Raw genomic sequence first — 115,343 nt, 5'->3', positions numbered from 1 at the left:
GAACGCATCGAATGCCGCGCCGCTGATCGAGGTGCGCGATCTGCGCAAACGCTTCGGCGATGTCGAGGTGCTGCGCGGCGTCGATCTCGAGATCGCGCGCTCGGAAGTGGTCTGCATCATCGGGCCGTCGGGCTCGGGCAAGAGCACGCTGCTGCGCTGCCTCGCCGCGCTCGAAACCTACGATCACGGCGACGTGCGCATCGAAGGCGAGCTGCTCGGCTACGCCGAGCGCAACGGCAAACGCGTGCGCGCCTCGCTAGGCGAGATCAACCGCGTGCGCCGCAACGTCGGCATGGTGTTCCAGCAGTTCAACCTGTGGCCGCACATGACCGCGCTCGGCAACGTGATGGAGGCGCTGCTGCGCGTGCGGCGCCTGTCGCACGATGAAGCGCGCCGCCGCGCGAGCGCGATGCTGGAGACGGTCGGCCTCTCGCACAAGGGCGACGCGTATCCGGCGAAACTGTCGGGCGGTCAACAGCAACGCGTCGCGATTGCGCGCGCACTCGCGATGGAGCCGCACATCATGCTGTTCGACGAACCGACGTCGGCGCTCGATCCGGAGCTGGTCGGCGAGGTGCTGCAGGTGATGAAGCAACTCGCGCGCGACGGCATGACGATGGCCGTGGTCACGCACGAAATGGGTTTTGCCGCGCAGGTCGCCGACAAGGTCGTATTCATCGATCAAGGCCGCATCGCCGTGCAGGGCAAACCGCGCGACGTGTTTCACGATGCCGCGCAGCCGCGTCTGCGACAGTTTCTGCAAAACTACTTCGACCGCAATGCGTTCTGGACGCGCGGCCGCGACGACACCCCGCCCCTATGAGCGCCGCCGTTCGAAACAAGCCTCATGGCAAATCGTCCGCCAGCGCGGCCAGCGCCGCGGCCAAAATCGCGCGCGGCAGCGACGAAGCGCCGGCCGCGCGCTACGAGCAGGTCAAACAGCACATTCGCCAGATCATCGGCTCGGGCGAACGCCAGGCGGGCGACCGTCTGCCTTCGGAGCTCGACCTCGTCGCGACGCTCGGCGTCTCGCGCATGACGGTCAACCGCGCGCTGCGCGAACTCGCCGACGCGGGGCTCGTCACGCGCCTATCGGGCGTCGGTACTTTCGTCGCGCCGAACAAGCCGCAGTCCACGCTATTGATGATCGCCCATATCGGCGACGAGATCCGCTCGCGCGGCCACGCTTATCGCTGCGATATGGTGCTGTTGCAGCGCGAGACCGCGTCGGTCACGGTGTCGAACGCCTTGGGGCTGGCGCCGGGCGCTTCGGTGTTTCATGTGATCTGCGTGCATCGCGAGAACGGTCTGCCGGTGCAGCTAGAAGATCGCTATGTGAATCCGGCGGTCGCGCCGGATTTTCTGCAGCACGATTTCTCGGCGCTGAAGCCGTCCGAGTATCTGCTGACGGTCGTGCCGATGCACGATCTCGAACACGTGGTCGACGCGGCGCTGCCGACGCCTGCCGAAGCAGAGCTGCTCGAAATTCACGCCGAAGAACCGTGCCTGACGCTGACGCGCCGCACATGGACGGGCGGCGTCGCCGTGACGTTCGCGCGTTTCGTGCATCCGGGTTCGCGCTACCGGCTCGGCTGCCGTTTTTCGCCGAAGACCTCGCAGCGCCAGGGATAAAGCGCGCTTCAGCAACCGTACTAGACGGTCCCCGCCAGATGAAAACGCGACGCCGGATGCCATAGCCGCACCGACGTCGCAACGTTCTCGCCGACCCACGTGCGCCGCCACAGCAGCAGACACGGCTCGCCGATATCCATCATCAGATGACGCCGCACATGGGCGTCGGGCTTTTGCGCGTAGATGCGAAACTCGGCGCGCTGCACGGGCGCGAGCCGCACCATGTAGTGATTCGGCGTTTCGACCGAGAAGTCCTGCTGCAGATATTCAGGGAACACCTTCGGATTGACGAAGCGGTCCTCGTACTGGATCGGCTCGCCCTCCTCGCTGTGCACGATGCACGAATGAAACGCGGGACCGTTCGCGAGACCGAGCGCTTCGAGCGCGTCGGCGTCGTCGCTCGGTTCGAGCGTCAGCACGCGCGCCGAATGACGATGACCGCGCGCGGCGATTTCATCGGCGATATTGCGGATCTCCAGCACCGTCGATTCATACCGCTGCGGCGCGACGAAGGTGCCCGAGCCTTGCACGCGCGTGAGCACGCGCCCGGCGGTCAGCTCGCGCAGCGCGCGCGACACCGTCATGCGCGCGACGCCGAACTCCTTGACCAGTTCCGTTTCGGAAGGGATCAGCCCGCCCGGCTTCCATGCGCCTTCGCTGATGCGCTGAAGCACGTAGCGTTTGATCTGCTCGTAGGCGGGCATCGCCTTGACCGGCGTGTCGCGATCGCGATCGCGTTCAGCGGAATGCTGTTTCTGCTCGGCCTGTGCGGCGGGCGCCATACGCGCCTGTGTCGTTGTTTTCACTCCAAACCTCATCGGTGGTTCGCCGGTGGTACATGAGGTACACCGTGGCCGGTTCTCCGACGGCCGGGCCCAATCTTACCCGGTTCGACGCTGGGAGACGGCTGGAACGCGCTACCAGATAAACGGCACGAAACGGTAACGCACACGAGCCATGTATTGGGTGTAGCCGTCGAGTTGCCCGGCGAGCAGCCGCTCCTCGCGCACCGCGCGCCAGCCCATCCCGTACGCCATCACGGGCAGCGCCACGAGCCCCCACCACGAGCCGAGCATCAACGGCGTGCCGACGAAGAACACCAGCGCGGCCGCGTACATCGGATGACGGACGTACGCGTAGGGCCCGGTGTCGGCGACCTTGTGCCCGCGGCTCGACTGAATCTTGACCACCGGTGCGGCATAGCTGTTCGCGCGAAACACGAACCGGCACATGAAGATGCACAGGAACACGCACAACGCGCCGAGGCCCATGAGCCACGACGGCAGCGGCGCGGACCAGCGAAACCGCATCGCGTCGAAACCCATCAGGATCAGCCAGACGCACCACGCGGCCCCGATCGCGGCCATGAACACACGATCCCAGCGGCTCTGCTGCGCCTGCACGAACGGCGCGAGCCGCTCCGCGAGCAGCGCGGGATCATGACGCGCGAGCCACAAGCCGAGCCACAGGCTCAATACCGCCAGCTCGAACAGATACCACCACGCTGCCGGCCACGCGAGCGTGCCGGCCGCGCCGAACAGCAGCACGCCCATGAAAACCAGCCACGCCAGCGATTGCAGGATCAGACGTGCGACCATCGCGGCTCCCTCGAGCGGTCGGCTCATGCGGCCTCATCGCGCGTGCGCACGCGCTCGAACACGTCGGCGATATCGATGTCCTCCAGATTCAAGCCGAAACGCTCACGCAGACAGTCGGCGAGTTCGGCGGCGCTCGCGAGGCGCCGTTCGTTGACGATCTGCCCTCGTGCGTCGCGCTCGTTGAACTGATCGTTGAATAGCGCCAGGCGCAGTTCGGGCAACACGCGGCACGCCAGCAGGTTATGAACGAACTTCGAGTCCGGTGACGTCGAGGTGTACCAGTTCGAGGTTTCGTAGTCGATCCACTCGACTGCGCGCAGATCGACGTGATAAACGCGGGTCCAGCTCTCGTCCGGCGCCAGCACCTCGAGATAGACGGTGTCGCGCCCCGCGTCGGCGAGACGGAACGTGCCGAGCGGAATCGGCTGCGCGAGGCCGGCGGTCAGCCGCAGCGGCGCGGTCAGCGTCACGGCGCCGAAGCCGACGTCGGCGATCCATGCGTCGCCGTCGATATCGACGCGCAGCACCATATGCGTGCGCGGCGAGATCGTGCCGGGCTCGCGGCCCCACACGACGCGCGCAAGCATCGGCGTGACCCTGAAGCCGAGTTGCATCAGCACGTTCGCGAACAGAATGTTCTGCTCGAAGCAGTAGCCACCGCGCTTTTCGGTCACGAGCTTGCGTTCGACGGCTTCGAGCTCGAGCCTGACGGGCCGGCGCGTCAACGGGTTCAGGTTCTCGAACGGGATCGCGGCGGGATGGAGCCGGTGAATCGCCCGCAGCACGTCGAGCGTGGCGGCGCGCGGGCCCTGATAGCCGATCCGGGCGAAGTAGTTTTCCAGATTGATGGTGTGGGACATCGGCGGAATTCCGGTTGGACTGCGGGTTCCACGCGATCATAGCGGCTTTCGGCGCTGAATCGACCGCGCGCGGGACGAAGCAAAAACGCGCCTACAAGCCCTTCAACGCCGACGTCGCGATCGACGGCACCGTAATGCCGTGGCTCGATGCGAACTGCACGGCCGAGCTCAGCGTCGACATCAGCGACTGCAACTGCCCCGGCGCCGACTGCGCGATATACGAAGCGCTTTGCGCGGTCTGCGGATTGAGGCCCGATTGCAGCAGCGACGACGGACTCATCTGACCGAGGCTGCCGAGCCCCGACTGCAAGCTCGAATACTGGCTCACACCCTTGCCGAGCGACGACAGACCTTGCGTGAACGCTTCCTTGTTGACCGGCGTCGCAGACGCGCCGCCACTTGCATGATTCGCGAACGCATCGGTCAGCTTCTGCGACAGCGACTGCTGGGTGCTGCCGACCTGCGTCAACTGACTGACCGACGGCGTGCCGCCGCTGAGCAGCCCCGCCGCCTGCTGCGCCTGGCCGGCGGCACTCGTCATGCCCATCGCCGACGCGAGGCTCGACTGTCCGCTCAGCACCTGCTGGTTCGCGCCCACGTAACTCTGCAGCAACTGCGACACGCCGCCCGACGACGCCCCGGCACCCGCCGCGCTATCGCCGCCCCCGCCGATGCCGAACTGCTTCAGATTCAACTGCGCGTGCGCTGCGCCGCCCAGCAACAGACCACCACTCATCAGCAACGAAACCAGAAGAATGCGCTTGCCCATCTCTACCTCCTTACTTTGACTTTCGGGGTGACTCGTGCGCTTCGACACCTCGCCGTTTCGCACGTTCGGCCTGACTACATCAATACGTTTTCATTACGCGCTAATGAATATCTGTTTACGTCCTCATAAAGTTTAGGCGCAGTCCGTAAATCCGGGAATTACATGCCAGTAATCTTGTTGCGAATCGTTCTCATTTGAGTTGACTGCCGCAATACGCCTGCGTACGATCACGCCATCAGCCGCTTTGGCAGCCTGGGACAACACGCGGTGTCACGCCAGGCAGTCGCAGATTGATCACATCGATCGAAACAACACTCATAAGGATTTCGATGAAGTTCGCCCAACTCAATGGATCGCGTGCCAATGCGCGTCCGGTTTGCGACGCTTGCGCAGGTCCCGGCGCAACTCATCGTACGCGTTTGCCTTCGATGCGGCGCGTCGCACTGTGCACGGCCTTCGCGTGTGCCTCGTTGACCGGCCACGCGGCGCTGGCCGAAGCCAATCCCGATGCGAACCCGGAAGCGCCCGAGGCCGACCTGAACATTCAGGCGACGCAGACCAACCAGTGGACGGGCCTCTGGAACCGCCAGCAATTGCTCGGCGACATGGGCGGCCTGCGTCCGTGGCTCGGCAAGTACGGCATGACCTTCACGCTGACCGAAACCAGCGAAGTGCTGGCCAATCTGCGCGGCGGTCTCGCGCGCGGCGTCAACTACGACGGCGTGACCACCGCTACCTTGCAGATGGATACGCAAAAGGCGTTCGGCCTGCCGGGCGGCCTCTTCAACGTCAGCGCACTGCAAATTCACGGCGCGAACCTGAGCGCGAACAAGCTCGGCACGTTGAATACCGCGAGCGGCATCGAGGCCGACGACGCGACGCGTCTGTGGGAGCTCTGGTATCAGCAGTCGTTCCTGAACAAACGCGTGGACGTGAAGATCGGTCAGCAGAGTCTCGACCAGGAATTCATCACGAGCACGTATGCGGCCCTGTTCCTCAACACGATGTTCGGCTGGCCCGCGCTGCCCTCGTACGACATGCCGTCGGGCGGTCCCGCCTATCCGCTCGCGGGTCTCGGCGTGCGCGTGCGCGGCCAGATCACCCCTTCGTTGACCGCGCTTGCCGGCGTGTATTCGGGCGACCCGCTCGGCAACGACCCGGACAACATGAGCGGCACGAACTTCAACCTGCATAACGGCGCGTTGTGGATCGGCGAGTTGCAGTACTCGATCAACCAGCCGGCCGAAGGCGAAATGGTCGGCATGGGCGGCCGCGGTCTGCCGGGCACCTACAAGCTCGGCGTCTGGTACAACACCAACAAGTTCGCCGATCAGCGCTACGACAACATGGGGCTGTCGCTCGCGAATCCGGCGTCGACCGGCATTCCGGTGAATCACAGCGGCAACTACAGCTTCTATGCGGTCGCCGATCAGATGGTGTGGCACCCCGACTCCGACGAACCACGCAGTCTCGGCGTGTTTGCGCGCGTGATGGGCGCGCCGGGCGACCGCAACCTCGTGCAAGTCGCGGCCAACCTCGGCGTCGTGCTGAAGGCGCCGTTCAAGGGCCGTGACAACGACAGCGCCGGTCTCGCGCTGACCTACATCAAGGTCGGCAGTCACGTGAACGGACTCGACAAGGACTTCCTGGCATTCAACGGCAGCCCCTACGGCGTGCGCACCAGCGAAACCACGCTCGAGGCGACCTACCAATATCAGGTCAATCCGTGGTGGCAGTTGCAGGCCGACGCGCAATACACGTTCAACGCCGGTGCGGGCCAGAACCCCAACGACCCGACGCAGCCGCTGCGCAACACCTTCGTCGTCGGCGTGCGGACCAATATCAACTTCTGACACCGCCCGCCGCGCGCTTTCATCCTCGCAAGCACATGCCACCCCACGCAACCGGACCAGCACTTCCCATGTTTTCTATCGTCGCCGCCACTCCCGCTTGGTGCATCCGCACGGAGGCCCAATCGTGAATCAACTCACGCGCAAGCTTGCGGCGCGCGCCGCGCGAGCCCTGCTCGCCGCGATGGCCGGCGCCGCCGCTCTCACGATGGCCGCCAGCGCGCAGGCCGAGCCGCAAGGCTTCCTTGAAACGATCAAGCGTCACACGACGCTGATCAACACCGTGCCGGATAACGGCGACCAGAATCCGTACGCGCTCGTGGTCGCGCCGGTCAGCGCGGGCACCGTGAAGAAAGGCGACGTGCTGGTCGGCAACTTCAACAACTCGACGAACCTGCAGGGCACCGGCAGCACGATCATCGACTATCACCCGGACACCAGACAGATGACGCTGTTCGCGACCGTGCCGCTCGATCTGGAGGAATGCCCGGGCGGCATCGGCCTGTCGACCGCGATGACGATGCTGAAGTCGGGCTGGGTGATCGTCGGCAGCACGCCGAGCAACGACGGCACGACCGGCACCAAGGGCGCTGGCTGCCTGATCGTGATCGACCCGCAAGGCAAGATCGCGTCGACGATCTCGACGCCGAACATCAACGATCCGTGGGGCAACATGGCGGTCGTCGACAACGGCACGAGCGCAACGCTGTTCGTCAGCAACGCGGGCTTCGGCGTCGGCGACGCGCAAGGCAATCCGCCCGTGTTCAAGCAGGCCACCGTGCTGCGCCTCGACCTCGACGTGCCGGCAGGCAAGCCGCCCGTCGTGAAGCAGGAAACCGTGATCGGCAGCGGCTTCGGCGCGCAGGCCGACAAGGGCGTGTTCCTCGTCGGGCCGACCGGCCTCGCGCTGTCGGCCGATCAGAAGCTGCTGTACGTGTCCGATGCGATCGGCAACCGCATCACCGAGATCGACGATCCGCTCACGCGCGACAGCAGCGCGGGCGTCGGCCGTCAGTTGACCGCCGACGGCCTGCTGCATCGTCCGCTCGCGATGGTCACCGCGCCCAATGGCCACCTGCTGGTGACCAACGCATTGAACGGCCAGGTCGTCGAGATCGATCCGGCGACCGGCAAGCAGCTGTACGCACGCTGGATCGATACCGACAAGGCGCAATCGCCCCCCGGCAACGGCGACCTGTTCGGTATCGCGATGACGCCGGAAGGCGACGGCTTCTACTACGTCGAAGACGACGTGAACACGCTGGTGCTCGCGAAGTAGGCGGCACCCAGGTTTCAGGAAGGTGAACTGGCCATGACAAACGATCACCCCCCACGGCCGTCACGACGCGGCTTCCTGAAGGCGGGGGGCGCGGCGGTCGCCGCCGGCGCGAGTCTCGGCGCAGGCCTCGCGAGCTCGCCGCCCGCGCTCGCGAAGGCGCCCGCGCATAGCGCCCAGAACGCCGATCCGCAGTTCGCGGCCGAGCCGTTCTACGGTCCGCATCAAGGCGGCATCGTCACGCCGCAGCAGAGCCACACCTACGTCGCCGCGCTCGAGCTGACCACCGACAAGCGCGACGAAGTGATCGCCCTGCTGCGCACGTGGACCGAAGCAGCCGCGCGCCTGGCGCAAGGCGGCACGGCCTTCGCGCTGCCCGCCGGCGACGACGGCGGCGACCGGGCCGCCCCCGATTCCGGCGACGTTCTGGGCCTCGGCCCGAACGGTCTGACGATCACGTTCGGCTTCGGCCCCAGCCTCTTCACGAAGGACGGCAAGGACCGCTACGGGCTCGCGTCGCGTCGCCCCGCCGCGCTCGTCGATTTGCCGCGCTTCAACGGCGATCAGCTGATCAAGGAGAAGACCGGCGGCGACCTGTTCATCCAGGCGTGCGCGAACGACGCGCAGGTTGCGTTTCACGCGGTACGCCAACTGACGCGCCGTGCCTACGGCGTCGCGGCGATGCGCTGGGGCCAGGCGGGTTTCCTGTCCGGTCCGCGCGCTCAGACGCCGCGCAACCTGATGGGCTTCAAGGACGGCACCAACAATCCGGCGACCGCGAAGCCTGAGCTGATGAACCAGTTCGTGTGGGCTCGCGCCACCGACGACGCGCCGTGGATGGAAGGCGGCACCTACACGGTCGTGCGCCGCATCCGCATCACGCTCGAACACTGGGACAACACCGAGCTCGGTTTCCAGGAACAGGTGTTCGGCCGCCACAAGTACAGCGGCGCGCCGATCGGCAGCAAGCATGAATTCGACGCGGTGGATCTGAAGGCCGAGGACAAGGACGGTAACCCGGTGATCCCCGAGAACTCGCACGTGCGTCTGTCGAATCCGGCGAGCAACAACGGCGCGCAGATTCTGCGCCGCTCGTATTCGTACAACGAAGGCACGAACTTCTATATCGAGCGCTGGCCGCCGTGGCGCCAGGAAACCGAGTACGACGCGGGGCTGATTTTCATCGCGCACCAGAGCGACCCGCGCACCGGCTTCATCCCGATCAACGACCGGCTCGCGAAGTTCGACATGATGAACCAGTTCACGACTCACGTCGGCAGCGCGATTTTCGTCGTGCCGCCGGGCGCGAAGCCGGGTTCGTATGTCGGCGCGGGGCTGTTCGAGACGTGATGCAGCAAATGAAGCACGCCGGGCGTGCAGCGCCTGGCTCACTCAACACAATCAAAACGGACTTCTGCAACATGGCTCATTCATGGTTTGCCACCCGTCTACGCGCGCTCGGCAGCATGGCTGCGCTGTCGCTCACCGCGCTCGCGACGATGCCGTCGGCGGCTCACTCGGCGTCGATCACGCTGTACAACGCGCAGCACGAGCAGGTCGTCAATCTGCTCGCAAAGGACTTCGAAAAGCAGTCGGGCATCTCGGTGAAAGTGCGCAACGGCGAAGGCCCGGCGCTCGCCGCGCAGATCGTCGCGGAAGGCGCGGCGTCGCCCGCTGACGTGTACTTCACGGAGAACTCGCCGGAGCTGATGCTGCTCGAGGAAAAGGGTCTGCTCGCGAAGGTCGACGAAGCGACGCTCCGCGCGGTGCCGGCACGTTTCAATTCGCCGAGCGGTGTATGGGTCGCCGTGACCGCGCGCGAGAGCGTGCTCGCATACAACACGACGAAGCTGCAGCCGTCGCAACTGCCGCAATCGGTGTTCGACCTCGCGAAGCCTGAATGGAAAGGCAAGGTCGGCATCGCGCCGAGCGACGCCGACTTCCTGCCACTCGTGAGCGCGGTGCTGGCCCTGAAGGGTGAAAAGCAGACGCTCGCGTGGCTGAAGGGTCTCAAAGCCAACGCGCAGATCTTCGACGATGACGAAGGCGTGGTCGCTGCGGTCAATCGCGGCGGGGTCGCGGCCGGTCTGATCAACAACTACTACTGGTCGCGTCTGCATGCGGAAATCGGCGATGCGAAAACCCGCAGCGCGATCTATCACTTCGGCCACGGCGACGCCGGCGCGCTCGTCAACGTATCGGGCGCGGGCGTGCTGAAGTCCGCGCACAACGCGGACGGCGCGCAGAAGTTTCTCGCCTATCTGGTCAGCGAACGCGCACAGCAGCTGATGGCCAACAGCCACGTGATGTTCGAATATCCGCTGCATGCGGGTGTCGCGCCGGACCCGATCCTCAAGCCGTTTGCCGAACTGACTCCGCCCACGCTGACGATCCAGCAGCTCGGCGACGATAGCCAGGCCGGCAAGCTGCTACGTCAGGCAGGCCTGCTGTAAATGAGCGAAGCACTGTCAGCCGGTCCGCCGGCTGTCCCCCCAGCCCCGGCGCGCGGGCGGACGCGCGCGCCGCGCGGCCTTTTTGCGGCGGCAGCACTCAGCGCTTTGCTGGTGCTGCTGCCGATTGGGTTTACGTTCTGGCGCGCGGCGAGCTTCGGGATCGGCGATGCGCTCGATCTGATCTGGCGGCCGCTCGTCGGCGAGCTGCTCGTCAATACGGCGTTGATCACCGTCACGACTACCCTCGTTTGCGCGGTGATCGGCACGGCCGCCGCGTGGTTCGTCGAGCGCACGCATCTTCCCGGACGGCGCGCGTGGGCCGTGCTGTGCGCCGCGCCGCTCGCGATGCCGGCCTTCATTTCGAGCTATGCGTGGGTGTCCTTGAGCGAGGACTTGCAGGACTTCAACGGCGCGTTGCTGGTCTTGACCTGCGCGTATTTTCCGCTCGTCTATCTGCCGGTCGCCGCCGCGCTGCGCGGCATGGACCCGGCACTCGAAGAAAGCGCGCGCGCGCTCGGCTGCAACCGCTGGACGAGTTTCGCGCGCGTCGTGCTGCCGCAACTGCGGCCGGCGCTGCTGGGCGGCATGCTGCTCGTCGCGCTCGGCGTGCTATCGGAATTCGGCGCGTTCACGCTGCTGCGCTTTCATACGTTCACCACGCAGATCTACGCGGAATATCGCACCAGCTTCGACGGCGGCGGTGCATCGCTGCTCGCGTGTCTGCTGATCGTGATCTGCCTCGTCGTGCTTGCGTTCGAGTTTCGCGTGCGCGGTGCAGCGCGCTATGAGCGCGTCGATCGCGGCACGCGCCGCGCGGTGTTGCGCTACGAGCTCGGCGGGTGGCGCTGGCTCGTCGTCGCGGGCTTTGCGCTGCTGACGCTTGCGACGCTCGGCGTACCGCTCGGCATGATCGGCTTCTGGCTCACGCAGCCGGGCGCGGCCGCCGTGACGCCCGCCGACGTATCGCCCGAACTGCTGTGGAACGCGACGTGTTCGTCGCTGGGTTTCGGCCTCGCGGCCGCCGCGCTGACCACGTTGCTCGTGGTGCCGCTCGCGTTTCTGCTGGTGCGTTATCCGACGCGTTTCGCGACGCTGTTCGAGCGCACCGTGTTTCTCGCGCAGGGCGTGCCGGGGCTCGTGATTGCGCTCGCGATCGTCTCGCTCGCCGTGCATGCGCTGCAGCCGCTCTATGAAAGTGCGACGCTGCTGATCGTCGCCTACGCGATCCTGTTCATGCCGGTCGCGCTCGTCAGCGTGCGCGCGGCATTCATGCAGGCGCAGCCGCGCCTCGAGGAAACCGCGCGCGCGCTCGGCCTTGACTGGACGCAGACGCTCGTGCGCGTCGTGCTGCCGCTCGCGGGCCCCGGGCTCGGAGCTGCCGCGGCGATGGTGTTCATCTCGGTCGTCACCGAACTGAACGCGACGCTGCTGCTGTCGCCGCTCGACACGCAAACGCTGGCGACCCAGGTGTGGGCCGACACGTCGACGATGGCGTTCGCCGCGGCCGCGCCGTATGCGGCGCTGCTGACCGGCATCTCGCTGTGCGCGTCGGGGCTGCTGTTCGCGCTGCTCGGCCGCTCGGCGCTGCTCGGCGAGCGCGGCTGACACGCGCCGGCTTTTTCATCGCTGCTTTTGTTCGACTACTTCGGATTTTCATGAGCGAACTTCGTATCCGCGGACTGCAGAAATCGTTCGACGGTCACCCGGTGCTGCACGGCCTCGATCTCTCGGTCGAGCGCGGCACGCTGCTCGCGCTGCTGGGGCCCTCGGGCAGCGGCAAGACCACACTGCTGCGGCTGTTGTGCGGCTTCGAGCGCGCGGACGGCGGCAGCGTCGAGATCGATGGCCGGCGCGTCGTCGGCGACAACCTGCACGTACCGTCGGAGCAACGCCGCATCGGCTACGTGCCGCAGGAAGGCGCGCTGTTTCCGCATCTGTCGGTCGCGGACAACATCGTGTTCGGTCTGCCACGCACGCAGCGCCGCGCGCGCCATCGCGTCGCTGAGTTGCTGGAGTTGGTCGGCCTGCCCGCGCATTTTGGCGAGCGCGCGCCGCAGCAACTGTCGGGCGGTCAACAGCAACGTGTCGCGCTCGCCCGTGCGCTCGCACCCACGCCGACGCTGATCATGCTCGACGAGCCGTTCTCCTCGCTCGACGCCGCGCTGCGCGTCGAAACGCGCCAGGCGGTCGCAAGTGCGCTGGCCGCGGCCGGCGCGACTGCCGTGCTGGTCACGCACGATCAGTCCGAGGCGTTGTCGCTCGGGCATGAGGTCGCGGTGCTGTGGAATGGGAGGCTGATCCAGACCGCGACGCCCGAAGTGCTATACCGCCGGCCGGTGACGCGCGAGCTTGCGTCGTTCATTGGCGAGGCGGTCTTGTTGCCGGGCATCGCGCAACACGATCGCGCGAGTTGCGAACTCGGCGAACTCGCACTGGTCGCGCCCGTCGGCCACGGTGCGGTCGACGTGATGGTGCGTCCCGAGCAGATCCGCCTGCTGCGCGCCGATGAAACCGCGCGCACAGGCGCCGCACACGACGCGCTCGTCACTGACGTGATCTTCCAGGGGCAGGACGCAAGCGTCGCGCTGCAATTGCAGTCCGCGACGCGGGCGATGGTGCGCGCGCGCGTGCCCGGTTATCTGTGCCCGCGTCCGGGTGAGCGCGTGCGGCTCGCGGTCGAGGGTGAAGTGACCGCCTATTCGCGTGCCTGAACGACCAAGGCTGGCACGCTCGGCTACCGCAGCGACAGATCCTGCACCATCTGCTGCGCCAGATAATCGCAGGTCGGCCGATCCGATTTCGCGCTGCGCGCGACCACGATTTCGAGCGGCGCGATTCTCGGCAGCCCTTGCGCGTCGCCGAGTATCGCGAGCCGCGGCGGCACGCTGCACCGCGTCAGCGCAATCACCGACAAACCGGCATCCACGGTCGCGACGAGCCCCATCAGGCTCGCGCTGCTGAACGCCGCGCGATAACGGATGCGCGCGCCATCCAGCGCAGCCAGCGTGTGCTGGCGCGCGACGCAGCCCGGCTCGTACAAACCCACCGGCAACGGTGAGGCCTTCAGCACCGGCGTATCGACCGACGCCCCCACCCACACCATCGGTTCGCTGCGCACGAATTCGCCGCGCATCCTGCGGTCGCGCGTGACGAATGCGAGGTCGATCTTGTTGTCGGCGAGCATCGGCGCGAGCGCCGTGCTCTGCGCGCAGACGATCTCGATCTCGACGCGCGGGTACAGCGTCGCGAAACGCCGCAACACCGGCGATAGCAGCGACGACACATAGTCGTCCGGCGCGCCGAGCACCACCCGCCCGGTCACCTCGGGCCGCACGATCGCCGACCACGCCTCCTCCTGCAACGCAAGCGCGCGCCGCGCGTATTCGAGCAGCGTACTGCCGGGCCGCGTCAGCGACAGATTGCGCGTGTTGCGTGCGAACAGCGTCGTGCCGAGCATCGTTTCGAGCCGCTTGATCTGCATGCTGACCGCCGCCTGCGAGCGATGCACGCTCGCCGCCGCCTTCGTGAAGCTGCCCGCCTCCACGACCGCGACGAAGCTGCGCAACAGATCGACGTCGAATTCAGGGTTCACGATTTATCAACCGGGCTTATGGAATTGCTCAATTTAATTCGTTTGTGAACAGGCCACAAGCGGCGCAATACTCGCGGGCATCATGTTACGGAGTCGTTGCGCATGTCTCTCACCTCACGTCAACATGGCGCGATCACGCTGGCGAGCGGCGGCCTGCTGATGGGCACGATCGGCGTTTTCGTCGAGGAGGCGCGGCTCGATGCGCTGACGCTCGTGTTCTTCCGCTGCCTGTTCGGCTTTCTCTCGCTCGCCGCCTATTGCGCGTGGAAGGGCTTTTTCACGCGCGCGCAGTTCACGCGCCGCACGGTCGCGCTCGCGCTGATTTCCGGCGTGCTGATGGTCACGCAATGGGTCGGCTTTTTCGATGCGATTCATCGCACCAGCATCGCGGTCGCGACCGTCGTGTTTCATGTGCAGCCGTTCTGGGTCGTGCTGATCGGCGCGGCGCTCTTTAACGAGCGGCTCGGCGCGGACCGGCTCGGCTGGATCGCGACGGCGTTCGTCGGGCTCGTGCTCGCGTCGGGGGTAATCGCCGCCGGCAATCTGCAGGGCCACACCAGCTATCTGATCGGCTTGAGCGAAGCGCTGCTCGGCTCGCTGCTGTATGCGAGCGTCACGCTGATCGCGAAGAGCCTCGGCGAAATGCGCCCGCATCTGCTGACGCTCACGCAATGCGCGGTCGGCGTGATCTGTCTGCCGCTGATCGCGCCGCTCATCGCGCCTTTGACGCTCACGCATATCGGTCCGATGCAGTGGTTCTGGCTGATCGGCATGGGCGTGCTGCACACGGGATTGTCGTATGTGCTGATTTACGGCGCGCTGCCCAAGCTCAGCACGCCAGTGATCGCGGTGCTGTTGTTCGTTTATCCGCTGACCGCGATCGTCGTGGATGCGCTCGTGTATGGCCGTGCGCTGTCGCTCTCGCAACTGGCGGGCATGGCGCTGATCGTCGCCGCGAGTCTCGGCGTCAATCTCGGCTGGCCGTTGCTGACGCTGCTCCATCCGGGTGGGCGAGCACGCAGTCACGCGAAGTAAAGCGCGCCACCCGCCCGGTCCTTACTGCGGCAGCGTTTCGCCCTTCGTCTCCGGCGCGAACGGAATCACGAACAGGCCGAGGACGAACACGAGCGCGGTCAACGCGATCGGCACGCCGAGCGTCTGCATATGCAGCACCGCCGCGCCGAGCAGAAAGTTGACGCCGGCGCCGACGAAGCGTCCAAACGACGTGCAGAACGCAAACGCCGTCGCGCGTACGCGGGTTTCGAACTGCTCGGGCAGCCACAGGCTGAACAACGCGAAGTTGCCGCCGAAAAAGCCCAGCACGAACAGCCATGCGATGAACGGCGCGAGCCCGTTCGGCAGATAGAACGCCCAACCGAAGCTCGCCGCGATCGACACCGCCATCCCCGCGAAGTACACCGCGAGCGTCATCTTGCGGCCGATGCGCTCGGCCAGTGGCGGCAGCGCGAGACAACCGAGGATCGTGCCGATCGACAGCAGGCCGGTCGCGAGCGACGCGGTGCGAATCGAATCGCCCTTGGACATGCCGGCGCGCGCCGCCAGTTGGATCACCGCGGACGGCTCGTAGACGGCGCCTGCCCACAGCCCGATGATCGCGATCGTCAGCAGAATGCACGCGACCCATGTGCGACGCCGGTAAGCCGGCCCCATGATCTCGCGCAACGGCTTCACGCGCACCGTCTTTGCGTCGGCTTTCTGCCACTTCTCCGGTTCCTTCACGCGCAGCAGAATCAGAATCGCGACGACGACCGGTACCGCGCCGGTCAGGAACATCGCGCGCCAGCCGAAATGCACGCCGACCGTGTAATTGAGCGCAGCCGCGAGAAAGAAGCCCGCGTAGTAGCCGGTCTGCAGATAACCGGCGCCCATTTTGCGACGATCCTCCGGCCAGGCCTCGGCAACGTAGGTGCCCGCGAGCGCCCATTCCCCGCCGATCCCGACGCCCGCGATGAAGCGATAAATACCGAGCTGCCACACATTGGTCGAGGTCGCGGCGAGCCCGGTGAAAATCGCGAACGTGAAGATGGTGGCGGCGAGCACCTTGGTGCGACCGAAGCGATCGGCGAGCGGTCCCCAGATGAACGACAGTCCCCAACCGACCAGAAACAGCGCGAACAGGATCGATCCCGCGAGGCCGACATTCGACGGCGTCGCCGCGAAGCCCGAACGCGGCAACAGCTCGGTCAGCGCGGGCGTGAGCACCAGCGCGTAAATGAACGAGTCCATGCCGTCGAGCGTCCAGCCGGCCCACGCTCCCCAGAACCCTGCGATCTGCGAACGATTGAGCGGTGTGCGCTGACGCGCGACCGCTCGTCGGTCGGTTACTGTATTCATCATGCTCCTCCGGCCTACGATAGTTGAACGTAACGAAGAAAGGGACGGGCGCGCTTGGGGATGGCTCGACGACGTTGATTGATCGGCGATGTCCTCATACAACTCATTCAGAGGACGGCGCGAGCACCTGCCTGGAATGTGGTTCAAGACTTCCGGGTTTGCCCGCGCTGAAATGCGCGTCTTTTTATATATAATATTTGATACCATGACCGACGCAACTGAAGGTTTTCCCCTGGACGCCGCCATGTCCGGTTCGTTTCTTCCGGCCGCCGCGCCGCGCGAAAGTACCTCGCACATGATTGCTGAGGCGCTGCGCGCGGCGATCGTCGACGGCACGCTCGCGCCTGGCGCCCCGCTGCGCCAGGACGCGATTGCCCGGCATTTCTCGGTCAGTGCGATTCCCGTGCGTGAGGCGCTGCGCCAGCTCGAAAGCGAGGGCTGGGCACGCGCGGCGGTCCATAAAGGCGCGACCGTCGCGCCGCTGTCCGCCAACGAAGCGCGCGAGATCTACGAGATCCGCTCGGCGCTCGAAAGTCTCGCGCTCGGCCTTGCGATTCCGCATCACACCGCCGCGACGCTGCGCGAAGCCGCGGACTTGTGCCGCGCCGCCGAGCGCGAAGAGGACCCGTCGCTATACGTCACGCGCAATGCCGCGTTCCATATGTGTCTCTACGCGCCCGCCGGCCGGCCGCAGCTCGAGGACATGATCGGCTTGCTGCACCGGCGCGGCGAACGCTATCTGCGCCTGAAGTTCGGCTTGCCGTCGTACAAGGGCGAGTCCGACAGTGAGCACGCCGCGCTGCTCAATGCCGTCGAGCGCCGCGATATCGCGACCGCGCAGTCGCTGGTGGTCGCGCATCTGCTCGGCACCGGCGAGCTTCTGCATCGTTTCCTGACCGAGCGCGCGCGCGAAGAAGCGCTTGCGCATCAACCGAAGCCGCGCGGCCGACGCCCGCGCGTCACCACCGGGAGCTGATCGAACCGATGACCGAGCCGATGAACCACCCCGCCGAAGCCGCCGCATCGCGGTCCACTGTCCGCTCGTGGACGACCCGGCGCGACGAAAAGAACCGCCGCCTCGCGGCCATCGCGCCGTGGCTCGAAGACGGCGTGCTGCCCACGCACCGCATCGTCGATGCGCTCGAAACGTTGATCCAGCCCGGCGAGCGCGTCGCGCTCGAAGGCGACAACCAGAAACAGGCCGACTTCCTGTCGCGCTCGCTCGCCACGGTCGATCCGCACAAGCTGCACGACGTGCATCTGCTGATTTCGAGCATCAGTCGTCCTGAGCACTTGACGCTGTTCGAGCGCGGCATCGCGCACAAGGTCGATTTCTCGTTCGCGGGGCCGCAGAGTCTGCGCGTCGCGCAACTGCTCGAAGACGGCCAGCTCGAAATCGGCGCGATCTATACCTATGTCGAGCTGTATGCGCGCATGTTCGTCGACCTGACGCCGCACGTTGCACTGCTGTGCGCGGACAAGGCCGACCGTCACGGCAATCTGTACACCGGCCCGAATACCGAGGACACGCCGACGATCGCCGAGGCCGCCGCGTTCCGTCACGGCATCGTGATCGTGCAGGTCAACGAGATCGTCGACGAATTGCCGCGCGTCGACATCCCGGGCTCGTGGGTCGACGTGGTCGTGCAGGCCGACCGGCCGTTCGCGGTCGAGCCGCTGTTCACGCGCGATCCGCGCCATATCGGCGACTTGCAGGTGCTGACCGCGATGATGGTGATACGCGGCATCTACGAGCCGTATGGCGTCACGTCGCTGAATCACGGCATCGGCTTCGATACCGCGGCGATCGAACTGCTGCTGCCCACCTACGGCGAATCGCTCGGTCTCAAGGGCAAGATCTGCCGCAACTGGACGCTCAATCCGCACCCGACGATGATCCCCGCGATCGAATCGGGCTGGGTGGACAGCATCCATTGCTTCGGCAGCGAGGTCGGCATGGAGGCGTATATCGAGGCGCGCCCCGATGTGTTCTTCACCGGCAACGACGGCAGCCTGCGCTCGAACCGCGTGCTGTGCCAGTTGGCCGGGCAATACGGCGTCGACCTGTTCATCGGCTCGACGCTGCAGATCGATGCGGACGCGAATTCGTCGACGGTCACGCGCGGACGGCTCGCCGGTTTCGGCGGCGCGCCGAACATGGGCCACGATCCGCGCGGCCGGCGTCATTCGAGCGAGGCGTGGCTGAAGCTGTTGAAGGGCGACGGCGCGGTGTCGCGTGGCCAGAAGCTCGTCGTGCAACTCGCGGAAACGTACAAGAAAGGCGGCGAGCCGACCTTCGTCGATGAACTCGACGCGGTCGCGGTCGGCGCGAAAAACGGCATGCCGATCGCGCCGGTGATGATCTACGGCGACGACGTGAGCCATGTGGTCACCGAGGAAGGCATCGCGCATCTGCACAAGGCCGAAGGCATCGACGAGCGGCGCGCGGCGGTCGCGGCGGTGGCCGGTGTCACGCCGATCGGTCTGCGCGCGAAGCCTGAGAAAACCGCGGAATTGCGCCGGCGCGGCATCGTCGCGTATCCGGAAGATCTCGGCATCCGGCGCGGCGACGCGAAGCGTTCGCTGCTCGCGGCGCGCAGCATCGACGATCTGGTCACGTGGTCGGGCGGACTGTACGCGCCGCCCGCGCGCTTCCGGAGCTGGTGACGATGGCGTCCGCTGCTGTTCTTCCTGAACGGTTGGACGCGCCACATGCTTCGGTCCTACACGATGCATGTGGCACCTCGCCGGTCGGGCCGTTTTCCGACGCCCAACTCGCGCGCGACGCGATCATCGCGCTGATCGACGAAGCGGAGCTCACGCCGAAGCCCGCGCTCGTCGATCAGCGCGGCAGCGGCGCGCATCGCGACCTCGATCTCGCGATCATGCGGCGCTCCGCGCACGCGCTCGAACCGACCTTCGCGGCGCTGGCGCGCACGGCGCGCCGCCGCGGCGAACCCTCGGCGCTGCTGCGCGCCGAGCTCGCGCAGATCGGCCGCGCGGGCGAACAGGAGATGATGCAGGCGACGGGAGGGAGCAATGCGCATCGCGGCGCGATCTGGATCATCGGCTTGCTGGTTGCGGGCGTGGCGCTCGAAACGGCTTCGAGTTCCTCCATGCGTGCGCACAAACCTGGCGATCCCAACCGTGTCGATACCTCGCGCATCTGCACGCTGGCCGCGCAGATCGCCTGCTTCCCGGACCGCTTCGCCGCTTCGTCCGATAGCCACGGCGAACGCGCGCGTCGACGCTATCAGGTCGGCGGCGCGCGGCGCGAAGCGCAGGACGGCTTTCCGCACGCGCTCGAGGTCGGCCTGCCGGCATTGCACGCGGCCCGCGCGCGCGGCCTCGACGAAAACGCCGCGCGCATCGATGCGCTGCTCGCGATCATGAGCACGCTCGACGATACCTGCCTGCTGCATCGCGCGGGACTCGCCGGCTTGCATGCGGGGCAGCGCGGCGCGCGGCGCGTGCTCGACGCGGGCGGCAGTTCGACAGCCGCGGGTCGCGTCGCGCTCGACGCGCTCGAACGCGAACTGCTGTCGCTGAACGCATCGCCGGGCGGCGCGGCCGATCTGCTCGCCGCCACCCTCTTTCTCGACATGCTGGCGCATCGCGACGCCAGCCGGAGCTGAGCCTCATGGAACATTTGACCTTCGACTATCCGGCGCAACGCGCCGTCACGACCCGCGCGCACGTCGGCGTGGTCGGCTCGGGCGATCTGGAAGTGCTGCTGTCGCCTGCCGCCGCCGATCCAGGCGGTTCGGCGCTCGCCGCGCACGTGGTGGTGCGCACCAGCGTCGACGGCTATAGCCACATCTGGAAGAGCGTGCTCGACCGCTTCTTCACGCGCTACGACGGCGCCGCGCACATCGAGATCAACGACTTCGGCGCGACGCCGGGCGTGGTCGCGTTGCGGCTCGCCGAAGCGGTCGAAGCGGCCGAGGAAGGAGACAGCGTATGAGCACGAGCGTCAGCGTAGATAGCGCGCCGCTGCTGCGCGAAAGCTTCATCGAACTGCCCGCGCGCGAGCGCGCCCGCTCGGTGCTCGACGCGGGCAGCTTCCGCGAACTGCTCGGACCGTTCGATCGCATCGGGTCGCCGTGGCTACCCTTGCAGGGCATCGTCTGCCAGGCCGACGACGGCTGCGTGATCGCGCGCGGCACGATCGACGGCGAACCGGCCGTAGTCGCCGCGATCGAATCGGCGTTCCAGGGCGGCAGCATCGGCGAAGTGTCGGGCAGCAAGATCGCCGCGGCGCTCGAGATGGCGCTACGCGACTGCGAGCGTGGCAAGCGCGTGCGCCCGGTCGTGCTGTTCGAGACCGGTGGCGTGCGGTTGCAGGAAGCGAACCTTGGGCTTGCGGTCATCGCCGAGATTCAGGCGGCGATCGTCGCGCTGCGCCGGCGCGTGCCGGTGGTCGGCGTGATCGCGGGCATGGTCGGCTGCTTTGGCGGCATGTCGCTCGCGGCCGCGCTGTGCTCGTATCTGATCGTGACGAAGCAGGGACGGCTCGGCATGAACGGACCCGAAGTGATCGAGCAGGAAGCCGGTATCGAAGAACTCGACGCGAGCGATCGCCGCCGCGTATGGCAACTGATCGGCGGCGAGCAGCGAGTCGCGAGCGCGCTCGCCGACACACTCGTCGACGACGATGCCGAGGCCGTGCGCGCCGCCGTACGCGCCGCGTTCGCGCAAGGCGTGCCGGCCACGCATCGCAGCGAGCAGGTCGACACGTTCTTGCAGCGGCTCGCGCGGATCGATCCGGCGAGCGTCACGCCCGAGACGCTGCGTGATGTGTACAACCCGCAAGGGCGCGATGCGTCGAACAGGGAGCAGGCATGAACGACACGACACTCACGCGCGGCGCGCGCTGGTTCAATGCACTTGCCGGTGAACCGTCGAGCACGGCGCCCATCTGGAGCGGCGATGCGCCGCTCGGCGGCGCCACCGCGCGCTTCATCACGGTCGTGCCCGATCCCGCGAACCGTTTTCCGCGCGCGACCACCAACGTGGTCGGGCTCGAACAAGGCTGGCAACTCGCGCGCGCGGTGCGTGAAGCGATCGAAGCGGATGCGGGTGTGGACGCCGGCACGCGCCGCCCGATCGTCGCGATCGTCGACGTGAAGAGCCAGGCGTACGGCTATCGCGAGGAAATGCTCGGCATCCACCTCGCCTGCGCGGCCGCCGTCGACGCCTATGCGAGCGCGCGCGACGCCGGCCATCCGGTGATCGCGCTGATCGTCGGTCCGGCGATGTCCGGCGCGTTCCTCGCGCACGGCTATCAGGCGAACCGCATCGTCGCGCTCGACGCGCCCGGCACGATGGTCCACGCGATGGGCAAGGAAGCGGCCGCGCGCGTCACGCGCCGCACGGTCGAAGAACTCGACGAACTCGGCGACACGATCGTGCCGATGTCGTATTCGATGGCGTCGTTCGCGAAGCTGGGGCTGCTCGATCAGTTGATCGAAGGCATCGACGCGGACGCGCCCGACGCGGCACAGATCGAGCGCGTGCGCACGGTGCTGGTCGAGCAGATTCGCAGCGCGCGCGAGGGGGATCGTACGCTCGCGCGTCGGCTGGAATCGGCGACGGCGCGGCAGACTCGCGCGGCGTCGATCGAGGTGCGGCGGCGTCTTGCCGAACAATGGGATGCCGTGTGATGCGCGTGTGTGCGGCTGCGCCCTTCTCCACCGTGCACGCCACGTCGTGCGACGCGCGGTGGCGGCCGCATGATCTGCTGCGCTTGCGGCGGCTGGACTCGCCCGATGACGAACCAGCGTGGGTTCGCGACGCGTTCGAACGCGCGCCGTATGCGGTCGTCCGACGCGCGCTCGCCGCTGATGGTTTCGTCGCGATCGGCGTGCGCGGTGCGAAGCGAGCGCAACGCTACGGCACATGGGTGCATGCGGACGATATCGTCGGTGCCGTGCCGCCGGAATCGCTCGCGCAGACGCAAGCCGATGCTGGACGTGCTGCATTGCCCTCGTTCGTTGCACTGCTTTCGTTGCAACGTGATTCGGGCGGTCCGCTTGGTGGATTCGCTTGGGGACCTATTGGCAGCACCGGCTTTGAACTGGCGACGCACGTGCCGACTGTCAACGAAACGAGCGACCTCGATCTGTTGATCCGCGTGCCGCAACCGCTGGCGCTGAATGTCGCGAGTGCTTTGCTGGAGCAACTGCAAACGCTCGCGGCGCATATCGGTATCCGCATCGATGCGCAACTCGAAACGCCCGCGGGTGGCGTGGCGCTCGCGGAATGGGCCGCGGGCAAGGCGCGCGTGCTTGCCCGCGATGCGAGCGCCCCCCGCTTGATCGCCGATCCGTGGGCGGCGGTTGCTCACCATGGCATTGCCTGATGCTCGCGCTTCTGTTCCCCGGCCAGGGTGCGCAGAGCGAAGGCTTTCTGCATCGACTGCCGCAGCATCGCGCGGTACAGGACACGCTCGCTGAAGCCTGCGACACACTTGGCATCGACGTGCTGACGCTCGACTCATCCGACGCTTTCGATTCGACGGTCGCGGTGCAACTGGGCTTGACCGTCGCGGGCGTCGCGATCATGCGCGCGCTCGCCGATGAAGGATTGGCGGGGGAGATCAGCGCGGGACTGTCGATCGGCGCGTATGCGGCGGCGGTCAGTTGTGGCGCGGTGGCGTTCCGCGACGCGCTGAAGATGGTGCAGCGACGCGCCGAGCTGATGGAAACCGCTTATCCGGCGGGCTATGGTCTCGCGGCCGTCTCCGGCTTGAGCGAGCAGCAGGCGGAAACGCTCGTTGCACAGCAGGCCGCGGAGCAACGGCAACGCGTGTATATCGGCAACGTCAATGCACCGCGCCAGATCGTGATGGCCGGCGCGGACGATGCGCTCGACGGGTTCATCGAACGCGCGCTCGCGGCCGGCGCGCGCAAGGCCACGCGGCTCGCGGTCAGCGTGCCCTCGCATTGCGAATTGCTCGCGCGTGCGAGCGACGAACTGCTGGCGTACTCGCGCACGTTGCATTTTGAAAGACCGCGCGGTGTTTATATCGGCAATCGCGGTGGACGCCCGTTATATACGGCCGATGCGATTCGCGAGGATCTTGCGACCAATATGCGTTACACCGTGCGCTGGTTCGATGCGCTGACCGTGATGCAGGAAATGGGCGCGCAGGTGCTGGTCGAGGCGCCGCCGGGGCAGGTGTTGACAGATATCGTGAGGGAGAATTTTTCTGAGGTCAGTGCGCTGGCCGCGAGTACATTGCCGTTTGACAGGTTGGTGGGGACGGTACGCCGGCGGTTGGAGCGTAGCTGACGGCGTGTGCTTTGCGGTGTGCGAATGCGGCTGGGCCAGGGGCGTCTGGGAGCGGACAACAGTCTGGTGTCCGGGGCGTAGCAGCCGTTGGAGCGTCAGCGCTGGCGCGTAGCCGAACGGCAGAAAATGGCCGCCCGCTGCCCGAGGCAGTCCGCGCTGGTCTGCCCGATCAGGTCGTTCGATGGCGACCACCGTCATGACTGTTTTCAATCCAGTTACGACTTGAGTTCGAGTTCAGCTAACGGTTGCATCAAAGGCCGTGCGAAGCTGCTGATTCGCGGAAGCTACCTCGACGGCTCGGACACGCTGCCGGGCAGTTGCCGCACCAGCTCGATGAATGCCCGCAACCCGGCGGGAATATGTCGGCTTCCGGGAAAATAGAGAAACAGTCCGGGAATGAGCGGGCACCAATCACTGAGCACCGCAACGAGCCGCTTGCGTGCCATCGCGTCGCGCGCATACGGCTCCGGTACGTATGCAATACCGAGTCCCCCCAGTGCCGCTTCGATCATCAACGTATTGCTGTCCATCGTGAGCGCGCCGGGCGGATCTATCGTGAAGGCCTGACCGTGACGCGCAAACTCCCATCGATAGCGTTTGCCACTGGGCAGACGTTGCCGGACGCAGCGATGGGCCTGCAATTCGTCCGGCACGGCAGGCCGGCCATGCTTGCGCAGATAACGCGGCGACGCCACTGCAACAAAGCGTGAATCCTCGCTGACCCGTACCGCGATCATGTCCTTGGGTACCGCTTCACCGAGCCTTACGCCTGCATCGAAGCCTTCCGCGACGATATCGACGAAACGTCCGTCCGAGACGAGATCCAGCTCCATCTGCGGATACATCGCCAGAAAGCGCGGCACGACAGTCTGGAGCAGTTGACGGATCGCCCCGTCGCTTCCATTGATGCGCAGCGTGCCGCGAAGCGCCTCATCTTCCCGCGCGACATCGTCGAGCACGTGATCGAGATCGCTCAGCACAGGGCGCAGACGTGCAAGCAGACGCTCCCCCGCTTCTGTCAGGGATACGCTGCGCGTGGTCCGGTGCAGCAAGCGCACATCCAGATCGTTCTCGAGTCCGCGCATCGCATGGCTCAGCGCCGAACGCGACACGCCCAGTTCGCCTGCGGCCTGCACGAAGCTCCGCCGCGCGGCGACGACCATGAACGCCTGCAAATCGTTGAGAGTCGGTTTGCCCATTGGTGAATTTCCTTCAACACGTCATGCCGATCGGCCTGGCTTCTCCGACGAATTCCATTGTTCTAGCATGAACTCCTGATCCTTCCAACGGAGCATGAGCATGACGAAGAACTGGCTGATCACGGGCGCATCGAGCGGGCTGGGGCGTGGGCTGACGGAAAAGCTGCTGGCACGCGGCGACGGCGTTGTCGCGACGCTGCGCAGGCCCGGCGCATTGGACGATCTGCGCAAGCAACACGGCGACCGACTGGAGGTCGTCACTTGCGACCTGACGAACGTCGATGCAATCAGAGCCGCTGTAGCGCAGGCATTTGCTGCGCTCGCGCGCATCGACGTCGTCGTCAGCAACGCGGGCTACGGGCTGTTCGGCGCGGCCGAAGAGCTCGACGACACCCAGATTGCACGGCAGATCGAGACGAATCTGACCGGGTCGATCCAGTTGATACGCGCGGTCATTCCGCGTCTGCGGGAACAGGGCGGCGGACGGATCGTGCAGGTGTCGTCGGAAGGCGGCCGAATCGGCTATCCGGCTTTTAGCATTTATCACGCGACGAAATGGGGAATCGAGGGTTTCGTCGAAGCTGCCGCGCAAGAAGTCGGACCGTTCGGCATCGACTTCGTGATCATGGAGCCCGGTCCTACGCGCACCAACTTTGGCGCGGGTCTCGACCGCGCGGCGCCGATGCGCGTGTACGACGACACGCCCGTCGGTGAAATCCGGTGCGCACTCGACGCTGGCTATTTCGATTTTGCGGATGCGGCGAAAACTGTCGACGCAATGATCACCGCGATCGACAGCCCGTCCCCTCCGCTACGGCTTGCGCTGGGCAAGTCTGCGTACGAATCGATACGTGCGTCGCTGACAAAGCAACTCGCGAGTCTCGAGGCGCAGAAGGAGATCGCGTTGTCGGTGATGGAGCGTGGATAGCCAGATGGCGAGCCACTCGATGGCCCCGGAACGTAGCGCAAGCGACGTTTCTGAAGGATGACTTCCAAGGGATGAAGAGATTCGAACAGCCGAACACTTCGTCAACCAAGGGAGCAGATGTGGCCGGTCCGTAGTTGACGCGATCGCCCCAGATCGACACGCAAGTGCCCTCCGAATCCCGCGTGCCCTTTACGCCGGCTTCCGACCCAATGCGGCCTTTCATTCGTCGTCTATTCAATGGCCGTTGTTCGAGCAGAACCAGCCGTCTAATCTTGCGCGAAGAGATGCCTCGGTGCACTGTGTTCCACATCACCGCGAAACTAGTGCACCTCTTGCCAGCGGAAAATGGGGTGCGTGGCGCCCGTCGGCATGGCCCACGCGCCATTCGGTCCGAAGTCCCATCCGACAAAGCTGGCCGGCTGGCTCATCTGGGCCGTAGTCAGCCCGTTTGACGCTGGCAAATTGCCACCGCTCGACGTTTGCCGTGTCGTTTCGACGTTCCAGTAAACGTCGTCGCCAAGGCCGGAACAGCCCCAACAAATTCCGCCGACAAATATTGGCGTCGTGGCCGTTACGGCGCCCGACGCAAACGACTGGGTGATGGAGCCGCTATTGTCGACTACCAACCCCCCCGCGACGCTGTGAGAATAATACCCAGTGACAGAGCCTGTTGCATACGACTGGTCGATCCTCCCATAGTTGTTGTCAACCAGTCCGGCACCCTCGCCACCAGTCGCGACTGCCGCGCTGCTTCCCGAGCGGGCGATGAGCCCGTAATTCGCACCGACGAGCCCCGCAAGCGCTGCGCCAAGGCAACCCATGCAGGTGTTCTCGCCTGAAGTGAAGGTGTTGACGACAGTGCCGTAGTTATCGATCGCCAGGATTCCGATTCCGTAGTAGAACCCTGTGTCCGCCTCGCCCGTGTGAGCGTTGACTCTCATGTCGCGCACGACACCGCCCCGCCCGATATCACCGAACAGAGCATCGAGGTTGGGCGAGAGATTGGAAACCGTATGCCACATGCCGTCGAATTGACCGGTGAACGGTGTCGCAACCGCGTACTGGAGCGTTCCCAGCGTGGTGAATGCAAAGTTGCTCGCGTCTAAATCCTTGCCGAGCGCGTAGTTGCCGCCCATGTTGTTCGCGACGTTCTGCAGGTCTGTCGCCGAATTGACGAGCTGATAGCCGGTTATCTGCGTGACGAGTCCGCTGTAGAGCGGCGCTTGCCAGGTCGCATTGCTGACGAGCGTGCCGGGGCTGAAACTGCCATTCATATCGTAGAGCGCGCTGACGATGCCCGTGCTCTTCGACCAGTCGACCGTGCCGCCGTTGATGACGCTGCCGCCGTTGTCGATGCCCGACGCGTCGGCACGCAAGGTCAGATTGCCCGCACCGCTGTTGGCTATCGTCATGCCCGACGCCACCGAGACGCTGTGATACGCGGCGAGCGTGAGCGAAGCGGGACCGTGCCAGCGCAGGCTCGACGCGACGCCCAGGTCGCCCGTCGCGCCGTTGGCGCCCGTCGTCTCGACGTCCACCGAGGTGCCCGCGTTCAGGCTGCGCTGCAACGTATGCGCGGCGGAGTCGTCGATCGTGAAGTCGGGCGTCGACAGATTCCACTGCCCCGCGTGGACCGCTGCGTGCCTGCCGAAAGTGAGTTGCGCCGCTTGCGTATCGACGGTTCCGCCGCTGCCGTCCGCGTTGTTTGCGGTGATCGTGCCGTACTGTTCGACACGGCCGCTGTCGGCGACCAGCCACACATGGCCGTCGCGGCTGGCCGTGCCCGTCGCGCGGATGCGCGTGCCGCTGCCTGCGAGCGCATACACGTTGCCGTCAGCAGCCTGCAGACTGATCTGCGCGGCGGTTATCCGCCCCTTGTTGACGACCGTGCCCTGACTGCCTGTCTGCACAAACACCTGCCTGCTGCCGGCCGAGTCCTGCAGCAGTACCTGCTCGCCCACGGCCAGTTCCGCCGTGCCGTTGGGCGCTGCGACGGTGCCTGCGTTGATGACGTCGTGTCGCGCAATCAGGAATACATCGCCGCCGCCCGAACTGATCTTGCCGAGATTGATCACGGCTGCGTTCGAGTTGCCTGACAGCGTGAGCGAGCCGCCGCCCTGTATGAACGCGTCGTTGCAGATGTCCAGCGTCGACGCGACGAAACGTCCGCCGGTGGTAATAACGCCCGATGGCCCGACGACGATGCCCTGCGGATTGATCACATAGACGCTGCCCGTCGCACCGAGCCTGCCGACGATGGCAGAGGGCGAACCGCCCGTCACCCGGTTCAGCGTCGCGCCCGAGCCGTTGTCGAACGTCACGCTGTTGGTTTTGCCAATCGAAAAGCTGTTCCAGTCGATCACGCCGCGCGTCGAACCTGGTTGTGTGATCACGAGGCTGTTGCCCGCGCCCGCTATCGTGCCCGTGCCGGCGACGTAACGGCCGCCCTGCGGAAGGCTGCCCGCCGCGAACGCCACGGGTGTCAGGGACAGCCCAGTCAGCGAAATGCCAATGGCGAGCCAGATGCGTCGGTTTGACTGTTGACGATGGGGTGCGCATCGCGCGGACCGAGGTTGTGCTGGACGTGACATACAGCCCCCTTTCCGCATGCATGCGGAACGGCCACCAACGACCCGCATAGCCGACCGGAGACGCGTGAGTGGCGGCGTCTGAAGAATAGCCAGTTGGCGTCGCGCATGCGTGCCTATATCTCAGCGCTTCGCGCCTTCCTATCGGACTTTTGTGCCACCTCGCTTGGTCAGAACGCGGTAACCACAAGGGAAACAAGGGAAGGTCCAAACCAAGGCTGTAGACATACCGAACCCGAAGAAGGCGGACCAAGAAGATCAGTTGTGTTCCGGTGGCCAATGGCCGCTGGCGGCTGCAGAACCGACGTCTAAATGTCTGGTCAACAGCAGCGGCGAATGACAGTTCCTGGCCGATGACTGCCTCATGCAATGGGCACACATCGCTCGAACTTCGCAAGGCCGCGATCGGCGACACGCGACCCGTTGTTGACGATGGACGAAACACGCGTGGATGTCTCCAATTGAATGGCAACCCGCCGTACGTTGATTGCGGCGCAAATCCGGCTTCACCGACCTGCCGCCGAGGATTCGCCCCGGAAGTGATTCATCGGGCAGCCTTTTATGCAGTTGAGCAAGCGGACTTGCTCTACATGCACAGCGGACGCCACTCCGTCGCAATCATAGTCACCACAAGAGAGGCCTGCACTATTGTCGTTGCGGATGATCAAGAAAGAAGCGCAGCATTTCGGCACTCGCATCCGGACCAGTAGCGTCCGTATAACTGCCTCGTGCATTGCCGCCTGCCCAAGCGTGCCCTGCGCCATGAATGGTCCACAACTCGGCGTCGATACCGTCGCCGGAAACCAGCCGCGAGACGGTACAGACGCGTCGGCCCGCGTCGACCCGACGCCATTCGCTGCCGGCGTCCGGCCGTGCGTCGAACCTCTGCACGAGCCGCGTGGCATTCGCTACGTGAACGGTGGCATCCGCGTCACCATGAAAGACGATCATGGGCCGTCTCGGTGACAAGTCTGTATCGCCTTGCACGCGCCGTGCATTTCGGGGGTGCTTGCCGCCTTTCATCGCCGCGAGCGCGGAGGGTAAATTGTGCGCGCACCGTGCCGGAAGACCGGAATGCACGCCGACTGCGGCATACAGCTCGGGATACTCGGCGATCATGATCGCCGCCATTGCGCCCCCCGCGGACATCCCCGCGACGTACACGCGCGCAGGATCGACGTTGTGGGCCGAGATGATTTCGCGCGTGATGCCTGCGATCAGCGACGGCTCGCCGCGCTCGCGATGCTGATCGTCAGGTTTGAACCAGTTCCAGCACTTCGACGGATTCGCCTGCTGCGGTTGCACCGGATAAGCTACGAGACATCGATGCCGGTCGGCAAGCGCGTTCATCTGCGTGCCTGCTGCGAAATCGTCGGCGTCCTGCGTGCAGCCGTGCAGCATCACAATCAGTGGCAGCGGCTCGCCGGCGCCCCCCGCCGGCACATACAGCCGATATTGACGGCGACCGGCGGCATTCGCATACGCAAGCGTGATGAATTGTCCTCGTTCCTCCACGTCAATGCAGTCTTCTCGCGCCTTGTGCGCGGTCGCGTCCTTGGTCTTTGCAAACGGGAAGACAACGGGCTCTGGCGTCTTGTCCCGCGACTCAGTTTCGTTCACTGCACCGACGCTTTCCCCTCGCAGTGCGCGTTGTATCGCTTCTGTCGCTTCGGCAACGCCGCGGGTACGCAGCAAAGTCATCGCTTCGTGCATTGAGTTCAGAAAGCCTTCGTTGAGTTTCATCACATTTGTCCGATTACCGGTGTTGAGGGGTGGGCCTCGCGCGGCTAGTGGATTCTGCCGGCAAGCGCCGTCTTGACTGCGGGCGAAGCGTGAAAGGCTCCCAGCACCACGACGCTTTCGATAGTCGCGAGCGCGAGTTCCGGGGAGACATCGGCGGCAATGCTGGCCAATCCCAGGACCTGAATGTTGAGACGCTCGCGCGCGGCTCGAATCGCCTCGAGATCCTGCCTGGAAAAATGCTGCAGCCCGAGCACGAGCGAACGACGCGCAACCGTTTCCTGGACGACCCGCGCATGTAGCGCGAGCTGGTTGCGAATCGCCGTTCGGATCAGGTCGGTCCGGTTCGCATAGAAGCCTTCTTCAACCAGCAGGTCGATCTGCCCGAGGTCGACGGGTCCGAGGTTGATCGTGATTTTTTCCGAATCGCCGCCTTTCGAGCGGGGGGTGTCCAATACCGCGGGTTTCTTCATCGCACCATCCTTGCACCATCCATATGGATGGTTATAGGATGGTTTTAGATGCGCCGCAACATAAAAATTTGGGGTCGAGACGCCTTCTGGGCTCGCCGCATCGCTGGTCGTGGGGGCTAGATAGAGCGCGGATATCGCTCAGTGGTTGTCGCGTGACTTTCCCGAGCGCTATCGCTGGTCGAGGCGCACATGGATAGCTACGAGGTACTGGCCGGTTGGAGGACGCGGCAGCGGTTGAATACTGCGCTGAGCCTCCTCGGCGCTTCGCGGAACAACTCGCCTGCCGGTCTCATCGTTGTAAAGGCCAGTTACAGCGCTGGGTTTGTGACACGCGCCTTTCTCGATCCCGTGGCTCAATACTATTCGTTTAACAATAGCCGAGGCCCTACACGCTGAGCAGAACCTTCCGCACGTCGGACTCGGGGGCAATGCGCTCATCCTGCCCCGCTTGACCGGGCACTGGGCATCCAGTGATGTCGCGCCTGCAAGGTCCGACTCGATCGTGCCGACTGGGTAGGCCGTACTGGATTCGAACCAGTGACCAACGGATTAAAAGTCCGCTGCTCTACCAGCTGAGCTAACGGCCCGGCTCGCCCGATGTTCCCCGCGACCGGGGCACTTCTTGCCTGTTTGGCCTAGCCGATGTCGATCGTGCGACTCGTGGATCGCGCCGGCTCCGATTTCGGCACGGTCAACGTGAGCACACCGTTATCAAATTTTGCCAATGCGTGATCGGGGTCGGCGTTTTCCGGCATCGGAATCGTGCGCATGAAGCTTCCATAGGCGCGCTCGAGCCGGTAGCAGCCGTCTTCGTCGCCGCGCCAGCATTCTCACGTTTCACGTCCCGCATCTGGGCCTCCGCAATCGGAAGGTGGCGGCCAGACGACCGCCACCTGTTTTCTCGCCGTTGTTGCTGTCCACTGCCGACCTCAGTCCGTCCGCACCTCGATGCGGCGCGGACGGGCTTCGTCGCGGCGCGGTATCGTCAGCTTCAGCACACCGTTCTTCAGGTTCGCATCGATTTTCGTTGCGTCGAGGTCAACCCCAAGAGCGAACGACCGCGCGAAGTGAGGCTGGCGGATCTCCGCATGTTGCAGGCGCAGCCCCGCCGGCGTGGGCACCACCGCCTCGGCCTCGATGGACAGGTTGCCATCGTGCACCTTCAGATCGAGCCGGTCCTTTGTAACGCCGGGCAGATCCGCCCACAGCGTGACGCCCTGGCTATCCTCGAAGATGTCCACGGGCGGCGCTAGGGAAACACTGATTAATGGAGCTCGGCGGTCATCGCTCACGTAGCCGAAGACGTTATAGAAGGCAGCTCACAGAACGGACTCACGAGGATGAAGAGGCAGATCGGCTTCGCGGAAGCGGAAATTGCAGGCAAGAAGCGCGTGACGAGGCGCCAACGCTTCCTGGCGGAGATGGAGCAGATTGTGCCGTGGCAGCGTTTGCTGTCTGCAATCGAACCGCATTACCCGAAGGGCACGCGAGGCCGTCCGCCGATTGGCTTGGAGCGAATGCTGCGGATCTATTTCCTGCAACAGTGGTACGGGCTGTCGGACGAAGGGCTGGAAGACGCGCTGTATGACAGCATTGCGCTGCGCGCCTTCGCCGGCATCGATCTGGCAGTCGAGAACGTTCCGGATGCGACCACGCTGCTGAAATTCCGGCGCCTGTTGATCGAGCACGAACTGACACGGAAGCTGTTCGACGAGATCGGTATCTCGCTGTGTGAGCGTGGACTGATGATGAAGGAAGGCACGCTGGTGGATGCGACGATCATCGAAGCGCCACCGTCGACCAAGAACGCCGGGAAGAGCCGTGACCCGGAGATGCATCAAACGAAGAAGGGAAACGAATGGCACTTCGGGATGAAAGCCCACGTTGGCGTGGACGCCGATTCGGGCCTGATCCACAGTGTGGTTGGCACGGCGGCTAACGTGTCGGATGTGTCGCAAGCCCATCTGCTGCTGCACGGCCATGAGGAGGAAGCGTTCGCCGACGCGGGCTACATTGGCGTAGACAAGCGCGACGAAATGCAGGGCAAGGCAGTGAAGTGGCACGTCGCGGTCAAGCGCGGAAAGATCAAGGCGATGTCGGAAGGCCCGCTGAAGGACCTGGTGATCGCGGTTGAACGAACCAAGGCGCAGATCCGGGCGCGGGTCGAGCATCCGTTCCATATCGTCAAGAACCTGTTTCACCATCACAAGACCCGATACAAGGGCTTGGCGAAGAACACCGCGCAACTGTTCAGCCTGTTCGCTCTGGCGAATCTGGTGATTGCGCGAAATCTGTTGCGATCGGTTCATGGGAGCAATCCGTCTTGCGTGTGAAAAAGGCGAGCAGAGAAGCTCATTTACGAGCCAGATTCATCGAAATGAGCGCCGATTCGATTCGTTATCCGTAAAATTCGACGCCGCTTCATCTGCAAGCCGCGCGGGCGGCACATTAATCAGCATTTCCCTAGTGCAACTGGCAATCTCGAATTCATCCGCTCGGAAGGCAATGTGTCGAAAGCGGCATTGTGCTTGAATATGCGGGGAGGAAACGCGAGGTAGAAAGCGTGCTTTCCATGCTACCGTCAGCATATGCATGTAGAAGTTTACAGGGTTGGCTTGGCACAGCGGCTGGACCTTCTTGAGCAACCCCTCGCGCGGGAACGCGCCAAACGAATTGTGAGGATGTATCGGAGCAGGCATTACATCTCGACACATTTATTGCAAATTTCACTGAACGGCGGCGCAACGAACCGGCATTAATGCGTTCAATATTGCGTACACAGACTTTATCCACCTGCAAGAGGTTCTATCATCGGGTTGGCCACGAGACGCTGCTTTAAGTGCCACTCTTTTTCGATCTTCTGAAGGGACTCGCAATGGCTAAGTGCATCTCTCGACGTTTTCCGATGGGCTCCTGGCGCTTCGACAACAGGAAGGTCCGGTTGCCTGAGGTGACTGAAGATAACGTTTTCGACCGATGGCTTATCGTCAGCGCCGAAGGCGTACCATCGGTGTTGCGGCGAAGGATGTGTCAGCACGAACCAGACTAGAGGTACTCGATGAAAGTTCGATACAGCGAATGTCTCACAAACCGCGCTGAACTCTTTTTCTCAGTCGTCGTTGCCAACTACAATTACGGGCGTTTTGTTCGGCAAGCCATTGAAAGCGCCTTGGCACAGGATTGGCCCAACAGGGAAGTCATCGTCGTCGATGACGGCTCGACCGACAACTCCGCGGAGGTCATTCGTTCGTACGGCGAACAGATAACGGCCATCTTCAAAGAAAATGGAGGCCAGCGCGAAGCCAACAACGTGGGCTTCGATAGGAGTGCGGGCGACGTCGTCATTTTCCTCGATGCGGACGACGTTCTGGTGCCCGGCGCGTTGCGCTCGATTGCTTCGGTTTGGCGCCCCGGCCTCAGCAAGGTGCAGGTGTTGATGGAGCGTGTCGACGCGGAGGGACACCCCATACGCAACGCGATTCCCAAGGTTCGAACCGTGATTCCGAAGGTTCCGCCGGGAGTTTCGTCCGAGGCGATTCGTCACTGGGCGTATGAGACCTCGGAGTATCCCTCTCCGCCGGGCTCGGGAAACGCGTGGGCTCGCAGCTTTCTCGAGAGAATTTTTCCATTGGACGCGAGTTGCGATTCATTCACGGACTCGACGTGCATCGCCATGGCTCCCTACATGGGCGACGTCGAGACAATTGCTGCGCCACTAGTGCTGTACCGTATGCATGGCGAGAACGACAGCGCTATGAGTACGAATACAAGCAACTTTGGGCGCGAGATCTCACGTGCACTGAAACGTCACAATGCTGCCTGCAAAGCCTGCAGAATGACCGGCCTGCCGCCACCGCCGCTTAGCACCCTGTTTTCAGCACCTCATTTGCTTCAATTGCGAGTTGCCTCGTTGCGGCTCACACCGGAACAGCATCCGCTACCTGGAGACAGCCGAGTCCGCGCCCTGCGCGATGCATTGTCTATCCCCTTCCGTGCAAGTTTCGAGCGTCCTGGTTTTCGCTTCCTGATTGCGGGGTGGAGTATCGCCACCTTGCTTGCACCAAAGAACGTCGCGAGCACGCTTATCCGGCGCCGTTTCATTTGAACGGATTCGCCAATCCATTGTGTCGCACTCTGCTCTTCTGTGTGAGTCGTCATGAAAGAAATGACCGTCGTGATCTGCAACTACAACTACGAACAGTTTCTGGCCGAGGCGATCGATTCGGCGCTTGCGCAGGACTACGTGCACACTCGTGTCATGGTCATCGACGATGGATCGACTGACCGGTCTCGCGCAATCATGGAAAGCTACGGATCGCGCATCGCAACCGTTTTCAAGGACAACGGCGGCCAGGTATCCACCTACAACCTGGGACTTGATCTCGTCGAGACGGATCACGTGCTGTTTCTCGACGCCGACGACGTGCTATATCCTGATGCCGTGACCGAGGTGATGCAGCGCTTCAATAGCGAGAATCTCGCAAAGGTACAGTTCCGGCTAGACATCATCGACCAGACGAGCAAATGTACGGGCGGTTATGTACCTCATTCTGGAATCGACGGTGACTGTCGAAAACCTTTGCTGGACGGATGGCTCTATCCGTCCCCTCCGGCGTCTGGGAACGCGTACAGCGTCACTGCCCTACGGAAAATTTTCCCCGTCCCGGAAACGCCCAACAGCCGGTATGGCGCGGATTTTTACGCAATCTATGGGGCGGCTCTCGTCGGGGCAGTCTCGAGCATCCCGATGTCTCTCGGCGGATATCGCGTATCTCGTAGCGGAGGGCGAAGCGTGTCGTTTGCCAACTCCGATTCGATCACCAAGGCTCCAAGAGCGCTCGCGTCGCGGTGGGCAACCCTGCGTGAAATGGCATCCCGCCGCCTGGGAATGCAATTGCCGTCCGACTTCTACGATTTCGCGCATGAAAGGGCCATTTTCTGCTCGTGTGTCTACCAGGCGCCGTTGACGACCCGATGGCACTGGATGTTCAGCGATTCGCATGCTTATTTTCATACGATCGTGGCGAATCCATTCTGGAGTCGAAAGAAGAAGGTGGGAACGCTGATGCTGTCCAGTCTCTGTCTGATTCCATACTCGCCTATCGCGGACTACGCGGTCCGCTACATCTGCAATCCGTTAGCTCGCCACAGCGCCCGTCAGTTGTAGTGGCTGAATTTGCCAGCGCCAAGCAGCCTCGGCGCTAGCACTACGGCACTGACAACCGTCCCCGCCTCGCGACCTGGAACACGTCATGCGGGCACGCCAGATGGCTGCAGGCGAGCGGCGGATGATCCGTTGCAGTTCGATCTGGGAGTCGGGCAGGAAGATTCCAGCGCTTGTGGGACGGCAGATAGCGCCAGTCAGGTCGCGGCATGGTGTGCACTGGCGACAAGTCGCGCGTAAGCGGCGTCAAACCGTTCTTGTCGTCAGAGAGGATCTGACGGGATGTCGCAGATGAAGTTCACGCGCCGACAGATCACTCCTGAGCCACAACGATATAGGCGAGATGCTCTGCCGGTCCTTGTCCGCCATGACCATTGACGAGATCAGGTACTCTGAAACGGATCTGCAAACCCTGATCGTCCCACTTCAACGCAGTTTGCGTCACCGAAGCCGTTGAACCTGACAGCGCGTCGATGAACCGAACTTTTGCGCGGCCCGAGGAAGGCGGGCGCAGTTCGGGCACATCGACCGTGCGCCAACCCGGTAGTGCACGCACCTGCATCACGATTTGCTTGTCCGAATACAGCGCGCTGCCGGATGCAGCAGGACCGAACTGCAGTTTCTGCTGGAGGGGCGACAGCACCCCGCCCACCGTCTGGTTCAACACGATCAGACTCCGCCCCGAAACGTTGTACGTCCTGACGGGCGGACCGCGGTGCGTGAGACGGAACGGTTCATATCCGTCCCAGTGATACACCATCGAAACGTACTTGTCGGGATCGTCCCAGTTTCGATCGAGCGACCACGCGGCGAGATCGAAGAAATAGCGTGGTAAATAGTGATCGTCGATCATATATCTATCGCCAATCTCCGTTTGCCACAATCCACGAGCGGGCCCTTGCCTTACATAACGCTCGTAAAGATAATCCATGTCCTTGACCGCAAGATAATGCGTGTCGAGGTAATCCACGCAGTCCAGCATCCGCAAGTTGTATTTTGGACTTCTGTACTCCAGCCACTGACTAAAGGTTTCGAGCCCCCCCTGGTCCGGCCATCCGCCGTAGACGACGTAAGCGCCATAGCGGCGGATGATCCGCGCGGCTGGAATATGGATCTTGTCCACGTAGTCCTCCATCGCCCGTTCATATGGCGCATGCAGGTCGTCCCCGGCGCCTGGTCGAGCGGCACCGTGCCAGAACGATGCCTGTGGCGAACCGCCCGAGAGCTTTCCGGCCGCCTCGTTCCAGATCTGAAAGAAGCGCAGGTTGTACGGTGAGGCGTGATATTTCCGGACTACTGCTTCCACATAGCGCTCCCACGCCTTCACATCCACGGGTGCCGATTTTGAATCTCCTGGCACGCTCGCGTTCCACAGCGGCGTGTAGGCAAGTAGCAACAACGTACGAAATCCGTTATGGTTGTTCTGGATGATGACGGGCGGCAGGTCGCTTTCGTTATTGTTCCCCGTCTTGTCGACCCGCATCGGGTCCGAGGCACCATGGGCTTGCCCCGGACCTACGGGACCGCGCGCCCAACTAATCCCCATTTCCTTCCACATTGCGACGTCACGGGGAGAGCTTGCCCAGCCATTCGACCCAATCAAGTCGGTAATCCGTCGCCCTACGGCCTGTGACGCGGAGCCCTGACGCGCCGAAGCCGCGGCGATCGGTGGCCATAGCGGTCTCAGCGTTGTCCAACCGAGCGCCGTCAACATCTGAAGTACAAGTCGTCTGTTATATCTGGTCATAGGCCTTTAGTAACTATCTGCCAATTGCAAATCTGCCGCGGAGCGCCTGCCCGGCCATTCACGCTGGCTGGCGAAGCTTTCCGATAAGAACGCTGACAGATGTTGTGCCTCGGTCAATCCGACGCTAAGTTCTGCGTGATCGCCAGGGCCGTAGTTGTAATATCAGACCCAAATCAAAGCATTCACTCATCTTCCGCTTATCACGTTACAGGTAAAGTCCAACCCGACGTGCAGAGCGGCCCGTGTCTGATCAGATCGCAAAAATGACCGCCGCCACGCAAAACATAATGATCATCAGACTCGAACGGTTTTTGATGGCATAGACGATTGGGTCGTCATGCATCTGCCCCCGGAAGGCGACTACCCAGACACGGCTGATCCAGTAAAGAAGCAGAACAAAGAGAATCAACAGCCTGTGGGGATGACGATACAACACGGTGACGGCGGTAGAATTCATATAAAGCGCAAGGACAAGCACCGCGACATAGCCCGATGCAGTCCCGAACGAGCGGACGATGCTCATGTCCATCGTGAGATAACCGCGGCCCGCCGCCGAATCCTTACCCTCGCGCTGCATTTTGTCGAGCTCCGTATAGCGCTTTACCATGGCCAGACTGAGAAATATCATGACGGAGAACATGATTAACCAGTCCGACAGCACTACGTCGACCGCCGTTCCGCCAGCCACGATACGGGTGGTATAAAGCGCTGCCAGCACAAAAACGTCCACCAGCATTACGCCCTTCAGGTGAAAGGAATAAGCGAGTGTCATCGCGACGTAACCGGCAAGTACCAGCTGAAACGACGACGGCAAAAAAATAGCAAGGGCTGCGGACGCTATTAGCAGCATGAACATCATGCCAATCCCGATAGAAAGCGGCAACTCACCGGAGGCAAAGGGACGTTTGCACTTTCGACTATGGCGCCGATCCACATCAAGATCAAGCATGTCGTTCAAAAGGTATACCGACGACGCACAGAAGCAGAAAGAAAAAAATGCAATGCCGGCGGCGATCAGTGCGTCGACGTTCATGAAGCGATGCGACGCCAGCAGCGGGACAAAGATCAATAGATTCTTCACCCATTGATAGACGCGCATCTCCTTGACTGCGAGCCTGCAGAAAGACCGTTTGCTCTCGAATATGACGGTGGTGTGATTTGCCTTCAGCGCCGCCGCCTGAATGCTTTTTCCCCCAACGACGATCGCTGTGCGCGCCTGCTTCCATACAGGCACATCGGCGCGTGCGTTGCCGCAATAGTCGAAACCCTGAACGCCAAACTCCGCCGTCAAGGCCATAGCCTTGTTCGTTCCTGATAGATTGCGCGACTTGTTGCTCGCCATCACCCCTTTGAAGAAGCCGAAGTGTGACGCGATCTGTTCTGCAAATCGTTGATCCCCTGCAGTGCATAGATAGAGATCTCGGCCGCTTGAGCGCTCCTTTTTGAGGAAGTCGACCAGGGGCGCGTTGTATGGGAGCAGCGATACGTCGATCGCGACGCGTTCAGCGATCCGCGCTTTAAGATACCCTTTTCCGCGCATCAGCCATACCAAACAATGCAGTAAATAAAGGGGATTTCTCTTAACTAGTGCCAGGAACGACTCGATGAGAACGTCGCTGCGCGTTAGTGTGCCGTCCAGATCAACGCAAAGGGGAATAGCAGCCATGGAGACCTCGATGGACATGAAATGTCGATCAACTTTCGAATGGGAACCACTGCAAGTTTTTCTGCATTCACGCGCGACATCAGACCTTAAGCGTGACGTGTCGCTTGCCGCAACTTGCGTCTGCATCGCCCGCCGCTGGCGGTTGCTCCGCATTCCATGGCGTTGTAAATAAGCTGAATGAATGCAGCATGCCAACTCCGCCAGCGAGCAACACCTACCGATGTCAGTGAGATCTTCCATACGCGCGCATTGCAACCCCGCGTTGATCACGCATTACCGCGATAAACGACGGACACGTGAACCCCAAGATCACGGTCGCCATGCGCTCAACCTTTGCTCGACCACATTGGAGTGTCGATGTGATTGGCACGACAGGTGCGTGCGTCAAGGTGGGGGCCAATCGCTTACCAATGCTCCGCCGGTCAACAAGGTTTTGAACCGAGCATAGTCGTTGCGAACTACGACTTGCGGGTGCTCGGCTTGAAATGGGGTGATATTGGCCGATATTGTGGAATACCTTGCAATCTTGGGAGCAGTTCAACCCCGTGCCGGGGCCGGCGTATGCGGAGAAACAGGGATGAGGTATACAGGTGAACGGCGGCGCCGCGATGACCGACAGACCAATGGTGCGCACTGGCGGCCTGCCCGCCGCGAAGTGAGCCCGCTTGAGAGCATGGTCCGGGATTCGTCGGCGACAGTGGTGAGCAGCGCGAGCTGCATCCCGTTCACGAGATCGAGTCAATTTCGACGCATCCCATGGCGCTGCCGTTCATCCACCATAGTGAGGTGAACCATGGCGATGCGCAAGCGCGAAGACAGCCCCGAGGTATTTCCGAATGCGGCGGGGATCGATATTGGCGGCTCGAGTCACTGGGTCGCGGTGCCCAAAGGGGCGGCTGAAGAGCCGGTACGCGAGTTCGGCACGATGACCGACGATCTGCACCAGATGGCGGACTGGCTGCTCGCGTGCGGTGTCGACACGGTGGCGCTTGAATCGACGGGCGTATTCTGGATCCCTGTGCATGAGGTGCTGGAGCAACGCGGGCTGACGGTCTGGCTGGTTGACGCACGGCAGATGAAGTACGTGCCGGGGCGCAAGAGTGACGTGATGGACTGCCAGTGGCTGCAGAAGCTGATGAGCCTGGGACTGCTGAGGGCGGCCTTTCGCCCGTGCGACGAGGTCTGCGTAGTGCGCGCAGTGGCGCGTCAGCGCGAGGTCCTGCTCACCGAGCAGGCCAGCTGGGTGCTGCGCATGCAGAAGGCGCTGGTGCAGATGAACTTGCAGCTCACCGAGGTGCTCACCGATGTGATGGGCCTGACCGGGCAGGCGATTGTGCGCGCGATTGTCGCCGGCGAGCACGATCCGAAAGTACTGGCCCGCCATCGCCACGGCCGCGTCAAGGCCAGTGCGGCCGAAATCGAACGGGCGCTGACCGGCAACTGGCGTGACGAGCACCCTGTTCGTGCTGCAGCAGGCGCTTGCAATGTTCGACAGTCTGGCTCAACGCGTCGTCGAATGCGATGCGAAAATCGAGGCCCTGCTCAGGCCACTTGGGGTTCACGAAGTCAAACTGTCAGGTCCCGGCAAGCGCTGCGGCAAGAACACGCCGCAGTTTGATGCGCGCACGGCCCTTGCGCGCTGGGCGGGCGTCGACCTCACGCGTATCAACGGCCTGTCCGTGACAACGGTGATGACGATTCTCTCCGAGATCGGTCCGGACCTGAGCCGCTTTGCCAGCGTGAAACACTTCTGCTCGTGGCTGGGGCTGTGTCCAGGCACCAAGATCAGCGGCGGCAAGGTTCTGAGCGCGCGCACGCGCCGCTCGGCGAACCGGGTTCGGCAGGCGCTGAAGCTCGCCGCCATGAGCCTGTCGCGCAACGACTCGGCGATTGGTGCGTTCTACAGGCGGTTGTGCGCGCGTATGGACAAGCCGCGCGCGAATACGGCGGTCGCCCACAAGCTCGCCCGAATGGTGTACTTCATGCTCACGCGGGGTGAGGCCTTCGTTGACCAGGGGCAGCAACGCTACGAAGAGCAGCAGCGGCAGCGCAGTATCGAGGCACTCAGGCGCCGCGCCACGGCGCTTGGCTTCCAGATCACCCCAAGCGCGCAAACCCTCTGAAAACCAGCGCGACTTTAATGATTCTCACGAGAACTGATCTGCATCGAAGGTTACTTCCTACTTTTTGTGCAGTGCGGACAGACTAGGAAGGGTCCCACAATCCAATGAGGATCACCTTGTGCAGCGCCGCACATTTGCCGATAATCGGCTCTATTCCATGGCGATGTCGACGGCGTTGCGCTTAGTGTTCATATCAACCGTCAGCCGTGCGTCGTATTGTTGTCAGCATGCGTCGAGCACAGTTTCTTTACTGTTGCACTGAGCGCGCATGTATCGAACGACGAGCGTTTACAACGAGCGGAGAATGCCTGTATGTCTACATCGACGAAAGACACCATCCAGCGTGCGAACTCAACGCACAAGTCAGAGAAGATGCGAGGTGCGCTCGACCGGATCGACCCGACTCAATTGTGCGACCAGATCGTTATCTTTGTATTCGCCTCCTCGCTATATGGCGCATTCTTATACAACTTCCGCGTCAGTAGTGTCGCGTTAGCGGGAATCTCAGCATTTGCCATCGTTGTGGCCGTGGTCATATATGGTTATGTTTCCAATGCTCAATGGCCCACCACGATCGTCACGATATCATTTATCGCGGTGGTACTTTTCGGCTTCGGCTATCTTCGAGAATTCAGCTACGACGGTTTGAACTATCACATCGCAACCCCGCTTTTATTGGACCACCACCTGACCGGCGTCACCGGTTCCGAAGCAATTGGCGGTACGTTCTGGGCTGCACATTATCCAAAGGCGTTCGAGTATTTTGCGTACACGGCGAAGGTTCTGACTTCACGTTTCAATAGTGGAAAGTCAATTACGCTATTGCTTAGCGTTCCCGCCTGCGTTGCTCTGATGCGATTGTTCCAGTCAGCGGGAATATCCGCCAAAGCCGCGCTGCTTGCTGCTGCCACATGCGTTTACAATCCCGTCGCGCTCGGCCAGATCACGACGTTTTATGTCGACGCAGCGCACTACTACTGCTGGACCATCTTTTCAGTCAATTTGCTTTTTGCGCTAAAGGGCAGGCCAAACTCCGGGATTCAACTTGGCATCGCGCTCGTGCTTCTGATAGATTCAAAGCTCACAGGGCCAGTTTTCGCAGCCATCTCCATTCTCGTATTTTTCGTTGCGGCGTTCATCAGCGGAGAAAAGAGAAAATTCATTGCGAACCACAAGCGATTGATCGGCCAATTGGCTATTTCGTCGTTTGTCGCCGTCGCAGTCGTCGGCTATTCGCCATATGTAGAGAACATTGCCGCTGGCAGAAACATCCTCTACCCCGTCCTTGGGAAGGACAAGGTCGATATCATCAGAGCAAAAGCGTCAGCTCACTTTTTTTCAATGAGCCCTTTGCACAAGCTCATCGTCTCGTATTTTTCGATTCCGATGAATTGTAGCTCGTGCACAAACCCGGAACCGACGTATGTCCCGTCATTAACGAATCTGCGTCAGTCATTCATTGCACTACATACGGCTGACACACGTTTCGCCGGGTTCGGTCCGTTCTTCGGAGTCATGCTCATCGCGTGCATGGCCTCGTTTCTGTATCGAAAAAAAGCCGGCGATGACGCTGTGAAAATATTTCTCCTCGCGACGCTAACGATTGTTCTGACGCATCCCCAATCCTGGTGGGCTCGCTATGTCCCAATGTTTTATGCAGTTCCTTTCTTGGTTATTGCAGGATTTTCAACGAGTCGAAGACTATTTTACGTGGTACTGGCTTTCGGGATCGCGAACTCGCTTCTCGCTGCGGCCAGCGTTACAGGGTATATCATCCTCAAAGAGACTCACTACAAGAACGCAGTGGCGGCAGTACGCACGATGTGCGAACGAGATCCAATCGCTCTGTCACATTCCGAGATGAATTGGGAAGCGGATTTGCGCGACGATCGCCTCGTTGTCCAGTCGAAAGGCAGCCCAGCCCAAGCCGGGTGTGCCGTGAATTTCGACCAGATGATGGTCATGAAGAAGTAAGCAGTTCGGTGGTTCAGCTCGCGCGGATCCTACGGACGATAACCTCGTCTACCGCGCATGCCAGATAGGCGCGACTCGCATGGCGACAGCACGAGGCGACTTCGCGCGGATCTGATATGTACAGCGATGGTTCGCGCTGACTGGCGTCGCGCTGCAAAATGGCCAATGGCGCACTAAATCACGGGTCTGAATAGAGGCGGCAAAAGAGGCGAAATGGGCCCCCTTTCCCGCCACCGTCTGCAGCCAGCCTTCAGTCACGGACCAGCGCACCTCAGGACCGATAGTTTCGCCGACGCAAGTGCGTTCAGCTTGGGACTTATACGGTCCCAAGATCCGGTCTGCTCACGAGGAAGGCAGACCGTGCCAGCCCCGAGGTACCGATGCTCACACGCCTAATTGTCGGGGTTATTGGCGGCGAAGCTCGCGAACGCGTTGTAAGGCGCGCTGTTCGGAGTACCGTTAATCACGATGCCGTAACTGGTGTTCCCGCTATCCAGTACGTAGTACATCACCGACTGGATGTTGTGTGTCTTTCTTGCCGGATAGAACTGACCCAATTGCGTATTAACGTAGTCAGCTCGGTAGGTTTGGCTCGCGTCCGGCCCACAATTCCATTCCGTGATCATGAACGGCACGCCATATCGAGCCTTGCAATAGGTCGGCAGATCAAAGCCCGGGCCGGCGCCATCGGGACTGATATCGAAGATGTCACCGTATGCCTCGTAATTGTGCCAGGTCGTGATGTCCCACCGCAGTTTTTGATGGCCGCTGCTGCCGTCAGGTTGCGTGCCTTCCCACAGCGCGTCAGCCGCGCCGATGTCTGCGACGCAGAAATTGACACCGCACTTCGCAGACGGCTGGACAGATTTCACGCCATCAATCATGCCGCGCATGGAGCCGCGCATGGCCGGCCAGTTGGTATTATTGAAATCCCCTGCCAAGCTGCCCGCGAGGTGGAAGTCCAGCACCGTAGCGGGTTGACGCGTCAATTCGTTACCGCACTCGTACATGGTCACGCCATATGGCTGCAAAGCGGTGGCGATCGTTTGTGCAGTCGCAAAACAGGTCTGATACGCTTGCGCCTCATTGGCGAAAACATTCCCGTTTGCGTCGTAGACACCCGCTTCGATCAGCACGAGCAGTGATAGTCCAGCCGACTGGAAGGCTTTTGCGATGTTGACCACGGCGCTGAGCGAACGCGAATCGCTCCCGCAGCCAACGCGATAGATCGAGCATCCCAGACCCTTCAAGAGCGATACGAGTTGCGCGGGCGTGTACGTGTAGTCGTAATGCCCATTGATCCCGTAGAAGTTACCCGCTACAGAGGCAACCGCAATGCGTGGATCATTGCAAGGCAGCCATTGCGCCGAGAAATTCCGCGAGTCGACGTTGACGTACCACTGGCCGCTCGTATTGCAGCAATAGATCTGGCCACCGTACCAGAGGACGAGCGTCACGTTGTAGTTGAGGCCTACGACAACGCCGTTCAAGTAAATGACACCATTGCTCAACGTCCATGTTCCGCCCGTCCAATCAATGATGCTCGATGCCGACGGCATCGTGGTACCGTTTGGAGACGTCATGCGCACCCGCGGATCCATGCAGCCCTCCCATCTCAAGCCGTCCCATTGGAACCACTGCCCGCTCGTGTTCTCAACGAAGATGTTTCCGTTGAAGCACATCGCGACTGCGACGTTGTAGTTGTTCCCTGCTATCACTCCGTTTTTATAAACGGAGCCGCCCGACAGGGTCCAGGTGTTGCCCGAGCCGTCGATCAGAGAACTTGCCGGAGGCATCGCCGTGCCGTTACCGGAAGCGGCCTTTGCCGTCGCGGTTGCATTCCGAGCTGTGGCGCTAGCCGCATTGTCGCTACTGTCCGACCCGCCACCGCCGCATGCGCTCAACAGAACGCTTCCACCCAGTGCCGAGAGGGCACCAATAAATTGACGTCGTTTTACCATTTTGAATTATTCCAGCGCGGAAAAAAAATTCCCAAAAAAGGTTAAAATATTATTTCCTGCCTTTAGGACAACCAAATTTCTGACAAGGCGCCCACTATTCTTCTTCGCCTTCGCTATAGCCGATGAAAATCCTCAATCCCTTCAGACACTGCTTTACAACCGTTACCACACCGCTAAAAAACCGTTCGCTTGAAGTTATCCATTCGACAGACGCGCGAGCGCGAGCCAGTACCACGGCGAGTTGATTCGCACGTCAAGAGGATTCACCCAACGGAGGAGACGACGTGGCTGCGATGCCTGCCCTCGGCATCTTCTACGGCTTTATGCGACGCAAACGTTGTCCCGAAGGAATATTACCCCCGGCCGCCCGGCAAATTTTCCTCATTGCCGTGAACGGACGGACAAATCGTATCGGTAAAACGCCTTCAGTCAAAGAACAATCCGTCTTTTTCAGCCAAAAAGCAGAACTTTTGCCCGTCGCAGTTGATCTCACGAATATTCTGACTTTCTTATGATCATCAGAGGAGTAATATTATTATTTATCCCCTTTCGACCCTGTTTAATTCGAGTATTTTTTGCTTGACTGTGGGTGAATGGTGGGTCGAGCAATACCTGTTCCCTGTCATTATTACGACAAATTAGGCAGATATTAGAGCGCGACGAGGAAATTCGTCCTGTGCCGCCGAGCGGCGAGTCGGCCGTACCGGTTCGTATGTTCCGGCCCCAGCACGGGCGAGCCAATGCAACCTCGTCATCTGTTGGGCCGCGCGCAAACTGGGGTCGCTCCGCCGACCGGAAAACTGCAGGCGATCGATGCGGGACTCGCCTCCTGCACGCGACGGATTGAATGCTGCTTAGCGCGGGTTTTCCGAGGCAGCTGCGTTCGACAACGTGATCTTGTTGTCGACCTAAGGAAACGCTGATTAATGGAGCTCGGCGGTCATCGCTCACGTAGCCGAAGACGTTATAGAAGGCAGCTCACAGAACGGACTCACGAGGATGAAGAGGCAGATCGGCTTCGCGGAAGCGGAAATTGCAGGCAAGAAGCGCGTGACGAGGCGCCAACGCTTCCTGGCGGAGATGGAGCAGATTGTGCCGTGGCAGCGTTTGCTGTCTGCAATCGAACCGCATTACCCGAAGGGCACGCGAGGCCGTCCGCCGATTGGCTTGGAGCGAATGCTGCGGATCTATTTCCTGCAACAGTGGTACGGGCTGTCGGACGAAGGGCTGGAAGACGCGCTGTATGACAGCATTGCGCTGCGCGCCTTCGCCGGCATCGATCTGGCAGTCGAGAACGTTCCGGATGCGACCACGCTGCTGAAATTCCGGCGCCTGTTGATCGAGCACGAACTGACACGGAAGCTGTTCGACGAGATCGGTATCTCGCTGTGTGAGCGTGGACTGATGATGAAGGAAGGCACGCTGGTTGATGCGACGATCATCGAAGCGCCACCGTCGACCAAGAACGCCGGGAAGAGCCGTGACCCGGAGATGCATCAAACGAAGAAGGGAAACGAATGGCACTTCGGGATGAAAGCCCACGTTGGCGTGGACGCCGATTCGGGCTTGGTCCACAGTGTGGTTGGCACGGCGGCCAACGTGTCGGATGTGTCGCAAGCCCATTTGCTGCTGCACGGCCATGAAGAGGAAGCGTTCGCCGACGCAGGCTACATTGGTGTAGACAAGCGTGATGAAATGAAAGGCAAGGCAGTAAATTGGCACGTCGCTGCCAAGCGCGGAAAGATCAAGGCGATGCAGGACGGGCCGCTGAAGGACCTGGTGACTGCGCTTGAGCGAACCAAGGCGCAAATCCGTTCGCGCGTTGAGCATCCGTTCCATATCGTCAAGAACCTGTTTCACCATCGCAAAACCCGATACAAGGGCTTGGCCAAGAACACGGCGCAACTGTTCAGCTTGTTCGCTCTGGCGAATCTGGTGACTGCGCGAAATCTGTTGCGATCGGTTCATGGGAGCAATCCGTCATGCGTATGAAAAATGAGAGAAGAGGGGCTCGTTTGCGAGCCAAATTCACCGAAATGAGCGTCGATTCGATTCGTTATCCAGAAAATTTGACGCGTCTTGATCTCAAGCCGATCCGACAGTTCATTAATCAGCGTTTCCCTAACTGAACTACCGACGATTACCAGTGATTAATAGATCAGTGGCGAGCGCCCGCTTGCAACACAACTGATATGAAGGCGGTCGACAAATTCGGCGGAAATCGAATGAGCCACGTCTCGCGGCTCAAAGCCCTAATGTCTTTGAGCGGCGTTTGTTTCGGAGTATCAGAACGTAAAAGCGCTTCTTCAAAAATTGCACCGCACATCTCAGGACCTTGGGATGATCAATTGTGTGATGAACGGCTGCCCCGAAGCGCCTTTGACGCACCGCCTCTGTGACATCGACCCAGCGAAGCGAAGTTTCGAGTGATCGATGCCGACGCGCACATGCATCGGCTAATCTCCCGGACATAGCAAACGATGCACGGAAGCGGGCATTCGCTTCGAGCATGCCTCGAAGCGCCGGTCCATCTGCCGACTTGTCGGTGGAAAGCGAATCACCACGTCGCCGATAGTGATAACCCATGCCCGGATAAACAACCATTCGTGCATCGTGCTTCACCAACACGCGCAACAAGAGATCGAAGTCTTCGCCAGTGCGAAGCTGCTCGTCATACCGCAGTTCGGTTAAAAACTCGGTCCTGATCATAGGCTTGAGATAGGCGAGACGCGGCGCCTTGATAAGCGCAACGGCGTCGAAAGTCTTGGGGGCCCGCAGGCCGAGCAGCGAGTACCCCGTCAGCGAGCCGCTCTGGTTCATGATGAGTAAGTCATCAGCGACAATCGCGGCGCTGTCCGACTCCGCCTTTGCACGCAATGACTTGAGGCGTCCGTCCGCGAACAGGTCATCACTGTCGAGGATTGTGATCCAGCGTCCTCGCGCGCACTCCAGTGCACGATTACGTGCGACAGACGGCCCTCCGTTGCGCGACGAGGTGAGGAGAATAATACGTTGGTCGCTATCGGCAGCGGCGCGGACGATGTCTATGCTCGCGTCGGTCGACGCATCGTCCACAACGATGAGCTCCCAGTCTGCCAAGCTCTGTCTCTGGAGCGACTCGATCGCTTGTCCGATCCAGTTCGCTCCATTGAAGTTGGCCATTATGACAGTGACAGAGGGCGTCGGCGCAGGATTCACGATGCGGTTCGTTACGCATTCTTCGGTACGGTCGAACCCGCCAGGGGCTCCGCGGAGGCTTGGCTTTCGCCTTTTGATCCAATGTCATTTGGATTGCAAAGATGTGACGCGTTGCGCAAAAAACGCTGCAACTTAATAGACATTCCGCCACAGACCTCTGAAGGTAGCCGGGTGCAACGAGTCGGCAGCACGATCCGTCAACGCAGCTCCCGGCCTATTGGCCGGGTCGGTTGCGTTGCAATATAGCCTCTATCCCGCAGCCATTTAACGCGCTGACCGATATCGCTGAAGAGCTGTCGCGTTTATGCGACATCATTTAATCACCTCATTCCATGATAGCGGGGACAGTTCGAGCATTGCTCTCGTCCGACGTATTGAAACGGTTCTTAGCCAAAAAGCATTACACCGAAAAGTCGGTTGTACTCATATCGTTTGCGGCCGTTCAACAAGCGTGTACGGGTTCGTCAAACCGCAGTTGCGATATCGTCGTTGCGCCCATCAAGTGCGCGCTAAGCACTATGGCATTTCACTTAAAAACTCCCAGCTCCTGTCCGAACGAACGAGGCCACCTCTCTTCGTACTTCGGCCTGGTCGGCATTCCTTCTCACGTAATCGTTCAACACAGCGATTCGCACGCCCACAATTCGTACCTTAATATTCTCGCGGAGTTCGGCATCGTAGGACTCGTGCTAATGCTGAACTTCTATTGGAAATTGATCGCCTGGAGCCAGAGAGGCGCAGCCGCGTCGGCGCTGCACGGTGGCGGGAGGAACTTCGCCGCTTTCCGCTTCGTCGAGATATCTTCGGTCTGCCTGCTAGTCATGTCCGCAACCGAACATCGGCTGGTGTCGCCATCGAACGTGCTAATCCTTTCGCTCGTAGTGTCGCTGCTGCTCGCGTGGCGGCCGCCTCCCGCGCCGTTCAGACGAAGCACCGATTTCTCAGGTCCAGATTCGTCCTCGAAGAATGCGATCGCAAAAGGCATAAGGGGGCGGAGCCGTTAACGTAGCAGGCAGTGGCTGACGGATTGCCGGCCGGGCGTGGCACGTCCGGACGCATGAGCGACAATCATGCTGGATGAAGAAGCGCCCCGCGCACGCGTCGGCAAACCCGGCTCGCTGTCGCGACGGTGCGCCCAGTGTCGTTCGAACGCCCCAGCCGCTTAACTCAGCGGATCATCGCGCAAGGCCGCGCCCTCCTGTTGCGACGTCACAAATCCTCTCAATGCAGGGGTGAGCCGGAAAACGAGCTTCTCGATCTCCACCACGAGGAAAAACAGGACGCCACCACCGACGAGCCACCCCCACGCCGACAAGGGCAGAGCCTCGGTGTGGAAAACGGCATGGAACGGGAACGTATAGGTGAACAGAAGCTGCAAGACCACGACGCCGGCTATTCCGTACCAGAGATTGCGATTGCCTGTATGGGCGCGCACGGACAGCGACGAATCGAGCAGATACCGGATGTTGAGCAGATAGAACACCTGGCCCAGCGTAATGGCGTTGACCGCGGCCGTGCGCGCCATCTGATCCGACGCCCCTTGCGACTTCATCCAGAAGAAGGTGGACAGCGTATAGATCACGAGCGCCGCGCCGACGAACAGGATGCGCCAGATGCCGAAGCGCGTGACGATCGGCCGGTCGATTGCGCGTGGCGAGCGGCGCATCACGTCTGCCTCGTGCGGCTCGAACGAAATGGTCAGGCCGAGCGCGACGGACGTAACCATGTTGACCCACAGGATCTGCGGCGCCGTGATCGGCAGCGTGAAGGCGAACAGGATCGCCACCGCGATCACCGCGCCTTGCGCGACATTGGTCGGCAGCATGAACAGCATCGCTTTCTCGATGTTGTTGTAGACCGTGCGCCCTTCCTTCACCGCCGCGGAGATCGACGCGAAATTGTCGTCGGCGAGGATCATGCCCGCCGCCTCCTTCGTCACCTCGGTGCCCTTGATCCCCATCGCGACACCGATGTCGGCTTTCTTGAGCGCCGGCGCATCGTTGACGCCGTCGCCCGTCATCGCGACGATCTGCCGATTCGCCTGGATCGCCTTGACGAGCCGCAGTTTGTGCTCGGGACTCGCGCGCGCGAACACGTCGACGCCGCGCACGCATTCCTGCAGCGCCGCATCGTTCATCGCCTCGATCTCGGTGCCGGACACGGCGGTCTTGCCGTCGCCGATGCCCAGCATTCTTGCGATTGCCGCCGCCGTGATCTTGTGGTCGCCCGTGATCATCGTCACGCGAATGCCGCCGCCGTGGCATTCGCGCACGGCGTCGATCGCCTCTTTGCGCGGCGGGTCCATCAGGCCCACGAGGCCGAGCAGCACGAGGGTACGCGGTAGGTCCTGCGGCCCGAGGCCGCCCGTACGCAGGCCCGGGTCCGACAGCCACGCGAGCCCGAGCACGCGCTCACCTTGCGCGGCGAGTCGGTCGCCCTCCCTCGCGAAGTGCTCGCGATCGAGCGGCGCCGGGCCTTGCGCCGTCAGCTGCCGGTCGCAGTGGTCGAGGATCACCTCTGGCGCGCCTTTGACCAGCAGCATCTCGCCGTCCGTCGAACGGTTCAGCGTCGCCATGAACTTGTGCTCGGACTCGAAGGGGATCGCGTCGATCCTCGGCGCGGCGGCCGTCTCGGCGGCGCGGTCCATGCCCAGCTTGGAAGCGAACGGATAGAGCGCGCCCTCGGTCGGGTCACCCTCCACTTTCCATTTTCCGTCTTCCTCGAAGAGCTCGGCGTCGTTGCACAATAGCGACACGCGGCCCATCAGCTTGAGCACGTCCGGCGCAGCGCCGAGCGGCTTGCCATCCGCGCTGACCTCTCCTTCGCTGGCGTAGCCGTCGCCCGTAACGGCATAGGCCGCTTCGGCCGTTACGACGGAGGTCACCATCATCTCCATCAGGGTCAGCGTGCCCGTTTTATCCGAGCAGATGCGCGAGACGGCGCCCAGTGTTTCGACCGCCGGCAGGCGGCGAATAATGGCGTTGCGCTGGGCCATGCGCTGCACGCCGATGGCGAGCGTGATGGTGATGAGCGCCGGCAGGCCTTCCGGGATGACCGATACCGCAATCCCCACGATGGCCTGGAACAGCTCGACGAAAGTCATGTGTCCGAGCCAGTGCCCCCAGGAGAAGAGCAGCACGCTGACAACGGCGATCACTACCGTGATGACGTAGCCGAACTTCTTGATCTGGCGCAGCAGCGGCGTCTCGAGCGCGCTGACCTCGGCGAGCATCTGGTTGATCCGGCCGAGTTCCGTCTGGCTCCCGGTCGTCACCACGATGCCGGTTGCCCGGCCCGACAAGACCATCGTGCCGCAGAACGCCATGTTCTCGCGGTCGCCGACCGTGGCTTTGGCGGGTACCGGCGCGGTGCCCTTCTCGGCCGGGAGGGATTCCCCCGTAAGAGCCGCTTCTTCCGTGCGCAGGTTCCTGGCGTCGACGAGACGCATGTCCGCCGGGATTTTGTCGCCCGATTCCAGTAGCACGATGTCGCCAGGAACGAGTTCCTCGGCGGGGATCAAGCGAACCGCTCCGCCACGCATCACGCGCGCTTCCGCGGACAGCATGTTGCGAATCGAGTCGAGCGCCTTCTCGGCGCGTCCTTCCTGCAGGAAGCCGAGCAGCGAGTTGAGGATGACGACGGCCAGAATGACCGAGCCATCGAGCCACAGGCCCAGCATGAACTTGACGAAACCGGCCGCGAGCAGCACGTAGATCAGAACGTTGTGGAGCTGCATCAGGAAGCGTACGACCGGCCCCCTCTTCTTGCCCTGCGGGAGGCGGTTCGGCCCATAGGTGGCCAGCCGCCCGGTCGCTTCCGTTGCATCTAGGCCCTGCGCGGGATCGACGTTGAACTGCCGTTCGATGTCACCGGCCGGCATCGCATGCCACGGCGTCGCACTCTCAATTGAGCTCATCCTCGTGTCTCCCGGTTCCAGTGATTTCGGGTCAGGGGGCCGCTCTCAATGGTCTGGATCGTCCCCGGGTTGATCGGGTCTCGTCTCGTCCACCGCTTCAGCGTCGAATTCCTCCCTCGCGGCGGCGAGATCCTTCATCTGCTCTTGCGTGGCTTTCGGATATTCGAGGTCGAGCTTCTCGACGGCCTCGACGATCGCGGCCGCGACGATGAGGCGCGTGAAAGGTTTGTTGTCGGCGGGCACGACGAACCACGGAGCCGCTTCGGAGGCCGTCGCGCGGATCGCCACTTCATAGGCGTGCATATAGTCGTTCCAGTAGCGACGCTCGCGAACGTCGGCTGCGGAAAACTTCCAGTGCTTGTCGGGATTGTCGAGGCGATCCATGAATCGCCTCTTCTGCTCCCCGTACGACAGGTTCAGATAGAACTTGAGAATGACCACGCCCTGGCGCGTCAGATAGTCCTCGAAGCGCGCGATGTCGGCGAGCCGCTCGTCCCATATGTTGTTGCCGACCCGTGCCGGCGGGATCTTCTGCGCATGGAGCAGATGCTGATGCACGCGTACCACCAGCACCTCTTCATAGTACGAGCGGTTGAAAATGCCGATGTGCCCGCGCTCGGGCACTTTCCTGGAATAGCGCCAAAGGAAGTCGTGGGAGAGCTCCTCATCCGACGGCTGCTTGAACGAAATGACATCGCACCCCTGCGGATTGACGCGCGACATCACGTGCTTGATCGTCCCATCCTTTCCCGCGGCGTCCATGGCCTGGAACACCAGCAGCACGGACCAGGAATCCTGCGCGTAGAGGATCTCCTGCTCCATCGCGAGCCATTTCGACCCGCGCTGGAGCAGTTGCTGCGCCTCTTCCTTATGCATTCTGAGTCCCAGCGTTTCGCCGGGATCGAAATCCTTCAGGAAGAAATCTTTGCCGCTCGTGACGCGGAACGGATCGGTGTATGCCCGCAGCGCGTCGAGTATTTCCATGCGAACCATCGCTCTTTCTCCACGGCATCTGCATTCAGTTGCACGATTCGCGGATTGCATCGCAACCGCAGTCGTACTGTTCACAACTCTTTCTGATAATAGGTCACGCAAACGGAAACGTGCTCATCGGCAACGACGCTGCGCACCCGCGTAGCGACGGGAAAACACACGTCTGAACGCTGCCACGTTCCGGACCGCCATGCCGGTCGATCACCGCCTGTCGGCCCCGTCGACCCAGTCGCGACAAGGCCGTCAGACGATAGGCATTACCTGTGCTTATCCTTCACCAGGCAGCGCCAACAAAAAAATGGACGAGCACAATGTCGAGCCACGAACACGAACACGGGGAACAGCGGAGTAGTGGGCGTTACCCGCTATTGTCTTTATCTATGCGCTGCGTCGCATGCCACGGCTTTTGCTGTTTGCGATTCCTCTCAACGTGACGATGATCCTGTCGACGCCGACACAAGGCGGTCACTATCTCGCCGATGTGTTTGCGGGTCTGCTGCCCAGTGCGCTGACGATTGCAGCGCTCAGGCGCTGCATGCACCTGCTGGCGACGCGCAAAGCCGCGAATGCGCCGATCTCGCGATCCATGCCGGTGCGAACGGCATGAGCTGGACGCTCGGAAGCGGCCGCGCGGACTAACGTGAACGCGGCGCGGCGTGCGCCGCGCCGCCGTGGTTCGAAGCGACTGGAAGACCGCGCGCTAGCCCGGCGCCCGCCCCAACACCTGCGAATCCGACGACGCCGTCGTCGACGTCTCGTCACGCCCGTGCCCCGTCGTCGTGACCGCATTGGTGCCGCCGGGCCGACGCACCGATTTCGCGTGCCGCTCGATCAATCGCTGCAGCAAACAGAACGCGCACAGCAGCGCGCCGATCACGATCCGCGTCCACCACGAACTGAGCGTGCCGTCGAACGTAATCAGCGTCTGGATCGTGCCCAGAATGCCGACGCCGAACAGCGAGCCGACCACATAACCGACGCCGCCCGTCAGCAGCGTGCCGCCGATCACCGTGGCCGCAATCGCATCGAGTTCCATGCCCTGCCCTTGCAGCCCATAGCCCGACAGCACGTAGAACGTGAACACCGCGCCGCCGAGCGCCGAACAGAAGCCGCTCAGCGCATACACGCCGACCCGCGTGCGCGCGACCGGCAGGCCCATCAGCAGCGCCGAGCGCGGATTGCCGCCGACCGCATATACGTTGCGTCCGAAGCGCGTGAAATGGGCGACATAGATCGCGGCCGCGAGCGTCACGGCCGCGATCAGCACGTTCGCCGATACCGAACCGACGCCGACACTGAGACGAAACGCGGAGATCGCCTTGAACGTCGGATCGGTGATCGTGATCGACTGCGTCGTGATCAGAAAGCACAGGCCACGCGCGAAGAACATCCCCGCCAGCGTCACGATGAACGCCTGCAGGCGGAAGTAGTGAATCAGCGCGCCCTGCACCGCGCCGAACACCGTGCCCATCAACAGCACGATCGGAATGATGAGCCACACCGACACATGCATGTGCTCGGACAGCACGGCTTCGACGATCGTCGTCAGCGCGACGATCGAGCCCACCGACAGATCGATGCCGCCCGACACGATCACGAACGTCATGCCGATCGCGACGATCAGCAGGAACGCGTTGTCGACGAGCAGATCGAGCAACACCTGCCACGCGAAGAAACCGGTGTACATCACCGAACCAAAGCCGAACAGCGCGCAGAACAGCAGGACCGTCACCGCGATCGGCAGCGTGCGCGGATCGACCAGGCGGGCGAGTGCTTCGAGAACGCGCGTCATCGTGCCACCCCGCGCGATTTGACGAGCGACGCGCCGAACGACACCGCGAGCGCGCGTGCCACCGGCGACTGGATCACGCTGACCGCGAGCACGACGGCCGCCTTCACGACGAGCGTCGCTTCCGGCGGCACGCCGATCGAATACGTGGTGTACGTGAGCGTCTGGATGATCAGCGCGCCGAGAACCGTGCCCGCGAAACTGAAGCGGCCGCCGAGCAGCGACGTGCCGCCGAGCGTCACGGCGAGAATCGCGTCGAGTTCGAGCAGCAAGCCCGCGTTGTTGCCGTCCGCGCTACGCACGTTCGAGCTGATCAGGATGCCGGCCAGCGCCGCGGTCAAGCCCGAGAAGCCGTACACCGCGAATACGATCGCCTTCGAGCGCAAGCCGACGAGCCGCGTCGCAACCGGGTTCACGCCGATCGCGCGAATGAACAGGCCGAGCGCCGTGCCCTCCACCAGGGCGGCGGTCGCCAGCACGGCTACGGTCGCGATCCATACCGAGCACGGCACGCCGAGCCAGTAGCCGCCACCGACGAACAGATAGCCGGGCGCGCCGATCGGGATGATCTGCCCGGCGGTCAGCAGTTGCGCGATGCCACGGCCCGCGACCATCAGAATCAGCGTCGCGATGATCGGCTGCATGCCGACGAACGCGACGAGCAGCCCGTTCCACATGCCGCTCAAGATGCCGACGACGAGCGCGGCCAGCAGCGCCTGCGCGATCAGCGCACCGCTCGGCACGGCCTGGGTCGCGAGTATCGTCGCGGCCGCGGCGCCCGCTATCGCGACCACCGCGCCGACCGAAATATCGATGCCGCGTGTCGCAATCACGAGCGTCATGCCGATCGCGACCAGCACGAGCGGCGCCGCGCGATTCAGGATGTCGATCGGCGCGCCGAACAGGTGGCCGTCGAGCGTGCGCAGCGCGAGAAAATGCGGATTGGCCAGCAGGTTCAGTCCGCCCAGCAACACGAGCGTCACGCATGGCCACAGCAGCGGACGCTCCGCCCCGTCGCGCGCGAACCAGTTCGATAGCTTCATTCGCCGCTCCCTGCGATGAGTCGGTAGATGTTGTCCTCGTTCGATGCCTTACCGGCCACCTCGGCGATCTTGCGGCGATCGCGCAGCACCGCGACGCGATGGCTCACGCGCAGCACCTCGCTGATCTCCGACGAGATGAACAGGATGGACAGGCCGTTCGCGCACAGCGCGAGCAGCCGGTCCATGATGTCGAACTTCGCGGCGACGTCGATGCCGCGGGTCGGCTCGTCGAGGATCAGCAGTTTGGGATCGGTTGCCAGCCAGCGCGCGAGCAGCGCTTTCTGCTGGTTGCCGCCGGACAGCAGCGCGATCGGCTGCTCGGCGTCGGACGCCTTGATGCCGAGCCGCTCGATCCACATATCGGCGAGCTCGCGCGCGCGTTGCCGGCTGATCTTGCGCCACCAGCCGCGCCGCGCCTGCAACGCGAGCATGATGTTTTCGCGGATCGACAGTTCGGCGACGATGCCTTCCTTCTTGCGGTCTTCCGCGCAATAGCCGATGCCGTGGCGCACCGCGTCGTGCGGCGTGCGCAGCCGCACGGCGCGCCCTTCGACGAGGATCGTGCCGCTGTCCGCGCGATCCGCGCCGAACAGAAGCCGCGCGGTTTCGGTGCGGCCCGAGCCGAGCAGACCCGCGAGGCCGAGAATCTTGCCGGCCTGCATCTCGAGATCGATCGGCTGCAAGGTGCCGCGACGGCCGACGCCGCGCAGCTCGATGAACGGCTGCGTGGCCGTTGCTTCCGTGTGGTCTTGCGCGACCTCCTGATCGTCGGCGGCCTGTCCTTCGTGCGCCGCTTCGCGCAGACGCGCGCTCATGCGCTCGTGGCCGACCATCTTCGCGACCAGCTGATCCGCGGACAGATCGCGCGCGAGATATTCGCCTTCGCGCTCGCCGTTGCGCATCACCGTGATGCGATCGGAGATCGCATAAGTCTGCTCGATGAAATGCGTGACGAACAGGATCGCAATGCCCGATCGCTTAAGATGTCGAAGTATTTTGAATAGCTGCGCGACTTCGCTGTCGTCGAGGCTCGAAGTCGGTTCGTCGAGAATCAGCACGCGCGCATCGACGGACAACGCTCGCGCGATCGCGACCATCTGCTGCACGGCGATCGGATAGGCGTCGAGCGAGCGCGTGACGTCGAGCGACACGTCGAGGCGCGCGAGCGCTTCCTGCGCGCGCCGCTTGATGTCGGACCAGTCGATCGCGCCGAAGCGGCGCGGCTGCCGGCCCGCGAAGATGTTCTCCGCCACCGACAGATTCGGGCACAGGTTCACCTCCTGGTACAGCGTGCGCACGCCGGCCGCCTCGGCTTCCTGCGGCGACGCGAACGCAACTACCTCGCCGCCGAGGCGGATCGTGCCGGCATCGGGTGCGAGCACGCCGGTGAGCACGTTGATCAACGTGGATTTGCCGGCGCCGTTCTGGCCCATCAGCGTATGGACCTCGCCGGGAAACAGGCGGAAGTCGACGTGTTGCAACGCCTTCACGCCCGGAAATGTCTTGCTGACGCCGGAGGTCGCCAGAATCGGTTCGCGCGCGCTCATGTCATTCTGTTGGCCTGGCGCGCCCGGCGGCCTGCCGCGCCGCGGCTGGTCCGGCTGATTCGGTTCGGTAGCGGAATGGGTCATGAACCTCGCTCGATCGGCTATGCATGGTTCGGCAGGCCCCAGCGGCATGCTCCCGCGGGCGCATGCTCCTGAAAAGAGACCGCCCGCTGCAGAAGAAAGCAGCCCGGGCGGTCAGGCACCACTGGAGAAACCTGTTCGATGCGTCCGTACTGCACATCTCCTTCGCGCCGTGAGCCCGTTGGCCCCGGCGCCTGAACACCGCACACGCCGCGGCGCTCGCGCGAGCGCTGCCGCGGCGACGTTGCGCGCCGCGTCAGTACTTACGCGACGGCAGAGTTTGCGCGGCCACGCTCATCGGGAAGACAGTCTCCTGAGTCAGGATGCGCTTCGGCAGCGGTTTGCCAGCCACCACGTCTTTCACCGCCGACATCAGCTGCGGTCCGAGCAGCGGGCTGCACTCGACGTCGACGTTCATCTTGCCGGCGGCCATCGCCTGGAAGCCGCCCTTGGTTGCGTCGAACGAAACTACGACGACGTCCTTGCCCGGATGCATGCCGGCTTCTTCCATCGCCTGGATCGCGCCGAGCGCCATGTCGTCGTTATGAGCATAGACGACGTTGATCTTGTTGCCGTAGGTCTTGATGAACGCTTCCATCACCTGCTTGCCGCCGGCGAGCGTGAAGTCGCCGCTTTGCGACGCGATGATCTTGAACTTCGGATCGCTCTTGATCACTTCGATCAGACCCGCGTGGCGGTCGTTGGCCGGCGCGGAGCCGACCGTGCCTTGCAGCTCGGCGATGTTGACCGGACCTTTATCGTCCTTGTAGTGATCCGCGAGCCAGTGGCCGCCGCGCCGTCCTTCTTCGAGGAAGTCCGAGCCGATCATCGTCACGTACAGCGACGTGTCCTTCACGTCGATGTTGCGGTCGGTCAGGATCACCGGAATCTTTGCGGCCTTGGCTTCGAGCAGCACCGGCTCCCAGCCCGATTCGACGACCGGCGAGAACGCGATCACGTCGACCTTCTGCGCGATATACGAGCGGATCGCCTTGATCTGGTTTTCCTGCTTCTGCTGCGCGTCGGAGAATTTGAGGTTGATGCCGGCCTCCGTCGCCGCCGACTTCACCGATTCGGTATTCGCGGTGCGCCATGCGCTTTCCGCACCGACCTGCGCAAAACCGAGCGTAATTTTCTTGTCCTCGGCATGCGCGCCGGGCGTGGCCAGCGTCAGCACTCCGAGACTCGCGCAAAGCGCGAGCGCGCCCAGAGCGCGACACGCGGCACGTCGTGTATTCGCCATGACAGTCTCCAATCGTTGTTGTGTAGAAGACCCAGCGGTCTGCCCGGCCCTCGCGGCCCTCACGGCGCATGGATCGTGATGTAGCGTACTGTGCGACGCGTTAACCGTCCAATCATATGATTCGCGCCCTCGATATCAATTTTGGTATAGCGCGCCGGTCAGAGCATTGCCGCTCGCTGCCTCAGGTCGGCGTCATTCTCGGAGTGACCCAGCGAAACGTCAGATTGATGCGCTCGCCGCTCACGCGCGGCTCCTTCGGCACCCGATGACGCCACTGCGCCTGGGTGTCGCCTTTCATCACGAGCAGGCTGCCGCCCTTCAGCGAGAACGATTGCACGACGCCGCTGCGGTTGTGCTGCAGATCGAACCTGCGCGCGACGCCGAGGCTCACCGACGCGATCACCGGTTGCTTGCCGAGTTCGGGCTCGCGGTCCGCGTGCCAGCCCATGCTGTCGGCGCCACTGCGGTAACGATTCAGCAGCACGCTGTTAAAACGCGCGCCGCTGGTCGCCTCGACGGCCGCCTTCAGTTCGGAGACGGCGGGCGTCCATGCTTGCGGCACGTTGCGGATGCCCGAGTACACGTACACCGCGTCCGGCTCGCCCTGCCAGGCGGTCAGACGCGGCAGTGCAACACGGCCGGCGGGCGTGCCCATCATGTCCTGGCGCCATTGCACTTCGTCGATCAGTCGGGCCAGCAGGCGTTCGGCGTCGGCCGCTGCGAGCCAGTCTGGATACCAGTCGACGTCGGGCGTCGGCAGGTCGTTGAATAAATCGGAGCTCATCGGAATGTCTGGATGCAAGCGGACAAGTCAAAACCCTGACTATTATGGCGACACCGGCTCACCCGCTGATTCACGCGCGTTGCTCTTTCATTCGACGCGGCTCTCCGCGTTCCCTCTGTTCTTTCGCACGGACCACTTCCATGACACTTTCGGATCAGGCGCTCGCGCAGCTCTTTCGCGACGCGCGTACGCAAAATGGCTGGCAGAACAAGCCGATCGACGACGCCGTGCTGCGCGAGCTGATGGAGCTCGTACTGCTCGGCCCGACCTCGGCCAATTCCAGTCCGGGCCGCTTCGTGTTCGTCAGGACGCCGGAGGGCAAGGAGAAACTGCGCCCGGCCTTGTCGGCTGGCAATCTCGAGAAAACGATGGCCGCGCCCGTCACGGTGATCGTCGCCATGGACATGGCCTTCTACGAGTATCTGCCGAAACTGTTTCCCCATGCGGATGCGCGCAGCTGGTTCGTCGGCAACGAGCGGTTGATCGCGGACACGGCGTTTCGCAATTCGACGCTGCAAGGCGGGTATCTGATTCTCGCGGCGCGTGCGCTCGGTCTCGACACTGGGCCGATGTCGGGCTTCGATCAGGCCAAGGTCGACGAAGCGTTTTTTGCGGGCACGACGGTGAAGTCGAACTTCCTGATCAATCTTGGCCACGGCGATCCGTCAAAGCTGTTTGCGCGCAGCCCGCGTTTTTCGTTCGACGAAGCGGCGCGCATAGTGTGACGGGGCGTTGATGATGGATGGCGCGGCGGGTGCGCGCCACGCGCTGGATCGGATCGCGTCAGGTCAGCACCGCGACATAAAAGACCACCGTGCCGATCAGCGCGCCGATGAAGCAGAAGCCCTCTTCGGCTTCGTCGCCATTCGAGCGCAGCCACGCGCCGACCGCACCGAACAGGCCCGCGATGCCGAGCGCGACGCACACCATCACGACGTCGAACAGCGCGCTTTTGCCGAGTTCGGAGAAATCGATGTTGCGTACGCCGACGTAAAGCGCAATCGCCATCAGCGAGATGCCGACGAGCGGCAGCATCACGTGGCTGCCCTCGCGCCCGACATGATGCTCATGATGAACATGATGCACGTCGTGCGCGTGATGCCACAGGTGGCCCGATTTGAGCAGCTTCATGGTGTGCCTCCCCCCGCCCGATCTTTCCCGGCGACAGAACCAGTCATGGCCGAAGCGCCCTACGCTGCCCCGGCAACAAGCTGGCTTGTTTCAAGCATACTCCACGCATGAATACGATTCAAAGCCCATTTAATTCGCTTGCATAGGCATTGAATGCGCGGCGCGCGGCCCTGTAAGTATGTGCTGAGCACGGAATGCGCCTGCCCCCGGCGAACACCTTTCGTGGCGCATCCCGGCGGCTTCCGGGCCGGCGTGTCGTGCGGTGCGGGAGCACGAATTTTGCGGCTACGGCAAGGGACTGAACATGTCGGTAGAATGATTCGCCGCGTTCCGTCAACCGATCGCCGCCGCGCTGTCGCTGATGCCGGCCCTTTGGCCTCCTTCCCGCCCTGATCCTCTTTATGCGACGTTCATCGTTTCTTGTCCGCATCATCCTGATTGGCATCCTGCTGCATATCTATGTCGGCTTGCGCCTGATTCCCGACATTCCGATCGACGCGGCCGGCCGCGGGCTGTGCGTGCTGTGGCTCGTGCTGTCGATCTACCTGATCCCGGTCGGCATGATGGCGCGCGGCTTCAAGCGCCAGCCGCTCGGCGACCGTCTCGCGTGGGTCGGCCTGCTCGCGATGGGCTTCTTCTCGTCGCTGCTGGTACTGACGTTCGCGCGCGACCTCGTGCTGGCGTCGCTGCTGACGATCGACGCGATCTGGCCGAACACGCTCACGATCGCGCATTGGCGCACCGGCTCGGCGGCGGCAGTGCCGCTGCTCGCGCTGCTGTCGACGCTGATCGGCCTGTTCAACGCGCGCCGTCGCGCGCGCGTCGTCACGATCGACGTGCCGATCGACGATCTGCCTGCCGCGCTCGACGGCTTCACGATCGTGCAGATCAGTGACATCCACGTCGGCCCGACGATCAAGGGCCGCTATGTCGATGCGATCGTCGACGCGGTGAACCGGCTCAAGCCGGATCTGATCGCGGTGACGGGCGACGTCGTCGACGGCAGCGTGCCGCAGCTGAGCCGGCATACGCAGCCGCTGTCGCGGCTCGCCGCGCGGCACGGTGCGTTTCTCGTGACCGGCAATCACGAGTACTACTCCGGAGCGAACTCGTGGATCGCCGAATTCCGCCGGCTCGGCTTGCGGGTGCTGCTGAACGAACACGTGATCGTCGACCATGACGGCGCGCGCGCCGTGATCGCCGGCGTCACCGATTACTCGGCGGGTCATCACGACCCCGCGCATCGCAGCGACCCGGTCGCGGCGCTCGCCGGCGCGCCGGGCGACGTGCTGATCAGGGTGCTGCTCGCGCATCAGCCGCGTTCGGCCGAAGCGGCCGCGGCGGCCGGGTTTACGCTGCAGTTGTCGGGTCATACGCACGGCGGTCAGTTCTTTCCGTGGAATTTCTTTGTGCGCCTGCAACAGCCGTTCACGGCAGGCCTCGCGCGCCTGAACGGACTCTGGGTTTATACGAGTCGCGGTACGGGCTATTGGGGTCCGCCGAAACGACTCGGTGCGCCTTCGGAAATCACGCGCTTGAGACTCGTGCCGGGCGAACCGGATTGAACTCAACATTCGCAGTCCGGAGCAATTAATTACGGCCTGTCTACAATACGGCTGTAGCAAACCCACATGCGCACTCTCCGCCGGTCGCGGCTTGACTGAACTTTGCGCCGCCCTCTAAAATTCGCGCAATTCTTTTAACCGGAATCACGATCTTGGACAGTAGCAGCTGTACCAGCCGAGTATCGATTTGCCCGCTCGCCTGAGCGGCAGGATTTCCGCGTCAGGTGTCCCTGTCGCCGTCCTGCCCTCGGGCTCGATGGCGCACGTCGCTCTCATTTCATTGTCATTCGTGTACTGTCGGTGAAGCGCAGCGTGGCTCGATGCCATGCCGATGCCGCACGCTTGCGGCCGCTGCACGCGTGTGCGCGCGTATTTCGTTCCACCCTCATGCGCTTACCGTGCACGAGGTAGACGACCTGACGTTCCCACGCGTAGGCTTCACCCTGCGGCAGCACGCACGCCAACCTTTCTGAACCATGACACTCGAATTCTTCCTGCGGCTTCTGACCGCTTTTGCTTGCGGCGTCGCGATTGGCCTCGAACGACAGATGCGCCAGCGCACTGCCGGCCTGCGCACGATCACGCTCGTGGCGAGCGGCGCGTGCCTGTTCGTCACGCTCGGCGTGCTGACCGGCAACGGCGTCAGCGGCGTCACGCAGATTGCCGCCTATGTGGTGTCCGGCGTCGGCTTTCTTGGCGGCGGCGTCATCATGCGCGACAAAGGCTCGATCCAGGGAATCAACACCGCGGCGACGCTGTGGTGCTCGGCGGCCGTCGGCGTGTTGAGCGGCGCGGGACATTACGGACCGGCGCTCGCGGGCACCGCGGTCGTGCTGCTGGCCAACACCGTGCTGCGTGAAGTGAGCCGGATGATCAACTCGACGCCGGTTTCAAACGCCGACCTCGTGCGCGAGTACGTGCTGACGATCGTCTGCCGCGAAGCCGACGAGATCAACATTCGCGCCGCGATTTCCAACTCGATGTACTCGGCGCCGCTGTCGTTCCAGAGCCTCACGAGCGAGGATGTCGAGGACGATCCGGCGCGCATTCGCGTGACGGCGACGCTGACGATGCATCCGAAGGATCAATCGAAGCTCGAACAGATGGCGAGCCGCCTGAGCATGGAAAAGAGCGTGTCCAGCGTCAGTTGGACCGCGCGGGAAGCGGAGCCGACGCCCGAGTGAAGCACGGCGCGTAAGTCTCCTTTGTTCGCGCGCATCGTCTACACTTAGCTGGCAGCAGATTCAGATAATGTTAATTCCGCGTCGTGAACGTGGACGGTCCCATAACCTTCGACTAAGCTCTGTCACCGTGATTTGTTCACACTCAACCAGGGAGTCTCGAATATGGAACACGGCATCATCGCATGGATCATCATCGGCGCGATCGCGGGCTGGCTCGCGGGTGTGCTGGTCAGGGGCGGCGGCTTCGGCCTGATCGTCGACATCATCGTCGGGATCATCGGCGCGTTCATCGGCGGGTGGCTCGCCGGCGTGCTGCATATCTCGCTTGGCGGCGGCTGGATCGGCTCGATCATCACCGCGTTGATCGGCGCGGTCATTCTGCTGTTTATTATCCGGCTCGTGCGACGAGGGTCCTGAGCACGGCATCCGACGTCATCAAGCGCCAGCGGGTTCGAATCGCTGGCGCTTTTTTATGCGCCTGTTGCTTCTGCTTTTATCGCCGCGGTTGTGGCCGCCGCAGAATCAGGCCGGCAGCATCGACCCCGTATCGCGCAGCCGCGTATGCCATGCAAACGCCTGATCGAGGCAATGCGGCGTCTGCCCTCCCCAAAGCAACGCATCGCGGTAGTAGTCGCGCAACAGCTCGCGATACCGCGGATGTACGCAATGCTCGATGATCAGCGTCGCACGTTCGCGCGGCGCGAGGCCGCGCAGATCGGCGAGACCCTGCTCGGTGACGACGACGTCGACGTCGTGTTCGTTGTGATCGCAATGCGGCACCATCGGCACGATGCTCGAAATGAGGCCGCCCTTCGCGGTCGACTTGCTCGCGAACACCGCGCACGACGCATTGCGCGCAAAGTCGCCCGAGCCGCCGATGCCGTTCATCATATGCGTGCCGCCGACATGCGTGGAATTGACGTTGCCGTAGATATCGAATTCGAGCGCGGTATTGAGCGCGATCAGACCGAGCCGCCGAATCACCTCGGGATGGTTGCTGACTTCCTGTGGACGCAGCACGAGCCGGTCGCGATAGCGCTCGATATCGCCAAATACCTGCGCCTGCCGCGCGGCCGACAACGTGATCGACGCGCCGGACGCGGACGCGACCTTACCAGCGTCCATCAGATCGAACGTCGAATCCTGAAGGACTTCCGAATAAATTTCGAACACCTCGAAAGGCGAATCGACGAATCCCGCCAGGACCGCGTTGGCGATCGTACCGATGCCCGCCTGCAGCGGCGGCAACTGCTTCGGCATGCGACCACGCGTGACTTCGTGCTGAAAAAATTCGATCAAATGACCGGCGATCAACGCGGTTTCCCGATCCGCGGGCAGGACCGTGGACGGGCTGTCGGCCATGTCCGTCATCACGATCGCCGCGATTTTCTCGGGCGGAATCTCGATAGCGAGTGTGCCGACGCGATCCCGCACGCGCACGATCGGCAGCGGCTCGCGATGCGGCCGGCGCCCCGGAATCCAGATATCGTGCAAGCCTTCGAGACCGAGCGGCTGCGCAAGATTGATCTCGACGATGACCTTGTCCGCGAGAATCGCGAAGCTCGCCGAATTGCCGACCGACGTCGTCGGCACGATACCGCCGCTCTCCGTGATCGCGGCGGCTTCGATGATCGCGACATCAAGCTTGCCGAGCTGGTTCGCGCGCAGCATCTCGACGGTCTCGGACAGATGCTGATCGACGAACATCACTTCGCCGCGATTGATGGCGTCGCGCAGCGTCTTGTCTACCTGAAACGGCAGACGGCGCGCGAGCACGTGCGCTTCGGTCAGCATGCGGTCAACGTCATGACCGAGCGAGGCGCCCGTCATCAACGTGATGCGCAGCGGCTCGCCCAGCCGGCGCGCACGCTCGGCGAGCGCGACCGGCACGGCCTTCGCGTCGCCCGCGCGCGTGAAGCCGCTTGCGCCAACCCGCATGCCGTCGTGAATCAGAAGCGCCGCGTCGGCGGCCGTGATGATTTTTCCGCGCAGCGCGGCGCAGCGAATTCGGTCTTCGTACATGAAAGGGAGTCTCTCCATAGTCGCCAGCTCCGTCTACTGGTGCGCACGTCTGCGGTGTGCTTCGCTCAATAGGCGGTTGCCGCACCCGCCGCGGCGTCTCGATCGAACGGCGTCGCGAGCAGGTGTTGGGACGCGCGATAGGGTCCGCGACAGGTGTTGCGCGTGAGGCAGCCGGACTTAGCTGCCGAAGTAGATGTTGCAGAAGCTCATCGGGCCGACACATTCATCAGCTTTCGCTTTCGGCGCTTCCACATGCTTGCGCGGGGCAACCTTATCGGTGCGCTGGCCATCCGCTTGCGCAACCTGCTGCTCCGGCGCGGCCGGCGCCGTCTGTGCATAGGCGGCGGCAGCGGTGGACAAAGAACAGGCAATCAGGACCATCTTCAACACTTTCATCTCGTTCTCCAGGACTTACGACTACTGCGACGAATACTGCGAGGCAGTGACGAAACTATATGACCGCCATCTACGCGAATAAACGGGGCCGCCCGGAAGGGATCTTTCCATCTGGCAGAAAGATCCACGCAGCATTGCTCAGCGACGATTGAAGGGCGCGTCCTTGTCGAGCAACGCGCTGCGAATGAAGTGCAGACAGCTCAAGATTCGTTGCAGATCGTGATGCCGGTCGCGCTCGGCGTGCACTGCCTGCAGCATGTCTTGCGCGAGCCAGGTGGCCGAGCGCACGGCGACGAGTGCGCGTTCGAGCGAACGTGGACCTGGGCGTTCGAAAAGCCGGGCGAGATCGTCGCACGTGTGTTCGATCACGCTGCGCCAACGCGGCTGAAGGAGGTCGGCATAATCGGCGCGTGCGGCTTCGTTGCGCAGATCGATGACGGCGTGACCTACTTCGATCGTCGCGAGCATCCAGCGAAGTGCGTCGCGCCGTCGTCGTGAACGGTGCGTCAACAGCACGCGCAGTTGCGAAGTCAGATCATGCGTGCCCGACTGGAAACGTTGGTTCAGACCCGGCAGCGCGTCCTTGCATGCCGACACCGTTTGCGCTCGCAGGTCGCCCATGATCCGGTCGGTGAGCCAGCGCATATCGGCAGGAAAGAGCACCGCGAAAACAACCGCTGCGAGCAGCATCGACGCGGTGAGCGCGATGCCGTTGTTGATCAGCAGATCGGGCACGTAGCTGACGACGTTGTCCGGCCCGGCCAGCAAACAGAAGAACACCGAAAAGCCGATGCCAAGCCCTGCCGCGCCGCGACGCGTCGCGATGAATGCGCCGAGCGCGAGCACCGGCGCGAGTGCCGCGCAAAGCAGCGGGAAACCATCGATGTTCGGATACACGTAGCACATGAACACATAGCCGGCCAGCGTCGCGAGCACCGCGCCGATCGCCATCTGGATGGCCATTCTGGTGGCGCCTGGCGCGGTGGACGTCAACGCGCAGACCAGTGTTGCGCCAATTACGGCGAGACCGCCGCTCGGCCAGTTGGTCGCGATCCAGAACGCACCGGCGATTCCGATGACGACAGCCGAGCGCACGAATGTGAACAGTACGGCGAAGTGGTTGGTGCGCCTTATAGGTCTGCTTGTGCGGTGGCTCTTAGTTGGGCTTGAGCTGCATCGTAGGCGGTACTGCCGGCTTGCTGTTTTGCGCCACAAGCATGCATAGGTTTGCGAATAGTTTATCCATTCGCCCACGAATCGATACAGCAATTCGGCTGCCGTGTCGAAGTCCGCAAGCGATTCTGCGGACGCGGCTTCGAGTGGCCGCCTGGTTTCGCGTACCCGGCGTGGCAAGCTCGCTCGAAAGGGGCGCAGATCGGCTGCTGCGTGCGATGCTTCGACGCCGGCTTCAGCTTTTGCTTCGAACAAGGTTCCCAGTTCGTCGAGGTACGGACCGATGGCCGCGAGTATCGACACAGCGCGGCTGGCGCGCAACCGTTTGAGCAACTGATTCAGCGCATGCAGACGCGCGCACGCATCCATGAATTCGCTGTTCAGACGCGCCAGATGCGCACTGCGCGAGCGCATCGCCGGATCTTCGAATGCGACGAACGTGCGGGTTGCTTCGAAGCCAGCGATTTCGTCGACGAAATCCGCGAAACGCCGTTCGAACTGATTGCGCTCGAGCCCGCGTGCGAGCACGTCGACAGCAAACGCAGTAAAATTCGCGGACCTGATCTGAAGGTTACGTCGCAGCGCAAGGATCGAGCGCTGGGGCAGCAGCAACGCGCTGACCGCGCTCGAACACACGATGCCGACCGCCACTTCCGCCGCACGCGTGAGTGCGGCGAGGAACAGTCCCTGAGGCGTCGTCACGTTTGGAATGCCGATCAGCGCGGCGGTGTAACCCGCCAGCACAAAACCGTACCATCTGAAATGCCGATACCGGACCGCCGCAGCAATACAGGCGCTCACCCACACGATCATGCCGAGCATGTACAGTTCGGGCTGCTGAACGAACAGCCCGCCGAGCACGAGCGCGGCCACGGTCCCTACTGCCGTTCCGAGAATCCGGTAGAAGCTCTTCGCGAGCACCATGCCGCTGAACGGTTGCATCAACACAAAGACAGTGGTCATCGCAATGCGCGGCTGCGGCAGATCGAGCAGCATCGCGATGCCCAGCGCCAGCAGACCGGCGGTGACCGTCTTCAGCAGATGGAGCCAGGTCAGACCGTCGCTGCTGGCCCAGTCGCGCACGGCGCGATTGAGTTTGGCTCGGCTGAATCGTCGCCGCATGACGCCGCGCGGACCGACGAAATCCGCCGACGGTTCGGTCGCATGATCGGGTTTCATCTGAAAACAGTGCACCCTACGTGGTCGCTGAGAGAGCCTCCGGACAAAATGGCCGACACCGGCAGGCGAGGCGCCGATTGTAGGAGTCCGCGATGTGTACATTAAGCCGATGGGTGCAGAACATCTGTTCCAGAACGGACAACAATAGTGTTCTGAGACTGACGGAAAATATGATCTTGATCATGAAACAGAAGGTTTGATGGACACGCTACAAAATATGCGAGTGTTTGTGCGCGTGGTTGAAGCCGGTAGCTTCACCGCGGCCGCTCAATCGCTCAATTCAACGACCGGCGCGATGTCTCGCGCGGTCTCGGAGCTTGAAGCACATCTGCGCACGCGCCTGCTGAATCGCTCGACGCGTCGGCTTGCGCTCACCACCGCCGGCGAGCGCTATCTGAAACGATCGCAACAGATCCTCGCGGATATCGATGTTGCTGAAGAAGAAGCCAGTTGCGCACACGAGCGACCAACCGGCGCACTGCGCATGCATAGCTTTGCGAGCATCGGCCAGCACTACGTCCTGCCGGCCATTTCGCGTTACCGCGAGCTCTATCCTGATGTGACCGTCGAGTTGACGCTATCGCAGCGCATGCCGGATCTGTTCGAGGGCAGCGCCGACGTGGCCGTGATCGGCGCATCGACACTGCCGAATTCGGACCTCGTATCGTTTCCGCTGGGGACGACGTTCAGCATCCTGTGCGCATCGCCGGCCTACGTGCGGGCGCACGGCGCGCCGCAAGAACCGGCTGACCTTGCGCATCACGAATGTCTGATCCTGCATACGCCGGCGTTCCCGCCACATGAATGGACGCTCGACGGCCTGAACGGCAGTGAGTTTATGGAAGTCGACGGCCCCGTGCATGTGAACATCGCCGAATCATTGATCCTGGCGATCCGCGAAGGCATGGGTATCGGCATGGTGCCGCTCTACGCGGCCATTTCCGGGTTGCGCGATGGCACGCTGGTGCGCGTGTTGCCGGAATATACGCTGCAAAAGACGACTGTTTATGCGCTCTATCCGTCGCGCAAATTCATCGATGCAAAGACGCGCACGTGGGTCGAATTCTTGCGCTCGCATCTGCCGAAGGTGATTGCGCGCGACGAAGCATTGCTTGCTGAGGTCGGGCAACTAGGGGGCGGAGATGACCCAGTACAGCTGGTTGGAGTTGCCCCTGTAACTCAGGACACGCGGACACCGTTAGGTCAATGAAATCGCGGCAGCACGCCTGAACTCACGCGGCGAGCGGTATTCCAGGGCTTTGTGCGGATGGCGCTCATTGTAGTGTTCAAATGCAACAGCCAGACTCGAGAGCGCCGCTGGCGCGTCAGGCTCGTCCATACAGGCGACGTAATTGCCGCTTCATGATCTTCACGAACGATTCGACCATGCCATTGCTCTGCGGAGAACGTGCCGCGTTGTCAATGACTCCAGGGCCAATTCGCGAGCGAAGCTGCGAGTGCGGTGGTCGACATAAGCCGAGCCGTTGTCCGTCAACCATTCGATGGACGGCGCGACCTGCCCGGTGCCGAATTGCTGCGCGACGGCGGCCAGCATCGCGTCGCGCACTACATCACCGCTATGCCCGCCGGTCCCCGCCGCCCAGCCAATCGCCTCTCCGATCGCAGCAGTCGAGTGCGAACGTTACGCGCAACGGCGTGCCATCGTCGCACCGGAACATCTGTGTCGCGATCAGCCTGCGCCACCCAGTTGTAGATGGTCTGTGCAGTCGGCTCGAACTCCTTTTCCAGTTCCTCCGGCCTGCGTCCGGCCTTCACCAGCTCGACCATTTGCGCCCGAAATTCCGCCGGGTACGGGGTACGATGCTTGCCCATAATCGGCACCTCCTTCTCCAAAGGATAGATGTCCGTTTTTCTGGGTCAACTTCAGTATGCGCAAAAAGCGTCGATCAACAGGCTACTTTTGGCAGTGGCTGGCAACGGCGTCCGACCACGCTTATTGTTCGTGCTCGGTCGAGCATGTTGCTGTTGATTTTGGCCGCGTAAACGCAAAAACCCCACCGCGGCGGGTGGGGTTTCTGACTGGAGGGGAGCCTGACGATTACCTACTTTCACACGGGCAATCCGCACTATCATCGGCGTGGAGTCGTTTCACGGTCCTGTTCGGGATGGGAAGGGGTGGGACCGACTCGCTATGGTCATCAGGCATGACGGGTTGCTGCGTCGCAGGGTTGGAGTCAACCGCTTGCGCCACAGCCAATCGGGAAGAAGCGTAAAGGATTCGAGTGTGGGGGTTGTGTTGTTTCTGGCACAACACTGAATCCCAACCGTGCGTTTCTGTTGGCTCCCGCGGGAGTTCACACCAATCCCCTTCGGGGATCGGACCGGCGTAAGTGCTCAAGCACTAACGCGGGTCGAGACACACCTGTTATAGGATCAAGCCTTACGGGCAATTAGTATCAGTTAGCTCAGTACATTACTGTACGTGCACACCTGACCTATCAACGTCCTGGTCTTGAACGACCCTTCAAGGGGCTCGAAGCCCCGGGGATATCTCATCTTAAGGCGAGTTTCCCGCTTAGATGCTTTCAGCGGTTATCTCTTCCGAACATAGCTACCCGGCGATGCCACTGGCGTGACAACCGGTACACCAGAGGTTCGTCCACTCCGGTCCTCTCGTACTAGGAGCAGCCCCCTTCAAATATCCAGCGCCCACGGCAGATAGGGACCAAACTGTCTCACGACGTTTTAAACCCAGCTCACGTACCTCTTTAAATGGCGAACAGCCATACCCTTGGGACCGGCTACAGCCCCAGGATGAGATGAGCCGACATCGAGGTGCCAAACACCGCCGTCGATATGAACTCTTGGGCGGTATCAGCCTGTTATCCCCAGAGTACCTTTTATCCGTTGAGCGATGGCCCTTCCATACAGAACCACCGGATCACTATGACCTGCTTTCGCACCTGTTCGACTTGTCAGTCTCACAGTCAAGCACGCTTATGCCATTGCACTATCAGCACGATTTCCGACCGTACCTAGCGTACCTTCGTACTCCTCCGTTACACTTTGGGAGGAGACCGCCCCAGTCAAACTGCCTACCATGCACTGTCCCCGACCCGGATCACGGGCCAAGGTTAGAACCTCAAACAGATCAGGGTGGTATTTCAAGGACGGCTCCATTGAGACTGGCGTCCCAACTTCATAGCCTCCCACCTATCCTACACAGACCGGTTCAAAGTCCAATGCAAAGCTACAGTAAAGGTTCATGGGGTCTTTCCGTCTAGCCGCGGGGAGATTGCATCATCACAAACACTTCAACTTCGCTGAGTCTCGGGAGGAGACAGTGTGGCCATCGTTACGCCATTCGTGCAGGTCGGAACTTACCCGACAAGGAATTTCGCTACCTTAGGACCGTTATAGTTACGGCCGCCGTTTACCGGGACTTCAATCAGGAGCTTGCACCCCATCATTTAATCTTCCGGCACCGGGCAGGCGTCACACCCTATACGTCCACTTTCGTGTTTGCAGAGTGCTGTGTTTTTATTAAACAGTCGCAGCCACCAGTTTATTGCAACCCTTTCACCCTTCTGGCGCAGGCCAGTCAGGCTATGAGGGCGTACCTTATCCCGAAGTTACGGTACCAATTTGCCGAGTTCCTTCTCCCGAGTTCTCTCAAGCGCCTTAGAATACTCATCTCGCCCACCTGTGTCGGTTTGCGGTACGGTCACTGTGAAACTGAAGCTTAGAGGCTTTTCCTGGAACCCCTTCCAGTTGCTTCGTCGCCTAGGCGACTCGCCTCGCACCCTTGAATTGCGCGCCCGGATTTGCCAAAGCGCCTTCTCCAATGCAAGGACCGGGACTTCCAACACCCGGACAACCTTCCGCGATCCGTCCCCCCATCGCATTTCACAATGGTGCAGAAATATTAATCTGCTTCCCATCAGCTACGCATTTCTGCCTCGCCTTAGGGGCCGACTCACCCTACGCCGATGAACGTTGCGTAGGAAACCTTGGGCTTACGGCGAGGGGGCCTTTCACCCCCTTTATCGCTACTCATGTCAGCATTCGCACTTCCGATACCTCCAGCACACTTTCCAGTGCACCTTCGCAGGCTTACGGAACGCTCTCCTACCATGCACATTACTGTGCATCCGCAGCTTCGGTATATGGCTTAGCCCCGTTACATCTTCCGCGCAGGACGACTCGATCAGTGAGCTATTACGCTTTCTTTAAAGGGTGGCTGCTTCTAAGCCAACCTCCTGACTGTTTTAGCCTTCCCACTTCGTTTCCCACTTAGCCATATTTGGGGACCTTAGCTGGCGGTCTGGGTTGTTTCCCTCTTGACACCGGACGTTAGCACCCGATGTCTGTCTCCCGTGATTGCACTCTTCGGTATTCGGAGTTTGCTATGGCGTAGTAATCCGCAATGGACCCCACAACCATGACAGTGCTCTACCCCCGAAGGTGACACACGAGGCACTACCTAAATAGTTTTCGGAGAGAACCAGCTATTTCCAGGTTTGTTTAGCCTTTCACCCCTATCCACAGCTCATCCCCTAACTTTTCAACGTTAGTGGGTTCGGTCCTCCAGCACGTGTTACCGTGCCTTCAACCTGGCCATGGATAGATCACCTGGTTTCGGGTCTACACCCAGCGACTGGACGCCCTGTTCGGACTCGCTTTCGCTACGCCTGCCCTAATCGGTTAAGCTCGCCACTGAATGTAAGTCGCTGACCCATTATACAAAAGGTACGCCGTCACCCCGCTTTAAGCGCTCTCGCGCTTAAATCCACTTCAAGCGCGCAGTGGTCATGTTTCAGACTTGATGTCTTTTGACGCATTCATTTCATGAATGCGCCGAAAGCGCTTAAAGCGGGGCTCCGACTGTTTGTATGCATGCGGTTTCAGGATCTGTTTCACTCCCCTCCCGGGGTTCTTTTCGCCTTTCCCTCACGGTACTGGTTCACTATCGGTCGATCACGAGTATTTAGCCTTGGAGGATGGTCCCCCCATCTTCAGACAGGATTTCACGTGTCCCGCCCTACTTCTCGTACACCCAGTTCTTCCATGCTGTTTTCGTCTACAGGGCTATCACCTGCTATGGCCGCACTTTCCAGAGCGTTCGACTAACAATACGGATAACGTGTACCGGCTGATCCCATTTCGCTCGCCACTACTCTGGGAATCTCGGTTGATTTCTTTTCCTGCGGTTACTTAGATGTTTCAGTTCACCGCGTTCGCTTCACGTAGCCTATGGATTCAGCTACGGATACTCCATTAGGAGTGGGTTTCCCCATTCGGACATCTCCGGATCAATGCTCGTTTGCCAGCTCCCCGGAGCTTTTCGCAGGCTACCGCGTCCTTCATCGCCTGTGATCGCCAAGGCATCCACCACATGCACTTGTTCGCTTGACCCTATAACGGGTGTGTCTCTGTGTCGACCCACGTTAGCGCTTTAGCGCTTACGTGGGTCCCATCCCCGGAGGGGATAGACGCACTCGCTACAGGTTGAGTATTCGTGTTGCGCCGTATTCCAAGGCAATCTTTCGATCACCTTTAAAATACATCGATACAATCACAACCCTGATTCACCTACTCGGCACCCATCTCCAGGCGCCTTTCGTGAATCTCTTTACTACTTCTTCCTGATTGTTAAAGAACGGCAGCCGGTATGAAGCCTGTGCCTCATACCGCTCTGACTGGCTCAATCGCCAATGCGCAACGCTCTGCCTTCATGCAGAACCCTGCGCATTGAGGATTGGTGGAGGATGACGGGATCGAACCGACGACCCCCTGCTTGCAAAGCAGGTGCTCTCCCAGCTGAGCTAATCCCCCAGTCCCACAGATATTCCAGCGGCCCCAGCCCTTCAGCTCACCAGACAAGACCGTGGTGGGTCTGGATGGATTCGAACCATCGACCCCCGCCTTATCAAGACGGTGCTCTAACCGGCTGAGCTACAGACCCCTGAAGTCTGTCTGCGTTGCTTCTAACCACAGCCGATAAGCGTGAGCACTTGAGTGCAATGAATGCACAGCTCTGGAAAGGAGGTGATCCAGCCGCACCTTCCGATACGGCTACCTTGTTACGACTTCACCCCAGTCATGAATCCTACCGTGGTGACCGTCCTCCTTGCGGTTAGACTAGCCACTTCTGGTAAAACCCACTCCCATGGTGTGACGGGCGGTGTGTACAAGACCCGGGAACGTATTCACCGCGGCATGCTGATCCGCGATTACTAGCGATTCCAGCTTCACGCACCCGAGTTGCAGAGTGCGATCCGGACTACGATCGGTTTTCTGGGATTGGCTCCACCTCGCGGCTTGGCAACCCTCTGTTCCGACCATTGTATGACGTGTGAAGCCCTACCCATAAGGGCCATGAGGACTTGACGTCATCCCCACCTTCCTCCGGTTTGTCACCGGCAGTCTCCCTGGAGTGCTCTTGCGTAGCAACTAGGGACAAGGGTTGCGCTCGTTGCGGGACTTAACCCAACATCTCACGACACGAGCTGACGACAGCCATGCAGCACCTGTGTTATGGCTCCCTTTCGGGCACTCCCGCCTCTCGGCAGGATTCCATACATGTCAAGGGTAGGTAAGGTTTTTCGCGTTGCATCGAATTAATCCACATCATCCACCGCTTGTGCGGGTCCCCGTCAATTCCTTTGAGTTTTAATCTTGCGACCGTACTCCCCAGGCGGTCAACTTCACGCGTTAGCTACGTTACCAAGCCAATGAAGGCCCGACAACCAGTTGACATCGTTTAGGGCGTGGACTACCAGGGTATCTAATCCTGTTTGCTCCCCACGCTTTCGTGCATGAGCGTCAGTATTGGCCCAGGGGGCTGCCTTCGCCATCGGTGTTCCTCCACATCTCTACGCATTTCACTGCTACACGTGGAATTCCACCCCCCTCTGCCATACTCCAGCGCTGCAGTCACCAATGCAGTTCCCAGGTTAAGCCCGGGGATTTCACATCGGTCTTACAGCACCGCCTGCGCACGCTTTACGCCCAGTAATTCCGATTAACGCTCGCACCCTACGTATTACCGCGGCTGCTGGCACGTAGTTAGCCGGTGCTTATTCTTCCGGTACCGTCATCCCTCACGGATATTAGCCACGAGGTTTTCTTTCCGGACAAAAGTGCTTTACAACCCGAAGGCCTTCTTCACACACGCGGCATTGCTGGATCAGGCTTGCGCCCATTGTCCAAAATTCCCCACTGCTGCCTCCCGTAGGAGTCTGGGCCGTGTCTCAGTCCCAGTGTGGCTGGTCGTCCTCTCAGACCAGCTACAGATCGTCGGCTTGGTAGGCCTTTACCCCACCAACTACCTAATCTGCCATCGGCCGCCCCTTGAGCGCGAGGTCCCGAAAGATCCCCCGCTTTCCTCTCCCGAGCGTATGCGGTATTAATCCGGCTTTCGCCGGGCTATCCCCCACTCCAGGACACGTTCCGATGTATTACTCACCCGTTCGCCACTCGCCACCAGACCGAAGTCCGTGCTGCCGTTCGACTTGCATGTGTAAGGCATGCCGCCAGCGTTCAATCTGAGCCAGGATCAAACTCTTCAGTTCAAACCTGTTACTGTGTTCGGGCTCTCTCGAACCCGGTCGCTCACTCAACGTACTGACGATGATTGATCCGTCTTTCGACAGACAAACCTTCCTCTAATACTGTGTGAGGCTTCTGATACTTCTGCCTGACAGCAGATTCCGGAGAATCCGCCGCCGCATTCCGCATCAAGCGCCCACACTTATCGACTGTTAGTTTTTAAAGATCGGTCCGCCAAACCCGCCGCGCCTGAACCACCACTACCCGGCACTGCTTCGTTTGCGTCGCTGCGTCTGCAGCAGAGAAGCGAAATTATGGAGAACTTCCGTCGGATCGTCAACAGGTTTTTATCACCCGCTTAACCTGCCCACGCCGCTGAAGCCCACGCCATCAAAGGCTTCCCGCTTCTCCGCACCCCGGCGTCCGGAGCGCGAAAGAGCGGAATTCTAGTCGCCGACATCGGGACTTGCAAGCGATATTTTGACCGCTCGGCGCGCAACCTACCGCGACCCAAAACACCTCGGCTCACGCAGTCGCATGCGCGCGCATCGCCCGTTCGACCACGGCCAGATAATGGTCGATCCCCGGCGTCGCGCGATCCTTCTCTTTCGCGCGATCGTCCCATCGGCGCAAACGCATCGCGTCTTCGGCGTACAGTTTCTGAATAAACGCCTGCGCCTCTTCCCTGCTGAAGGCCCCGCCCTGCAATTGCAAGCTGCGCACCGAGTCGGCGGACAGCTGGCCAAAATAGGTAGCGTCGATCGCGCACAGGCAGCGCTTCGCGTCGACGTGCAGACGAATCGGCTCCAGCACCGCATCCGACAACACCGGCCGCAAAAACGGCAAGGCGAAATACTGATGTAGATCGTCGACACCCCGTTCCGTCGGCGTCTCCCCTTGCAGGTTCAGCAGATGGCCGAGGTCGTGCAAGAACGCCGCGGCGACCAGTTCGTCGCTCGCGCCTTCCGCCTCGGCGAGCGCGCCGCTCTGCAACGCGTGCCCGAGCTGCGTCACCGGCTCGCCGCTATACGCGAGGCTGCCGTGTCGCTCGAAGAGCACACGGATATCGTCGAGACTCAATGCCACCTGTTACTCCCAAGGTAATGAAAACGTCTTCAGATTGGTAAAGCTCTTCATCGCTTCCTGAACGCCTTCCTTGTAGCCTAGCCCCGAATCCTTGATGCCGCCGAACGGCGTCAGCTCGATCCGATAGGCTGGCACTTCCCACACGTTGACGGTGCCCACGCGCAGCTCATTAATGAAACGCGTGATCGCGTCCTGCCGGTTCGTACACACGCCCGACGACAGCCCGAACGGTGTTCCGTTGCTGATGCGAATCGCATCGTCGAGCGTGTCGAACGCGATGACCGGCGACACCGGCCCGAAGGTTTCCTCGCGCCCGAGCGTCATCGACGGATCTACGTTGTCGAGCACGGTCGGCGCGTACAACGCGCCGCGGCGCTCGTTGCCGAGGCGCAGGCGCGCCCCCGCGGCCACCGCCTCATTAGCGCGACCTGGTTCATCGGATGATTGAACGGCGTGATCGCGACGATCACGCCCGCGAGCGGCTCGCGCTGCGAGAACACGCGACGCCTTTTGCCATGCGGCGTCAGATCGCACGAGAAACTCTGACCGTCGTCGCGCAACGCCTCGAACGAGGCAAAGCGGAACACGTCGGCGACGCGACCGATCTCGTAGCCCGAGTCCTGCTTCGACAGACCCGACTCGAGCGAAATCAGATCCGACGCCGGTTCGATCCGCTCACGCAGCAGCACCGCCGCGCGCTCGAGAATCTGCGAACGCTCGTAGCGCGACAGCGTCGGCCGATACGCGAGCGCGTAGTCGAACGCGGCGCGCACATCGTCGATGCTGGCGAAGGGCACCGTGCCGACGCGCATGCCGGTATAAGGAACAAACACGTCGAGCGTCCGGGCGCGCGTCGCGCGCTCGCCGCTCAGCCGCAGCGCTTCGGCGCGGAACTCAGGATGGTCCCGCGGCGCCGTGTTCACGATGTCGACACGCGATTGAGCGCGACGTCGAAGATATCGAAATTGCGCAGCCGTTTGCCTTCGCTGCCGGTGGCTGATGGCTGAACGCGCCGGTTGAACAGCAGTGGCACTTCCTGCTCGGAAATCCCGCCATGCGAGCGCAACGGCACGGTGAGCCCGGACAGGTCGTGCTCGTCGCGCCGCGTGCCGAGCACCACATGCTTCGTGCCGATCACGACCAGATCGCCGATGCGATCCTCAGGCAGCCCGAAGCGCGCACACGCGGAGCGTCGATCGAGCACGACTTCGATTCCCGGCAGGCGGCCGATCCGCGCAATCACGGACGCAGCATCGACCTCGCGCGGCAAATAGACCGTCGCGAACGAACCCAGCGCGCCATGATGCACGACGTACGGATCGGTGATCGGCAGAATCACGCGCGCCGTCGACGCGTCGAGCCAGTCGTCGAGCAAGTCCTGCAGATAGATCACGTTCGGCTCGCCGGTCTGCGGATCGTGCTTCGCGTTCATGCCGTGATCGGCGGTGAGGCCGATCACCCAGCCGAGCGCGTCGAGCTTCGCGAGATAGCCGTCCATCATCGCGTAGAACGCGTTCGCGCCTTCGGTGCCGGGCGCCCATTTGTGCTGGATATAGTCGGTTGTCGACAGATACATGAGGTCGAGCTTGCGTGTCTGCGCGAGCCGCACGCCGGCCGCGAACACGAATTCCGACAACCCCGCGCTATACACGTCGGGCAATGGCAGGCCAACCAGATCGAGCACGTCGTCGATGCCGTTTTCCTCGCGCGTCACCTCGTCGGCTTTCTCCGCCGAAAAGCAGATGCCCTTCAACTGCGAGCCGAGCAGCCCGCGCAGTTTGTCCTTCGCGGTGACGACGGCGACCGCGGCGCCCGCGTCGGCGGCGGCCGCGAGCAGCGTGGGCGCGCGTAGGTAGGCGGGATCGTTCATCATCACCGCCGCGCCCGCGCCGTCGTTCGCGTGGGTGTCCCAGAAGTAGTTGCCGCAGATGCCATGCACGGACGGCAATACGCCGGTCACGATCGACAGGTTGTTCGGGTTCGTGAACGACGGGATCACGCAGTCGCCGCGAAACGCCGCGCCGCCCTCGAGCATCGAACCGATGAACGGCGCGACGCCGGCCGCGACCGCCGCTTCCAGGTACGCAAACTCGCAGCCGTCGACACAGACGACGACCGTCGGCTGGGAAGGTAGCCGGTAGCTCCGGCCGTTGACTTCGATCGTGCGTTGCTCAGGGTGTGTCATCGCGTGGTTTTCCATTGCCGGGGTTGCCATTGCAAAGTCTTAATCGCCGGGTTGTCTGTTCGTGGGGCGAAGCTGCCGCGGCGTTTGCCGGTACGCTTGCCTCGGCTTCATCGCCGCGCCGTCATCGCCCGCGCGAGCCAGCCGCACCCGCGCCTGCCGGGAGGCGCTGCTCGTGCGCCGCATCGCCCGCCGCCTCGCAGGCCGCATGCGCGCGCTGCAACCCGCCCTGCACATGCGCGCGCATCAACTGCGCGGCCTGCTCCGCATCGCGCGACGCGAGCGCTGTCAGAATCGCGCGATGCTCGGCGAGCGAGCGCGCCATCGCGTCGGCCTGCACGACTAGCGCCGCACGCCGAAACAGGCTCAGCTCGCTGACGAGCCTGCGATACGTGTCGTACAACTTCGTGTTGCCCGCCGCCGCGACCAGCGCATCGTGAAACGCGACGTTCGCGCGCGCATACGCATCGTGATCGTGCGACGCGAGCGCCGCGCGCATCGCGTCGACCCAGTCGCGCAGCACCGCGAGTTTGCCCGCATCGATGCTCGACGTGAGCATCCGGCACGCCCCCTCTTCGAGCACCGCGCGCACCGCGTAAATCTCGTCCGCCTCCGCGAGCGACACCGTCCGCACGAACACGCCGCGATTCTTCTCGGTGCGCACCAGACCCGCCTGCTCTAGCGCGCGAAACGCCTCCCGCACCGGCCCGCGCGACACCTGCAATCGCGCCGCCCAGTCGGCTTCGTTGAGCTTGTCGCCCGGCGCCAGCATGCCGCCGACGATATGCCGCTCGATCTCGTCGCGCACCAGCGTCGTCAGCGAATGGCGGCGCAGGACCTCGATCGGATCGACGGAAGCAGAGTGCATATATTCGGTCATTTTGACAATTTTTGCCACATCTACATCGATGCTGACCGGTTCGCGCGCGTGCTTCAGATCAACGAAATCGCTCGCCGATCACTCGGATCAGTCGGGTCAGTCGGGTCAGTCGATCCGGCGCCGCGGAGCGCGCGCCGCGATCAGCAGCAGAGCAACCAGCGAGACCAGCAGCAGAATCAGCGACAGCGCGGAAGCCGGCAGGTAATAGCCGCGTTCCACCTGCCCGACGACGACGATCGGCACCGTCGCGAAGCCTGGCGGATATACGGTCAGCGTCGCGCCGAGTTCGCCGAGCGACAGCGCAAAGCCGAGCGCGAGACTCGCGCGTATCGCCGGCACCAGTTGCGGCAACACGACGCGGCGCAGCACCATCGACGGCGGCGCTCCGAGGCTCGCGGCCGCTTCGCGCAACACGGTCAGCTCCGGGCGCAGCGCGGCGGCCGCGCAGCGGTAGCAGAACGGCAGTACCAGCGCGAGCTGCACGAACACCACGATCGCCGCCGAGCTCGACAGATCGAGCGGCCGTTTGTGATACGCGATCAGCACCGCGAGGCCGAGCACGACGCTCGGCACGCCGTTGGGCATCATCGCGATCGTGTCGATGACGGCGCCGAGGCCGCGCCGGTCGCGTCCTTCGAGCGCGAGCGCGAGCCACAAACCGAGGATCGTGCCGAGCACCGCGACGCCCATGCCGACTTCGAGGCTGGTGGTCAGCGCGTCGAAGTCGCTCGAACCGAGGCGCTCGAACCAGCGCATGCTGAAGCCGTCGGGCAGGATCGTGCCGGACCAGTGCGACGCGACGCTCGATAGCGCGACGACCAACACCGGCAGCACGAACAGCCAGAAGCACAGCAGCGCGGCAAAGCCGAGAAACAGACTGCCGAGCAGTCGCACCGCGAGGCTGTGCCGCACCGGCCGGCCCTTCTTGTGCATGACCGGCAGCACGGTCGGATCGAGTTCAACGGCCATGACCGGCTCCTTTCACCTTGCGACGATTGACGCGCCGGTACAACGCGTACAACGACAACGACATCAGCAGCATCACCACCGCGCCGGCGGCGGCGGTCGGCAGATCGAGATCGACGGTGGCGGCGCTGTAGATCGCGACCGGCAGCGTGATCAGATGGGCGCTGCCGAGCACCAGCAGAATGCCGAACTCGTTGAGCGTCAGCAGAAAACACAGGATCGTGCCGGCCGCGATGCCCGGCCACGCGAGCGGCAGGATCACCTTGAACGCGACCATCAGGCCGTTCGCGCCGAGGCTGCGCGCGGCTTCGATCAGTCGCTGGTCGAGCAGCGCGAACGATGCCAACGTCGGCCGCACGACGAACGGCGTATAGAACACGACTTCCGCGAGAATCACGCCGCCGATGCCGAACAGAAAATCGAGCGGCGGCGCCTGCAGATTGAACAGCCGCTGCAGCCCGATGCTGACCGAGCCTTGCGAGCCGTACAGAAAGATCAGCGTGAACGCGACCAGAAACGACGGGAACGCGACGAACAGTTCGAGAAAGCGCGTGACCATGCGCGCGCCCGGAAACGGCTTGAAGAACAGCAGCGACGCGAGCGCCACGCCGAGCAGCGACGCCAGGCTCGCGCTCGCGAACAGGATGCCCAGCGTGGTGCCGATCACGCCGCGCGTTTCGGGGTTACCGAAGAACGTTACGTACGCGTGGCCAGACAGGCCATGCGCGCCGGTCAGACTCAGCATCACGAGCCGCACCAGCGGATAGATGACGAGCGGTCCGAGCACCACGACTGCAATGAACAGCAGATGCCATTGCGCGAGGCGCTCGCGCCGCTTGACGGCGGCCGCGTGCGCCGCCGCGCTCGCGAGACGGCGCGCGGCGGCGGCTTCGGCCTCGGCTTGCGCGGCAAGGTCGAGCGGGTTGGACGTATCAGGGCTTGATAAGGACGACATCGCCAGCCTCGTAACGCAGGGAAACACGCGCGCCCTTCTCCGGCGTCATGCCGAGACCACGCTGCATCGTGACGAGCACGGGGTCGTTCGGCAGCGCATCGAGCACGACCGATACCGACAAGGCCGCGCCGTACCACTCGACCGACGCGATCGCGCCGTGCAACTGCCCCTCTCCGAGCGGCACGATGCGCAGCGCCTCCGGACGCAGACACGCGACACGTTCGCGCTCGTTGTAGCGCGCGTCGTCCATGCCGAACGCGACCTGCGGCGGCAGCAGATTGGCCGCGCCGAGGTAGCGCGCGACGAAGCCGTCGGCCGGCGAGTCGTACAGCTGCTGCGGCGTGCCGAGCTGCGCGATATGGCCATCGCGCATCAGCAGCGTGCGGTCGGACAGCACGAGCGCGTCGTCCTGATCGTGCGTCACGCAGACGATCGTCAGATTCGGCAGGCGTTCATGCAGCGCCTTCAGTTCGGAGCGCACCGACGCGCGCAGATTGGCATCGAGCGCCGACAGCGGTTCGTCGAGCAGCAGCACGTCGGGCTCGATCACGAGCGCGCGGGCGAGCGCCACGCGCTGCTGCATGCCGCCCGACAGTTGCGCGGGCATCACGTGACCGGCATCGCCGAGCTGCACGAGCTTCAGCACCTCGGCGACGCGGCGCGCGACGTCGCGCGCCGGAATACGCCGCGCGCGCAACCCGAACGCGACGTTCTCGAATACCGTCAGATGCGGAAACAGCGCGTAGCTCTGAAACAGCAGTCCGAGGTTGCGCTTGTGCGGCGGCATGTGCGTCAGATCGCGGCCGGCCACCGTCAGCGTGCCGGCCAGACCGTCGGCCTCGATGAAGCCCGCGATGAAGCGCAGCAAGGTCGTCTTGCCGCAGCCGCTGCGGCCGAGCACGGTGAGCAACTCGCCGCGCCGGATGGTCAACGACAGATCGTCGAGCACCGTGCGCGCGCCGAAGCGCACCGTCAGGTGATCGATCTGCACGCCGCCCGGCGTGTCCGAACGCGCGGCGTCGAGCGCATCCAGCGGAGCGCCAGGCGCAGTGGGGTGAGCGAGACTGGCCGTATTCACCGGAGTCGTCCTCCAACAGGATCAATGCTGATGCGGCGCCGCGCATTACACGCGAAGCGCCGCCTGAATCGACTTACTTCGGCTTGACCACTTCGGTCTCTTTGCCCGACGAACCGATCACGTCGCTCTTCCAGCGCGCGGTCCAGTCGGCCTTCTTCGCCATCACGTGGTTCCAGTCGACCGGAATCAGCTTGACGCCGCTGATCGCCTGCTTGACCGCTTCGCCGTTCTTGCCGGCGAGCGGCACGTCGCTGCGACCCGGAATGCCGAAGATGTCCGGCACCTTCGACTGCACTTGCGTCGACATCAGATAGTCGATCAGCTTCTTGCCCTCGGCCTGGTTCGGACCGTTCTTGATCAGCGCGATCGCGTACGGCAGCTGGAACGTGGTCGGCTGACCGCCGGGCTTGGCGGCGAGGAACACCGGTTTCAGCGACAGGCCGCCGTTGGCCGCGTCGTCGAGATCCATCTGCAGATCGCCGTTGGCGACCGCGATCTCGTTACGCGACAGCAGCACGTCGAGATAGCCCGTGCCCTTGGTGTGGAACTTGGCGCTCTGCTCAAGCTTCTTCAGATAGTCGAACGCCTGGTCTTCGCCCATCAGCGACGAGGTCAGGATGATCACCGCCATGCCGTCGCCGGCGGTCGCCGGATTCGAATACGCGACCTTCCCGGTGAAGTCCGGGTGCAGCAGGTCCGCGAACGTCTTCGGCTCGGTTTTCGTGACTTCGGGGTTGATCGCGAACGAGAAGTAGTTGTTCACGAAGGTCGCCCACGCGCCGTTCGGCGCCTTCGCGATGGCCGGCACGTTCTTGTAGTTGGCGCTCTGGTACGCCTGCAGCAGACCGCTCTGGTCGGCCTGCTGAATGAACGGCGGCAGGGTGACGAGCACGTCGGCCTTTGGCTGATCCTTCTCGATGGTCGCGCGGTTCACGACTTCGCCGCTACCCGCCGTGACGATATTGACCTTCACGCCCTCCTTCTTTTCGAAAGCCGGCAGCACATCCTTGTACAGATTTTCGAGGCCGTCGGCCGTGTACAGCACGACGGCATCGGCCGCATGAGCCTGCATCGCGGCACCGCCGAACGCGGCTGCGGCGACCAGCGCCGGCAGCAGTTTGCGCGCGAGGCCGGCCGCGGCGTGAAGGGAATTCGTCTTTTTCATGTCGCTCTCTCCGAAGCTAAAAACCAGACGGTCGGGATAACCCATACCTGTAGTGATTGAACGGCGGCACGCGCCGCTTGCGTGTTGCCCGCTGCGGTTGCCGCGCCGGTCTGTCGTGGATTGCAGATTGCCGACAACTTTGCCGCTTCTCGCCCAGCCTGACTGACAGCCTCCTACCACACCCGCGCTGCCTGCCGCGCCTGAGCGGGCACGGCAAGAATCACAGGTTTCGATGACAAGGCCATGACGATTGTGCAGAATTCCAAAAAAAGACACAAATTGCCAACTCGGGCCAACCGATGGAATTCGTCGCGCCACCCAAAAGCGGAGCCCCGCGCGCCGATCCCGTGTGGATCGTACATGGCGAAAATGACGATGTATGCACGGTGCGTCGGGAAAATGCGGAGGGGGCGGGTGGCTTTTTTTATTTAGATTTTTGCGGGCGCGGAATGTCGCTCAGCGCGAGCGGCGTACGAACGCGGCGGGAACCGCCCCGCCAGCCCGTCTCAGGCGATCAGAATCTCCGGACCATGCGCGGTGATCGCCGTGCCAAGCGCGCGCTCGGGCGCCAGTTCGGTGACCAGATACCGCGCCGACTCGATCCCGTTGATGCGCACCGGCGTCACGCGTCCGAATTTCGAATGATCGGCGACGACGACCACCATGTCGGCCGCGGCGATCATGCGGCTGCGTACTTCGGCCGCCATGCGGCTGTAGTCGGTGAGATAGCCGTCCGGCGAAATTCCGCCCGCGCCAATGAACGCGAAATCGGCGTGGTACTGCGTGAGCTGCTGAACCGTGTCGAGGCCGAAGGTCGCGTCTTCGATATCGGACAGCTCGCCGCCGAGCAGCGTCACGCGATTGTCGTTGCGTCGGCCGAGCAGCAGCGCGATGCGCCAGTCGTTGGTGTAGACCGTCAGCCGATGCCGGTCGAGCAGCGCGCGCGCGACCGACTGCGTGGTGCTGCCCGAATCGATGATCAGCGACGCGCCGTCCGGCACGAACTCGGCCGCGCGCTCGCCGATCGCACGCTTCGCACCGGCGTTCTCGGCTTCGCGCGTATCGAGATCGGGCTCGCGCCGATCGCTCGACAACGCGCCGCCGTGTGTCGTCACGAGCAGGCCGCGGCCGGCCAGCGCGTTGAGGTCGCGACGGATCGTTTCGCGCGATACGTTCAGTTCGCGCACCAGTTCGGCGACCGACAGCGCGCCGTTCTTTGCGACTTGCGCGAGGATGTATTGATGACGTTGTTCTGCGAGCATCTGAGAAGGCCGGAAGCCGGCACGCTTGGGTTTCGCCGTGGTTGAGGAAGGCCGCCGTATTGTATTACGCGTATTGCGCGTTGTCGGTGCTGGCGTGCAGGTGGCGCTCAGGGTGGCGTGGGGGCGCGTTCATGGCGCGCTCGGCTTGCATCGAGCCGCCCTTGCGCGCGAACACGCCAGCCATCGCGCCGACCTGCTAACCTTGACGGCTGGACTCGCCGGCCATGCGGCGAACGCAACGCCGCCGCCCGGCCGAGTCCCGCGCACAACGCCTCGCCCGTCAACCGAACCGCCGATGCCGCCACTGTTTCGCCGTCTACTGCTGCTGTTCCATGCGCTGCGTTACGGCGCGCGCCTGATCTGGCTCGCCGCCCCGCCCGACCACAAGCTGCACTGGATGATCGAACTGATCGGCCGCGTGCATGCGTCGGAGCGCAGCGGCGCGCAGTTGCATGGTCTGCTGCCGGCGCTCGGTCCGCTCGCGAGCCGCTTCGCGCAGACGCTCGCCGGGCACCCCGAGCTCGCGAGCGGCACGCTGCATGACGCGCTGGACGCCATCGATCACATGGAAGTGCCGCTGTCGCCGGACGACTCCGCGCTGGCTTTGACTCGCGCGTTCGGCCGGCCGCTCGGCGAGCTGTTCAGCGCGGTCGACCTCGTGCCGGTGCGCAGCGGCTTCGCCGAGCAGACCCATTTCGCGCGGCTCGCGATGCCGCTCAAAGGTCATCACGAAGTCGCCGTCAAGCTCGTGCGCGCGCAGCAGTTGCAGCAGATCGGCGATGAACTCGGCCTGTTGCGCTGGGTCGCGCGCTGGCTCGAAAAGCTGTCGCGCGTCGCGCGCCGGCTGCAGTTGCGCGCGCTCGCGCAAACCTTCACCGACGACATCCTGCGCCGCTTCGACCTGCGCGCCGAAGCCGCGAATCTGAGCCAGACCGGCCACCATTTCGACGGCGACAAGCGCATCGTCGTGCCCGACGTGATCTGGGAGCTGTGCACCGACCACACGCTGACGATGCAGCGCATCAACACGCTGCCCGCGAGCGATCTGCCCGGTCTGCACGCGCACGGCATCAAGCTGGCGCCGCTCGCCGCGCATATCGTCGAGATCGTCACCGAGCAGGCATTCGAGCATGGCTTCTTCCACGCGACGCTCGATGCGCGCCGCGTGCGCGTCAGCATCGAGCCGGACACGCTCGGGCGCCTCGTGCTCGCGGAGTTCTCGATCATGGCGACCCTGTCGAGTGACGAGCGCGAATTTTTCGTGCACGGCGCGACCGCGTTGTTCGACCAGGACTACGGGCGGCTCGCCGACATGCATCGCGAGGCCGGCCACGTGCCGGACGACACGCGCGCCGATCTGCTCGAAGCCGAGTTGCGCACGCGCGCCGAAGCGCACTTCGCGGCGGCGCCCGAGGATCGCTCGGCGGGTTCGCTGTTTCACCATCTGCTGCACGGCGTGCAACCGTTCGACGGCCACGTGCCGGGCGCGCTCGCGACCGCGCAGCGCTCGTTCCAGCAGGCGGAGATGCTCGCGCGGGCGCTGCATCCGGGCATCGATACATGGAACATCGCGCGCGGCGTGCTCGCCGATATCGCGCGACGCGATCTCGATCATCACGGCTGGCTCAAGCGACTGTCACACGAGCTGCCGCATCTCGCGCATATGCTGCCGCGCGTGCCGCAACTGGCGGTGCGCTATCTGCAACAGCACGATCGCAGCGGCATCCCGCAGCAAAACGCGCAACTGCTCGCGGATCTCGCGCGCGAATACCGGCGCACGCGCTGGCTGCTGTGGGCATGCGTCGTCTGTGGCGGCGTGCTCGGAGCGGGGATGACGCTGCTCGCGTGGTGACGGTCCCGCGCGCGCCTTGCAGCTTTGAACAAGACGCGCGCCGCCCGTGCCGCCAACATGGCGGCTTTTTCACGCCTCCCGCCTCGATGCTCGCTTCCTTTCTTGCCGCCGTCTTCGTCGCGCTGTGGTCGACCGGTTTCGTGGTCGCCCGCGCGATCACGCCTTATGCCGATCCCAATCTGTTTCTGCTTGCCCGCTTCGGCGGCACCGCGCTGGTCTTTGCGCTGGCCACGCTGGTCGCGCGCGCAGCGTGGCCGACCGGACGCGACTTCGGCAAGCACCTGGCCGCGGGCGCGCTGCTGCAAGGTGTCTATCTCGGCGCCGGCTACTGGGCCGTCGCGCAAGGTCTGAGCGCCGGCGTGATGGCGCTGCTCGGCGCGCTGCAGCCGCTCGCGACGGCCGCCGTCGCCGCGCCGCTGTTCGGCGAGCGCTTGTCGCGGCGCGGCTGGAGCGGCATGGCGCTCGGCCTCGCCGGCGTCGTGCTGGTGCTCGCGCCGAAGCTCGCTGCCGCGACGCCGCCCACGCACGGCAACGCACCCGCGTGGCTGGTCGTGCTGATATCGATCGTCGCGGTGGGGGCGATCACGGCGGGCACTCTGTTTCAGAAGACCTCGCTCGCAAAGGCCGATATTCGCAGCGCGAGCGCCGTGCAGAACGTCGGCGCGGCGATCGTCGCGGGGGTGCTGGCGCTGGCGCTCGGTGAGCATCGCTGGATCGCGTCGCCGACGCTGTGGGCATCCCTCGCGTGGGGCATCGTGATGCTGTCCGGCATCAGCGTCACGTTGCTCGTCTGGATGGTCCGGCGCGGCGATGCGGCGCGCGCGACTGCTCTGCTGTTTCTTGCGCCGCCGCTTGCCGCGCTCGAAGGGTATCTGGGGTTCGGCGAAACGCTGCTGCCAGTGCAGATCGCCGGATTTGCGGTCGCGCTGGCTGGCGTGTTGTTGGCGAGGTCGTGAGGGGCGCCGCGCGCCAGTATTGCCACCAAGCGCCCGTCAGTCGGCCGTGTCCGCGCGCGCGGGCATTTTCGCTCGCGCAACCGCGCCCGGTGCTGGCGACCACGCCGGCCGACTCTTGCGCTGCGAATCGACCACGACGATAAAACGCCCCGCCCACGGCATGATCTGCCGGTCGCTTTTCAGCACCCACAGCGATTGGCCGGAATCGACGAGCTGCGCATATGCTGCGTCGAGAATCCCATAGTGATCGAGAAACGTGTTCAGCGATGCGGGAATCCGCACGCAGCCCTTCGAATGACGAATGCCGAGCAGCGGTTCGAGCCGCTCAGGGTCGGTCGCGTGCATCTGGAAGCGCATCTGCGAGATGCCGCCCTTGCCCCAGCCGCGTTCACCCTGCGCCCAGCCGAGGTCGAAGATGCGCATATCGCGCCGTCCGTAGCCGCGAATATGGTTTTCGTTCTGCGTGCCCTCGGAGCGGAAATCCATGTTGTCGGGCGTATGTTCGAACACGCCGAGTGGCGTGATGAAGTGGTCGTACTCGCCGGGCCGTCCCGTGGATACCGGCGATGCGCCGATCATCTGCCAGTTGTCGGCGGGCGCCGGCCGGAAGTAAATCAGGAGCGCCTGCACGTTCGCATTGCGATCGACGAGCACCACGTACTCGCCCGACAGATTGCCAAGCTCGTTCTCATTGAGCGCCGTCTCCAGACGGTTGGCGTACGCGCGCTGCTCCGCGACGGGCAGTCTGAGCCGGCGCGTCACGTCCCGCGCGAATACGTTGCGCAGCAGGAACGCGCGGCGCGGATCGACGACGCCAGCCGCGTCGGGCGCGGCGATGGTGGCGGCGTCGATCGTGGGCAACGGCCGGCTCGCGCCATTCCATGCGTTGGCCGGATTGGCCAGACTCACCGTATGCGCCGCCGATGTCGCGGATGCCGGTGACTGAGCGCTACCGGGCGCCGCCGCATGAACCGGCGCCGCCATCGCACCGGCACTCGAGACGACGGCTGCGCAAACCCACGCGCAAATCCTCAGGCGGTTCAATCCAGGCTGGCCAGGCCGATCTGGGTATCTCATCGCGTCTTGGAGCAAACATGATTATTATTGATCGCACGCCGGGTCCCTGCGGCGTTCGGCACGACCGATGTTACTCAGCGAAGCGAGGCGTGTCGATGAAAATACCTTCTAACCTGCGAACTCTTCAAAAATGATCGGCTATTTTTCGACAATCGACATGCCAGCGAAAACGCAATTAATACGCAATTAAATCGGTCATCGGAAAATCAAACCCCAAAAGGCAAATACGATTTCGTTCGACGAAAGGTAGACCGAAGACGGCGGCGCGTGCCGATACTCACGCCGTTTTTCAACCTGCTTGCAATCTGTTTCAAGCCACTTCAATCGCTTTTTCTCTCGCGAGGACAACAACGATCATGGCTCAATCCGATCCAGCCGCGCGCCAGGCCCGCATCGCGACCGAAATGCACGTCGCCGCCGAATTCGACGCAAGCCGCGAAATCCAGCGCCGGGTCGATTTTCTGGCGAACTATCTGCGCAACAGCCACCTGAGAACTTATGTGCTCGGCATTAGCGGCGGCGTCGATTCGACTACGGCCGGGCGTCTCGCGCAACTCGCGGTCGAGCGTTTGCGGGCGAACCATTACGACGCGCGTTTCGTCGCTGTCCGTCTGCCTTACGGCAAACAATGCGATGAAGCGGATGCGCTCGAGGCATTACGCTTCATTCGCGCCGACGAAAATCTGACTATCGATATCAAACCCGCAGCCGATGCGATGCTCGAGTCGCTCGATAAAAGCGGCGTGTCGTTCAAGGACGAATCCCAGCGGGATTTCGTGCACGGCAATATCAAGGCGCGCCAGCGGATGATCGCGCAATACGCGGTGGCTGGCGCGCGCTCGGGCGTCGTGATCGGAACGGACCACGCGGCCGAATCGGTGATGGGCTTTTTCACGAAGTTCGGCGACGGCGGCGCCGACGTGCTGCCGCTCGCCGGGCTCAGCAAGCGCCGCGTGCGTGCGGTCGCGAATACGCTCGGCGCGCCCGACGCGTTGGCGCACAAGGTGCCGACCGCCGACCTCGAGATGCTGCGGCCGCTTCGTCCCGACGAAGACGCGTATGGCATCCCATACGACGCGATCGACGATTTTCTCGAAGGCAAGCCGGTCAGCGATACCGTGCGTGACGTGGTCCTGCAGTTTTACAACGCGACGCGTCACAAGCGGGCGCTGCCGTATACGCCGTTCGATTGGCCGGCGTCGCCGGATGGGCAATGATGCGCCCGCGACCGGCGCTCTCAAACGAATAAAGGCGGTGGACATGCGCGCGTGGTCGCGCCTGTCCACCGCCTTCGAAAACAATAGAGCTTACTGCACCATCCGCGGCGCTTACTGCTCGGGCGGCGGTTCGTCGCTGAACAGATCGGCGCTCGCTTCGAGCGGCTGGCCACCCAGGTGCTTGCCGTGAATCTGCCGCGCGATCACGTCGCCAACATACGGCACGCTCGCGTCGAGTTCGACCGTCGCGTAGGCGCTGGGCTTGCCGACGTCCACCACTTCGACGTGTTTCGCGTAACGGCCGAGTTCGCGCTTCAGAAATTCCCGCACGTCCTGCTCGCTGCACGATTCGGCGATATTGCGCACGGTCAGGTTCATGTGGCCTACCCTCGCCGCGTCTGGCGGTCGGTCCGTTGGTCAGCGCTTGCGATACGCACCGCTCGCAGCGCGGCACGCTGCTTCGTCTGAGTCGCGCCGAGTGCGCGAAGTGCGACGACGCCGGTCGTGCCGGCTAACCCCATAGCGAGCCATGACAAGTAGAAGGCCATCGTTCAAATCTCCTGTGCGAATTGCATCCTGTTGTCAGGATAGCCCGCCTCGACAGCGAACACACTGTGACGCAGTGTCGTAGGCAATGGCGAAACGTCCCCGTCGATGCACTGTACCTGAATCGGTCGCGCCAATCCTGGGAAGACATCGGCTGCCTCAGCACCTTGCATGCCTGGCCAGCCCCGGCCCGGCACGCAGACCTCTCGTCGAAGGCAGCGTGCGGGGGACGTTGGCAAAGGCGGACTGATCGCGCCGATCAGTCCGCCGCTTGCACGTTCGCCGCACTCACCCACCACGCATTCTTACCTTGCGGCAGACGGACCAGCACCGCGGAAGGATCCTCGACGCCGTCATCGGCGATCTGGCATACCGGCAGGCCGTCGGGCAGACGCTTCACTTCGCCAGCGGCCTCGAACAGCGCGATTCGCTGCGCATCCAGCGGGCGCAGTTGCCGATACACGTCGAAGCTGAGCGCCGCGGGCACGTCGCCGCGAATCTCGAGCTCATTGGCGCGCGCGCAATGCGCGGGCGCGACGGCAACCGCGGCGGCGCTGCCGCTCAGGCAGCCGATCGTCAGCGCGACGGCGGCGAGACGGGAATGGGTCATCGTGTTTCTCCGAAAAAGGTGAGGGGCAGCGAACCGTGGTTCCGCGAGGAATGCGCAAGCGTGCGGACGCGCGGCGCGCTCAACGCTGGCGGGCATGCGCGTCGCCGCGTCGGCTGTCTTCGCTGTCGACGCCATCGTCGTCGCGAGTCGCGAACTCGAGCCGGCTCACGTCGCAGGACGCCTGGCCAAAGCCCGCATACACCGCCGACCAGTTGCCGACGATCACCGCTTGCGCCTGCGCGAGACTCAGCTTGCCTTCGCAGACGCAACGCTTGAGCAGCGCCGCCGCGCGTGCCTTGCGGCGCTCGCCCTGCGGGCCGGACCACGGCAACAGATCGAGATTGGCCGGCGCATCGGGCGATCCGCCGAGCATGATCGGCACACGCCGGTCGAGCGCGAACGCGGCGACGTCATCCGCATCGATGCCGCGTGCGGCAAGCATGCGATCCTTGTGCGCCATCAGTTCGTCGAACGGCGGCGCGACGGTTTCCGCATAACCGGGGCGGCAAATCGTTTGGCCGATCGACTGCTGGGTCACGCGTTCGTCGAGCACGGCGCTCGGTTGCGCGGCGGCATCTCCGATGCGCAGCGCGAGCAGTGCGCCAACGGTGACGAGCAGCGCACGGTGCGTGATGCGCACGCGCGGACGAAGGACGCGCGTGCGTCCGAGCCGCGGCGCGTTGGCCGCGTCATTGCTGCTGGTCGTGTCGCGGGAAAGACCGCGCCGATGGGTGTCTGCGATGCCTGCGTTCATTCGTCGGCGCGCCGGCGGCGGCACGCGGTAGTTCAATTCGCAAGGCAATTAAAACACATTCAATATGGATGAGTACAAAAGCCGGACATGAGGGCGCGGCGTTTGCTGGCTCGCGGCAGCCGCCGCGAGCCAGCGCAGACCAACCCAGCGCGACGTCGCGATGAGTGGGGCACCCCGCCGCCTCTACTTCGCCACCCGCGCCTGCAACGCGCGGATCCGCCCGAGCGCCTGCGCGTTCGACACCGTCTCTTCGTACATCTTTGCGAGGTCGGTTTTCAGCGCGGTGCGCGAACCGCCATCGAGATACACCATATGCCCCGATGGATAGAACCGTGCCGACAGGTTCTGCCGCACCTGCTGACTGACCAGCGGCATCTGCTGCAGATCGAGCACGGTCTGATAGAACGGCGTGACGAAATCGAAAAAGCCATTCGCCGACAGCACCTTGAGGTCGGGATTGAGCGCCATCACGGCGGCAAGGTCGCCGGCCGTGTACAGAATGATGTTGCCTGTCGAGTCGAGACCCTTCTGCGCGCCGGTTGGATCGATATGGCCGAAATCCCAGTACTTGAACGCCTGATCGTTGAGGTCGGTGAACGACGAGTTCGACGTGTACTTCAACTGCTCGTTCAGATAGACGTTCCACATCGTCGTGTAGACGCCGGTGACCGCGGTCATCGTCGGATCGTTGCCGCCGGAGTTCGGGTCGATCTTGCCGGCGATGCCGGTGTCGATCGCGGTCACGCGGCCGTCGTAGGCGCCGAGCGCGAGGCCTTGCGACTTCAGCAACGTGGTCAGGAACAGCGAATTGCCGCGGCTGTCGTAGCCCGCGATGTCGAGGCTCCACGCGAGCAGCGTCGTTTTGTCGATGCCGGTGTATTCGCTGAGCTTTTCGGTGGTCGCGGAATCTGTGGTCGGGAACTTGCGCAGCGCGGCCAGGTAGTCGGTGCGCGCGAACTGCGCGACCTCCTCGGCGAACGCGCCGAGATCGGTCGGCCGCGGCGCGACGCCGAGCTTCTTGTGATACCACGCGTCAGCGGCCGCCGTGGGCAGCGCGCCGACCGGATTGCCCGATTGCGTGTAATCGAGAATCGACGATTGCAGCGTAATGCCGTTCAGATCGACCCCATCCTCGTGCAGCCGGTACGCGAGCACGCAGCTACGCGCCGTGCCGTAGGACTCGCCGAATAGATACTTCGGCGAATTCCAGCGGTTGTTCTTCGTCAGGAAACGCTTGATGAACTGCTTGATCGAATCCGCGTCCTGATCGACGCCCCAGAAGTCGCGATTCTTCTTCGGCGCGATCGCCGCCGAATAGCCGGTGCCGACCGGATTGATGAACACCAGGTCGCTCTTGTCGAGCAGACTGTCCGGATTGTCTTCGAGTGAATAAGGCGCAGGCGGCGTGAACCCCGGCATCGACGTCTTGATGCGGCGCGGCGCGAACGAGCCGAGCAGCACGAATACCGACGACGACCCCGGCCCGCCGTTATAGAAAAACGTGACCGGCCGCGTTTCTTCCTTCTGATTGTCCTGCGTGAACGCGACGTAGAACATCCTCGCCGACGGTTGCGAGCTACTCGGATCGACGATCACCAGATGGCCCGCGGTCGCCGTGTAGTCGATCTTGTGAGCGCCGATCGTCACCGAATGATGCGTGATCGCGGCCGTCTCGACTGTATCGGTAACCGAATCGTCCGGGCCGTTGCCATAGGCGACCGGGTCGAAGAGCGGCTGGTCGCCGGCCTTGTGCGGCGCGCTCGTGGCGGTGGACGCGCCTGCCGAGGCCGTGGCATGCGTGTTGTGCGGCGAATGCTGGCTACCGGAAGCTGATTCTGTATTCGTCATGATCGCTCCAAGGGTTCGTTTTACTTGCCATGCGTCCTCGTTCTTACGTCTCGTTGTTGTGTTATGCGCTGTGTTGCAGACTATAGTGCGCCCGCCACCTTCCCGCCATTGGGGCTGCCTAGTCCCGTGCAGGCATCCCACCCCTTCGACGCCGCGAAGCTGCCGTTGTTGCCCTGCGTGATGTCGTTGCAGACGCCCGGCGCCTTGTACAGCTTAGCGTTGACGAAGCCGGCCGGCTGTCCCTTCGCCGCGTTGATGCGCGCGATCAGCGCCGCCCACAGCGGCGCGACCGCGCTGGTGCCCCCCACCACCGTTTGCATTCCGTCGACCAGCACGTCGTAGCCGGTCAACGGCGAGGCATCGCCCGCAACATCCGGCACGCCGCGCCCGCCGAGCGGCTGGCTGCCGCCGCCCGTCGCCGTGACCGACAAACCCTGCTGCCACGCCGGCACCGGAAACGCGGTGCTCACGCCGCCGCCGCTGGCCCCGCCCTGCTCGCCGTCGTTCCACACGACCTCGCGCGTGATCGCCGAACCGGACGAGCTCAGGTGCGTGCCGCCGCAGGCGAGCACGTACGGGCTCGACGCCGGGAAGTCGACCGCGTCGCCGCCGCCCGCGCCGTCGCTCGACCCGCTGTCGCCCGAGGCCGCGCAGATGGTCACGCCGAGCGCCGCCGCCGATTGCAGTACGCTGTTGAGCGCCTGCATCGACTGGCTGGTCCACACTGATTCCGGCGCCCCCCAACTGATCGAGATCACCGACGGCTTGTTAGTTGTGTCGTGCACCGCGCGGCTCACCGCGTCGATGAAGCCGGCGTCGCTGTTCTGCGTGAAGTACACGGCGATGGCCGCGCCCGGCACGATTGCGCCGACGATCTCGATGTCGAGCGTGACCTCGCCGTCCGGCCCGTTCGGATCGCCGCTCGGCTCGTTGCCAGCCTGATCGACGCCGACCGGGGTCACGGTCGGCTCGCTTACACCGAGGCTCGAGAAATAGGTCTTGAGGTCCGACGTGTTGTAGCCGCCGCCGAGCTCGATGATGCCGACGCACTGACCGCCGCCGTCGCCTTGCGGAAACTGGTAGAGCGAGGCGAGCTGCGGCGGCGAGTACGACGTCTGCCCGGCGCGCGCCGGCACGAACGCCGGCCGGATGCGAAAGTGCGGACGCGCCTGCGGCCGGTTGTCGAGTCCGAGCACCGCCTCCACGACGCCATGCAGATCGTCCGGCACGCTGATCGTGCCGGTGCGGCCACGGAACTGGCCGGCCGCGTGATGCTGGTAGCGCTCGAGCTTGACCTCGAACGCGCTCTGGAATTGCGCGATCGTGCCGCTCAGCAGCACCGAGCGCGCCGCCGGATCCTCGCGCGCGACGGTGAGCCCATGCGCGGCCGCGAACGCGCGGACCTTCGCGATGTCATCGGGCGCGGCGCCGTAGTCCTGGGCGAGCGCCTCGCGCGACAGCGGCTTCACGCTCGCGTCGCCGGCTTCGATGCGTTTCATCAAGGCGTCGAACTGCGCCTGCTGCTGGCGGCGCAGCATCACGAAGACCTCGATCCGCTCGGCGGGATCGCATTGCCCGATGACCGTCGTGCCCTGCGCAACCTTTCGCTCGCTGCCCGGCAATGGATGCTTGGTGACCATAGTATCGACTCTCCTGTTAGCGTGGCTTCGCACGCGGTCATGCACGACCGCGCGGCCCGGCGCCGGCCAGGCACGCCACGCGCCTGCATGAAGCGCATCGTGGCGATACGCGGCAGGGGTTGTTCACGAACTTCGTCCACGCGTCCGACCAAAGCATTCGAACACAGTTCCGGCCAGCGCGACAGTCGTCCGCATGGCCAGGGTCTAATGCGCGGCGTGGATGCGACACGCTATGATGCTGAAGCGGCATTCCCGCCGTTTCATTGCCGCGCGCGCCGCCTGCGCGCACGATCGAGAAATCAGAGGAACCCATGTCAATTTCGATGTATCAAGCATCACTGCCTGTGCTGATTCGCGGCCTCACGAACCTGCAGGCCATCCTGGGCAAGGCCGAAGCGCACGCGGCCGCAAAGCAGATCGAACCGTCGGTGTTCACGAATGCCCGGCTCGCGCCGGACATGCTGCCGTTCATGCGCCAGGTGTATATCGCGAGCGATACCGCGAAGGGTTGCGCGGCGCGCCTCGCCGGCGTCGAGCCGCCGAAGTTCGACGACGTCGAGCAGACTTTCGATGAACTGCAGGCCCGTATCCAGAAAACGATCGATTACCTGAAGGAATTCAACGCGGCGCAGATCGACGGTTCGGAAAGCCGCACCATCACGCTGAAAATGCGGACGGGTCCGATCGAGTTCACCGGAGCGTCATATCTGTTCGGTTTCGTGCTGCCGAACTTCTATTTCCACGTGACGACCGCGTATGACATCCTGCGTCATAACGGTGTCGAGCTCGGTAAGCTCGACTATCTGGGCGGGATGCAGCAGTAAACGGAGCAGGCGGGTCGTCGATCGCGCGGCCGCCCTCACGTGTGCAGGCGCGGCTGGAATGCGATCACCGCCATGCCGGCCAGCGTCAGCGCGACGCCTGCCGCGTCTCACAGCGTGGGCCGCACCTCGTCCACGACCCACAGCCACGCAAGCCAGCGCCACGGCAGGTAACAGCCGGGAATCTCGGCGACAGCGGTCACGACATACAGCAGGAAGGTTTGCATCGATGAGCGTGAGAAGGTGGTTGTGTCGCCGCGCGTGCGCGCGGCCGGCTGCGCTATCGGCTTTATTAACACAATCACCTGGCACCGCGGCCTTTGCATCGGCTGTATGCGCACGCGCGACGAATGCAAAAGCCAGCTCCGAGTTTCAATCCAGCGAAAGCCGCAGCGCGAAGCCGATCAACGCAGCCGAGAAGGTCCACCGTTGTACGGTCTGCGCCAAAGGATGGACGCGCATCCAGTTGGCGATGCGCGCAGCGCCGATCGCATACAACGCGTCGAAGCATGCGCCGATCACGAGCAGCACGACACCAAGCTCGATCATCTGCCACGCTACCGGCCCCGCTTCCGGCCGCACGAATTGCGGCAACAGCACCGAGCAGAACAGTAGCGCCTTCGGGTTGAGCAGGTTCGTCAGCAGACCTTTGACGAACGCGGTCCGCAAGGGCCGCACCGCATTGCCCGCATCGCTCGAAGCAGTGGATTCCACTCGCGGCGCGCCGGCCGCTTGCCTGTCGCGCGACCCGGCCGGCAATGCGAACCCGGGCGAGCGGAAGATTTGAATCCCCACCCACGCGAGATAGACGGCGCCGGCATAGCGCACCGCGTCGTACAGCCACGGCGCGTTGCGCAGCAGCGCCGCCATGCCGCACGCCGACAGCGTCACGTGCGTCGCGCGCGATACGCCGAGCCCCACCGCGGCCGCAAAGCCGCTGCGCACGCCGCGCGCGATGCTGGTTTGCAGGATCAGCGCCATGTCCGGCCCAGGCATCGCATAAACGACAATCAATGCCGCCACGTAGACGGCCAGCAGGTGAGCGGAATTCATCGGAGCCTCCTTGTTGTTCGAGGCTCCATGTTGCTATCGGATGCGGAGCGTTTGCTGGCGACTTTCAGTCTTCTGCATTCAAAAAATAGCGGAATGCGCTAATATTTCGACATCTGGCGACACCTTCCACCACCCTGCGGCCCCCTCCCGACCATGTCCACGGACGATCTCGACAAAACCGATCGCGCGATTCTCGCCGCGCTGCAAAACGACGGCCGCATGTCGAATGCGCGTCTCGCCGAGATGGTCGGCCTCAGCGAGACGCCATGCGCGCGGCGTCTGAAACGTCTGGAGAACGATGGTTACATCGACTGCTACCGCGCGGTGCTGTCGCGCGCCGGGCTCGGTCTGGGCGTGATCGCGTTCGTGCTCGTGCGCTTCGCGGTGCACGACCGCGTGGTGGCCACGCGCTTCGAGCGCGAGGTGCAGGCGATCCCGCGGATCCTGTCGTGCCACAACGTGTCGGGCAGCGCCGACTACATCCTGCAGATCGTCGCCCGCGACCTCGACGACTACGGCACGTTCATGCGCGACGAACTGCGCGGCCTGCCGGGCGTGACGTCGGTGGAATCGGCCTTATCGTTGCGCGAAGTGAAAGCGTTTGGCGGTCTGCCGCTGTCCTGAGCGCGAACGTGGCATAGTCCCCCCTTTAGTCCCCTTTTGAAGCGGCACGAGCCGTTCCAACGCAACCCGACGACCCCGGAGTTCTCATGGATCACGACAAGGCGCGAGCCGAAGAAACCGCCGCAATGGAACGCGTGTTGACCGCCACCAAGCGGGTGCAGACCGCGTTCGCGTCGCTGCAATCGCAATTCCCGCCGGCAGGCAGCGGCAAACCCTCGCAATTTGCCTTGCAGACTTTCGACGCCGCGCTGCAGGAACTCGAAGATGCACAAGCCGCGTTCGACGAACTGCTCGGCGATCTGCTCGACGGCAATCGTTGAGCGCTAGCGAGCGTCTGGCCGGCGCCCCGCTCGCCAGCCGGCTCGCACGCTTCGCGCCGCCGCATACGCGTTAACGCGCGTCCGTCTCCACCACCGGCTCGCAGAGAATCGGAAAATTGACGGAGTTCGCGACGTAGCACTTCTGATGCGCGACGTGATGCAGATGCGTGGCCAGCTCGATATCGCCGCTCGCGCGGATCGTCACGCGCGGGCGCAGCACGATCTGCGAAAAGCGGCCTTCCTGCGCGGTATCGAGCATCGTGCCTTCGGCGTCGTCGCGATAGTCGAGCACGACGATGCCCGCCTCCGAGCACAGATGCAGATACCACAGCTTGTGACACGCGCTCGCCGACGCGACCAGCAGGTCCTCGGGATTCCAGCGCGTCGCGTCGCCGAGAAACGCCGGATCCGACGAGCCCGCAATGTCGGGCTTGCCGCCGGAAGAAATCACGTGATTGCGGTCGTAGTCGCGGTAGCCGGAGGTGCCGCTGCCGCGGTTGCCGGTCCATTTCACCGATACGTGGTACTTGTGCTCGCCGTGCGCCATTCGCTTCCCCTTTGGTCGGATCGGACCTGCATTCTATCCGCGCCACACTAGCGCGGCGGCGCCGCGCGGCCGGTCACGTTCGGCGCGCGTGGGTCGGGATTCATATAGAGCGCCGTGCCGTTCGCGCGCATGTTGTTGAGCGCGGCGCCCGAGCCGGTCGCGCCACCCGAGCCGAGCCCATACGAGCCGCCCGCCGACATGCCGGGCCCCGGTATGGCACTCGGACTGACGCCGGTACCGATGCCCATCGCGCCGCCGACAGCCGCATTGCCGCTGCCCCCGCTGGTGCCCGCGTTCGTGCCCGCACGAGTGCCGTTCTGGCTGCCGCCAGGATTGCCCGGTTGCTGGGCCTCTACCGTTGCAGCGGCCCCCACCGTCAACAGCGCCGCAAGCAACGCCGACCACACGATCCCACCTGTTGCTGTCTTCATAGCTACCCTCCAACCGCATCGATCCGCCGAGCACGATATCTATTCTGAGCCGATCGCGCGACCGATGCAGCGGCGCCGCTCCCGCCCGCGCCCACGGCGTGTCCGTGCGCGTTATGATCGATCGTTACGCCCGAACGGCCGATCGCGCACGATGGAGCACGCCTACATCCACCTTTTGCATCTGCTCGCCGGCCACTCGACGTGGATGCTCGCGGTCGTTTTCCTCGCCGCTTTTTTCGAAGCGATCGCGGTGATCGGCACCTTCGTCCCCGGCAGCACCGCGATGTTCCTCGCCGGCGCGCTGACGGGCACCGGCTCGCTGAGCCTTGCCTGGGTCCTCGTGTGGGCGATCGTCGGCGCGGTCGCCGGCGACGGCGCCAGCTTCTGGCTCGGCGATCGCTACAGGGAGCGCATCGTCACGCTGTGGCCGTTCCGCGCACACCCCGGCGTACTCGACGCGGGGCAGCGCTTCTTTCTGAAGCATGGCGCGAAGAGCGTCGTGCTCGCCCGCTTCATCGGCCCACTGCGGGCGATCGTGCCGGTCGTCGCGGGCATGATGGGCATGCGGCCGCTGCGCTTCCTCTCGATCAACGTGCTCTCCGCGCTGCTGTGGGCGCCCGCGCACATCCTGCCCGGCGTCGTGTTCGGCGCGTCGGTGCTGCTCGCGGGGGCGGTGTCGTTCCGGCTCGTCGTGATCATCGCGATGCTGGCGTGCATCGTGTGGCTCAGCTTTCGCGGCGCGGGGTTTCTGGTGTCGCACGCGAATGCGTGGTCGAGCGCGGCAGGCCGTCATCTCGGCAGTTGGGCATGCCGCCATCCGGGTCCGCTCGGCCGCATCGCGCGCCGCATGCTCGACCCCGACACGCCCGATGCGACCCACCTGCTCGCGGCGTCGCTGATCGTGCTGGTGGCCGGCGCGCTTTTCTTCGGGGTCCTTGACGACGTTGTCAGCGGCGATCCGCTGACGACCATCGACCTGTCCGTTTATCACTTTCTGCAATCGATACGCACGCCGTGGGGCGACACGGTGCTCGCGGCGCTCGCGACGCTCGGCAGCGGCATCACACTGTTCGCGCTGGTCGTCACGGTTGCCCTGTGGATGGTGTGGGAGCGGCGCTGGCGCACGATCGTCTACTGGCTCGCGGCGGTCGTGTTTTCGCAGTTGCTGATTCTCGGCCTGCAACTCGCGATGCGCCGCGCCCCGCCTAACGAACTCATGAGTGGCCACTTCGTGTTTCCGAGCAATCACGTCGCCGCGACGGTGATCATCTACGGCTTTCTCGCGTTTCTGCTCGCGCGCCGGATCGGCAAGCTCGGAGGCGTGCTGGTTGCCGCCGCCAGCATCATCGTCGTGATCGTGGTCGCACTCGCGGGCGTCTACTTCGGCCGCTACTGGGTGTCCGACGCGATCGGCGGCGCGGCGCTCGCGTGTGTGTGGGTCGCGCTGATTGCGCTGACGGCGATCTGGCGGCATCCGCGGCCGCCGCCGCCGCGCCGTTTCATGCCGCTCGTGGTGCTCGCGGTCGTAGCGCTCAGTGTCGGCCTGCAGCTCGGCGTCGCAATGCCGACGCCGCCGGACGGCGCGCCGCAACCACCCCCCGTGCAGATCACGCAGACGCAGTGGAAGCTCTCCGGGTGGAAGCGGCTGCCGTGCTTTCGCTCCGACATGGGCGGCGATCGCAAGGAGCCGCTGACGCTGCAATGGGTCTCCGGGCCCGCTTCGATACGCGAGCAGTTGCACGCGCAGGGCTGGGTCGTGGGCACCGACGTGTCCGCGCACAGCCTGCTGTCGCTCGCTTCGCCCGACGTCGCGGCGGTGTCGCTGCCGGTGCTGCCGAAGCTGAACAATGGCGTGCCGTCGTCGCTGGTCTTCATGCGACCGGGCAATTCGCGCGAGGAACGCTACGTGCTTCGCTTCTGGCCGAGCGGCTACACGGTCGACAACGGCACCTCCGCGGCGCCGCTGTGGGTCGGCGCGTTCGCGCACGAGCGGCTGACGCGGCCGTCCTGGCCGCTGAACATTCTGCGCATCGATCACGACGCGAGCCCGTTCGACGCGCCCATCAGGTCGGGCGCCGAGCTCGGCGCGACGGTTCTCGCGGAGGTCGATTGTCACGGCGTGCCGGTGTCGCTGCTGGTCTCGCCGAGGCAATGAGCTGCACATCCAGGCAACTTCAGGTATCTCAGGCATCCCCAACTCGACGATTCGATAAAGGAGACAACCGTGGGCCGCTTCGGAAGTCCACATCGACGTACCCGGCGCCGTCTATCAGCAATTGGCGCCACGGGCGAAACGCCTGCTGCGCCATATGCCGCGCGTGAGCGAACTCGACAATGCAAGCGCGCCGGAGCAATACCGGAAATTCGCCTATTGAAGAAAGCATTCAGTCGCCGCATTGGCCGCGCAACGAATTGTCACGAAGGCGAATCGCCAATTGACGCGCAATTGCCATAACGGAAATGACTGAGGCGAACGCGGGGATACACCGGGTCGCGAATGACAATCGATTTGACATTTAAGCCCTCGTTGCGCAAATGCAACGAGACACCGGCATTATCCCCACTTCCCTCCGCTATTTGCACCGATAGCGCTCCTAATTCATTTTTCCACTCACGCAATCCGTAATCGCACTGGCAGAATGAGCAGAATGCCAGATAGCGGGGACCGGCATGCGTCGCCATTTCCGCAATGAAACACGACGGCCGCGATTTTCTACCCAATTGCACGCATTAACGCTATCGTCTCTTTGCGACCTGAACTCGTAGACCACCAGGAGCTTCGTGTGCGGAATCGATCGATGTCTCGCGTGAAGAAAGACCGCCAGTCCGCCGTTCGCAGCCACCGCTCGCGTGTTTCCCGATTATCTTCAAGTCCGCTTTCCGGCTCGGTTTCCAGCTCGCTTTCCAGTTCGCTTTCCAGGCTTCTCCCCCGGTTATCGCTTTGCATGACTGCGCTGGTGCTCGGCAGTTACTCCGCGTATAGCGTCGCCGGCGTTTCCGTATTGCGTCCGCCGCGCGAAGCGCTATCGAGCAGTCCACTCGAAGTGACGATCGTCTATGCCGGCGATCAACCCGGTGGCACCGAAGTCGACGTGCCGGCGCAATTGAATATCGCGATCAGCAATACCGACGTGGTACCGCATCGGCTCGCGCTCACGCGCGAAAGCGGCGCACCCGAGCATCTGAAGCTCGCCGCCGGCGAACTGAAGGCAGTGCGCTATACCGGCACGTGGCCCGAATGGGCGCGCGGCGCGATGCAGATCGACGTGCCCGATCTCGACGTGTCGCCATCGTACGTGCTGCTGACGCGTCCGCCGCGCTCCGGCAAGGACGCGGCGCTCGCGTCGGCCGGGAGCGCCAATGGAGCAACGGCGGCGGGCACCGCGAGCGGCGCACCGTCGTCGACGAGCCTGATCGCGTCGTCGCCCGCGCCATCACGACCGGATGCGCCCGTGCCGCAAATCAACACTTTCCTGAGCCGCTTCTCCGCCTTCGAACCGATGTATTTCGCCGATGGCGGCGGTAGCGAGTCCCTCGCGAAATTCCAGCTCAGCTTCAAGTTCCGCCTCGTCGTTCCGGACGACCCGCGCTCGCGTGGTTTCGCGGACAACCTGTACTTCGCCTATACGCAAACCTCGCTGTGGGATCTCAAGAAGTACTCGGCGCCGTTCCGCGACACCAGCTATATGCCGGCACTCTTTTATTACCTCGAAGACACCGGCTGGAAGAGCACGTGGTGGAGCAGAATGGGCGTGATGGCCGGCTACGAACACGAATCGAATGGACGCGACGGTCCGGAATCGCGCGGCGTCGACTATGTGTTCCTCAAGCCGATCTGGGATTTCGGCGACATCCACAGCTACCATCTGACCATCCAGCCGAAGATTTATTACTATACGCACATCGCCGGCGAGAACCATGACATCGCCGACTACCGCGGCTATGTGGACCTGCGGTTCATCTACGGCAGCCCCGACGGCGCGCAATTGGACACGACGCTACGCAAAGGAACGCAAGGCGGCAAAGGCAGCGTCGATACGCAGTTCACCTATCCATTGGCGAAGCTGATCAATAGCCGCTGGGGCGGTTATCTGTGGCTCGGCTTCTTCAGCGGTTATGGCGAGGACCTTCTCGACTACAACCAGCATCGCTGGATCGCGCGAATCGGCTATAGCATCACACGCTAATCCGGAATTCGCCTGGCATGCAAGCAAAGGGCCGCCGAGCGGACCTTTTCCATTCGATGACGGCCCACGACGCGCCGTAATACATCGAAAGTTCTGCCGGAATCCTTTCAAGAGTTTGCCCAAAGCCGACCCCCACCCGGCGGGCAACCCGTCATGGACCGCTCGTGAATGCTGTGTGCACGAACAGACGGGCATATCGGTGTGGATTTCTCTAGAGTTGAAGGGTCGCCGGTCCAACCGGCTGGCCACGCCGCGCGCTGACTTTTTCCAGCGTCTAATCAAAACCACGGAAATACCAATGAAAACCTCTCTCCTTAAAGACGTGTCGCCTGTTTCAAACGAGCCAACCGGACTTCTTTTGCATCGGAATAGTGCACCGCTTGCGCTCAAGCACGAAATTCACCCGGAACAGATCCGGGATAGCCTGCCGGCCCGTCAGGGGGGAGTCGGCTTTCTGTTCCACGCGACCGATTGGGAAACCCTTTCATTTTCTTTTCACAACGTTCGCGAACGAAGCGAATCGTTCGAAGAGGAGTTGTGGAAAACCAGGCCTTTCATCGCATCGCCGATCTATTCGGGCGCGCAGGTGATCGGCGCGAATATCGCCTGCCCGGTGCCGCTCGAAATGTGGCTCGGCAGCCCGCGCGGCATCAAGCGCTTTCGCGAGACGCAATTCTTTCCGGCGCTCGAGCTCGCCCGAAAGGCGGGCTTGAACATGGTCGCGATGGGCGCGTCGACGCCCTACGCGTGCAACTACGGCGCGCTGCCCCGGCCGGTCAAGCCGCCTCACATCACGACGGGCCACGCGGCGACCGCGGCGATGCTGAAGGACTGGGCGATCCATTGCTGCGAACAGCTCGACCTCGAGCTCAGCAACACGAAGCTCGCGCTGTTCGGCGCGGCCGGCCGGCTCGGCACGACGGTCGCGAAGTATCTGCTCTACAAGGATGCGCCGAAGGAGCTGGTGCTGATCGATCTGCCCGACAAGATCAACCTGCTGATCGATCAGGCGAACGAGCTGCTCGCGTCGGACCTGCTCGGAAAATCGAAAGTATCGGTGCATACGTTCAGTCCGGACACGCCGCTGCCGGACTTCGACGGCGCGATTCTCGCGAGCAGCACGAGCGTGCCTTACCTGAGCGCGGCCGATCTCAAACGCGCGCAATTCTGGATCGACGACTCGCATCCGCGCGCGGCAAGCGTCGAAGCGGAACTCGCTTCTCGCGGTCATACGCTCTATATTGAATGCTTCGCGCGCGGGCCCGCCGGACTCGACACCGCGTTCCCGTTCAGGCTGCCATCCACCCGCGACTGCTATACCTGCTTCGCCGAAGGCTATTCGGCATGGCAGGAAGGTATCGCCTCCGATTTCATCATTGGCAGCCCGCCCGTGTGGTCGGTCTCTTATACTCATGGTCTCCTGAAGAAGTATGGCTTTTCGGTCGGACCGTTTCACGGCAAGAACGGCGATTCGCTCGCCGAAGGCGTCGAATCACAGCAATTCAATACGCATGAAATGATGGGTTCCTGATGAACTCGGAGGCCTGATGGCGATACCGCGCGAAAGCATGCGGGATATGCTGGAACGAAGCAGGTTCGCAATTCGATGGGGAGGCGCACTCGGCCTCCTGTGTCACCCCATCTATTACGTCGTCTGGACCTACATCCTTCCGCAGCCTTACGACAACCTGCTGCTGCGGCTCAGCGCGGCGGCCGTCTGCGTTCCCCTGCTGTTCCAGGCGCGCTGGCCGAGGCGCTACAACCCCGCGCTGCTGATCTACTGGCATTGCTGTCTGATTTACGTGCTGCCGTTCGTCTGCACGTTCCTGACCGTCAGAAACGGTTTCTCCACGATGTGGATGATGACCGAGGTCATGATGATCTTCATTCTGGCGCTGTGTATCGACAACCCCCTGCTGCTGATAACCTGCATCGGTATTGGCGTGTTTTCCGGCGGGCTCGCCGGCGTGTTGAGCGCGCCGACGCCGGTCGTTCTCAGCGCGCAGGACAAGTCCAATCTCGCGTTGCTGCCGGTGGTCGTGCTGTGCAGCATGGCGTTCAGTCATGCGATCAGCAAGGGACGCATCTTCGTCGAAAAGAACCGCGCGTTGCAGGCGCTCGCGGGTTCCATCGCGCACGAGATGCGCAATCCGCTGAGCCAGTTGCGGCACGTGCTCGACCGCGTCGAGGAAGCGCTGCCCGCGGCGACCGAAGCGGGCGCGGCGCCGACGCTGACCGACGGCACGGCCTCGCTGATGTACAACCACCTCGCGCAGGGGCAATTGTCGATCGAGCGCGGCCTGCGCATCATCGCGATGACGCTTGACGAAGTCGCCGCGAAATCGATCCGCCCGGATAGTCTCAGCTACCTCCATGCTGGCGCGACCACGCGCAAGGCGCTCGCCGAATACGGCTTCGACAACGACAAGGAACGCGCGAAGGTGAGCGTCGTCGTCAGGCGCGACTTCGTGTTCAAGGTCGACGAGACGGTCTATCTGTTCACGTTGTTCAACCTGATCAAGAACGCGCTGCATCACATCGTCGCGTATCCGCAGGCGACGCTCACATTGACCGTCGACCGCGACTCGGTGATCGTACGCGACACCGGCCCCGGCATCGCGCCGGAGATCCTGCAGCATCTGTTCGAGCCGTTTCGCACGGCCGGCAACTCGGGCGGCACCGGGCTCGGGCTCGCGTACTGCCAGCGCGCGATGCGCGCGTTCGGCGGCAGCATCGACTGCGAATCGGGACTCGGCAAGTTCACCGCGTTCACGCTGCGCTTTCCACCGGTAGCGGCCGACGAGGTCGAGGAGCACGAGCGGCGCCTGTTCGAACGGGCGATGCCGGCGTTCAAGGGCAAGCGCGTGCTCGTCGTCGACGACGACGACACGCTGCGCGCCCGCACCCGCCGCGTGCTGACAAAGGCCGGCGCCTATGTCAGCGAGGCGTCGGGCGGCGAGCTTGCGCTCGCCACGTTGCGGCGCGCGCCGCTCTACGACCTCGTGTTGATGGACATCAGCATGCCCGCGATGGACGGCTACACGACGACCGAGCGCCTCCGCGCCGACAGAGACTGCCCGAACCGCAACGTGCTGATCGCCGCCTATACCGCCGAACCGGGCATCGCGGTGCGACTGCGCGCGCGGCGCGCCGGCATGGACGAGATCATCAGCAAGACGTCGAGTGTGCAGGAGCTGCTCACCGCGTTGCAGACCCTCTTCGACAACGGTGCGCATCGTCAGCCGGGCGAACTGCCCGATGTCTTCGCCGGCAGAACCTTTGTGATCGCCGACGACGACACCTACAGCCGGCTTGTCGCGAAGGCGTATCTGGAGCGCTGCGGCGCGAGCGTCGTCGAGGCCGACCACGGTCAGGCGGTGCTGACCAAACTGCACGAAGACGGCTTCATCGACGCGATCCTGATGGACGTGAACATGCCGGGCATGAACGGCATCGAGACGACGAAGTCGATTCGCGCGCGCACCGATGCCTACGCGACGCTGCCTATCATTGCGCTGACCAGTCACACCGATGCCGAAGCGGTGCAGGCCTGCGTTGCCGCCGGGATCAACGAGGTGTTGATCAAGCCGGTGCAGGCCGGCTCGCTGTACGCATGTCTCGCGCGGCAGTTCGGCACACCCGGCGCGCTGGTTGCGGACGCTCCGCAACGAATCACGGAAACCGCGGGCGGAGCCGCGCAAACGGATTTTGCGGCGACGCCGGTGGCATTGCCCCCCACTGCGAACGCGCCCGCGGCCGCCACCATCGCTGAAGAAAGCCTGCTCGACGAAGCGCACCTCAAGGAACTGGTCTCGCTCGATCTGCTTGACGAATCGTTCCTGAACGGCATCGAACAGATTCGCTCGCTCGTCGTGCGCCTCGCAGGCAACAGCGCGGCCGTCGATATCAAGGCGACGCACGCGAGCTTGCATGCGTTGCTTGGCGTCAGCGGCAACATCGGCGCGAAGGCACTGCATCGCTACGCGCGGCAGATCTATCCAAGCGTGATCGCCGGTGAGTGGCCAGTGGAAACCGACTGGCACGCCCAGATCCGCGCGTTGAGCGCGCGCTCGACCGACGCCTTGCAGCGGTATTACGCGTCGGCGAAAGGCCGGCGCGATCATCGCGACGCACTGAGCGATTGAGAGGGCGGCCTCGGTCGCCCTCTTTGCAGCGTGAAGTCAGAACTTGTGCAGCACGCCGACCGCAACAGCGAGCTGGTTCGCGCCGGTCTTCACGGTCGTCGTCGCGACCGAAGTCGCCCACCCCGTCGCACTCAGCGCGGCCTTCGAGCTGTTGATCACATACGTGATGTCGGTGTACAGCGCCGTGCGCTTCGACAGCCAGTAGTCCGCGTTGACACCGGTGCTCAATGCGTGCGCGTCGACCTGGCGATACGCGTGGTAGTAAGTCGCGGCTGCGAGGTCCAGCGCCGGCGCCACCCTGTAGCGCACGCCCGCGAACGCCATCGACTGCGGCGGCGATGCCGCGAGCGTCGACCGGACGTCGTTCAGCAGCAATTCGTAGCCGCCGTACAGCGTCGCCTTGCCGATCTGATACGAACCGCCGGCCACGTAGCGGCGCTCGCTGTCGCCCGATGACGCGATGGCCGAGCCTTGCCGCTGCTCGTACACGAACGTCAGATTCAGCGGCCCCTGCACATAGCGTCCGCCGATGTCGTACTGCTTGCCAACGCGGAACGAGCCCGCCACCGGCACGTTGTAGGTGACTGCGTCATAGCCGAGGCTGTAGAGCGCATTCAGCTCGAATGGTCCCACATGGCCAAGATACGACACCGCGTTATCCGCGCGACCGACGAACTGCGCGTCCTGCGCGGAAAGGCCGTAACTCGAATAACCGAGCGGGTCGAGCGCGAGGAAGTAGCGATACATCGGCGTCATCTGCCGGCCGAGCATCATCGCGCCGTAGCGGTCCGATTCGAGTCCGACGAACGCCTGCCGGCCGAATAGCCGCCCTCCTTGCTGCAGGGCACCGGTATTCATCGACATGCCCGATTCGAGCGTGAAAATCGCCCGCAGTCCGCCGCCGAGATCTTCCCTGCCCGTGAAACCCCAACGCGAATTCAGCCGGTTGCCGGTGCCGAGAGCGACCTGCGTGCCCGACGATCCCTGCGACGTGACAGCGTGAGTCACGTAGGTCACCCCCGAGTCGACGATGCCATAGAGCGTGACCGACGACTGCGCATGCGCCGCGCCGCTGATGCCGATACCAATACCACATGCAAAAAGGACCTTCGACGGCCTGGCGAGAGGGTTGTGCTTCACCATGTGTCTCCTGCTGGAAAGTGAGTTGTTTTGTGATGCGGATCAGTTATCGTCCGACCTCTGTCGTCGCGGTAGCCGGCGCGGGGCCGCGTCGGCTACCGGAGAATCGGTCATTCGCGTGCGATGTGCGGGTTGACGAAGAACATCGCGATGACCGCGATAGCGGGTCCGATCGCGAGTGTGAGGAGCGCGAGCATGAACGAATGGCTCGCGCCATACAGCGAGCCGACCACCATCGGCGACACCGCGCTGCCGGACTGCCAGATAGCATTGGTCCAGCCGGCGCTCGCGCCCGCGAGACGCTTGCCCGATGCGTCGCTGACCTGAGCCATCAGCACCGGCAGATAGCCGAACGAGAACGCACCGAGAATCGGCGCGACCAGATAGAACTGATGCACCGTCGAGCAGTAGCCGAACACCAGCAGCGCGATCGCGAAGGCGATCAGGCAGCCGATCGACATCATCCGCCGCGACACACCAGGCAGGTCGGAGATCCAGCCGAGCGTCGGCTTCGCGATCACCGCGCCAATGCCGAACGAGGCGACGATCGATCCGGCGACGATCGGCGCAATACCGTATTGGCGCGTCATCAGTGCGTTGCCCCATGCACCGAAGCCGACGGTCGCCCACAACCCGCCGCATCCCGCGATCGACAGCGCGATCAGGTTACGGTTGCGCAACAGGCCGAGCATTTCCTGGAGGCTGTTGCGCGCGGGCTTCGCTTCGTTCGAAGGCCGGTTCTTCAGCAGCAGCAACGTGACGATGCCCCACGCGAACGTGACGATGCCGAGCATATGGAATGCGTTCGACCAGCCGTGCCGCGCGGAGAACGACGGCACGACCGCATTCGCGATCACGACGGCGAGCGACGTCGCGGTCGTGTAGAGGCCCATTGCGCGGCCACGGTCGCGCGTGAACCATGCGGGAATGATCTTCATGCCGGCCGAGTAGTCGGCGCCCGCCGCGAAACCCATCGCGGCCTGAATCACGATGCCGAATGCGAGCGAATGCGTATAGCCGAACGTGAACGTGAGCACGCCGAGCGGCAGCAGCGCAAGCGTGAGCATCGCGCGACCGCCGAGCAGATCGGTCAGCATGCCGCCAACCACGTTCGCAAGCACATAGCCCGCGTAAAACGCGGTCACGAACGCACCGAGCATCGACACGCCAATGCCGAGCGACGCGCCGACCGGCGCGGCCACCGTACTCCACGCGACGCGGACCACATAGCTGAGCAGAAACGCGGCCCAGACGATGAACAGCGCGACCCAGCGATACGGGCTCGTGTCGGCGCTACTCGCCGCCCTCGCATCGTTCCCGGTCCAGACGCTCGCGGGCATACCCTCCGACGACGCCAGATTCTTCTCCATGACTCCTCCGATGCCGGGCGTGCCGGCGGCCGCCCGTTTTCTTTCTGATGGATGGCGCCGACCGCGCCTGGCGGCCGGGCCGGCGATTACGGTTACAGATCGAGCACGAGCACCCTCGACTTCGCGCGTGAACAGCACGGCAGGAACTGATCGTTGCGGGCCTGCTCTTCTGGCGACAGGAACAGGTCGCGATGGTCAGGTTCGCCTTCGAGCACCCGCGTGACGCAGGTGCCGCAAATGCCCTGCTCGCACGACACCGGCACGTCGACGCCCGCCGCCGCGAGCGCCTGGGTGACCGTGCAATCGGCCGCAATCGACACGACGCGGTCCGAGCGCGCGAGCCGCACGTCGAACGACGCGCCATCACCCGACGGCTGCGCCGCCGCGAAGTATTCGTAATGCAGACGATCGTCACTCCAGCCGAGCGAGCGGGCCGTGTCGAGCACCGCGTTCATGAAGCCCTGCGGACCGCACACATATAGATGCCGGTCCGCGCCGCCGTCCGCCAGCAGTGCATTCAGATCGAGCATGCCGTGCGCGTCGTCGAAGTGGTATTGCACGTTGTCCGCCCACGACGACGCGGCGATTCGCTCGACGAACGCCGCACGGCTCTTCGAGCGCGCGCAGTAATGCATTTCGAACGCCGCGCCCAGTGCCGCCAGCTGCTCCGCCATGCAGAGAATCGGCGTCACGCCAATGCCGCCCGCGAGCAATAGCGGCTTCGCGTCATGCCGGGCGAGCGGAAAGTGATTGCGTGGCACGCCGATGCGAATCGCGTCGCCTTCGTTCACCGCGTCGTGCATGCGCTGCGATCCGCCGCGCGAACCGGCGGTGCGCAACACTGCGATCTGATACCGGTGACGCTCGCGAGACGCGTTGCACAGCGAGTACTGCCGCACCGGCCCACCGGGCACGTAGACGTCGATGTGCGCGCCCGCCTCGAACGGCGGCAGGTCGCGGCCGTCGATGTCGACGAACTCGAAGCCGGCAATCCCGTCGGCTTCGTCGCGTCGTGCGGCGACACGCACCATCAGCGTGGAATCGGTCATGTTCATGCCACCTCCTCCGCTCACATCGCCGACAGGCCGCCGTCGACCATCAGCGTCGTGCCGGTTATGTACGAAGCCTCGTCGCTCGCGAACCACAGGATCGGCCATGCGATCTCTTCGGGCGACGCCCAACGGCCGATCAACGACGTGTCCTGGCGTTGCGTCTTCAGCACTTCGACGCTTTTGCCCGATGCAATGGCCCGGTTCATGTGGAATTCGGTCAGCGTCGAACCCGGGCACACCGCGTTCACACGCACGCCGTTCGCGGTCTCCTCGAACGCGAGTGTGCGGGTCATTGCGAGCATGCCGGCTTTGGTCGCGTCGTACAGGCCCATGCCCTTGCGGCCGGTCACCGCGTAGCACGACGACACGTTGACGATGCTCGCGCGGCCCGCGCGACGCAGGAACGGCAGCGCTGCCCTGCAATAGTTGGATGTGCCGACCAGATTGACGGACACCATCGCCTGCCACTCGGCCGGCGTCGCGTCGGCGAGCGCGCTGTAGTTGCGCATCGCCGCGTTGTTCACCAGCACGTCGAGCCGGCCGAACGAATCGGCGGCGAGTTGCGCCGCGCGCACCGCATCGGCGTCGTGCGACACGTCGGCCGCGAACGTCTCGACACGCGCGGACGGATCAGCCGCCTTCAGTTCGTCGGCGACACGCGTGAGCGTCTGCGGGTTCGCATCGACCAGCACCACCGCGGCGCCCTCCGCGCAGAACACGCGCGCAGTCGCGGCACCGATGCCGCCTCCGCCGCCGGTGATCAGCGCGACCTTGTCCTCGAGTCTTTTACGTTGCTGCATTGCATGCCGGCGCGCAGCCGGCCTCCTTTTGCGGAATGGGCAGAAGGTCCAGTCGGACCAGACGACGACACGCGCAGCCGGACCGAAGTCCGGCTCCGCGGTGCATCAGATCGAGTAGATCGGCTGGTCCTTGCCGTCGTGCAGATGGATCACCGCCCATTCCTGCGGCTTCTGATCGCGCGGCAGCAGCACGCCGGCAGCACGTACGCGCTGCTGGTCGGCGTCGATCGCGGGCGGATCGGTGTCGGGCACCAGCGCCGTTGCCGCCTCGTACATCATGCGGCGCGCCATCACGATCGCGCGGTCGGTCGGCAGCAGCTTTTCCTTGCTGTGATCCTGGATCGGCCCCATGCTTTCCTGCAGCGACGCGTCCTGCATCGCGAAGCCGAACACGCCCGAGTACGCGCGCTTTTCCTTCTGAGCCTGGCGGTCGATCAGGTAGTCGTTGTCCTTGTTCGCTTTTGGCCGGAACGTGCCACCCTCCTCGTACTCACAATGAATGCCCTTGCCGGCGTTCAGGTCGGCCAGTTCCTGCTCGTCGAGCGGACGGTCCGGGCGGAAGTTGATGCTCCACGCCCAGCAGGTGTGATCGTCGATCGGCACCCATACGTGTCCCGCGAGCGAGTGATCGCCGAACGGCGGGATCAGCGTGTACCACGGGAACAGCCACTGCGTGACGCGCCAGTAGTACGAATCCGGCTCGCCGTTGCGGCGGCCGAACAGCGTGAGGCCGAACGGCTGCTTCTCGATCTCGAAGATCACGTTGCCGTCCGCCTTGATGTAGTCGAGTGCCTTCGTGCCCTGATGCATCGGGTCCTCGTCGACTTCGTAGCGGTGTACATACGACACGTGACTCGTGTCGATGCCGCCTTCCATCGCCTGCAGGTAGTTCGATTCCTGCAGCCGCTTCGAGACGAACACGTGACTCTCCGGCAGATTGCACCACTCGAGATCCGGCGGCGCCGGCCGGCGGTCCTTCGGCCCCATGTACGCCCACACGATGCCCGCGCGTTCGATGCACGGATACGCGGTGATGCCCATGTGCTTGCACGCCTGCGGCGCGGACGGCACTTCCACGCAGTTGCCGTTGCGGTCGAATTTCAGACCGTGATACGAGCAGCGGATGCCGTTCTCTTCATTGCGGCCGAAGTACAGCGACACGCCACGGTGCGAGCAGAACTCGTCGATCAGCGCCGGCTGGCCGTCGGAATCGCGAAACGCGAGCAGCTTTTCGCCGAGGATCTGCACGCGCACCGGCGGGCAATCAGGCTCTGCGATTTCGCTGGCGAGGAGCGCCGGCACCCAGTAGCGGCGCATCAGATCGCCCATCGCCGTGCCTGGGCCAGTGCGAACCAGAGTTTCCGACATGTTCTTGTCCATCATTCCTCCGAATCCGGTTGTCCGTTGTGTGAGAATGTCGTCTCATTGTACGGACAGATTGATCGACGTCAAGTTCTTGCGGCTAGGGACTTTCACTACAATGTGCAATCGACGCGGACCGCTGCAGAAAGGAAATTTCAAATGGAAGAAAAAAAGCCGCACGAAAATGTGCGGGCAGTCGAACGGGCGCTAGAAATTCTTCTGGCGTACCGACCCGGGGACAAAGAATTGACCGTCGCGGAGCTGCTGACCCGCGTGGACCTGAGCCGACCGACGCTGTACCGCCTGCTGAATACGCTCGAACAGAACGGCTTTCTCGCCTCGTCGGGCGAGCCGCAACGCTTCAGGCTCGGCAGTTCGGTCGCGCAACTCGCGCACGCGTGGATGGCGAACAATACGATCGCGCAGCTCGCGCAGCCGATGCTGCGTGAGCTTTGGGAAGCGACATCGGAGACGGTCGCGTTGTTCGTGCCGGAGGGGACGTACCGGATCTGCGTGGCCGAACTGGAAAGTCCGCAGCCGCTGAGTTTCCGGCGCGGGGTCGGCTATCGCGAGAAGCTCGTGCTCGGCGCGAGCGGCCGCACGATTCTTTCGCAGATGCCGCTGTCGAAGGACGATCTGCGGCGCTATCTGACCGATCCGGATCAGGACGTCGCGGCGCTAGCCGCCGATCTCGACGCGGTCCGCGCACGAGGCTTCGGCACCAGCCATCACGAGCTGATCGCCGGCGCAGTCGCGGTAGCCGCGCCGTTCTTCAACGGCGCGAACCAGGTGGCAGGTTCGGTGTGCATCTTCGGGCCGAGCGTGCGCGTAACCGATGAGCGCGTCGCGCAGTTCGCGGAGTTGCTCAAGCGCGAGGTGGGCAATCTGTCGCGTGCGCTTGGGCATCAAGGGGAAACTGGACGGCCGCCGGGTACGGCACGTCGGTGAAATCGGCCTCAAAGGCGCTGGCCAACGCCGGGAGCGTCGTCAGAAAGGTCGACGCTTTGCTCGGGCCCTCGCTGATTCAGGGCTGAAGCCGAAACCTCACGCCTCTGGCTGTGCGTCTATCACGCGCCCCGCGAGCGCCGTGCGCCAGGGACCGGACGGCATTATGTTCGGCATAGCCATTGCCGCTGCGATGCCGGCATAAGCGTTATTGGCGACATCGTTGATAGCCTGGTTTGCCTGGGTTAAACAGCTGGTCGCTAGAGTCGTTGACCGGCTGTACGCCCTGTGCGCCATCGGACACGCGCACGATACTGACAACCGCGCCCGCCGTGATCCGTCCGAATGGCGAGACACAGCAGAATCATCTCCGATGAGCAATGAGACGCTTCTCTACCCGCCAAAGCCGGCGCGATGCCCGGCGTTCTCGTCTTTGCCATCATGCTCATCTACGTGACTGCCCGACGAATTCTGT

The 115,343-nt window shown here is 63.2% G+C and carries 88 protein-coding genes, 3 tRNA genes, 3 rRNA genes and 8 pseudogenes (1 of these 102 running past the window's edge); 43 read left to right on the top strand and 59 right to left on the bottom strand.

Annotated elements, in window-relative coordinates:
- Both OKW29_RS10945 and hutC (OKW29_RS10940) read left to right on the top strand, forming a co-directional pair.
- Positions 1-823, top strand: partial view of an amino acid ABC transporter ATP-binding protein gene (locus OKW29_RS10945; RefSeq protein ID WP_429291059.1) — the 3' portion only. 65 nt of this gene lie to the left of the window's left edge; the window shows 823 of its 888 coding nt (coding positions 66-888); its start codon lies beyond the left edge, outside the window; its stop codon occupies positions 821-823.
- Positions 820-1,632 (top strand): histidine utilization repressor, encoded by an 813-nt coding sequence (gene hutC / locus OKW29_RS10940; protein WP_429291058.1) that lies wholly within the window; start codon positions 820-822, stop codon positions 1,630-1,632. Before OKW29_RS10945 ends, hutC (OKW29_RS10940) begins: the two co-directional genes overlap by 4 nt.
- A gap of 20 nt (positions 1,633-1,652) precedes the next feature.
- Here hutC (OKW29_RS10940) and hutC (OKW29_RS10935) read toward each other — a convergent pair whose 3' ends face one another.
- From hutC (OKW29_RS10935) to OKW29_RS10920, 4 genes are all read right to left on the bottom strand, one after another.
- Positions 1,653-2,438, bottom strand: coding sequence for a histidine utilization repressor (gene hutC, locus OKW29_RS10935; RefSeq protein ID WP_429291057.1), 786 nt, complete (start codon positions 2,436-2,438; stop codon positions 1,653-1,655).
- 111 nt (positions 2,439-2,549) lie between these two features.
- A complete protein-coding gene (locus OKW29_RS10930) occupies positions 2,550-3,230 on the bottom strand; it encodes a methyltransferase family protein (protein WP_429292484.1) in 681 nt (226 codons plus the stop codon).
- Between the two features lie 23 nt (positions 3,231-3,253).
- Entirely contained in the window at positions 3,254-4,090 is an 837-nt protein-coding gene (locus OKW29_RS10925) for an arylamine N-acetyltransferase family protein (RefSeq protein WP_184069145.1), read from the bottom strand.
- 91 nt (positions 4,091-4,181) lie between these two features.
- On the bottom strand, positions 4,182-4,859 hold the full coding sequence (locus OKW29_RS10920; protein WP_184038604.1) for a hypothetical protein: 678 nt from the start codon (positions 4,857-4,859) through the stop codon (positions 4,182-4,184).
- Positions 4,860-5,188: 329 nt separating this feature from the next.
- Here OKW29_RS10920 and OKW29_RS10915 point away from each other — a divergent pair, with 329 nt between their 5' ends.
- From OKW29_RS10915 to OKW29_RS10890, 6 genes are all read left to right on the top strand, one after another.
- A complete protein-coding gene (locus OKW29_RS10915; protein WP_429291056.1) occupies positions 5,189-6,712 on the top strand; it encodes a carbohydrate porin in 1,524 nt (507 codons plus the stop codon).
- Between the two features lie 181 nt (positions 6,713-6,893).
- On the top strand, positions 6,894-7,988 hold the full coding sequence (locus tag OKW29_RS10910; RefSeq protein WP_429292483.1) for a hypothetical protein: 1,095 nt from the start codon (positions 6,894-6,896) through the stop codon (positions 7,986-7,988).
- Positions 7,989-8,021: 33 nt separating this feature from the next.
- Positions 8,022-9,335: an iron uptake transporter deferrochelatase/peroxidase subunit gene (gene efeB / locus OKW29_RS10905; protein ID WP_429291055.1), complete on the top strand. Its 1,314-nt coding sequence runs from the start codon at positions 8,022-8,024 to the stop codon at positions 9,333-9,335.
- Between the two features lie 71 nt (positions 9,336-9,406).
- A complete protein-coding gene (locus tag OKW29_RS10900) occupies positions 9,407-10,438 on the top strand; it encodes an iron ABC transporter substrate-binding protein (protein ID WP_429291054.1) in 1,032 nt (343 codons plus the stop codon).
- Complete coding sequence (locus tag OKW29_RS10895; protein ID WP_429291053.1) at positions 10,439-12,043, top strand: ABC transporter permease; 1,605 nt, start codon at positions 10,439-10,441, stop codon at positions 12,041-12,043. It abuts the gene before it with no gap.
- A 50-nt stretch (positions 12,044-12,093) separates the two neighbouring features.
- Positions 12,094-13,149: an ABC transporter ATP-binding protein gene (locus OKW29_RS10890; protein WP_429291052.1), complete on the top strand. Its 1,056-nt coding sequence runs from the start codon at positions 12,094-12,096 to the stop codon at positions 13,147-13,149.
- 23 nt (positions 13,150-13,172) lie between these two features.
- Here OKW29_RS10890 and OKW29_RS10885 read toward each other — a convergent pair whose 3' ends face one another.
- Positions 13,173-14,030 (bottom strand): LysR family transcriptional regulator, encoded by an 858-nt coding sequence (locus OKW29_RS10885; protein WP_090806141.1) that lies wholly within the window; start codon positions 14,028-14,030, stop codon positions 13,173-13,175.
- Between the two features lie 102 nt (positions 14,031-14,132).
- Here OKW29_RS10885 and OKW29_RS10880 point away from each other — a divergent pair, with 102 nt between their 5' ends.
- Positions 14,133-15,065, top strand: coding sequence for a DMT family transporter (locus tag OKW29_RS10880; protein WP_429291051.1), 933 nt, complete (start codon positions 14,133-14,135; stop codon positions 15,063-15,065).
- 21 nt (positions 15,066-15,086) lie between these two features.
- Here the strand turns inward: OKW29_RS10880 and OKW29_RS10875 are convergent, their stop codons facing one another.
- Positions 15,087-16,385, bottom strand: coding sequence for an MFS transporter (locus tag OKW29_RS10875; protein ID WP_184008596.1), 1,299 nt, complete (start codon positions 16,383-16,385; stop codon positions 15,087-15,089).
- Positions 16,386-16,590: 205 nt separating this feature from the next.
- Here OKW29_RS10875 and OKW29_RS10870 point away from each other — a divergent pair, with 205 nt between their 5' ends.
- From OKW29_RS10870 to mdcH, 8 genes are read left to right on the top strand one after another with little or no spacing between them, the layout of a single operon-like run.
- Positions 16,591-17,361 (top strand): GntR family transcriptional regulator, encoded by a 771-nt coding sequence (locus OKW29_RS10870; protein ID WP_429291050.1) that lies wholly within the window; start codon positions 16,591-16,593, stop codon positions 17,359-17,361.
- A 20-nt stretch (positions 17,362-17,381) separates the two neighbouring features.
- Entirely contained in the window at positions 17,382-19,052 is a 1,671-nt protein-coding gene (gene mdcA, locus OKW29_RS10865; protein WP_429291049.1) for a malonate decarboxylase subunit alpha, read from the top strand.
- Between the two features lie 2 nt (positions 19,053-19,054).
- A complete protein-coding gene (locus tag OKW29_RS10860; protein ID WP_429291048.1) occupies positions 19,055-20,020 on the top strand; it encodes a triphosphoribosyl-dephospho-CoA synthase in 966 nt (321 codons plus the stop codon).
- Positions 20,021-20,025: 5 nt separating this feature from the next.
- Positions 20,026-20,349 (top strand): malonate decarboxylase subunit delta, encoded by a 324-nt coding sequence (locus OKW29_RS10855; protein ID WP_184038621.1) that lies wholly within the window; start codon positions 20,026-20,028, stop codon positions 20,347-20,349.
- The gene (locus OKW29_RS10850; protein ID WP_429291047.1) at positions 20,346-21,230 is read left to right on the top strand and encodes a biotin-independent malonate decarboxylase subunit beta; all 885 of its coding nucleotides are present in this window, start codon (positions 20,346-20,348) and stop codon (positions 21,228-21,230) included. Before OKW29_RS10855 ends, OKW29_RS10850 begins: the two co-directional genes overlap by 4 nt.
- Positions 21,227-22,048, top strand: a complete 822-nt coding sequence (mdcE, locus tag OKW29_RS10845; protein ID WP_429291046.1) for a biotin-independent malonate decarboxylase subunit gamma — start codon at positions 21,227-21,229, stop codon at positions 22,046-22,048. The genes OKW29_RS10850 and mdcE overlap by 4 nt, the downstream gene beginning before the upstream one ends.
- Entirely contained in the window at positions 22,048-22,746 is a 699-nt protein-coding gene (locus OKW29_RS10840; RefSeq protein WP_429292482.1) for a malonate decarboxylase holo-ACP synthase, read from the top strand. The genes mdcE and OKW29_RS10840 overlap by 1 nt, the downstream gene beginning before the upstream one ends.
- The gene (mdcH, locus tag OKW29_RS10835; RefSeq protein ID WP_429291045.1) at positions 22,746-23,678 is read left to right on the top strand and encodes a malonate decarboxylase subunit epsilon; all 933 of its coding nucleotides are present in this window, start codon (positions 22,746-22,748) and stop codon (positions 23,676-23,678) included. Before OKW29_RS10840 ends, mdcH begins: the two co-directional genes overlap by 1 nt.
- Positions 23,679-23,962: 284 nt before the next feature.
- On the opposite strand, the gene OKW29_RS10830 is transcribed toward mdcH, so the two are convergent.
- Positions 23,963-24,877, bottom strand: coding sequence for a LysR family transcriptional regulator (locus OKW29_RS10830; RefSeq protein WP_429291044.1), 915 nt, complete (start codon positions 24,875-24,877; stop codon positions 23,963-23,965).
- Positions 24,878-24,977: 100 nt separating this feature from the next.
- On the opposite strand from OKW29_RS10830, the gene OKW29_RS10825 reads away from it, so the two are divergent.
- A complete protein-coding gene (locus tag OKW29_RS10825) occupies positions 24,978-25,805 on the top strand; it encodes an SDR family oxidoreductase (protein ID WP_187631721.1) in 828 nt (275 codons plus the stop codon).
- Between the two features lie 320 nt (positions 25,806-26,125).
- On the opposite strand, the gene OKW29_RS10820 is transcribed toward OKW29_RS10825, so the two are convergent.
- From OKW29_RS10820 to OKW29_RS10795, 6 genes and pseudogenes are all read right to left on the bottom strand, one after another.
- Positions 26,126-28,396, bottom strand: coding sequence for a filamentous hemagglutinin N-terminal domain-containing protein (locus OKW29_RS10820; RefSeq protein ID WP_429291043.1), 2,271 nt, complete (start codon positions 28,394-28,396; stop codon positions 26,126-26,128).
- Positions 28,397-29,038: 642 nt separating this feature from the next.
- On the bottom strand, positions 29,039-30,136 hold the full coding sequence (locus OKW29_RS10815) for an extracellular catalytic domain type 1 short-chain-length polyhydroxyalkanoate depolymerase (RefSeq protein ID WP_429291042.1): 1,098 nt from the start codon (positions 30,134-30,136) through the stop codon (positions 29,039-29,041).
- Between the two features lie 44 nt (positions 30,137-30,180).
- Positions 30,181-30,606: a CopG family transcriptional regulator gene (locus OKW29_RS10810; protein ID WP_018420777.1), complete on the bottom strand. Its 426-nt coding sequence runs from the start codon at positions 30,604-30,606 to the stop codon at positions 30,181-30,183.
- 514 nt (positions 30,607-31,120) lie between these two features.
- Positions 31,121-31,193: transfer RNA gene (locus tag OKW29_RS10805), tRNA-Lys, on the bottom strand.
- Positions 31,194-31,241: 48 nt separating this feature from the next.
- Positions 31,242-31,421: pseudogene (locus tag OKW29_RS10800) on the bottom strand (Hsp20/alpha crystallin family protein); the annotation flags it as partial.
- A 114-nt stretch (positions 31,422-31,535) separates the two neighbouring features.
- Positions 31,536-31,898, bottom strand: a complete 363-nt coding sequence (locus OKW29_RS10795; protein WP_429291041.1) for an Hsp20/alpha crystallin family protein — start codon at positions 31,896-31,898, stop codon at positions 31,536-31,538.
- A 48-nt stretch (positions 31,899-31,946) separates the two neighbouring features.
- Between OKW29_RS10795 and OKW29_RS10790 the strand changes: the two genes are divergently transcribed.
- The 3 genes from OKW29_RS10790 to OKW29_RS10780 all read left to right on the top strand — a co-directional run bounded on the left by OKW29_RS10790 (position 31,947) and on the right by OKW29_RS10780 (position 35,773).
- Positions 31,947-32,939, top strand: coding sequence for an IS5 family transposase (locus OKW29_RS10790; RefSeq protein WP_429291040.1), 993 nt, complete (start codon positions 31,947-31,949; stop codon positions 32,937-32,939).
- A 725-nt stretch (positions 32,940-33,664) separates the two neighbouring features.
- On the top strand, positions 33,665-34,711 hold the full coding sequence (locus tag OKW29_RS10785; protein WP_429291039.1) for a glycosyltransferase family 2 protein: 1,047 nt from the start codon (positions 33,665-33,667) through the stop codon (positions 34,709-34,711).
- Positions 34,712-34,762: 51 nt separating this feature from the next.
- The gene (locus OKW29_RS10780) at positions 34,763-35,773 is read left to right on the top strand and encodes a glycosyltransferase family 2 protein (RefSeq protein ID WP_429291038.1); all 1,011 of its coding nucleotides are present in this window, start codon (positions 34,763-34,765) and stop codon (positions 35,771-35,773) included.
- A 310-nt stretch (positions 35,774-36,083) separates the two neighbouring features.
- On the opposite strand, the gene OKW29_RS10775 is transcribed toward OKW29_RS10780, so the two are convergent.
- Positions 36,084-37,484, bottom strand: coding sequence for a hypothetical protein (locus OKW29_RS10775; RefSeq protein WP_429291037.1), 1,401 nt, complete (start codon positions 37,482-37,484; stop codon positions 36,084-36,086).
- Positions 37,485-37,767: 283 nt separating this feature from the next.
- The gene (locus tag OKW29_RS10770) at positions 37,768-39,201 is read right to left on the bottom strand and encodes a UbiA family prenyltransferase (RefSeq protein WP_429291036.1); all 1,434 of its coding nucleotides are present in this window, start codon (positions 39,199-39,201) and stop codon (positions 37,768-37,770) included.
- 775 nt (positions 39,202-39,976) lie between these two features.
- On the opposite strand from OKW29_RS10770, the pseudogene OKW29_RS10765 reads away from it, so the two are divergent.
- Both OKW29_RS10765 and OKW29_RS10760 read left to right on the top strand, forming a co-directional pair.
- Positions 39,977-41,306, top strand: a pseudogene (locus OKW29_RS10765) (IS110 family transposase).
- Positions 41,307-41,618: 312 nt separating this feature from the next.
- Positions 41,619-43,280, top strand: coding sequence for a hypothetical protein (locus OKW29_RS10760; RefSeq protein ID WP_429291035.1), 1,662 nt, complete (start codon positions 41,619-41,621; stop codon positions 43,278-43,280).
- Positions 43,281-43,672: 392 nt separating this feature from the next.
- On the opposite strand, the gene OKW29_RS10755 is transcribed toward OKW29_RS10760, so the two are convergent.
- On the bottom strand, positions 43,673-45,241 hold the full coding sequence (locus OKW29_RS10755; RefSeq protein ID WP_429291034.1) for a hypothetical protein: 1,569 nt from the start codon (positions 45,239-45,241) through the stop codon (positions 43,673-43,675).
- A 284-nt stretch (positions 45,242-45,525) separates the two neighbouring features.
- On the opposite strand from OKW29_RS10755, the gene OKW29_RS10750 reads away from it, so the two are divergent.
- Both OKW29_RS10750 and OKW29_RS10745 read left to right on the top strand, forming a co-directional pair.
- The gene (locus tag OKW29_RS10750; protein WP_429291033.1) at positions 45,526-45,756 is read left to right on the top strand and encodes a hypothetical protein; all 231 of its coding nucleotides are present in this window, start codon (positions 45,526-45,528) and stop codon (positions 45,754-45,756) included.
- Between the two features lie 484 nt (positions 45,757-46,240).
- Positions 46,241-47,233, top strand: coding sequence for an IS5 family transposase (locus tag OKW29_RS10745; protein WP_187631889.1), 993 nt, complete (start codon positions 46,241-46,243; stop codon positions 47,231-47,233).
- 252 nt (positions 47,234-47,485) lie between these two features.
- Here OKW29_RS10745 and OKW29_RS10740 read toward each other — a convergent pair whose 3' ends face one another.
- Complete coding sequence (locus tag OKW29_RS10740) at positions 47,486-48,439, bottom strand: glycosyltransferase family 2 protein (RefSeq protein ID WP_429291032.1); 954 nt, start codon at positions 48,437-48,439, stop codon at positions 47,486-47,488.
- 563 nt (positions 48,440-49,002) lie between these two features.
- On the opposite strand from OKW29_RS10740, the pseudogene OKW29_RS10735 reads away from it, so the two are divergent.
- A pseudogene (locus OKW29_RS10735) lies at positions 49,003-49,443 on the top strand (O-antigen ligase family protein); the annotation flags it as partial.
- A gap of 158 nt (positions 49,444-49,601) precedes the next feature.
- Here OKW29_RS10735 and OKW29_RS10730 read toward each other — a convergent pair.
- Positions 49,602-52,355 (bottom strand): HAD-IC family P-type ATPase, encoded by a 2,754-nt coding sequence (locus tag OKW29_RS10730; protein WP_429291031.1) that lies wholly within the window; start codon positions 52,353-52,355, stop codon positions 49,602-49,604.
- A gap of 45 nt (positions 52,356-52,400) precedes the next feature.
- The gene (locus OKW29_RS10725) at positions 52,401-53,348 is read right to left on the bottom strand and encodes a polyphosphate kinase 2 family protein (RefSeq protein ID WP_429291030.1); all 948 of its coding nucleotides are present in this window, start codon (positions 53,346-53,348) and stop codon (positions 52,401-52,403) included.
- Positions 53,349-53,712: 364 nt separating this feature from the next.
- On the opposite strand from OKW29_RS10725, the pseudogene OKW29_RS10720 reads away from it, so the two are divergent.
- Positions 53,713-53,955: pseudogene (locus OKW29_RS10720) on the top strand (phosphatase PAP2 family protein); the annotation flags it as partial.
- Positions 53,956-54,048: 93 nt separating this feature from the next.
- On the opposite strand, the gene yjfF reads toward OKW29_RS10720, so the two are convergent.
- The 5 genes from yjfF to OKW29_RS10695 form a co-directional block, all read right to left on the bottom strand.
- The gene (gene yjfF / locus OKW29_RS10715) at positions 54,049-55,140 is read right to left on the bottom strand and encodes a galactofuranose ABC transporter, permease protein YjfF (protein WP_184038662.1); all 1,092 of its coding nucleotides are present in this window, start codon (positions 55,138-55,140) and stop codon (positions 54,049-54,051) included.
- The gene (locus OKW29_RS10710; protein WP_429291029.1) at positions 55,137-56,180 is read right to left on the bottom strand and encodes an ABC transporter permease; all 1,044 of its coding nucleotides are present in this window, start codon (positions 56,178-56,180) and stop codon (positions 55,137-55,139) included. The genes yjfF and OKW29_RS10710 overlap by 4 nt, the downstream gene beginning before the upstream one ends.
- The gene (locus OKW29_RS10705) at positions 56,177-57,811 is read right to left on the bottom strand and encodes a sugar ABC transporter ATP-binding protein (protein WP_429291028.1); all 1,635 of its coding nucleotides are present in this window, start codon (positions 57,809-57,811) and stop codon (positions 56,177-56,179) included. The genes OKW29_RS10710 and OKW29_RS10705 overlap by 4 nt, the downstream gene beginning before the upstream one ends.
- A 253-nt stretch (positions 57,812-58,064) precedes the next feature.
- On the bottom strand, positions 58,065-59,051 hold the full coding sequence (locus OKW29_RS10700; protein WP_429291027.1) for an ABC transporter substrate-binding protein: 987 nt from the start codon (positions 59,049-59,051) through the stop codon (positions 58,065-58,067).
- Positions 59,052-59,232: 181 nt separating this feature from the next.
- Positions 59,233-59,835 (bottom strand): alpha-ketoglutarate-dependent dioxygenase AlkB family protein, encoded by a 603-nt coding sequence (locus OKW29_RS10695; RefSeq protein ID WP_429291026.1) that lies wholly within the window; start codon positions 59,833-59,835, stop codon positions 59,233-59,235.
- Positions 59,836-59,975: 140 nt separating this feature from the next.
- Here OKW29_RS10695 and OKW29_RS10690 point away from each other — a divergent pair, with 140 nt between their 5' ends.
- A complete protein-coding gene (locus tag OKW29_RS10690; RefSeq protein ID WP_429291025.1) occupies positions 59,976-60,560 on the top strand; it encodes a malonic semialdehyde reductase in 585 nt (194 codons plus the stop codon).
- A 58-nt stretch (positions 60,561-60,618) separates the two neighbouring features.
- Here the strand turns inward: OKW29_RS10690 and OKW29_RS10685 are convergent, their stop codons facing one another.
- Entirely contained in the window at positions 60,619-60,966 is a 348-nt protein-coding gene (locus OKW29_RS10685) for a hypothetical protein (RefSeq protein ID WP_429291024.1), read from the bottom strand.
- A gap of 401 nt (positions 60,967-61,367) precedes the next feature.
- On the opposite strand from OKW29_RS10685, the gene OKW29_RS10680 reads away from it, so the two are divergent.
- The 3 genes from OKW29_RS10680 to OKW29_RS10670 all read left to right on the top strand — a co-directional run bounded on the left by OKW29_RS10680 (position 61,368) and on the right by OKW29_RS10670 (position 64,132).
- Positions 61,368-62,531: a metallophosphoesterase gene (locus OKW29_RS10680; RefSeq protein ID WP_429291023.1), complete on the top strand. Its 1,164-nt coding sequence runs from the start codon at positions 61,368-61,370 to the stop codon at positions 62,529-62,531.
- Positions 62,532-63,007: 476 nt separating this feature from the next.
- On the top strand, positions 63,008-63,715 hold the full coding sequence (locus OKW29_RS10675; RefSeq protein ID WP_429291022.1) for an MgtC/SapB family protein: 708 nt from the start codon (positions 63,008-63,010) through the stop codon (positions 63,713-63,715).
- Between the two features lie 162 nt (positions 63,716-63,877).
- Entirely contained in the window at positions 63,878-64,132 is a 255-nt protein-coding gene (locus OKW29_RS10670; protein ID WP_018420763.1) for a GlsB/YeaQ/YmgE family stress response membrane protein, read from the top strand.
- Positions 64,133-64,237: 105 nt separating this feature from the next.
- Here the strand turns inward: OKW29_RS10670 and OKW29_RS10665 are convergent, their stop codons facing one another.
- From OKW29_RS10665 to OKW29_RS10655, 3 genes are all read right to left on the bottom strand, one after another.
- The gene (locus tag OKW29_RS10665) at positions 64,238-65,737 is read right to left on the bottom strand and encodes an acetyl-CoA hydrolase/transferase family protein (protein WP_429292481.1); all 1,500 of its coding nucleotides are present in this window, start codon (positions 65,735-65,737) and stop codon (positions 64,238-64,240) included.
- 177 nt (positions 65,738-65,914) lie between these two features.
- Positions 65,915-66,133: a hypothetical protein gene (locus OKW29_RS10660; RefSeq protein WP_090806192.1), complete on the bottom strand. Its 219-nt coding sequence runs from the start codon at positions 66,131-66,133 to the stop codon at positions 65,915-65,917.
- A 138-nt stretch (positions 66,134-66,271) separates the two neighbouring features.
- Positions 66,272-68,485 (bottom strand): FUSC family protein, encoded by a 2,214-nt coding sequence (locus OKW29_RS10655; RefSeq protein ID WP_429291021.1) that lies wholly within the window; start codon positions 68,483-68,485, stop codon positions 66,272-66,274.
- Between the two features lie 199 nt (positions 68,486-68,684).
- On the opposite strand from OKW29_RS10655, the gene OKW29_RS10650 reads away from it, so the two are divergent.
- On the top strand, positions 68,685-69,695 hold the full coding sequence (locus OKW29_RS10650) for a LysR family transcriptional regulator (protein ID WP_429291020.1): 1,011 nt from the start codon (positions 68,685-68,687) through the stop codon (positions 69,693-69,695).
- Here OKW29_RS10650 and OKW29_RS10645 read toward each other — a convergent pair.
- From OKW29_RS10645 to OKW29_RS10570, 16 genes and pseudogenes are all read right to left on the bottom strand, one after another.
- A pseudogene (locus tag OKW29_RS10645) lies at positions 69,684-70,161 on the bottom strand (integrase core domain-containing protein); the annotation flags it as partial. The gene OKW29_RS10650 and the pseudogene OKW29_RS10645 sit on opposite strands and share 12 nt — an antisense overlap.
- A gap of 19 nt (positions 70,162-70,180) precedes the next feature.
- A pseudogene (locus OKW29_RS10640) lies at positions 70,181-70,273 on the bottom strand (hypothetical protein); the annotation flags it as partial.
- A 262-nt stretch (positions 70,274-70,535) separates the two neighbouring features.
- Positions 70,536-70,649: ribosomal RNA gene (gene rrf / locus OKW29_RS10635) — 5S ribosomal RNA — on the bottom strand.
- 226 nt (positions 70,650-70,875) lie between these two features.
- Positions 70,876-73,861 (bottom strand): 23S ribosomal RNA (locus OKW29_RS10630).
- Between the two features lie 344 nt (positions 73,862-74,205).
- A tRNA-Ala gene (locus OKW29_RS10625) sits at positions 74,206-74,281 on the bottom strand.
- Positions 74,282-74,334: 53 nt separating this feature from the next.
- A tRNA-Ile gene (locus OKW29_RS10620) sits at positions 74,335-74,411 on the bottom strand.
- A gap of 76 nt (positions 74,412-74,487) precedes the next feature.
- Positions 74,488-76,020 (bottom strand): 16S ribosomal RNA (locus OKW29_RS10615).
- The 16S, 23S and 5S rRNA genes sit together here with 2 tRNA genes alongside, the layout of an rRNA operon.
- Before the next feature lie 502 nt (positions 76,021-76,522).
- The gene (locus OKW29_RS10610) at positions 76,523-77,083 is read right to left on the bottom strand and encodes a phosphonate degradation HD-domain oxygenase (protein WP_429291019.1); all 561 of its coding nucleotides are present in this window, start codon (positions 77,081-77,083) and stop codon (positions 76,523-76,525) included.
- Positions 77,084-77,086: 3 nt separating this feature from the next.
- Positions 77,087-78,006 (bottom strand): annotated as a pseudogene (locus tag OKW29_RS10605) (aldehyde dehydrogenase family protein).
- Positions 78,003-79,268: a phosphonoacetate hydrolase gene (gene phnA, locus OKW29_RS10600; RefSeq protein WP_429291018.1), complete on the bottom strand. Its 1,266-nt coding sequence runs from the start codon at positions 79,266-79,268 to the stop codon at positions 78,003-78,005. The pseudogene OKW29_RS10605 and the gene phnA overlap by 4 nt, the downstream one beginning before the upstream one ends.
- Before the next feature lie 121 nt (positions 79,269-79,389).
- Positions 79,390-80,145, bottom strand: a complete 756-nt coding sequence (locus tag OKW29_RS10595) for a phosphonate utilization associated transcriptional regulator (protein WP_429291017.1) — start codon at positions 80,143-80,145, stop codon at positions 79,390-79,392.
- Positions 80,146-80,250: 105 nt separating this feature from the next.
- Positions 80,251-81,114, bottom strand: a complete 864-nt coding sequence (gene phnV / locus OKW29_RS10590) for a 2-aminoethylphosphonate ABC transport system, membrane component PhnV (protein WP_429291016.1) — start codon at positions 81,112-81,114, stop codon at positions 80,251-80,253.
- Complete coding sequence (locus tag OKW29_RS10585) at positions 81,104-82,066, bottom strand: 2-aminoethylphosphonate ABC transporter permease subunit (RefSeq protein ID WP_184071353.1); 963 nt, start codon at positions 82,064-82,066, stop codon at positions 81,104-81,106. Before OKW29_RS10585 ends, phnV begins: the two co-directional genes overlap by 11 nt.
- Positions 82,044-83,144, bottom strand: coding sequence for a 2-aminoethylphosphonate ABC transport system ATP-binding subunit PhnT (phnT, locus tag OKW29_RS10580; protein WP_429291015.1), 1,101 nt, complete (start codon positions 83,142-83,144; stop codon positions 82,044-82,046). The genes OKW29_RS10585 and phnT overlap by 23 nt, the downstream gene beginning before the upstream one ends.
- Positions 83,145-83,217: 73 nt before the next feature.
- Complete coding sequence (phnS, locus tag OKW29_RS10575) at positions 83,218-84,309, bottom strand: 2-aminoethylphosphonate ABC transporter substrate-binding protein (RefSeq protein WP_184071357.1); 1,092 nt, start codon at positions 84,307-84,309, stop codon at positions 83,218-83,220.
- Positions 84,310-84,815: 506 nt separating this feature from the next.
- Complete coding sequence (locus OKW29_RS10570; RefSeq protein WP_184068108.1) at positions 84,816-85,571, bottom strand: DeoR/GlpR family DNA-binding transcription regulator; 756 nt, start codon at positions 85,569-85,571, stop codon at positions 84,816-84,818.
- A gap of 295 nt (positions 85,572-85,866) precedes the next feature.
- Between OKW29_RS10570 and OKW29_RS10565 the strand changes: the two genes are divergently transcribed.
- Positions 85,867-87,423, top strand: coding sequence for an ABC1 kinase family protein (locus OKW29_RS10565; protein ID WP_429291014.1), 1,557 nt, complete (start codon positions 85,867-85,869; stop codon positions 87,421-87,423).
- Positions 87,424-87,509: 86 nt separating this feature from the next.
- A complete protein-coding gene (locus tag OKW29_RS10560; protein WP_429291013.1) occupies positions 87,510-88,379 on the top strand; it encodes a DMT family transporter in 870 nt (289 codons plus the stop codon).
- Positions 88,380-88,415: 36 nt separating this feature from the next.
- Here OKW29_RS10560 and OKW29_RS10555 read toward each other — a convergent pair whose 3' ends face one another.
- A complete protein-coding gene (locus OKW29_RS10555) occupies positions 88,416-89,363 on the bottom strand; it encodes a L,D-transpeptidase (RefSeq protein WP_429291012.1) in 948 nt (315 codons plus the stop codon).
- Positions 89,364-89,812: 449 nt separating this feature from the next.
- On the opposite strand from OKW29_RS10555, the gene nadE reads away from it, so the two are divergent.
- Entirely contained in the window at positions 89,813-90,673 is an 861-nt protein-coding gene (gene nadE, locus OKW29_RS10550) for an ammonia-dependent NAD(+) synthetase (RefSeq protein WP_429291011.1), read from the top strand.
- 111 nt (positions 90,674-90,784) lie between these two features.
- On the opposite strand, the gene OKW29_RS10545 is transcribed toward nadE, so the two are convergent.
- From OKW29_RS10545 to OKW29_RS10525, 5 genes are all read right to left on the bottom strand, one after another.
- A complete protein-coding gene (locus tag OKW29_RS10545) occupies positions 90,785-91,051 on the bottom strand; it encodes an RNA recognition motif domain-containing protein (protein WP_429291010.1) in 267 nt (88 codons plus the stop codon).
- Between the two features lie 427 nt (positions 91,052-91,478).
- Positions 91,479-91,829 (bottom strand): hypothetical protein, encoded by a 351-nt coding sequence (locus OKW29_RS10540; RefSeq protein ID WP_018425032.1) that lies wholly within the window; start codon positions 91,827-91,829, stop codon positions 91,479-91,481.
- A gap of 79 nt (positions 91,830-91,908) precedes the next feature.
- On the bottom strand, positions 91,909-92,583 hold the full coding sequence (locus OKW29_RS10535) for a hypothetical protein (protein ID WP_184068094.1): 675 nt from the start codon (positions 92,581-92,583) through the stop codon (positions 91,909-91,911).
- Positions 92,584-92,766: 183 nt separating this feature from the next.
- Entirely contained in the window at positions 92,767-94,431 is a 1,665-nt protein-coding gene (locus OKW29_RS10530) for a S10 family peptidase (RefSeq protein WP_429291009.1), read from the bottom strand.
- An 80-nt stretch (positions 94,432-94,511) separates the two neighbouring features.
- Positions 94,512-96,071 carry a S53 family peptidase gene (locus OKW29_RS10525; protein ID WP_429291008.1) on the bottom strand — a complete coding sequence of 520 codons (1,560 nt, stop codon included), beginning with the start codon at positions 96,069-96,071 and terminating at the stop codon, positions 94,512-94,514.
- A gap of 311 nt (positions 96,072-96,382) precedes the next feature.
- On the opposite strand from OKW29_RS10525, the gene OKW29_RS10520 reads away from it, so the two are divergent.
- Complete coding sequence (locus tag OKW29_RS10520; RefSeq protein WP_429291007.1) at positions 96,383-96,895, top strand: DUF1993 domain-containing protein; 513 nt, start codon at positions 96,383-96,385, stop codon at positions 96,893-96,895.
- Positions 96,896-96,930: 35 nt separating this feature from the next.
- Here the strand turns inward: OKW29_RS10520 and OKW29_RS10515 are convergent.
- Together OKW29_RS10515 and OKW29_RS10510 are read right to left on the bottom strand one after the other, a co-directional pair.
- Positions 96,931-97,119: pseudogene (locus OKW29_RS10515) on the bottom strand (hypothetical protein).
- Positions 97,120-97,264: 145 nt separating this feature from the next.
- A complete protein-coding gene (locus OKW29_RS10510; RefSeq protein ID WP_187630364.1) occupies positions 97,265-97,945 on the bottom strand; it encodes a LysE family translocator in 681 nt (226 codons plus the stop codon).
- A gap of 153 nt (positions 97,946-98,098) precedes the next feature.
- Here OKW29_RS10510 and OKW29_RS10505 point away from each other — a divergent pair, with 153 nt between their 5' ends.
- Together OKW29_RS10505 and OKW29_RS10500 are read left to right on the top strand one after the other, a co-directional pair.
- On the top strand, positions 98,099-98,569 hold the full coding sequence (locus OKW29_RS10505) for an Lrp/AsnC family transcriptional regulator (protein ID WP_184071377.1): 471 nt from the start codon (positions 98,099-98,101) through the stop codon (positions 98,567-98,569).
- 86 nt (positions 98,570-98,655) lie between these two features.
- On the top strand, positions 98,656-98,889 hold the full coding sequence (locus OKW29_RS10500; RefSeq protein ID WP_013091435.1) for a hypothetical protein: 234 nt from the start codon (positions 98,656-98,658) through the stop codon (positions 98,887-98,889).
- Positions 98,890-98,959: 70 nt separating this feature from the next.
- On the opposite strand, the gene OKW29_RS10495 is transcribed toward OKW29_RS10500, so the two are convergent.
- Both OKW29_RS10495 and OKW29_RS10490 read right to left on the bottom strand, forming a co-directional pair.
- Complete coding sequence (locus OKW29_RS10495; RefSeq protein ID WP_429291006.1) at positions 98,960-99,436, bottom strand: OsmC family protein; 477 nt, start codon at positions 99,434-99,436, stop codon at positions 98,960-98,962.
- A gap of 47 nt (positions 99,437-99,483) precedes the next feature.
- A complete protein-coding gene (locus OKW29_RS10490) occupies positions 99,484-99,867 on the bottom strand; it encodes a hypothetical protein (protein ID WP_429291005.1) in 384 nt (127 codons plus the stop codon).
- A gap of 151 nt (positions 99,868-100,018) precedes the next feature.
- On the opposite strand from OKW29_RS10490, the gene OKW29_RS10485 reads away from it, so the two are divergent.
- The 4 genes from OKW29_RS10485 to OKW29_RS10470 all read left to right on the top strand — a co-directional run bounded on the left by OKW29_RS10485 (position 100,019) and on the right by OKW29_RS10470 (position 108,199).
- Positions 100,019-102,022 (top strand): VTT domain-containing protein, encoded by a 2,004-nt coding sequence (locus tag OKW29_RS10485; protein ID WP_429291004.1) that lies wholly within the window; start codon positions 100,019-100,021, stop codon positions 102,020-102,022.
- Between the two features lie 790 nt (positions 102,023-102,812).
- On the top strand, positions 102,813-104,054 hold the full coding sequence (locus OKW29_RS10480; RefSeq protein ID WP_429291003.1) for a phospholipase A: 1,242 nt from the start codon (positions 102,813-102,815) through the stop codon (positions 104,052-104,054).
- 298 nt (positions 104,055-104,352) lie between these two features.
- The gene (locus OKW29_RS10475) at positions 104,353-105,585 is read left to right on the top strand and encodes a hypothetical protein (protein ID WP_429291002.1); all 1,233 of its coding nucleotides are present in this window, start codon (positions 104,353-104,355) and stop codon (positions 105,583-105,585) included.
- A 16-nt stretch (positions 105,586-105,601) separates the two neighbouring features.
- A complete protein-coding gene (locus OKW29_RS10470; RefSeq protein WP_429291001.1) occupies positions 105,602-108,199 on the top strand; it encodes an ATP-binding response regulator in 2,598 nt (865 codons plus the stop codon).
- 36 nt (positions 108,200-108,235) lie between these two features.
- Here OKW29_RS10470 and OKW29_RS10465 read toward each other — a convergent pair whose 3' ends face one another.
- From OKW29_RS10465 to OKW29_RS10445, 5 genes are all read right to left on the bottom strand, one after another.
- Positions 108,236-109,342 carry a porin gene (locus tag OKW29_RS10465; RefSeq protein ID WP_429291000.1) on the bottom strand — a complete coding sequence of 369 codons (1,107 nt, stop codon included), beginning with the start codon at positions 109,340-109,342 and terminating at the stop codon, positions 108,236-108,238.
- A 107-nt stretch (positions 109,343-109,449) separates the two neighbouring features.
- Entirely contained in the window at positions 109,450-110,709 is a 1,260-nt protein-coding gene (locus tag OKW29_RS10460; protein WP_429290999.1) for an MFS transporter, read from the bottom strand.
- 92 nt (positions 110,710-110,801) lie between these two features.
- Positions 110,802-111,764, bottom strand: coding sequence for a PDR/VanB family oxidoreductase (locus OKW29_RS10455; protein WP_429290998.1), 963 nt, complete (start codon positions 111,762-111,764; stop codon positions 110,802-110,804).
- A gap of 14 nt (positions 111,765-111,778) precedes the next feature.
- Entirely contained in the window at positions 111,779-112,561 is a 783-nt protein-coding gene (locus tag OKW29_RS10450) for an SDR family NAD(P)-dependent oxidoreductase (RefSeq protein ID WP_429290997.1), read from the bottom strand.
- A 105-nt stretch (positions 112,562-112,666) separates the two neighbouring features.
- Positions 112,667-113,941 carry a Rieske 2Fe-2S domain-containing protein gene (locus OKW29_RS10445; RefSeq protein ID WP_429292480.1) on the bottom strand — a complete coding sequence of 425 codons (1,275 nt, stop codon included), beginning with the start codon at positions 113,939-113,941 and terminating at the stop codon, positions 112,667-112,669.
- Positions 113,942-114,082: 141 nt separating this feature from the next.
- Here OKW29_RS10445 and OKW29_RS10440 point away from each other — a divergent pair, with 141 nt between their 5' ends.
- Complete coding sequence (locus OKW29_RS10440; protein WP_184036620.1) at positions 114,083-114,871, top strand: IclR family transcriptional regulator; 789 nt, start codon at positions 114,083-114,085, stop codon at positions 114,869-114,871.
- Positions 114,872-115,343: the final 472 nt, after the last annotated feature.

The organism is Paraburkholderia sp. CI3, from assembly GCF_050436505.1.
GTDB classification, from domain to species: Bacteria; Pseudomonadota; Gammaproteobacteria; order Burkholderiales; family Burkholderiaceae; genus Paraburkholderia; species Paraburkholderia tuberum.
This window is presented reverse-complemented; position numbering and strand designations above follow the sequence as displayed.

What these genes read in the sequence shown, in the direction of transcription:
- hutC (WP_429291058.1), top strand. Translation starts at nt 820, where the DNA reads ATGAGCGCCGCCGTTCGAAACAAGCCTCATGGCAAATCGTCCGCCAGC.
- OKW29_RS10930 (WP_429292484.1), bottom strand. Translation starts at nt 3,230, where the DNA reads ATGGTCGCACGTCTGATCCTGCAATCGCTGGCGTGGCTGGTTTTCATG.
- OKW29_RS10925 (WP_184069145.1), bottom strand. Translation starts at nt 4,090, where the DNA reads ATGTCCCACACCATCAATCTGGAAAACTACTTCGCCCGGATCGGCTAT.
- OKW29_RS10920 (WP_184038604.1), bottom strand. Translation starts at nt 4,859, where the DNA reads ATGGGCAAGCGCATTCTTCTGGTTTCGTTGCTGATGAGTGGTGGTCTG.
- OKW29_RS10915 (WP_429291056.1), top strand. Translation starts at nt 5,189, where the DNA reads ATGAAGTTCGCCCAACTCAATGGATCGCGTGCCAATGCGCGTCCGGTT.
- OKW29_RS10910 (WP_429292483.1), top strand. Translation starts at nt 6,894, where the DNA reads ATGGCCGGCGCCGCCGCTCTCACGATGGCCGCCAGCGCGCAGGCCGAG.
- efeB (WP_429291055.1), top strand. Translation starts at nt 8,022, where the DNA reads ATGACAAACGATCACCCCCCACGGCCGTCACGACGCGGCTTCCTGAAG.
- OKW29_RS10900 (WP_429291054.1), top strand. Translation starts at nt 9,407, where the DNA reads ATGGCTCATTCATGGTTTGCCACCCGTCTACGCGCGCTCGGCAGCATG.
- OKW29_RS10895 (WP_429291053.1), top strand. Translation starts at nt 10,439, where the DNA reads ATGAGCGAAGCACTGTCAGCCGGTCCGCCGGCTGTCCCCCCAGCCCCG.
- OKW29_RS10890 (WP_429291052.1), top strand. Translation starts at nt 12,094, where the DNA reads ATGAGCGAACTTCGTATCCGCGGACTGCAGAAATCGTTCGACGGTCAC.
- OKW29_RS10880 (WP_429291051.1), top strand. Translation starts at nt 14,133, where the DNA reads ATGTCTCTCACCTCACGTCAACATGGCGCGATCACGCTGGCGAGCGGC.
- OKW29_RS10875 (WP_184008596.1), bottom strand. Translation starts at nt 16,385, where the DNA reads ATGAATACAGTAACCGACCGACGAGCGGTCGCGCGTCAGCGCACACCG.
- OKW29_RS10870 (WP_429291050.1), top strand. Translation starts at nt 16,591, where the DNA reads ATGACCGACGCAACTGAAGGTTTTCCCCTGGACGCCGCCATGTCCGGT.
- mdcA (WP_429291049.1), top strand. Translation starts at nt 17,382, where the DNA reads ATGAACCACCCCGCCGAAGCCGCCGCATCGCGGTCCACTGTCCGCTCG.
- OKW29_RS10860 (WP_429291048.1), top strand. Translation starts at nt 19,055, where the DNA reads ATGGCGTCCGCTGCTGTTCTTCCTGAACGGTTGGACGCGCCACATGCT.
- OKW29_RS10855 (WP_184038621.1), top strand. Translation starts at nt 20,026, where the DNA reads ATGGAACATTTGACCTTCGACTATCCGGCGCAACGCGCCGTCACGACC.
- OKW29_RS10850 (WP_429291047.1), top strand. Translation starts at nt 20,346, where the DNA reads ATGAGCACGAGCGTCAGCGTAGATAGCGCGCCGCTGCTGCGCGAAAGC.
- mdcE (WP_429291046.1), top strand. Translation starts at nt 21,227, where the DNA reads ATGAACGACACGACACTCACGCGCGGCGCGCGCTGGTTCAATGCACTT.
- OKW29_RS10840 (WP_429292482.1), top strand. Translation starts at nt 22,048, where the DNA reads ATGCGCGTGTGTGCGGCTGCGCCCTTCTCCACCGTGCACGCCACGTCG.
- mdcH (WP_429291045.1), top strand. Translation starts at nt 22,746, where the DNA reads ATGCTCGCGCTTCTGTTCCCCGGCCAGGGTGCGCAGAGCGAAGGCTTT.
- OKW29_RS10830 (WP_429291044.1), bottom strand. Translation starts at nt 24,877, where the DNA reads ATGGGCAAACCGACTCTCAACGATTTGCAGGCGTTCATGGTCGTCGCC.
- OKW29_RS10825 (WP_187631721.1), top strand. Translation starts at nt 24,978, where the DNA reads ATGACGAAGAACTGGCTGATCACGGGCGCATCGAGCGGGCTGGGGCGT.
- OKW29_RS10820 (WP_429291043.1), bottom strand. Translation starts at nt 28,396, where the DNA reads ATGTCACGTCCAGCACAACCTCGGTCCGCGCGATGCGCACCCCATCGT.
- OKW29_RS10815 (WP_429291042.1), bottom strand. Translation starts at nt 30,136, where the DNA reads ATGAAACTCAACGAAGGCTTTCTGAACTCAATGCACGAAGCGATGACT.
- OKW29_RS10810 (WP_018420777.1), bottom strand. Translation starts at nt 30,606, where the DNA reads ATGAAGAAACCCGCGGTATTGGACACCCCCCGCTCGAAAGGCGGCGAT.
- OKW29_RS10790 (WP_429291040.1), top strand. Translation starts at nt 31,947, where the DNA reads ATGAAGAGGCAGATCGGCTTCGCGGAAGCGGAAATTGCAGGCAAGAAG.
- OKW29_RS10785 (WP_429291039.1), top strand. Translation starts at nt 33,665, where the DNA reads ATGAAAGTTCGATACAGCGAATGTCTCACAAACCGCGCTGAACTCTTT.
- OKW29_RS10780 (WP_429291038.1), top strand. Translation starts at nt 34,763, where the DNA reads ATGAAAGAAATGACCGTCGTGATCTGCAACTACAACTACGAACAGTTT.
- OKW29_RS10775 (WP_429291037.1), bottom strand. Translation starts at nt 37,484, where the DNA reads ATGTTGACGGCGCTCGGTTGGACAACGCTGAGACCGCTATGGCCACCG.
- OKW29_RS10770 (WP_429291036.1), bottom strand. Translation starts at nt 39,201, where the DNA reads ATGTCCATCGAGGTCTCCATGGCTGCTATTCCCCTTTGCGTTGATCTG.
- OKW29_RS10760 (WP_429291035.1), top strand. Translation starts at nt 41,619, where the DNA reads ATGTCTACATCGACGAAAGACACCATCCAGCGTGCGAACTCAACGCAC.
- OKW29_RS10755 (WP_429291034.1), bottom strand. Translation starts at nt 45,241, where the DNA reads ATGGTAAAACGACGTCAATTTATTGGTGCCCTCTCGGCACTGGGTGGA.
- OKW29_RS10745 (WP_187631889.1), top strand. Translation starts at nt 46,241, where the DNA reads ATGAAGAGGCAGATCGGCTTCGCGGAAGCGGAAATTGCAGGCAAGAAG.
- OKW29_RS10730 (WP_429291031.1), bottom strand. Translation starts at nt 52,355, where the DNA reads ATGAGCTCAATTGAGAGTGCGACGCCGTGGCATGCGATGCCGGCCGGT.
- OKW29_RS10725 (WP_429291030.1), bottom strand. Translation starts at nt 53,348, where the DNA reads ATGGTTCGCATGGAAATACTCGACGCGCTGCGGGCATACACCGATCCG.
- yjfF (WP_184038662.1), bottom strand. Translation starts at nt 55,140, where the DNA reads ATGACGCGCGTTCTCGAAGCACTCGCCCGCCTGGTCGATCCGCGCACG.
- OKW29_RS10710 (WP_429291029.1), bottom strand. Translation starts at nt 56,180, where the DNA reads ATGAAGCTATCGAACTGGTTCGCGCGCGACGGGGCGGAGCGTCCGCTG.
- OKW29_RS10705 (WP_429291028.1), bottom strand. Translation starts at nt 57,811, where the DNA reads ATGACCCATTCCGCTACCGAACCGAATCAGCCGGACCAGCCGCGGCGC.
- OKW29_RS10700 (WP_429291027.1), bottom strand. Translation starts at nt 59,051, where the DNA reads ATGGCGAATACACGACGTGCCGCGTGTCGCGCTCTGGGCGCGCTCGCG.
- OKW29_RS10695 (WP_429291026.1), bottom strand. Translation starts at nt 59,835, where the DNA reads ATGAGCTCCGATTTATTCAACGACCTGCCGACGCCCGACGTCGACTGG.
- OKW29_RS10690 (WP_429291025.1), top strand. Translation starts at nt 59,976, where the DNA reads ATGACACTTTCGGATCAGGCGCTCGCGCAGCTCTTTCGCGACGCGCGT.
- OKW29_RS10685 (WP_429291024.1), bottom strand. Translation starts at nt 60,966, where the DNA reads ATGAAGCTGCTCAAATCGGGCCACCTGTGGCATCACGCGCACGACGTG.
- OKW29_RS10680 (WP_429291023.1), top strand. Translation starts at nt 61,368, where the DNA reads ATGCGACGTTCATCGTTTCTTGTCCGCATCATCCTGATTGGCATCCTG.
- OKW29_RS10675 (WP_429291022.1), top strand. Translation starts at nt 63,008, where the DNA reads ATGACACTCGAATTCTTCCTGCGGCTTCTGACCGCTTTTGCTTGCGGC.
- OKW29_RS10670 (WP_018420763.1), top strand. Translation starts at nt 63,878, where the DNA reads ATGGAACACGGCATCATCGCATGGATCATCATCGGCGCGATCGCGGGC.
- OKW29_RS10665 (WP_429292481.1), bottom strand. Translation starts at nt 65,737, where the DNA reads ATGTACGAAGACCGAATTCGCTGCGCCGCGCTGCGCGGAAAAATCATC.
- OKW29_RS10660 (WP_090806192.1), bottom strand. Translation starts at nt 66,133, where the DNA reads ATGAAAGTGTTGAAGATGGTCCTGATTGCCTGTTCTTTGTCCACCGCT.
- OKW29_RS10655 (WP_429291021.1), bottom strand. Translation starts at nt 68,485, where the DNA reads ATGAAACCCGATCATGCGACCGAACCGTCGGCGGATTTCGTCGGTCCG.
- OKW29_RS10650 (WP_429291020.1), top strand. Translation starts at nt 68,685, where the DNA reads ATGGACACGCTACAAAATATGCGAGTGTTTGTGCGCGTGGTTGAAGCC.
- phnA (WP_429291018.1), bottom strand. Translation starts at nt 79,268, where the DNA reads ATGACACACCCTGAGCAACGCACGATCGAAGTCAACGGCCGGAGCTAC.
- OKW29_RS10595 (WP_429291017.1), bottom strand. Translation starts at nt 80,145, where the DNA reads ATGACCGAATATATGCACTCTGCTTCCGTCGATCCGATCGAGGTCCTG.
- phnV (WP_429291016.1), bottom strand. Translation starts at nt 81,114, where the DNA reads ATGGCCGTTGAACTCGATCCGACCGTGCTGCCGGTCATGCACAAGAAG.
- OKW29_RS10585 (WP_184071353.1), bottom strand. Translation starts at nt 82,066, where the DNA reads ATGTCGTCCTTATCAAGCCCTGATACGTCCAACCCGCTCGACCTTGCC.
- phnS (WP_184071357.1), bottom strand. Translation starts at nt 84,309, where the DNA reads ATGAAAAAGACGAATTCCCTTCACGCCGCGGCCGGCCTCGCGCGCAAA.
- OKW29_RS10570 (WP_184068108.1), bottom strand. Translation starts at nt 85,571, where the DNA reads ATGCTCGCAGAACAACGTCATCAATACATCCTCGCGCAAGTCGCAAAG.
- OKW29_RS10565 (WP_429291014.1), top strand. Translation starts at nt 85,867, where the DNA reads ATGCCGCCACTGTTTCGCCGTCTACTGCTGCTGTTCCATGCGCTGCGT.
- OKW29_RS10560 (WP_429291013.1), top strand. Translation starts at nt 87,510, where the DNA reads ATGCTCGCTTCCTTTCTTGCCGCCGTCTTCGTCGCGCTGTGGTCGACC.
- OKW29_RS10555 (WP_429291012.1), bottom strand. Translation starts at nt 89,363, where the DNA reads ATGGCGGCGCCGGTTCATGCGGCGGCGCCCGGTAGCGCTCAGTCACCG.
- nadE (WP_429291011.1), top strand. Translation starts at nt 89,813, where the DNA reads ATGGCTCAATCCGATCCAGCCGCGCGCCAGGCCCGCATCGCGACCGAA.
- OKW29_RS10545 (WP_429291010.1), bottom strand. Translation starts at nt 91,051, where the DNA reads ATGAACCTGACCGTGCGCAATATCGCCGAATCGTGCAGCGAGCAGGAC.
- OKW29_RS10540 (WP_018425032.1), bottom strand. Translation starts at nt 91,829, where the DNA reads ATGACCCATTCCCGTCTCGCCGCCGTCGCGCTGACGATCGGCTGCCTG.
- OKW29_RS10535 (WP_184068094.1), bottom strand. Translation starts at nt 92,583, where the DNA reads ATGAACGCAGGCATCGCAGACACCCATCGGCGCGGTCTTTCCCGCGAC.
- OKW29_RS10530 (WP_429291009.1), bottom strand. Translation starts at nt 94,431, where the DNA reads ATGACGAATACAGAATCAGCTTCCGGTAGCCAGCATTCGCCGCACAAC.
- OKW29_RS10525 (WP_429291008.1), bottom strand. Translation starts at nt 96,071, where the DNA reads ATGGTCACCAAGCATCCATTGCCGGGCAGCGAGCGAAAGGTTGCGCAG.
- OKW29_RS10520 (WP_429291007.1), top strand. Translation starts at nt 96,383, where the DNA reads ATGTCAATTTCGATGTATCAAGCATCACTGCCTGTGCTGATTCGCGGC.
- OKW29_RS10510 (WP_187630364.1), bottom strand. Translation starts at nt 97,945, where the DNA reads ATGAATTCCGCTCACCTGCTGGCCGTCTACGTGGCGGCATTGATTGTC.
- OKW29_RS10505 (WP_184071377.1), top strand. Translation starts at nt 98,099, where the DNA reads ATGTCCACGGACGATCTCGACAAAACCGATCGCGCGATTCTCGCCGCG.
- OKW29_RS10500 (WP_013091435.1), top strand. Translation starts at nt 98,656, where the DNA reads ATGGATCACGACAAGGCGCGAGCCGAAGAAACCGCCGCAATGGAACGC.
- OKW29_RS10495 (WP_429291006.1), bottom strand. Translation starts at nt 99,436, where the DNA reads ATGGCGCACGGCGAGCACAAGTACCACGTATCGGTGAAATGGACCGGC.
- OKW29_RS10490 (WP_429291005.1), bottom strand. Translation starts at nt 99,867, where the DNA reads ATGAAGACAGCAACAGGTGGGATCGTGTGGTCGGCGTTGCTTGCGGCG.
- OKW29_RS10485 (WP_429291004.1), top strand. Translation starts at nt 100,019, where the DNA reads ATGGAGCACGCCTACATCCACCTTTTGCATCTGCTCGCCGGCCACTCG.
- OKW29_RS10480 (WP_429291003.1), top strand. Translation starts at nt 102,813, where the DNA reads ATGACTGCGCTGGTGCTCGGCAGTTACTCCGCGTATAGCGTCGCCGGC.
- OKW29_RS10475 (WP_429291002.1), top strand. Translation starts at nt 104,353, where the DNA reads ATGAAAACCTCTCTCCTTAAAGACGTGTCGCCTGTTTCAAACGAGCCA.
- OKW29_RS10470 (WP_429291001.1), top strand. Translation starts at nt 105,602, where the DNA reads ATGGCGATACCGCGCGAAAGCATGCGGGATATGCTGGAACGAAGCAGG.
- OKW29_RS10465 (WP_429291000.1), bottom strand. Translation starts at nt 109,342, where the DNA reads ATGGTGAAGCACAACCCTCTCGCCAGGCCGTCGAAGGTCCTTTTTGCA.
- OKW29_RS10460 (WP_429290999.1), bottom strand. Translation starts at nt 110,709, where the DNA reads ATGGAGAAGAATCTGGCGTCGTCGGAGGGTATGCCCGCGAGCGTCTGG.
- OKW29_RS10455 (WP_429290998.1), bottom strand. Translation starts at nt 111,764, where the DNA reads ATGAACATGACCGATTCCACGCTGATGGTGCGTGTCGCCGCACGACGC.
- OKW29_RS10450 (WP_429290997.1), bottom strand. Translation starts at nt 112,561, where the DNA reads ATGCAGCAACGTAAAAGACTCGAGGACAAGGTCGCGCTGATCACCGGC.
- OKW29_RS10445 (WP_429292480.1), bottom strand. Translation starts at nt 113,941, where the DNA reads ATGGACAAGAACATGTCGGAAACTCTGGTTCGCACTGGCCCAGGCACG.
- OKW29_RS10440 (WP_184036620.1), top strand. Translation starts at nt 114,083, where the DNA reads ATGGAAGAAAAAAAGCCGCACGAAAATGTGCGGGCAGTCGAACGGGCG.